This is a genomic window from Trichocoleus sp. DQ-A1, from assembly GCF_039961955.1.
Taxonomy (GTDB): domain Bacteria; phylum Cyanobacteriota; class Cyanobacteriia; order Cyanobacteriales; family FACHB-T130; genus FACHB-T130.
Map to the genome: position 1 here is coordinate 57,672 of NZ_JAMPKE010000008.1, position 115,343 is coordinate 173,014.

Sequence of the window (115,343 nt, forward strand, 5' to 3'; positions counted from 1 at the left end):
TAACGATAGCATCCACCCAGTTTCGACCGGGAAAGCGGTAACGTGCCAATAGGTAGCCCAGCAGTCCCCCTGCGATCGCGACGAAGACGGTGGAAATCAGCGCCACCCACAACGATAAGCGCAAAGCGGAGAACAGTGCTGAGGACTGAGGACTCAGCACTTTATTCAGTCCCCAGCACTTTCTTTAAGTTCAACCGCAAAGGTGAGAACGGTTTCATCGATGCCTTTGAGCTTGAGTGGGCTGCACTTGGTCATTTCCTGCTCGTCCAGGTAATCGGCAACGGCAGCAGAAACCAGGATACAATTCGGCTCCGCTGCTTCTTGAAGGCGAGAGGCAATATTCACGCTAGGGCCGATAGCCGTGTAATCCGACCGTTGATTGCCTCCGAACATTCCCACCACGGCGGTTCCTTGGTGAATGCCGCAGCGAAACTGGACGGGTGCGCGATCGCTCGTGCCAACAATGCCTGCCTCCAACCATTTCTGATTGAGTTGCTCCAAAGAAGCGTGCATTTGTCGCGCCGCACCGATCGCCCGTCGTACCTGCTCGTTGGGTGTCAGTTCCTCTGGGGCACCAAACAGCGCTAAAATTGCGTCCCCCATAAACTTATCCACCGTGCCACCGTTATCAAACACGGCTTTGGTCATTGCTTCTAGATATTCATTCAGCAACTCAGCCACTCGTCGCGCTCGTAAGGTATTTGCCAAACTGGTAAAACCCACGATGTCGCTAAATAAAACCGTAACCAACCTAGGTTCCGGACTCAAATCCAGCTTCAGTTCGCCTTTTGCCGCCTTCTGCACCATCGTTGGAGGTAAAAAGCGCTTCAGCACCGACTCAGTCAGGTAAGAATTCAGCTCCACCACTCGGCGCTCATTTTCCTTGAGCGCTAGCAAATTGTGGACTAACGCTAACAATTCCCGGTCGTTAAATGGCTTAGCCAGATAAGCATCGGCTCCCCTCTCAGTGCCTTCAATGCGAGTATCTTCGTCTACTTTGGCAGTGAGCAAAATAATCGGCGTTCCCTTGAGTTCTGGGTTCTCTCGGAGCATCCGAATCATATCCAAACCGGACACAAAGGGCATCATCAAATCCGTCACGATCAGATCGGGTCGCCTTTCCTTCGCGACGGCGAATCCTTCGTTGCCGTTGCGAGCCATGCAAACTTGATAGCCATCATTTAGCAAAATCCGAGACACATAAGCTCGTAAATCTGGATTGTCGTCCACCACTAAAACGGTGTGAATGACGGAGGAATTGACGCTTGAGGCGGATAGTGGTTGCGACTCCGTAGGTAGTGAATTCGGAGAAGATGCTGCTTCATCCTGTCTCAAAAGTTCCCAGTCTCCAGTTTCTTCTTCCACCTCCAAATCTGCCAATTCCACAGCAGCGCGATTGGATTGGACTTCAGTTGGCACTTCCAACACCTGATCCAGCGGTAGGTGCGCGGTTCCAGTTTGCAGCCAAACGGTAAAGGTGCTGCCTTCTCGGTAAACCGACTCGACAGAAATTTGACCGCCGTGGAGTTCCACCAATTCTTTCACCAGCGCTAAACCCAAGCCACTGCCTTCATAGGAGCGGTTGACTGACCCTTCCGCTTGACGGAAGCGCTCGAACAGATGGGGGATTTGTTCCGGGCGAATGCCAATGCCAGTGTCTGAAACCTGGATTCGGACATGATCTCCAGCGGGTTGCACTAGCACGGCTATCGTACCTCCCGCTTCGGTAAATTTCATAGCATTGGAGAGAAGGTTGTAGAGTACCTTGTCAAATCTTTCTAAATCTAAATAAACTGGCTGACAGGGTTTCATTTCGAGTGTCAGCTGCAAGCCTTTTTTCTCGCAGTAGGGGCGAAAAGCTTCGACAATGGTTTCGATAAATTCTACTAAGTTACAAGGACGGAAACTGGCTTGCATTCGACCGGCGTCGAGTCGTTGGATATCCAGCAGTTGATTGACCAGTCGCAGTAAGCGGCGGGAGTTGCGTAGGGCGATCGCAGCTTGGTCGTAGGGCATATCCTGATGCTGATTGACCGCTGACTCTAGCGGCCCTAGCATCAGAGTCAGCGGCGTGCGAAATTCGTGAGAAACGTTCTGGAAAAACTCGGTTTTCTGCCGGTCTAATTCCAGTAACCGCTCCGCCTGCTGCCGAGTTTTTTGATACAGTCGGGACTGCGTGACTGCGATCGCTGCCTGTGCTGCCACCGCCTGCGCTAATTCAACCTCTGAAGCGTGCCAGCGGCGAGGTCGGTTCGTTTGGCGCAAGGTAATGCTACCAATAATCTGACCATCGGAGAGTAACGGTACCACCAACAGCGCCCGCGCCGGACTCCGCAGAGGGAGATCGAACCCGTTCATTTCGGGGTTCCGATCCAGATCGTGGACTGCCACGGGGTTTTGTGTATTTAGCAGCTGTTGCAACACCGGATTTCCGGCAATTGGGACAACCGAGTGGGGTAATTGAGGATTCTTCGCTTGCAGCGAAGTATGATTGCCGAGATGCGGAGCTAATTGCATTTTGGTGACAAATGCTTCGCTCGTACTGGAGAAAATCGGGTCCTCGCTCACCGATGTATCCAGCACCAGGCTTTCTGCCCCGTCATACAAGCCCACGCACTGAACAAACTCATCCTCTCTCCGCCACAGCGACAGGGCACAGCCATCCACTTGCAAGGCTTGTCCCAACTGTTGCGTAATTGCTGCAAAGATGTCCTGCGGGTCAAGGCTAGAGCGGATTGCCGTTGTAATCGTATTGACAAGGGCCTCTCTTTGTGCAAGTCGAGAAACCTGTTCGTAAGCCCGCGCCTGGGAAAGAGCCAGAGCCGCTTGATCCGCCACCATCACCACCAACTGAATCTCATCATCCTGCCAGACGCGCGGCTGTCCGCACTGGTGCAGCGCCAGAACTGCCATCAATTCCAGTTGGCAATACAGCGGCACCACCAAGCTAGAGTGAATATCTGCCTGTCGCATTGCCTCTAGGCGTTGCCTAATTACAGGGGTATCGCCTGGAAGTCGCTCATCTGTTTCGACATCATTAATGACTTCTACATCGTGCGTTTCCCACACTAACTGACTGAGAACTGAGGACTGAAGACTCAAGACTGAGTGGGGATCTTCATTGTGCTGCCCAGTCTCGCTCTCTCCCAAAGAAGACTCAGGGAGCAAAACTGAAGACGGAGCCGTATATTCTAGTGACTCCTGACTCCCGCCTTCTTCCTCCGTCCTCTGTCCTGCCGTTCTCTGTCCTGACGATGGACTCAGTTCGGAAATGATGAGTCCTGAGGATTGCCGCTTGCCTTTTGCCTCTTGTCGCTGATAAATGAATCCTTCATCTGCCATCCCGTCTTCCTGGAAGGGACGCAAAATGCACACGCTGACCTCCAGCATATGACCCACGGTTTCCACAATCGTCTGGAGGACTTGCTGAAGGGGCGAACCGCCCCGCCGGTACTGGGCGTTGCGAATGGTATTCGTGACTGTATTGAGCAGCGATTCGCGGCGCAGCGTCCGGCATAGTTCCTCAGTCCGAACCTTCAAAACGTTGTGGGTATCCATTGCCTGCTGCACCAGCGCTTTTAGCTCAGCTGCATCCCAGGGTTTGGTGACGTACTTGAAGACCTTTCCGGCGTTGATAGCTTCCACCAAATCTTCCACATCGGTGTAACCCGTCAAAATAATCCGGATAATATCTGGGTACTGGGTGGCGGTGAGGCTGAGAAATTCTGTGCCGCTCATCAGGGGCATCCGCTGATCCGAGATGATCACGGCAACATCCCCCTCATGCGCCAGAATCTCCAGCGCCGCAGGGCCGTTATCTGCCCTGAGTACCTTATATTCTCGATGAAAAGTGCGATAGAGCAGGTCGAGGTTATCGGGTTCGTCATCGACGACCAGAATTTTGGGCTTTTTACTGGCTTGGGATTTCATGCCCCGCTCTCCTGCTGTAGTATGGTGCAGCTCATGCCTACGCCCATGCAAATGCAAAACAGTCTCCATTTCATGCACAGATTATTCCAGCGATTGAGATGGAAAAGCAGATGGGAGATAAAGATAGACGCTCCCTATCCAAGCTACTATCCGCATCCCACTGTTTCCGAATCCGGAAGCTGTGGAAATTGCCTGGTTGCACCCTAATTAATCTTAATTTTTCAGTTTCAGTACTGCTGTACCTTCTGGTGTCGATTTTCGAGAAACACCCCGGTTCTGGCTCATGCTCCCCGCTCCCCTTGCGGGGAAGCCTTGGTCCTACCCAACAGCGGTTCCTGAGAAATCGGGGTAGGGTGTAGGCAATGCTTATGGTCGTCAGACGACTGACAACGAACCTACCCAGTTCAATAACTTTTTGGGGAGAAAATGCACTTGTCACTTACTTTTTATTTAAAATACCCGCTCTTCATTTCTGACTTTAACGTTTGGGCGTGGATCTCAGTTATAACTACTGCGATCGCGCTTCCATATCCCCTGCTCCGAAATTGATCGATAACAGGCTGTTAGAGAAATACCTGGACGAGCGCTGCTGCTCCGGACAGGATAGCGATGCTGGCTCTACCGTCCGATGCCAATTTTCCCTAGGCCGATGCACTCCTTGTACAATAGTATCCTTGCTGGAACAAAAGAAGCTTTGCCTAAGGTAGGCATTCTTCCCGGCTAGGGCAACCTAGAAACTCTCCAGCCCAGCAACTTGTCAATCTTCCCAGTTAATTCATTTTGCTCCAGTACCCCGATCTTAAACCTGCAAAAATCACTGCAAAATGATCTAGGATGAAACCTGCTAGATATCCAATTTACGCTCGGCTGTGAATCCCTGCTTTCCACTCTTGCACCGCCAACCTGAAAGAGCCGCACAACCGAATGGTGCCTCTCACTTTATCATCCGGGCAGCCCACCAAAATGATGTGACCAGCCTCACCGAGATCCTGGCAGATAGCTTTCACCCTCGGTCAGGAATTTGGGCTTTGGCCTATCCGTTATTTCGACTAGGAATTTACGAAGATTTACGCAATCGACTGCGCTTGATTCCTCCGAATTACATCTGTTTAGCCGCTGTCGCTCCGGGTAGTACCAATCAGGGGAGAGGAGAGGATTCATCCCCGTCCCCAAAAGCACAAGAACGCCAAGGAACAAATGCTGATTCCGTGGTGGGGACGGTTGAAATGGGGCTTCGTCCCTGTTCCTGGCAACCGTGGAGTTCTCAATATCCTTACATCTCGAATTTGGCTGTCCACCGGTCGTGTCGGCGACGGGGAGTCGCGCAGCAGTTACTGCTGCGCTGCGAACGAACCGCTTTGGAATGGGGATTCTGCGACCTCTACCTGCACGTGTTAGAAAATAATCATCAGGCACGGCAGCTTTATCTGAAGGCGGGATATCACCTGCACCATAGCGATCCCAGCTGGAGTGACTGGCTGCTGGGGCGTCCTCGACGGCTGTTCTTGCACAAACACTTGCCTTGTGGAAGCTAAAATAACCTTCCCCTCGCCTCCCTGAGATTCTCTAGATTTGAGGATGATTGGGTTGAAAATTGCTAGCTAGAAAAGACGTTTAATCAATTCAATCAGTCTTTAAATCAGTCAGTGACTCTTGCTTGTCGCAACTTCACATTAACTTTAAACAATTGTCACTTTTGGGGGTAGATTATTGAAGAATACCCAATACAGTGAGGTTGTGGGCGACTACTGGCTGTTGTATTTTCTACGCTCGGACAAGATGCCATAAAATAAAATTAAGAATTACCGCTTGGTGACTTATACTAATGTCAAATGTTTTGATAATGTAATTATTGTTTACATACATAATAGATGGCAAACTGAATCTCAAGCTTGCAATCCATCCAGAACTAACAGACTTGGGTTTGCCTCTGTACTTCCGGTTCGGGTGCATGCCCAAAGAAAAAATATAGCAGTAAGAGTTGACATGGATAGCGACAACCAACAGCGCTACCAGACTGTCCTATACAAAGCGGATGCCAATCAAAGCCCTACCTGTGTCGCCCGCTCTCAAGGCTCTAATGGCATGAATAATGAAAGCCCGAACCCTGACGAGGAATCGTCTGATATCCTTAATCAGCTGCATGATAAACATCTGTTGATCGTGAATAGTCGCCGTCGGAATGGCTTGATCCTCTACAAACACTACCATGCAGAGTTTGCTGGGCCAGGAGCGGCTGTGGGCGGATTGTTTGATGTGGATGCGAAATGGGTGTTGCCAGTGGGCAATTTGTCATTGGTAACTCCTGAATCCGCTCAGGAACGGCAGAATGCTTATTTGATTCGGAGACAGTGGATTAGACTCACGAAACAAATTACGGATAACCCCGTGCCGCTGCAACGAGCACAGAAGATCCTCGAACAGTTTAAGCAGTTCTTTGGCACGGAGACGCTGACGCAAGTACCTGACGATGCCTTTGCGCTGTTGGTGGGGGTGTTGCCAGATACTATCCGCAGGGCACGGGATTTGGAGGATTAATTAAAAATTAAAAACTAAGAAGTTTTTAATTTTTAATTAATCCTGCTTAGTTGATTGCTTTTAAGGCTGCCAGGAGATGCTGGCGCGATCGCTCATTTTCTTCTTCACCGCCTACCGTCAGACGAATGCCGCCGCCGGTGTGACGAACTAAGGTTCCTAACTCTTTGAGTTGCTGCGCCAATCGAGTCAGGGCTTCCTCTGTCGGGAGACGCAGGTAGATGAAGTTTGAGGCACTGGGCCAAACTTGTAAATCCTGTTGCTCTTTGAGAAAATCGAGTAACTTTTCTCGTTCGCTAAGAATTTGGGGAATGCAGCTAAGTAGCAGTTGCCGCTGGGAAAGGGCAAGTAAAGCGGCAGCTTGGGTGAAGCTGGGGAGATTGTAGGGGAGACGGACTTTTTCGAGGGCGACGATGAGTTCTGGGTGAGCGATCGCATATCCTAGTCGCAGTGCTGCCAGCCGAAACGCCTTGGAAAATGTTCTGAGTACCACCCAGTTTGGATGCTGCGACAATTCACCCACCACGGTTGTCTGGCTAAATTCAAAATAAGCTTCGTCAATGACCACCAAAATATGCTCTGGCAAACTCCGCAGCCATTCCAATTCAGCGGTAGTTAAGGCGTTGGCGGTGGGGGAGTTGGGATGAACGACAAATACCACCCGGATTGGCGGATTCTGGGTTTCCTTAATGGCTTTTTGGGCAGCGGCAAGATCCATTTCAAAATTCGCTTCCTTACGCCCGACATTCACCACAGGAATGCCTAGGGTATGAGCCAGAATCGCGTACATGGAGAAGGTGGGATCGGCGACCAAGATCGAGCCTTCGTTGCCGAGACAGGTGGCAATCAGGAGGGAACGAATGAGTTCATCGGAACCATTACCTACAGAGATATTGGCTGGGGTAATGGGGGCCTCTAAGGATTCGTTCGCGTATTGGGCGATCGCTTCTTTGAGTTGGGCATGACTGCCATCAGGATAGCGATTCGTCTCAATTAGCTGCTGATAAGTCCATGCCAATTTTTCTTTTAATTCTTTTGGCAAATCAAAAGGACATTCATTGGTATCCAGCCGATCGATTGGAATTGAACCAGTGACTGGACTTCCTGATGCGCCGCCTGGGTGGGGCATATAGGCGCGTAACTGAGATAAATCTGACCGGATGAACGAGAACATAAATTCCTGATCTAACAACTAAAAACTATTTTTGATCCACCAGCGCGATCGCCGTGACTTCTGGCGGACAAAATAGGCGTCCGGGCCAATAGGTTCCCAGCCCCCGATTCACATATAGCTGGTTTTTTTCTACCTGATGCCACCCCTGCGCCCATTCCCAACGCTCTACCACTTTATTGCATTCCTTCATAAAAGGCACCCAACGCTGCATCGGTTTGGGAATCAGGTGACGAAAGTTTTGCAGCAGTTGCGGCGCTGGACCATATCCAGGAATTACTACTTGACCGCCATGAGTATGACCCGACAGTTGCAAATCCACCCGCCATTCTTGCAAAATCTCGGCAGTATCTGGGTTGTGAGATAAGACGATTCGGGGTGTATCCCGATCGAGTTGATTCATCACTGGCGCTGGATTAAAGTCCCGCGACCAAAAATCAGCAAGTCCGACTAAGGGTAATTCTTTTCCCAATGGATAAGCAATTTCATTGCAGAGTACATGAATCCCAATGCTAGTCAGGGCGTCTTGCACCACTTGTTTTGAATGACGATAATAATTATCGTGGTTGCCCAGTACGGCATAGACACCAGCGCGACCTTGCAAGTGTTTTAGCCGTTGCACTAGGGCGTGAATGGGAGATGGGTCATCAGTCACGAAGTCGCCAGTCAACAAAACCAGGTCGGGTTCGAGTTGATTGCTGACTTCAATTGCCTCTGCGAGTAGTGTTTCGGATAATCGCTTGCCATCGTAGTGCAAATCAGACAGTTGCACTAGCTTTGTGCCTTGCAAAGATGCCGGTAAACCCGCGATCGCTACTGTTAAATTTTCTACGCTTAAAGATTCGGTTAATATCCAGTGCATTTTTTCAACTTTTGCTATCTGGCGATTCCAGGATAGCTCAGAGATGCTATTTGTTGCCTTGCCACCTGATTAAGGAGCGAAAGCAAAAGAATGGATTAAATCTTTTCAAGATTGCTTGACTAGGCTGGGTTATGGGCTTCTTGATTCGCTAGCGTCCTTGCAATAAATACAAAAGCGATCGCTAAATGGTTCTTTTTACAATAGTTCAGAACAAGGTCAGAACATTTATCTGTGAATTTACTGACTTTTTCGTAAAAAACAGACAAATAGTCAATGTAAATACGGTTTTATAATTAGTAAATGTATCCTATGTTTATTAGGAATAAATTTAAGTTTAGCCTATATTTAGGCACAAAGGATAAATTGTATTATTTTGGTAATTTGTATAAATTTATCTAGCAAAGCTCAAAAGATTTTCTCTATTAAAAGTTAATCATTGGTCAGTTATTAATATTTGGAAGAGTCCGGTTTTTATGATTAAAAAGACGGAGTTTATCGAATTTCCACAATCCTACTCCAGAAAATCCGGTATTATTCTCACCCTCATTGGATGTGTTGTTTTACTGGGCTGGATATTAGATATTACAGCCCTTAAAAGCATTTTGCCAGGGCTGGTAAGCATGAAAGCCAACACAAGCATAGCCTTTATTCTGAGTGGATTGTCTTTGTGTTTGTGGCACGACGCGGAACACAGAAGACAAAAGGCAAAAGATAACCGGAGAAAGTCTTCGTTTGACCTTTCTCAAGTGTTGGCGATCATCGTCATTTTAATCGGTTTATTGACACTAATTGAGTATGGGTTTGGATGGAATCTAGGAATTGACGAACTGCTGTTTAAAGACCCAGCAGGCGCTGTTGGCACCTCTGCACCAGGGCGAATGTCTCCCAATAGTGCCCTGAGCTTTTTCATGCTTGGCTCTGCCCTTCTGCTGTTATCTAAAAGAGCGTACCGTCCGGCTCAATGCTTTAGCTTAGGCGGGTTTTTGATTGGTTTTCTGGGTCTTTTGGGCTATATCTACGGCATCACCTCGTTGTACGGCAAGAGTTACAACACAGGTGTGGCGTTGCACACAGCGATCGCATTCATCCTGCTTTCCATCGGCATCCTGTTTGCTTGTCCGGATCGAGGACTGATGACAGTTGTTACAAGCGACAAAGCAGGCGGATTGATGGTGCGGCGGATGTCGCCAGCCGCGATTGGCATTCCCTCAGTATTGGGCTGGTTCATTTTATGCGGCTACCAATCTCAGATTTATGACAGCGAACTTGGGCTGGCTCTTTTTGGCGTATTCAACGTAGTTATTTTTGCCTTTCTAATTTGGTGGAATGCCAGATTCCTGAATGCGGTTGACAGCCAGCGCCACCGAGCAGAAGCAGCACTGAAACAGGTGAATCAAGAGCTAGAAGATAGAGTTGAGGAGCGCACGATCGAGCTGAGTCAACTGAACGAGCAATTACACCAGCGAATTGCCGAACACCAGGAGACAGAGGAGGCGCTCCAAGTAAGCTATAACCTCTTGAATGCAGTCATTGAAGGAACAACTGATATCATTTTTATCAAGGATCTTCAGGGTCGCTACTTAATGATCAACTCCACTGGTGCCAACCTACTTTGCAAGTCTGTAGAGGAGATGATTGGAAAGGATGACTCCGAGGTATTTCCACCTGAGGTCGCCCCTCAACTTATGGAGACTGACCGCAGAATTATGGCTTCTGGGACAACTCAGACGTTGGAGGAAATTGTCTATATCAATAACATCGCGGTGACGTATCTCTCAACAAAAAATATCTATCGCGATCCCCAAGGAAACGTTATCGGTTTGATTGGGATGTCGCGAGACATTAGCGATCGCAAGGCGTTGGAAAAAGAATTAGCGCGGCGCGAGCAGCTTTTGAACTCATTTATTAGCGTTGCGCCGGTCGGACTCTGTATTCTTGACGACCAGATGCGGTATCTGCAAATCAACGAAGCGCTAGCACACTTCAATGGCTTGTCTGTAGAAGAACATTTAGGAAGATCCCTGGCTGAAGTCTTGCCCGACGCTGCACAAGCGATCGAATCGACATTACGCAAAGTACTGACGACAGGCGAAGCGATTCTCAACATGGAGACGTGCGGTGAATTACCTGGCAATCCAGGCGTCCTGATGCACTGGTTGACTTCTCAATTTCCCATACCTGGAGAAGATGGCAAGCCGATGGCTCTTGGTGCCACCGTGATGGATATTACCGCTCGCAAACAAGCTGAGGAAGCCCGTCAGGAGAAAGAAGTTCAGTTAAAAGAAAAAAATCAGCAGCTAGAATATACTCTCCAAGAACTCCAACGTACTCAAGGTCAATTAATTCAAAGCGAAAAAATGTCCAGTTTAGGACAATTGGTTGCAGGGATTGCTCACGAAATTAATAACCCAGTTAACTTTATCTTTGGGAATCTCACCCATGTCAGAGAATACACCCAAGATTTATTAAATCTATTGCGGCTCTATCATCAGCAATACCCGAACTCAACGCCAGAAATTCAGGAAGAGATAGAAGCGATTGACCTAGATTTTATGATGGAAGATTTTCCTAACCTGTTGTCATCAATGAAGGTGGGAGCAGATCGCATCCGGGAAATTGTTCTTAGCTTGCGGAATTTTTCGCGAATTGACGAAGCTGAAATGAAGGCGGTTGATATTCACGAAGGAATTGATAGTACCCTGATGATTCTGCATAACCGCCTGAAAGCAAAACCGGATCATCCCAACATTCAGATAATTAAGGAGTACGGGCACTTACCTAAAGTCGAGTGCTACGCAGGACAGCTCAATCAAGTGTTTATGAATCTGATCGCGAATGCCATTGATGCGTTGGATGAGTATAACAAACGGCGATCGCTTTCCGAAATGAAGGCAAATCCCAGCTGGATCAAAATTCGCACTGAGGTACTAGAGTGCGATCGCGTCGTTATCAAAATTGCGGATAATGGCTCTGGAATGACAGAGGCGGTGAGACAACAGCTATTTAATCCCTTTTTTACTACCAAAGCCATTGGCAAAGGCACTGGACTGGGTTTGGCAATTAGCTACCAGATTGTTGTAGAAAAGCACAATGGTCAATTGCAATGTCTCTCAGCACCAGGTAGGGGAGCGGAGTTTATTATTGAGATTCCACTTCGCCAGATAGTTTAGGCACATCTAAACTTCAGAAAAAGTAGGAGCGATCGCGCTCTGGACTAGAGAAAATGAGGAAGCGATCGCCTTGGCGTTAGCCTACTACTCTAAGCGCCAGACTTGCTGGAGAACGCCGATAAGCTTTTTCTGCCGCGCCTCAATGACTTCGGGTGTCCATTCCTGTTCCATTAGCACTTGAGTTGTTAGCGCAAAAGGAGAAACACCTTTTTTAGTGGTGAAATACTTTTGCTTTTTCACATCAAAGTCATAATTTTGCGCTTCACTGTTTTTATAACAAGAGAGTAAAGCCAGATTTCCTAAACGATGCACATATTTTTCGCGTTCTTCCAAGCTTGTAAAGGACTTCACCCACAGACTATCATGGGCAGGATTTTGCGGTAATATATGCTCGACAGTAATGGTGGGAAAGTTGTATGAGGCTTCACCTTCTGACAGAGCCGCATCTAGACGTAGCAATACAAATAAACGAATTTTTTGAGTCAGGTAGAGGTCGCCATCCAACATTTTGAGAATATCATTCTTTTCTTCTGATGTAATTTGGAGTGGTGAATCGGGTGTATATAAATCTTCCTCATGCTCAATGGCAGTTAGCAAGCGACGATAGCGTTCAATGCGTTCGTTAATATTTGCCCGTTTAATCATCAAACCCGCCGCAAGACGTTCTAATTCAGTAAAGAATTTCACCAATCGCTCAGGATGGCTGTGGTTACGAGAGAGATAGAGAATAGCTGGAGGTATCCAGTCGGAATTATCGATATCATTTAACTGCTTAAACAGTTTATTTACTTCTTCGGCGTGTTTATCGCTTACATAGTTTGTATTCTTAATTTTGTAGAAAGCATCAGCTAAAGGGCATAAAGTTGTCTTGATAAACTCCTGAGAATTATTCCAAGGTTTAATATGTTCACGGTATTCCTTGAGGATGCTACCAGTGAGTTTTGCCTTACGAGCAATCATGCGAATGTATGAAAAAAGGTCTTCAAACGTCTCCCGACCTAGTTTCTCTTGGATATCTTCCCATTTGCAAGTGTATGCTTCCTTTTGGTCATCAGGAATTTGCCCGATAATCTCGGCTTTTAAAATATCGGGAAGTGACAGGTCTAGACCCCGACCATTCAGCACAGAAAATATCCGATATGCAGATTCTAAGTCTGGTGTTGAAACTACTACCAGAAAACATCTTGTAATAATGAATTGCACGAGCCGAACCCGCTGAGATTCGGAAAATCTCCCTAGCTCTTTCAGGAATAACAGCGCGTTTTCTTTAATATTTTTACGACTATCTGAAAGCGCAGTTGAGTGTAAAGATTCCAGTTTGCTAATACCGCCTTCATCCTGAATGTATTCCTTGAAAAACTCTGCATCTCGCTTTGCCAAAGTCAAACGGTATCGGTTAGGGTAGCCAAGGATTGGGTCGCTTTCTTCGTAGAGCAACTTAGTTAAGGCATTGGCATATTTGGGCTGTACTAACGTCCGCAGAGCTGAAAGTAGTATAGTTAGCGTTGACAGACGTTGTTGACCATCAACAACTTGAGCGTCTGGTTTATCGGCCTTTATTAGTACAATGCTGCCCAGGAAGTAGGGATTTATATCATCAATTGGCTCGTTACCATCACCTAAGGATACAATTAGGTCTTGAAGCAATTCGCCAGCTTGCTCAGTAGTCCAGGCGTAGGGACGCTGGTACAGGGGAATGGTGAAGACAAAATCATTGCTAAATACTTTCTGAATAGGATATTCAGTAGCTTGAATTTTGACGGTACTCATGGGTAGCTCCTTAAGCGACTATGTGGGCAAAAGCTTCGCTAAGGTTAGTGTTCCCTGCCGTCGCTACTAAATTGAAATGTTGCCGGATTCTCTGAGTTTTTTGATGGCTTAGCTGATTTAAGAATGAAGGGTGTTAATTTTGGAGAGCGTGCCAATAAAGCAGGCACGATCGCTTGGGATAGATCCAGAAAGCTAGAAGCGCCGCTACACTATCGCAACCAGTTGTTGAATCATCACCGCCAGCGCCGCCAAACCTAAGAGCGTCATTAATCCCGCAGGCATAAATTTGCGAGTTTTAAACAACCGGATGGCAAAGACAATGATGAGAACAGCGGTGACAACAGTTGCTAAAATCAGCCCCCACGCTTGTCCCTGCAATAGCATCACGCCGCCGAGAATGAGTAATAAGCCGCTGATACTGCCAGAAATCAGCGACGCTTTGCTTTGAGCTTGAGAGTAGCCCATGATGCCGCCGACAATGGCTAAAATTCCGTAAGCGATCGCGGCGATAGTACCCAGATTCATCTCGTTAAAACCTCATTGCTTGAGTAGAACTTATTTCTAGCGTCGGGAGACAATTTACCATAGCTGAGATACACCACTCAGTTGATTAATGGATACTCAAGCGATCGCTTCAATCGAATTTCTGCAACGTCAAGCTGCTTCTCTGTTACTTTATCAATCCGTCCTCCGTGGGGAAGTCGGCACGGCTTTCCTGAATCTGCTACAAGCCTTAAGCAGCAGCAACACCAATGGACTGGCTTGCCTGCAAGCTTACGGCACTTGGTTTCAAGCTTTAGCCGCCAGAAATCAAGGTTGGCAAGACTACCTAATTACCCAAATTCTCAGAACTGACAATCCTTTTAGCAAGCAAGTCCAGCAATCGTCTTTACTGCCTCCGGCGCTGGTAGCTGCTGCCCAGCACGATTTACAAGCCTTGCAGAGCCTCTACAATTGCAGTAGCGACCAGTTGAGCCGGTGGGTGCAGGCCGCAGCCAAGTTACTCGCGGCACCAGTCGCCTGGAACCAGCAGCAGGATAGGGTAGGTGCAATTCACGAATTGCCCATTTGGGAGAAATTCCAAATGTCAGAAAATTGGGTAGATGTGCTGGAATCTTTAGCCGCTCATTATCAGCAATACGGAACGGGGCTGTTTGCTTCTTATCGGGCGTTACGCTGGCAATCTGGGCAGTTAGTAGGCATTTCCTATGCCGATCCCGTGCAGCTTCCAGAATTAGTCGGCTACGAGTCTCAGAAAGACTCTTTGCTGAAGAATACAAAATTTTTACTTGCCGGTCATCCAGCTTTGCACGTTTTGCTCTACGGCAGTCGTGGTAGCGGCAAATCTTCTTTGGTGAAGGGGTTGTTAAATGAGCCTGATACGCGCAACCTCCGCCTCGTCGAAGTTGCCAAATCTGAGTTGAAAGATTTACCAACCATTGTCGAGCAGTTGCGGGGTGTGCCTCAGAAGTTCATCATCTTTGTTGACGATCTCTCCTTTGAGGAGGATGACGACGCTTTCAAAGCTCTTAAAGTAGTGCTGGAGGGGAATTTAACCGCACGTCCTCAAAATGTGGTGGTTTATGCGACTTCCAATCGGCGGCATCTGATTCGAGAATTTTTTAGCGATCGCCCTCGTCCCAAGGACAATGAAGAAATTCACGCCTGGGATACGGTTCAGGAAAAGCTGTCGTTTAGCGATCGCTTTGGTCTGACTTTAACCTTTGAACCCGCCGATCAGAACACCTACCTAAGCATTGTTCGCCATCTCGCAACCCAAGCCGACATTTCCCTCACTCAGGAAGATTTAGAGTATCGTGCCTTACAGTGGGCAACTCGCCACAACGGGCGTTCTGGACGTACAGCACGGCAATTCATTGACTTTCTCAGGGCAGATTTAGCTGTTACTGGTTCAGAATCTCGTAGATTAAACACATAATTAGAATTCTGTTCGTATGAATTAGAACTTGGGAAATGCTGACTTTATCTCACAAAAAATGATATGCGATCGGTTAAGGTAAGCAATCGGATTTTACTGGGTTTAATTGCCTTCGGTGTGAGCTTTTTCCTGAGCTTTATTGCCAACCGAGATTTCCCAAAAGCCTTGGTTACAGGTTTAATTACTGTACCTGCTACTTATGCAGGAGCCATTGTTGTACAAATTAAACAAAGAAAGCAGAAGTTTTTTCTACAAAATGAAATTCAAGCGATTTCCGACGAAAGACAAAACTTAGAGGATGATCTCTATTATTTGGAGTCAAGCCTAAACCAATTGCACGGACAAATAGCAGAAAGCTATAACCGAAGAGAGGTCATTAATCGGGAAGTGTCCACTTTAGGAGCTTATAGATACCAACTAGAAGAACAAGGGTTTATTCTCCAAACTCAACTTGAGGTTCTGGAAAGGCAAAAAGCAGAACTCAATGAATCCTTGTTGGCTGCAACATCGGAAAAGCAGAAAATAGAAACCAGCTTAAATTCCCTGAAAACAGAACTCAAGCGGCTGCAAGATCAAGTCACAGATAATCAGAGTCATAAAACAATCCTTGAGCAAGAAGTCACTAACCTTAAAAAACAAAAACGCCCTTTACAATCAGAAGTAGATAATCTACAAGCTCAGCTTCAGACGCTGGAAGCACAGAGAGCAGCGTTGAATCAATCTCTGGTGTCTTTGAAAGTAGAATTAGGTCAATTGCAAGGGCAAGTATCCTCTTTAAAGTTGGAATACGAGCAGTTAAAGAGTGGGAACTTAAACTTCCAAAAACCTCAAAAAGGACAATCCCAAACAATCCCTTTTTTGGAAATACAAAGAAAACAATCAGTAGAAAATTTATCAGCGGAATGGACTGCTCTAAAAACAAAACTTACGAATGATGATATTCAGATAATCAAAGCCATAGTAGAGCAAAACAATCCAGGTGCAACTCTCAAGAAAATCGCTGAGACAAATATAACTATGCCTCAACTATTGATAGATGCAATAAACGAACGTGCTATAGATACCATTGGCGATTTTATCATTGAACCAGGTTCGGCATCGATTCCGCCTGCGATCGCAGAAGAACACTTGACAAAAGTGAAGAAGATGCTCGAAACTTAGTTTTATAAAACTAACAATTTATCAAAATTTATTATAAAACCTAAGTAAACCGAATCAAAAACCTCACCTCATTCCTCGTAGGTGAGACAGAATGAGAAACGTCAAAGCTTTGTCCGCCTATATAGCAACAAATAAATTATTTTAAATCATGACGAAAATCAAAATTACCAAAAGAATATCGAATGCTTTAATCAGTTCTCTTGGTGCAGGTGTTGTTCCTAGAATCGGTCTGGAACATATTGCTGTCGGACGCGAAAAAGAAGTCAAAGCTATTTTACAGGATTTCGATAATATTGGCGAAGGCGGTGCCGGGTTTCGCTTCGTTGTAGGACGCTATGGTTCCGGTAAAAGCTTTATGCTACAACTGATTCGCAACCACGCGATGGAAAGAGGTTTCGTAGTAGCTGATGCTGATTTATCTCCCGAACGGCGACTCGCAGGAACTGACGGAAAAGGGGTTGCAACTTATCGGGAATTAATGCAGAATCTTTCCACCAAAATTCGCCCAGAAGGTGGCGCTTTCACACCCATTTTGGAAGGATGGATTAATAATATTCAAAACCAAGTTGCACAAGAAAGCGGGATGCGACCCAACGACACTGGGTTTGACGATAAAGTAGAAGAGAAAATTCGGGAAGTCGTTAAGGATATAGAAGGCTTAGTTCACGGGTTTGACTTTGCGAATGTCATCATCGCCTATTGGCGCGGCTATCGTTCTGATGACGATGATAAAAAGGAGGCGGCGCTGCGTTGGTTGCGGGGAGAATTTGGGACTAAAACTGAGGCAAAAACCGCGCTGGGAGTGCGTGTCATCATTGACGATGAGACTTGGTATGACTACATTAAGCTAGTTGCCAAGTTTGTTGCCGATATTGGCTACAAAGGGCTTTTAATTTTGGTGGATGAAGCCGTTCATTTGTACAAAATTACTCATACCGCTTCCCGTCAAAAAAACTACGATAAGCTATTGGCAATGTTCAACGATACGATGCAGGGAAGAGCAGAAAATCTCGGCATTTTTATCGGAGGAACGCCAGAATTTGTGGAGGACAAACGCCGGGGGTTATACAGTGATGAAGCATTGCGATCGCGCTTAAGCAGCCGTGTCAAAGGAGGTCATCAGGATACCTCAGCACCCGTCATCCAACTAGAAATATTAACCCCGCAGAATATATCCGAGCTTTTGCACCGATTGGTGGATATTCATGCTACCCATTACAACTATAATAAGACTCTGAAACCAAGTGACTTGCAAGAGTTTATGCAAGAAGTTGTCAATCGCTTAGGTGCAGACAAATTCTTGACACCCCGTGAAGTTGTCCGCGACTTTATCAGTATTTTGAATATCCTCCAGCAAAACCCCAGCATCTCTTTTAGAGAACTCATTCATGGTTCTAGTTTTAAACCGACTTCTCCCGGCAAAAACCCAGAGGTAGATGGGAATACTGAATTTGCAGAATTTACCCTATGAGCGAACAGGCTTTTGCTAAATTAGCGCCTTTTATTCAAGAATACATTTACACCCATGATTGGACTGAATTAAGAGACGTTCAAGTTGAAGCCTGTAAGGTTATTTTTGACACAGATGCTCACTTGTTAATCGCCGCCGGAACCGCATCCGGGAAAACAGAAGCAGCTTTTCTTCCCGTTCTAACCTTATTACATCAAAACCCATCTACAACGATTGGGGCACTTTATATTAGCCCGATAAAAGCGTTAATTAACGACCAATTTGAGCGGCTAAATGACCTTTTAAAAGAAGCGGATATTCCAGTTTGGCACTGGCACGGTGATGTTTCTCAGGCTCGGAAGAAACAACTCCTAAAAGATCCCAAAGGGATTTTGCAAATAACGCCAGAATCTTTAGAAAGTCTCTTAATTAATAAAAATACTCAACTGTTTCGCTTGTTTGGAGATTTACGTTTTGTCATTATTGATGAAATCCATGCTTTTATGGGTTCCGAACGGGGTTGCCAAATTCTCTGCCAGTTGGCACGCCTTTCAAAATTTGTAAAAAATCCCACCCGTCGGATTGGTTTATCGGCTACCCTTGGCGATTACTCACTCGCTGAAGACTGGCTGCGACTGGGAACTGAAACGCCAGTAATTACTCCGGATATCGAGGGAGGAAAACGAAAAATCAATCTGGCTTTAGAGCATTTTTTTGTTTCTCCCGTTGAAACAGATGAGACTGATGATTTAGTTGTTAGTCCTTACTACAGGCATATCTTTGATATCACTAAATCTCGAAAAAGCCTGATCTTTGCTAACAATCGCTCAGATACAGAATCAGTGATTGCCAGCCTGCGTGAAATAGCCGAAGCTGAAGGATTACCAGATATTTATCACGTCCATCATGGCAGTATTTCTACCTCCTTAAGGGAAGCGGCTGAGGATGCGATGCGCGATACCAAAGTTCCATCTGTTACTGCTGCAACTATCACGCTTGAATTAGGAATCGATCTCGGTCAATTAGAGCGAGTCATTCAATTAAACGCGCCTTTATCTGTATCCAGTTTCTTGCAGAGATTGGGACGTTCGGGAAGGCGAGGAAGTGCGGCAGATATGCGGTTTGTTTGCGCGGAGGAAGAACTATCAACAGAGGAATCGCTTCCTAATCAAATTCCTTGGCAACTGTTGCAAGCTATCGCAATTATCCAACTTTACTTAGAAGAACGCTGGATTGAGCCAATCAAGCCGGTTAAATATCCTTTTAGCCTTTTATATCACCAAACAATGAGTATTTTAGCAGCGCTGGAGGAACTCTCTCCCGCAGCTTTAGCTCAGCAAGTTTTAGCCTTACCACCCTTTGCAGCTATATCTAAAGATGATTTTAGGCAATTGCTCCGAAACTTGATAGGAATTGACCACCTTCAGCAGACTGAGGGAGACAAATTAATTATCGGATTAGCTGGGGAGAAAATTGTAAAAAATTTTCATTTTTACGCCGTTTTTTCCGACACGGTTGAGTATGCTGTTAGGGATGAATCGATGGAAATTGGCAGTATCCTGATGCCTCCACCTGTTGGCAATTGCTTTGCCTTGGCAGGGAGAACGTGGGAAGTTTTGGATAGCGATGTTAAAACAAAAACGGTTTTTGTCAAACAAGCACAAGGTCAAGCTAAAATTTCTTGGCATGGTGGCAGTAGCAATATTCATACAAAAGTTCTTGAACGGATGCGAAGAGTTTTGCTTGAAGAGTCTCAGTATAGCTACTTACAAAGTAATGCTAAAAAACGTCTGAATGAAGCTCGTCAATTAGCTCGCTTTTGGGAATTTGAAAGAAATAACATCGTTTCATTAGGAAGCAAAACTTGCTGCATTTTTCCTTGGATGGGTACTGTCGCTTACCGCACCTTAGAGAGGTTTCTAAATTTATTTGGTAGAGAGTCTCTGGATATCAAGAAAATTGGGGGTCAAGCTCCATACTTTATGACCGTTAAACTTGGAAAGGATGGGGTTGAAGAGCTTGGCTCGGAAATCCTGGCGTTTGGCAATAAAAGGATTACGGCGTTAGATTTAGTTGCTGTTGAAGAACGTTTAAAAATGCAAAAGTATGATGAGTTTATTCCTAGCAAGCTGCTTCGTAAAGCTTTTGCTTTCGATTGTCTAGATGTTGGAGAGCTGAAGAAAATTATTAGTGGTTGGTAGATGAGAGAATAGAAAGGCTACAAGAAGCGTAAAACAAAGTTTAAGGCGAAGCGATCGTATCTATCTATAAATGTCATTTACTTATACCCGAACGATTCGTTTTCAGGATACCGACGCCGCCGGTGTTGTCTACTTTGCTAATGTCTTGGCGATGTGTCACGAAGCTTATGAAGAATCCCTAGCGGCTTTGGATATCAATCTCAAGTTGTTTTTCAGCAACCCGAATGTTGCGATTCCTATTGTTCATGCCAGCGTTGATTTTTTCAGTCCGATGTATTGCGGTGACAAAGTAGTTATTCAGTTAATTCCTCAACATCTTTCATCTGAAAAATTTGAAGTTAATTACCAATTTATTGCAGAAAATCGGGTAGTCGCACAAGCAATTACTCGGCACGTTTGCATCGATGCAGCTACTAGAAGTAGAAAGGAAATTCCGGCGGAGATGATTCGATGGCTCCAGCAATGGAAGGAAGAAGAGGAATAAACCCCATTAGCGTTCGCGTAGCGGCACGGATGCGTGTTAGCGCTTTAGACGCAAAAGACGCGAAGAGGGAGTTAATAGAGCGCGTTACACTTCGTTATACTGCCACTCAAATACCCTACTATAAGCAATTTTTTGTAGCTGTTCGCGGTTCACTTTTCCCTGAGCGTTTCTTGGTAATGTTTCTACTGGCACCCAATATTTAGGGCGTTTAAATTTGCTCAATTTATCTTCAATTTCTATTTGTAGAGTATAAGTAGAAATGTCTGATTTACTGGGAACATAAACGGCTGTTACGATTTGTCCCCAGTGAGAGTCGGGTAAACCAATTACACAGACATCAGCAACTAAACCTGTAGCTTGAATTGCAGCTTCTACTTCAGAGGGGAAGACGTTTTCGCCACCTGTGATAATTTTGTTACTGCTACGACCGATAATATTTAAATTACTCTGTTCGTCAATAAAGCCTAAATCATCTACTTGGAAATGTTGTTGATTAGGAAATTTTTCAGGATAGTAACCAAGTGCCAAAGAATCAGATTTAACGGTAACAGTTCCTACTTGGTTGATTTCTAATATCTCGCTGCTAGAACTACAAATTGTCACTTTGGCATGGGGGAGAATCTGACCGCAATTGTTAGTACCGTTGAGAAAAGATTCTGGTTTGAGGGTGGCAATTTGTGAGGCGGTTTCTGTCATGCCATAAGTGGGTGCTAAGCGGATGCTGTGGCGTCTCGCCTCTTCCAGAAGTTCTATCCACGCAGGGGCACCTCCCAAAAGCACTGTCTGAAAGCTGGATAACCAGGCGGTTAACTCTGGATTTTGTAGGAGACGTTGCAGTTGAGTAGGTACTAATGATAGAAAAAATTCAGATGGATCGATCTCGCACTTTTCACTAGATTCTAATTCTTTAAATGGCACAATTGCTAATCTTCCCCCAGAGGTGAAGGAACGCATAAATTGCATCAAACCACTGACATGATACAGAGGCAATACACAAAAAGAATTTACTGGATTTATTTGAAAATACTGTCTAAAACCTTGTACGGATGCCATTAAGGTTTCCCAGGTGTGGATGGCAAATCGAGTCTGCCCTGATGAACCTCCGGTGGGAATCATAATCCAGTTGTTGATAGTTGTAGAGACGCGATTTTTGTCTCTACAAGATGGGGAGGTGAAAGGATAAGGGCAATCTCCCCAGATGATGTCTGGTTGGACTAAATCAAAAACTTGTTGCCATTCGTGTTTAACCCAGTTGGGATTACAAAGAAAAACTGGGCAACCAGCGGCACAGGCAGCGATGAAGCTGGCAAGAAATTGGATTGGTTCTCGCTCTGTCAGTAATATTTTTGGTTTGTTTTTAGAGTTCGCAAGTGGGGTTAATTGATTAAATAATTGCTCGGCAATATAAATAAAGTTGCGACTGTCGTAACCAATCAGCCAATCATCAATAGCACGTTTTTTAAGATAGTCTAGCGGCGATTCCATAGGTTCTTAAATCAGATTTCTTCATCTTCGTCAAACCAGTGGTTAATACCAAAACCAACGGCTCGATTGTGACGGGATAATTCTGCTGCTAGCTTTAATGCTGCCTGCCTACCAATCGCGGTTTCAAAGACGGAGGAGAAGACGGCATCAATTTCATGTTGTTGGCAAAATTGGCGCAAACGGGATGGGGAACCGGCTATGCACGGTTTAATCACAAAAATTCCCCGCCAACCGTCACGGTACGCAGCTTCCATCTGGTCAATTGTAGCCACTGATTCATCTAAGGCGATCGCAGTGGCGTAGCACATACTTAATTCCGCCATCCCCTGAAATTGAGCCACAGACAGCGGTTGTTCGAGAAATTCAATTTCTACAGGTAATTCCTCCGCCGTAACATTGTCGCAAGTCCACAGCCACAGGTTGGCTTCCTCGTAACTGAGTCCGCCATTGGCATCCAGGCGCAGTTTTACCCCTTCTGGCAGTGTTTGGGTAAGTCGTTGGAAAATTTTTAGTTCGTCGGCAATTGGGTAAACGCCAATTTTCCATTTGAAGGTGCGATATTCCTGGTTCCACAGCGTCTGCCATTGGCTTAAGGCAGCTTCGCCAGCAGGTAATAAGCCGCTGTACGCATATTCTCTTGTGAGGCTTTCGCTGAACCTCTCCCCCAACCCCTCTCGATCCCCCCTTTCCCCCCTTAAAAAGGGGGGTTGGAGAGAGGCTTTCAATTCCCCCCCGTCCCCAGCAGGGAAGGGGGGCTGGGGGGTTAGGTTTGCCTTATCCTGAAAATGAGAGATATCTTCCCAAGCGGACTCGAAGCCAAATTGACAGGCGGGAAGGGCAGATGGGATGGAGTAAATCATCTCATCGGTAATTTCCTCCGGCCGCTGGCGACAAAATGACAGCGCTTGCTCTAAGGTTTCGGAACCAAACCAGCTCAGGGGGGCAATTTCACCCCAGCCGACTTGCCCGTTCTCATTAGTGAGGCGGAGGATGATGCCTTCTCGAATGTCCCAGATGCCGTGACTGGTTTGCAAGGGACGCACAAACCTCCGCCGGTAAGGACGAAACTCAAACCGATATTGCATCAGCTATAACGGCAGTACAAACCCCAATCCCAACAGCAGTCCACTCCAAAAATGTAGGGATACTGCGATGAATTTGCTGTTACTGACCTTCTCCGGTTGATCGTGATACTGGTGGACGTGTCGGCATAATTTGATGGCGAAAGGCAAACTTGCAAAGGTTAGCAACGTCCAAACGGGAAAAATTTGCAAAACGACAAACAACCCAGTCAGCGCATAAATACTGCCGCTGAACCAGGACAATAATTGCGATCCTCTCTGAGTGCCTAGGCGGACGATGGGCGATCGCTTCCCGGCTGCCAAATCGTCCGCAACCTGGTGAAAATGGGAGCAAAACAAAATTAAACTCGTGGCAATCCCTACAATAATAGACACTGCAAGGCTGGTCATCGACCATGTGCCGGTTTGACTATAATAAGCCGCCGCCACTGCTAGGGGACCAAAGCAAATAAAGCAGATAATTTCCCCCAAACCCTGGTAGCCTAAGCGAAAGGGAGGTCCCTGATAGCTGTAGCCCAACGCACAGCTCAGGAGTACCAATCCGATGACTGTGAGGTCTTGTTGCCACCATGCGATCGCTAAGATTCCCAGTACACCCAGCCCTAAAAACAGATTTGCTAGCCAAAAAATTAATGATTTGTTACCTGTCAAATTCACCAAGGAGTGGGCTTTGTTCTTATCAATACCCGTCTCCGAATCAAACACATCATTGCTGAGATTCAGCCATGCAATAATCAAAATTGCTGACATTAAAAATGTAGAAAATATTGCTCCCTGAAGCACTTGAGTGTCAGCAAAAGCAACAGATGTTCCCACCCAAATTGGAATAATAGCAACGCTGTACATGGGCGGCTTAATCGCTGCCATCCAAAGACCGGGGTCGCTGATGTTTGCCCCTCCACTGGTGGGATGATTAATCAATTTTGTATTCATTAGTCTCAATCTATGCTACTGCCAAGAAGCTACCAAATTTTACAACTCTAAAGCCGTGATAGGATATTTGCTACAGACTTTGTTACAAGCCCTTTAGTAGGGAGACCGAGGTTTCCAGTTGTGTCTTGACCTATGGAAGACTAGCCTATGTCAAATCTTAAGCAGGTTCTTTCAAAACTAGCTACTTGTTATGAACTCCCGCATATTCTGCTCGGTCAAATCACACATTTTATCTAAACAGTGTAGATTTAGATACAATGTTTAAGAGTTTTTAAAATCTAATCAATGAAGATGCCCCTGCGGTAATCATCCTGAAATTTAAGTTAAGGAATCATTGAAAGTATGACGACAATCTTAAAAGCAGGCAAAAGTTGTAAACTAGAAATACTACAGAGAAACCAATACATAGGCTTAGCCTTATTCCTCAAGAAATATTTTTGGAGAATTGTTAAGAATTTCAATAAGGTTATTGGTAAGCACACCTTACTTTTAGAAAATAGGGGAAGACTGGCAGATACGACCAGTTTTCAACGGACTGTCATTATTCTATTGGCTCTTAGGATAGGTTTGTTCGATTACTAACAATAAACCAGGAGCCACAGCTAGTTGTATTAACATCAAATTGCCAACCTATCCTCGCTTCCATGCTAGTCACACCCTATCTTAAAAATCTTTTTCAAGACACTCACGAACTGCATCAATTTCTTTTAGCCTTTAAGCAGACTGCTGTACAAAAAAAACAGACACAGCTCCTCAGTATTTCTCAAGAAATCCCAGCAGTCGATCCGTTGGTTGTCCTTCAGGCGATCGCTAGACCCGATCAATTACACTTTTACTTTGAAAAACCAGCACAAGGAGAAGCGATCGCTGCCATCGACACCGCAGCTGCGCTAACACTAGAAAGCCCCAATCGGTTTAACAAATCCCAGGAGTTTATTCAATCTTGCATTGCCAATACCACGAGTATTGGTGAAGTTAATTTACCTTTTTCGGGCGCTCATTTTTTCTGCGCTTTTACATTTTTTAATGAAAATCTAGGAGCGGATTCTCTTTTTCCTTCCGCCACAGTATTCTTACCCCGATGGCAAATCTCTCTAAAAAATCAGACTTCGGTAGTAGTCGCAAATATTCTGATTGATTCAGAGATAAATATTCAAGATTTAACTGAAAGCTTATGGCGTACATTTCAGGCAATCAGAGTTACTAGTTTAGAAAGATTTCATAGTGCATCTTTTCTAGATATCGCAATTGATGCCAGAAAACTATTTAAGAAACACGATGTTGCAGATGTAAACCATTTTAAATCATCGGTGGTTAAGGCTTTATCATCAATTCAGGAAGAAAAAATTCATAAAATTGTTTTGGCTCACGCCCTTGATGTTATCTCCCCGATTCCTTTCCAGTTAATTCCCTCCGTCAATCATTTACGAACTCGCAATCCTGATTGCAATATTTTTTCCACCAGTAACGGCAAGGGACAAAGTTTTATTGGTGCAAGTCCCGAACGTTTAATTAGTATTCATGACCATGAATTAGTAACGGACGCTCTGGCAGGTTCAGCACCCAGAGGAAAAATAGCAAGTGAAGATGCGGAATTAGCAAATCGGTTACTAACCAGTGAAAAAGAAAGGCGCGAACATCGAGTAGTCATTGATTTTATTCGCGATCGCCTTTCCCAGCTAGGTTTAAATCCTCAAGTATTGTCCCAACCACAGCTATTGAAACTCTTAAATATTCAGCATTTATGGACACCCATTCAGGCGAAAATCCCGGCAGGCGTTCATCCCTTAGAAATCCTGGCTGAACTCCATCCGACACCAGCCGTTGCTGGCGTCCCCAGCGAGAGTGCCCAGAAAGAAATTTGCCGCTATGAAACCTTCAATAGGTCATTATATGCCGCGCCGCTCGGTTGGGTAGATCGCCAAGGAAATAGTGAATTTGTTGTGGGAATTCGCTCAGCACTCATAGATGGCTGTCGTGCCAGACTCTACGCCGGTGCCGGTATCGTTGCTGGTTCCGATCCAGATAAAGAATTAGCAGAAATTCAACTTAAACTCCAGGCACTTCTAAAAGCCTTAGTCTAGCCGGAACTCTCTCTTCTCTCTTTCTTTCTTAGCGTCTTTGCGGTTCATTCTTCTTTTAAATGCCCGTTGATTTTCGTAACACCAACTCCCTCTGGGCTTCCATCCTAACCGAAACATTAAAGCGACTAGGATTAACCACAGCCGTTATTTGTCCAGGTTCTCGTTCAACACCCCTTACTGTTGCTTTCGCTCAAACTGATGAGATAGAAGCCATTCCTGTTTTGGACGAACGATCCGCCGCATTTTTGGCATTAGGAATTGCGAAAAAATCTGGATTGCCGGTGGCGTTAGTTTGCACTTCTGGAACTGCCGGGGCAAATTTTTACCCAGCCGTAATTGAAGCTAGGGAAAGTCGAATTCCGCTTTTAGTTTTAACCGCCGATCGCCCCCCAGAATTGCGAGATTGTCATTCTGGACAGACGATCGATCAGGTGAAATTATTTGGCAATTATCCCAACTGGCAAGCTGAGTTAGCGTTGCCTTCTCTAGAGATGGGAATGCTGGGTTATCTGCGGCAGACAGTGATGTATGCGTGGGAAAGAACGCTCTTTCCGACTCCAGGCTCCGTTCATCTTAACATCCCCTTCCGCGACCCCCTCGCCCCAATTCCCGACGGTGCTGTAGATATGCAAAATGGTGCGTCTCTACTAGAAGAAGATTTCTTTGCAAATTGTCAGCCATTAGGAGCAACTTTCAACCTGCAACCTACCACTTTCAACCCCATACAGGAGTGGCAGCAATGTGACAGAGGAATTATTATCGCTGGGACTGCACAACCGAAAATACCGGAAGAGTATGCGATCGCGATCGCGCACCTCTCCAAATCTTTAAAATGGCCTGTATTGGCTGAGGCGCTATCTCCATTAAGGAACTATAGTCAACTGAACCATTATCTAATTTCTACCTATGACTTAATCCTGCGTAATCAGCAGTTAGCGCAAAAACTGACACCAGAAATGGTAATTCAAATCGGTGAATTACCTACCAGTAAAGAACTGCGAAACTGGCTAGATAAAACTCAACCGCGCCGATGGGTAATTGACCCCAGCCACCACAATTTAGATCCCTTGCACGGCAATACAACCCACCTGCGAATCTCCATAGAACACCTATTTCAAACCTACCCAAATGAACTTGTAGAGACGCAAGCGATCGCGTCTTATCTCAGCAGTTGGTGTGAAGCCGAATCAAAGGTCAGGAAAGCCATCGACCAAACGATGGCAACAATGTACACACTTTTTGAAGGAAAAGCCGCTTGGTTACTTTCCAAGACGCTACCACCGGGCACTCCTCTGTTTATTTCTAATAGTATGCCGGTGCGAGATGTAGAGTTTTTCTGGGCACCCAACAATTCCGGGATTCAGCCCTTTTTTAATCGAGGCGCGAATGGCATTGATGGCACCTTATCGACTGCTTTAGGCATTGCACATCGCAATCAAAGCACTGTGATGCTGACAGGTGACTTAGCTTTATTGCACGATACTAACGGCTTTTTACTGAGAAGTAAATTTATAGGGCATTTGACCATAATTTTAATTAACAACAATGGCGGCGGCATCTTTGAAATGTTGCCGATTTCCAAATTTAACCCACCCTTTGAAGAATTTTTTGCCACACCACAGGATATAAATTTTGCTCAGCTTTGTGCTACTTACAATGTAGAGCATGAAGTGATTACATCCTGGGAACACCTGAAGCAACGATTAAACCCATTGCCATCGCAGGGACTCCGGGTTTTAGAGTTGCCAACCAATCGCAAGGTAGATGCCAAATGGCGGAAAGAGAATTTGGGAAAATTGGCAGCAGATATCCTGTGAACGTTAACTCTGGTGAATCATTCAGCCTTTCATGCTAATGGATCGTCAGAATCTTTCTCCTGCTGACTCCTGTCATATTCTTCAATAAATCGCGCGATCGCATTTTTCTGTTCTTCTGTTAAACAATCCTTTTCAAGAAGGCTCCTAAGCCGGTTAATCGCTAAAGATACGTCAACGTAGGGTTCAAGTAAATTCGGCTCAAGCCCGTAGCCGGTGGTTTGACCCATATTAGACTCAGGTTTTCTAAATGCTTTTTCAAAAAACTTCTCCAAGAAATCAACTAGCCCTTCGTCGTTTTTAATCGCCTCTTTAACCCACTGTTTGACTTCATCCTCGCTTGTTTTCTCCCGCCAATAATACAGGATATGTGCTAAACCTGGCGTTTGTAATAGGGAGTTTTGCTGCACGGCATCTTGCACCTTATTTAAGGCAATTTCTTCAAGTTCATCAAGGTGCTGTGCGCTGATAAGTCTTTCTTGTTCTAGATTTGATTCACTAGCTCCAAACTTACCGTGTTGTTGACCTAGGACGACTACTTTGTCCACAATGGTTAAAACTGCCTTACCATTTGACATCGCCTGTTTCAACACCTCAAACCGTGCTGGTTCCTCAAGACGACGCAACAGATGTGAGATGATGCGCTCGATTCTGATATCATTTCCAAAATCAAACATTCCGCACGGTTCGTCTTCAGGACGCAAAAGGCGATCGCCCACATCCAATAAAGCTTGCACAATTGAAGGAATGCTATTTAAAGGAATTTCTTTTTCAGTGTAATCCTCAAGTTGTTCCAAAAATATCCGAACTTGGGTCGTACCCTCAGGACGTTTTTGATTAGCGAGTTCTACAAGAGTTTCTCCAAATGCCTTCGCATCGCCTGCCAAAGCAAGGATGGCTTTCATCTCGGTATTCGATAATTCACCTTCTGGTAACGCCAGACGGAAGTAGACTGGAAATACTTCTAAGCTGCATACGCGCAGTTGTCTGCGCCATGTTAACTCTTGTTGTGCAACGTATTGGGTATTATTACCCCAAATCGCTGATAACTTAGGAAAGAGGATCAATAGCAACCGTTTAACTGGCTCTTTATCCTCATCTTGAAGCTGAGCAAGCCAAGAATTGTAAAGAGATTTTAGTTCGTCCGCTGTAGCACTTATAAAACCTTTGGTATCCGTATCTCTTGCAAAAGCTTTAGGATTTTTGCGAATGATGTCATATATCGTTGGGCAAAAGACTCGCAGCGACTCAACAGCGATGAAATCCACTGAGTTTACTTCACCTTGAACTGCCGGGTACGTCATGCTTAAGGTGTTTATCAAACGAGTAATATCGCGAGTGCTGGTAATAAAGTGGTCTATCCCTTGATAGTAAATATTTCCCCAATAATTTCTATCTAATAGCTGTGTTGGGGTGTCAGCAAGTGCGAAATTCAGTTTTTCAAAAAGTAGCCTACGGAGTAAGTTTTTATTGGGAATTGGTAACTCAAAAGGAACTTGAACAAGTTTATCAAGATAGGCTTCTCCAGTTGTCCCCTGCGTGTCTGCAAGTGCTTTGAGGGCAATTTCTTTATCGCAGACTAGGACATAGACAACATTTGTAAAATTTGGAATGGCTTTGACAACGCGAAACAACTGTCTAATTTCGTCAGTGGCAAGCCTGTCAATATCGTCAATTGTTACCACGATTCGCGGATGCTGCTTTAGCAGTGTGTTTTCGACTTCTTCTTTTAAGTCGGAAGTATCCTTTTGCTTATCGTCAAATATTTTTTCTACTACCTTACCCGCTGGAGCGTAAGGAATAGGAATTTCAGAAAACAGTTTACCGAAATCGGCTAGTCGATCTTTTAAGCCTTTCGGTACAGATTTGAATTCACTCAAAACAGCCTGTAATTGGTCAATGAAGCGCCTTGTGATATCTTCGTGCCCGGAAAACAACCAGGGATTAAAGGGTACGATAATTGGTTGCTCGTTCTCTGGTTTTTCCTTTAGATAGTGAACTAAAAAATTCAACAGCGTCGATTTGCCAGAACCCCAGGAACCGTAGACTGCAATCACGAAGCCTTCCGGAAAGCTCATTTTGCAAATACTGTCTGCTAGATATCTTGCAAAGGTTGCATATCCTAATCGATCTGCTTTCGGATTGGTTAAAGCGTTATCTGACGATAAAGCATTAAAATTCTCAGATTCGACTTCGGAATTCTTCTCAGTCTGTCCCATAAAATGCCTTTTCTTAGCCCTGTCGTCATGATGACACAGCGATCGCTCAAGCCTCCTCTCTCTTGAGGTTCTACCTAGTCACCGTAATTTCAAACACTGGGTTAAAATTCTCAAGCCGAAATACTGCACAACTCGAAATACTTCACAACTCTCTATGCAAATCAACTGGCAAACCGCCAAAACCTACGAAGACATCCTCTATCACAAAGGCGACGGTATCGCTAAAATCACGATTAATCGCCCGCACAAACGCAACGCTTTCCGCCCCAAAACCGTCTTTGAACTTTACAACGCCTTCTGCGATGCTCGCGAAGATACTAGCATTGGCGTCGTATTATTTACTGGCGCTGGTCCTCACACCGATGGCAAATACGCCTTCTGTTCTGGTGGCGATCAAAGTGTGCGGGGACAAGCTGGGTATGTAGACGATGAAGGCATCCCCCGCCTAAATGTCCTAGACTTGCAACGCCTAATTCGTTCCATGCCCAAAGTCGTCATTGCGCTTGTGGCAGGTTATGCCATCGGTGGCGGACACGTCCTGCACCTGATTTGCGACCTCACCATCGCCGCAGATAATGCTGTTTTTGGGCAAACTGGCCCTAAAGTCGGCAGCTTCGATGGTGGATTTGGTGCCAGCTATCTTGCCCGAATTGTTGGGCAAAAAAAGGCGCGAGAAATTTGGTTTCTCTGCCGCCAGTACAGCGCACAGCAAGCACTAGAAATGGGCTTAGTGAATTGCGTCGTGCCTGTAGAACAGCTGGAACAAGAAGGCATCCAGTGGGCTAATGAAATTTTAGAAAAAAGCCCGATTGCCATCCGGTGTCTAAAAGCTGCTTTTAACGCCGATTGCGATGGACAAGCTGGTTTGCAAGAACTTGCCGGTAATGCCACCTTGCTTTATTACATGACTGAGGAAGGAGCCGAAGGCAAGCAGGCATTTTTGGAAAAACGTCCACCCGATTTCCGTCAATATCCTTGGCTGCCTTAGTCGTTCGCAAATGGAAAAACCCGTTTTCTGAAAAAAAAACGGGTTTAAAGAGTCATCTTTTGTAAAAAAGTATCCTACAAGGCTCTTAAATCAAAAATCGCACCTTGACTTAAATAAGGTGCGATTCTAAAGCAAATCTTTATTTTTTTAAGAGTTGAAGCAAGTTGCCTTGACAAACTGCAAGGTGAGCTTACTATTCTTTATTTTATTCATACGAGCAGCGCCTCTTCTTCTACTGACTGTTGGGCAGTAGAAACATTCTCGTTAAGCGAGGTAGATTCTTGAGAAGAGTTCAGCGAACATTTGATTGAGAGCGCCTCCGGTGTTTTCAGGGTTTCATCCTGCCAGCGCATCATTACTTCGAGACGTTCCCAAGACGGCGCAAATGCCGGAAGTGCTAAAGAACAGGCTCCCCAGCCGCCTCGAACGGGCACGCCGAGTTGCTGACAAAGACCCCCACGACGCCCTTCGGGCTTGTAATACTGACAATACCGGCAGGCAGAAGTTACAGTATTTAAGGTCTTCATGGGAGTCCTCTTTAGGAGAATTTTTATCTATGCTTTATATTAAAATTCTCTATTAACGGTTGTAGAGTTTGGAATGTTGTAATCTATATTCCCCGTCTATGTTCTAGCGATCCCCAAGTACAAATACTGATTTAGATTTTCTTTAGCTTTGTGTAATAGACAGACACATGAAACATTAAAAACGGACACATCTATCTATAGTAAGTAATCTCATGAACAATACCATTTTTTAACAAAACCCTATGGGGATCAAGACAAACCTTAGACGTATCCGTTCCAGAAAAGACTAAATTTAGCTCATTTATTCAGTCTTTTATCTCTTGATTTAAATGACAAACTTTGCATTTATCGACTAAATTGAGATTTTTGCCTCTAAAATTCTTTGAGTCAGCCTTAGTAGGCAATTAAAATCATTACATTCCCTGTAACTACTTAGGAAGTAAGGATGTCAGCATACGGGCGAAGCAATCGGGAATAGAGATTGATGCCATAAATTCAGGGCATTGGTGGCATACAAGCTCCGCCTTAGAAGACTTTTGTACAGAAGGCTACGCAGGCGTCCAAGTTACAAGATGTAACGGAGAGGAAACTAGCATCTGTAACATACGATACAAAGCAACTTCACATTCCGGTTTGAATTAGGAACTAAGCAGATAGACCTAAATAAATTCAAGTGATGCAGATGATTTGTGGGGTTTGAGGGGTGCCGCCAGAGAAAGTAAGCGTTGCCCGCAACCTAGTAGCAATCCCTGTTTCGGCTTAATGGCACCGAATCTACTGAAAGCTAGCCTTTCCATTGCCTGACAGCACACAGGGCACACACAGCCCAGCGCTGGAGTTCTCCTGGAGGGGTGGGACACTGGCACTGGGGACAAAGCGGTGAATGTTGCGATCGCTCCCGCACACCCTCCGCCCAATGTTGAAAAGCTTCGTGGGGTTCTTTCAGTTGTGCCTTCTGGTTCAACGACGGTGAAGATTTCCCCTCAACAACTCGACTGGGATGCTCTTTCCATGCCACCGATTGTTCCTGTGCATACCAGGAACGATTAGAACCAGGCTTCTTCTGCCACTGAGCCGTCGAAAAGCGAATATCAACCAAATTGCTACCTAGATGGGCATTCAACTTTTGCAGGATTCGCTGACGCTCAAAAGTCAGCGTTTGTGCCCAAGCCGCACTGGATGTAGCAACCGACAAAACGCCCCTCGATATGGAAATCGGTCGCGTTTGAGCCTGCACCGCCACTCCCACCACCGAAGGCCAACACTTGAGTAACCGCTGAAATTCTTGGCTAGCCTGCCACGCCGCCTGATTTTCGATAGCCCCTAAGATATGATGAAGAGATTTAAAAGACATCCAACAAATCCCCAGCTAAATGGCAGAACGATCGATCCTCTTGCTCGATCGTACTCAAAACCAAGACAGCAGATTCGGGTTACGGTTGCCTTCAAGCAGAAAACAACGTGTAATAAAGAGATCCGTCAGCTCTCCAAGATTCGTCAGTAGCTAAAGCTATGAGTCAAGGTCATTCGGTTGAGTCTTCTACTCGCCCCTCCCCCGCCCAGTCCATCAATCCAGCCTTGCAGGCAGCTCTGGGCAGTCTCGACGTGCAGTTAGAAGAAGAATTATCTCGATACCGACGCGAACGAGGGGGACGTGGGGCGTCGCCTGCCCCCCGCATGAATCACGATCGGGTTCGCAACAAACCTATCGACTTAATTTCCGTGAGTGCTACGGGAGGCAGGAATCAATCACCCACCCCAGCAAAGCCGCCCGCCACCCCACCGCCACCGCCACCGCCGCCAGCCAGCCCACCACAGGCAGCAAATCTGGAAGGCAAGGGAGTTGAGACAACGATCCAGAATGAAACAGGGTATACACCGCCCGCACCCGCGCCATCTTTTGATTTATCGGCTCCTGGAGCGGAACTAGCGACCTTCGCCACGCCACCCCAAGAGCCAGCTTGGCATCCAGAACCAGCAGCAGATCCACCGGATTTTGTCAATCCAACTTCAACGCACGTCCCTCCCAATGACTATCTGGAATCTTCCGAACAACTTCTGCGAAGTTTGGTGGAAGAAGAGGCGTCAGCTCCTCGTCGCTCAGAACGCAGTTTTCTGGATAGCCTGCTGACTCCCCTAGGAGTTGGTTCCTTGTTGTTGTTGCTATTTTCAACTGCCACCTTGGGCTATTTGGTGACGAATCCTGGCAGCCTCAGTTTTCTAGGTTTAGATCGCTTCCAGGAGTCAGGCACTCCCACCGTTGCTCAAAATCCAACGGCAACAACTTCAACGGCAACAACTCCAACGGCAACAACTCCAACCACCAATGCCCCAGCAGCTGGAGCTGCGCCAAGTGGCCCAAACCTGGCGACTGACGAATTTGTGGACGTGAATTTGGATACTTTAAGCACTTTGCCATCTTCCAGTCCAGCTTCAAGATCCAATGTGGCAGGCTTACCCAAAACCCAAGTAGCGGTGCCAACAATTTCCCCGCTACCCAGTTCACCTGCCCCCGCAAACTCCTCATCTGGGCAATCTGGCTCGGTGCCGCTTCCAGGGCTGCCGCCAGCCGCAACAGTGCCCCTTACACCCGCCAGCCCTCTCCCAGGATTGCCGCAACGCCCCGCCTCTGGACAACCGAGTATACAACCGAGTGTGAAACCCTCCCCGACTGCGGCAACTCCTGCGCCGAATCCAGAGGGCTTCTATTATGTGTTTGTAAAATACAATGGCGAAAGCTCCTTGCAACAGGCGCGAAAGGTTGTTCCCGATGCCTATTTATCACCAGAAGGCACCCAAATTTATCTCGGTGCGTTCAAGAAAGAATCTCAGGCTCAAACATTGGTAAAAGAGCTTCAGACACAGGGGATTTCTGCGGCGGTCGATCAGCCTTAAGCTGGAGGTGGTTGAGTTGGAAAGTAACCTAGCATTCTGTTAACGTTGCTACTGGGACTGCGACGCCCTAAGAGGGCGACTGCTTTTAGGGGTTCGCTGCCGTGTTTGCGATCGCGTGACCGCGCTCCACTGAACCCGTGCGTTGTGAATGGAGAACTGACATGGGATTGATCGACCGCATCTTGCGAGTAATTCGAGCCAACATCAACAGTCTGATTGGACAAGCGGAAGATCCAGAAAAAATCCTGGAAGAAACGGTCATGGAAATGCAGGAGAATTTGATTCAACTGCGGCAGGCGGTGGCTCAAGCGATCGCTACCCAAAAACGGACTGAGCGACAATGCAACCAAGCTCAGTCTACTTCCCAAGAATGGTACAATCGCGCCCAACTGGCACTGCAAAAAGGTGACGAAAACTTAGCTCGCCAAGCCCTAACCAAGCGCAAATCCTATCAGGAAACCGCAGAGGCAATGCAGGCGCAGATCGAGCAACAAAATCAAGTCGTCGGTAGGCTCAAGCAAGATATGCGATCGCTAGAAAGCAAAATCTCGGAAGCCAAGACGAAAAAAGATATGTACATCGTTCGCGCTCGTTCGGCTCAAGCATCTGCGAAAATTAATGAGATGCTAGGCGGTGTCAACACTGCCAGTTCTCTGACCGCCTTCGAGCGTATGGAAGAAAAAGTCTTGCAACTAGAAGCGCAGTCAGAAGCGATCGCTGAACTCGGAAGCGATGACCTGCAAAAGAAATTTCTCTCCCTGGAAGATGCTGGAGATATTGATACCGAATTAGCTACCATGAAAGCTCAGCTGAGCCAAGGCACCGAAGCACCGCAACTGCCGTCTAGTCAGCAGGCACTTGACCCTAGCCAAGATGCCGAATTACAAAAAATTCGCTCCCAACTGGAAAGTTCTTGATCTGGAAACTACCGCTTTGGACTAGAAGTTTCTAGACTAGGAAGAAAAGTGTTGGGTCTTTAACGATTCCTGAAGGTTGCCCAAGTCACTCTTGCCTAGCGCCCTAGACTAGAAATGGTGTTTGAGGCAATTGCCGACTACTGCACCGATGGAAAACCTGACCTCCTAAATTGAACTTGCTCAAGGCTACTTTCAAAGCCTGGAAATACCTACATTAGTACACGCCAAGAGGATAAACAGCGTCATGGGATTATTCGATCGCATTAGCCGAGTCGTCCGAGCCAATCTTAACGATGTGGTCAGCAAAGCTGAAGACCCAGAAAAAATTCTGGAGCAGTCCATCATCGATATGCAGGAAGACCTGGTGCAGTTGCGTCAGGCTGTTGCTAGATCCATTGCCACCCAAAAACGAACTCAGCAACAATACAACCAAGCCCAAACCGAAGCGAACAACTGGCAAAACCGCGCTCAGTTGGCTCTGCAAAAAGGCGATGAAAATCTCGCTAGAGAAGCACTGGTACGCAAGAAGACAAACGCTGACACTGCCGCTACCCTAAAAACTAGCTTGGATGGACAAACCACTCAGGTAGACACCCTCAAGCGCAACTTGATTGCCTTGGAAAGTAAAATTTCCGAAGCCAAGACCAAGAAAGATATGCTCAAGGCACGGGCACAAGCTGCTAAGGCTCAGGAGCAGCTACAAAACACCGTGGGACGCTTGGGAACCAGCACCGCAATGGGTGCATTCGAGCGCATGGAAGAAAAAGTTTTGGAACTAGAAGCCCGTTCCACAGCAGCAGCCGAGCTTACTGGCAATAATTTAGATCAGCAATTTGCCATGCTCGAATCCGGCAACGATGTTGATGACGAATTAGCAGCAATGAAAGCGCAGTTGACTGGTTCTTCCACCACCCAAGCGCAACTACCGGCAGGAAACCCAACCACTTCCTCTACCCCTAAATCTAATTCCGCAGTTGATAACGAATTAGAAGACCTGAAAAGACAATTGGATAACCTATAGATTCCTGCACTTTTCGATACCTTATCTACGAATCAAAACTTTGATAGACCGCTCTGCATTCATCTGACACTCGTTGGCGATGGGATTAAGAGGGTCTATCTTGCCATAACTGGCTGACTTAAGGAAAACTGTATTGACGCAAGCAGCCTGAAAATAAATTTCCAGCTTAAAGCTAAAGGAAGCTTTAGCTTCCTAGTAAGCGTTTGAACCCGTTTAGATAGGTTTTGGGTTTTAGCCAAAACTTTAGTTTAGGGCTGAAGTTAGCAAAATTTCTCTGAAGTTTAGTGCTATTTGACACAGATAAGTTTCGCACGTTCAGAAGCGTTGCTAGTTGAAGATTTTAGGATAAATTTTCGCTTGCTGGCGTAGGTTTTAGCGAAAGGGAGCAACATTGATGCCAAAGAGATAAGCCTTGGTGATGCCGAGCGTGCCTAGGTCGATTAGTTAATTTTGAAAAAGTTGTGAATCAGTCGTTATTAATTAGACATAAGTTCGCTAAAAAAATAAAGTTTTTACTACTGGAAATAAGAAAATACAGATACGACTGTCCAGATTACAGTTCTGAATAAAGCTTTTGCACTCATCAAGTGCGATCGCAAATTTCCTTGATGTACCCCCATTCCCAACGAACCGCCTGAGGTACTGTATTACAATCAGTAAGGCGTAAACCTTGATTGCTTTCCTGCCCGCTGGCAACGGTTTTGAATACCGTGTTAAGTAGGTAAAGCAATAATATAAATGTCAATCGGGGGTGACATGAGCAGCACAATCTCAATTAATGATGCAGAGTTTGAAACAGAAGTCCTGAAAGCCACTCAGCCAGTATTAGTGTATTTCTGGGCGTCTTGGTGCGGCCCTTGCCGCCTCGTATCGCCAGTCGTACAAGCCGCTGCGGAAACTTATGGCGATCGCCTCAAGGTCGTGAAAATGGAAAGCGGCCCCAATCCCGAATCTGTGGCAAAGTACAAAGTAGAAGGTCTTCCAGCTCTCAGGCTGTTTAAAGACAGTGAGGTGATTGAATCTTATGAGGGAGCGATTGGGAAGCAGAAATTAATGAGTATCCTGGAAACTCACCTGTAAACAGTCAGTAGTCATTAGTCATTGGTTATCGCTCGGTGAGAGACAAAAAACACCGGACAACAGACTAAGGACTAAGGACTAAAGACTAAGGACTAAAGACTAAATATGCAGTTCGCCAAGCGTTTACAACCCCTGCAAACCAATGTGTTTGCCGATATGGATCGGGCTAAGGCAAAAGCCAGGACGGCGGGACAAAATATCATCGATCTGTCGCTGGGTTCTTCCGATTTACCAACGTCGGATCGGGTTATCAATGCGATCGCCCAATCTTTATCTGACCCCAAAACCCACGGCTATTTGCTGTTTCACGGCACTCAAGCTTTTCGCCAAGCTGCCGCTTGCTGGTACACCCAGAAATACGGGATTCCGGTTGACCCGGAAACCGAGGTGCTAACCCTAATTGGTTCCCAGGAAGGCACCGCTCATTTACCTTTAGCAGTGCTGAATCCAGGGGATTTTGCCTTACTGCTTGACCCTGGTTATCCATCCCATGCTGGGGGAGTTTACCTAGCTGGTGGTCAAATTTACCCAATGCCACTACGGGCGGAAAATGGGTTTTTGCCAGTGTTTGAGGAGATCCCCTTGCCGGTTTTGGCTCAGTCACGAATGATGGTACTGAGCTATCCTCACAACCCCACAACTGCGATCGCGCCCCTATCGTTTTTCCAGACAGCGGTTGATTTTTGCCAGCGTCATAATCTAGTGCTGGTTCACGATTTTCCCTACGCCGACCTGGTATTTGAAGAGGTTGCGGTTCCCTCAATCTTACAAGCCGACCCCGAAAAAAGCGTCTCGATTGAGTTTTTTACTTTATCGAAGTCTTACAACATGGGCGGCTTTCGCATCGGCTACGCGATTGGGAATGCAAATCTGATCCGCGCCTTGCGCCAGGTGAAAGCGGCAGTTGATTTCAACCAATACCAAGGAATTTTGAATGGAGCGATCGCAGCCCTGAGTGGCTCTCAAGAAGGCGTTAAGGAGGCAGTTGAAACCTTTCGCCAACGTCGGGATGCCTTTGTTAAAGCGCTTCACAAAATTGGCTGGGAGGTTCCCAACCCATCTGCCACCATGTATGTTTGGGCTAAATTGCCAGAACCGTGGGCACAGGACTCCATCAGCTTTTGCACCCATTTGGTAGAAACTACTGGCGTTGCTGCCTCACCTGGTGCCGGTTTTGGTAAATCTGGAGAAGGATATGTACGGTTTGCGCTGGTACACGATCCAGAAGTATTAGAAATGGCGGTTGAAAAGATGGCCCCGGTAATGTCTAAGTGATAATGACAGCGATCGCTGCCTAGAAGGGCTGCAAGTCTTATCTTGCGTGTGCCAAGTAAATAGTCAAATCAAATGCACAAGAACTGATTAGCTTCGCCTCAAAAAGAGAGTGGAGCTATTTTTTCTGCAATCAACATAACCGTAAATCTACGGTCATTTCACTAACTTCTGCGTATATGTCTCGGAATAAGAAACAACTGGAAGCGCAAAAACCAGTTAGAAGCAGTAAGTTTTTAGACATTTAATATCACCTAGATTCAAATAGATGCTTTGTTGTCAGTAGTCAGCCGTAGGAGAAAGCGGTTGCCACTAACGTATAGATGCGAGCGATCGCCTCTGTAATAACTAAAGACTGGCAATGCCCCTAAAGCAGGTTAAATGCTGAAATAGCTTAAGACTCTCATGGAAACTACTCTTGACAGAATTTATATTTTGGATAGTCTTCCTATTCTTAGGTTTATGTCTACTATTACTGTGTATTACTACGGTCAGTATACGGGAAAATAAAATTGCTTTTTCCCTTCAATCTTTTACTCAAACTTTACTAAAAATCATCAAAAGTTTATCGATTAAGACTAATTATTTGACTATATTGAATAGAGACAAGTGAATAAACAAAAAACAGGCTAAAAAGACGGGCGCTTGATTGTTGTCCCTGCTTATTTGGAACTGTTAACCCCGATCTAAAACTGACCGCGCCCTAGCTACTGTGCGCGTTATCCAGCAAAACTCATCTAGACAGAAAACTTGTGGAGACACACAAAATGACAGGTACTATCAAGAAAATTTTGCTCAGCGCTTCAGTGTTGGCAGCAAGCTTCAGTGCGATCGCTACCGCCCCAGCATCCGCCTTCAGCATATCGGGTTCCGACTACCTACTCTACGATGTTCAAGGTAGCAGTACCTACATCAACCCCAACGCTAACTTAGATAGCATTCTAGGTGGTAACAGCAGCGCACCAGGAGGCAACATTGAATTATTTGCCAGCAGCGAAACTAAGACTAATGCACAGTTTATGGCATCTAACGCTGTAACTAGCGTTAAAGGGACAGTTGCAGGCAAAAACCTCACCCTCAGCAGCCTAACAGCAACTGACTGGTTTGGTGCAGGTTTGAACACCACTTACGGCCAAAACAACTTGGCAAATACATGGTTTAATGCTTTCTTAACCAATGCTGGTAAAGCAAACTACGTTGGAAATGTTTTCGGATCTATCGCTTTTAATACTTTCTATAATATTGGTGGTTTTCAACGCAGCAGCGACCCGAACGTTTCCTACGTTACCGCTAGTGGCACCGACATCAATATCGGCCTTGCTGGTCACTATGACTTGAAAGCATACTATAAAAGTAATCCACAATTTTCTGCATTTGCCTCTTTGCTACCTAATGGATTCCAAGCTAGCGAAGTAGTAAAAGCTACCATCGATGGTCAAAGTCAGTACCTTTACAGCTTTTTGGCTACCAAAAGTGGTTTGACTAACAGCGCTGGAAAAGGTGCAGATGGTTCATCTCACAGTGGTAACTACGAAGTTTCGCTTAAAGGCGTAATTCCTCCCGCATCTGTGCCAGAACCCTCTACCATGCTCGGTTTGATGGCTGTGGGTGGAATGGTTGCTGCTAGCAAGCGCAAAGCCAACAAAACTGCTTAATAAATTATCTATTTGATTAAAAACCCGGTTTTTTGAAGAAACCGGGTTTTTGTTCGGTTTCCGGTAGGTAATACCCACCCTAGAAATTAAACTGCTTTCGTATCATAGTGATAGAGCTTGACGGGGTGACAAGAAAGAGGCGGGCCGATTTTTTCTTTATACAAACATCACAGTAAATTTACGGTAACTTCACCAACTTCTCCGTAAATACCACTAAATTATGACAGTTGTAGTAAAAAATAGACAGACATACTGAGGGTGCCAAGAAGTCCAGTACCACCTGAAGCGCAAAACCGATAACACGCCTGATAGTCCGGTTGCGGTGGCTGTACGAAAGCACAATCAGAGAACTGATGGAGACACCAAGATGTTAGGAAATGTAAAGTTATCAATCGCTACTGCGGGAGCAGCAGTTGTCACTTTGGGCACAATTGGTATGGCTCCTGTTGAGGCAGCCCAATTGACAAAACTCGATTACTCTGGGAAGGTCAGTGGCACTGTTTCCTTGTTCGGGGCTTTCACCGTGGATGTAGACAAGAGCTACATTATCGATAATCTCAGCGGTAGGCTGCAAGATGCAGGAGATTCAGAACTAACCCTCGATCATCCTTTCGGTTATTTAGGAGATTATTTTGGTAGTTACCTCAGTAATTTGGGTTCCATTGATTCTTTTAGCGGTTTTGGCTCCATCTTCAAGGGTTTAAGTTATAGTCCAACCGATCTTCTTTCTACGTTTAATTTCTCTTACAGCAAGATTACCGATATCTTGACTGTAAAAGGCTATGAGTTCGATAAGATTAAAGTGTGCCTGAGTGGTACCTGTAATATTTCTGGTGAAGGTTTGGCGTTAGGTTCTGTGTCAAGCCCTATTTTTGGAAAAGTCCCTGTTAAAGCATCTGTAAATTTCAAGGTTTCCCAGACAGCAACGCCCCTCGACGTACCCGAACCTTCCGCATTGTTAGGTTTAATTGGTTTGGCTGGGTTCTTTGCTGCTAAGCGCAAGTTGCAGAAAGCAGCATAAATTTTGCACCTTCCACAGTCTTAGCCTAAAAAAGTAGGGAGCTATCTGCTCCCTTTTTTTGTTGCAATTTAAGCGTTGTTGCAATCCGGAATGCCACCTCATCCCTTACCGTAAACAGTGAGAAAGAAATTCTATTTTTCCTTCGCTTCTTTTAGGCATTTTTCCAGGTGATACCGTTTCACCAATTGCTTCAAACAGATACTTCTATGATGGAGGAACCCCCTCAATCCCCCGTTCACGGAGCAAGGCAAGATTCACGCTCCCTGTACCCTCTTTAATCTCCCCGCTTTTCGGAGCCAAGACAAGGAAGAATTCTGATTCACGGGGATTAGAGTAGGGTCCTCAATGATAAATAATGTTTTTAAAAACGAGATGCACCCGAAGGCAGTGTCCCTAGAATCCTTGCTCTTGGAGCTTCTGGAGCATTGTGGGAACGAAATAGCTAACTTGTTGAGGAGTCTAGTTTGAACAACTGAGGGTTGAAAAGATGCTTTTCAGGAGTCACTCGTCTTGTACTATGCCCCGCTTAATCTAAAGAGTTTGTTTACCCTAGAGACGCCATTAATGACCTCTGGAACAAATCATCAAAATTGTCTTGCCAGAGTACTCGCCTATCTGAATTCATTCCGACTTTGCTGGGAGTGCCATACATTGCAACGCTGCTGAAAGTTTTTCAGGCATTAGGAATTCCCTTAGCCAGAGATATACTAAGCCATGCTGAGAGGATCAGTATCCTGCTAATACCCCAGCACGTCAATTTTTAAGTTTGCCTAAACCTGAACTTCACTCGAATGGCACTGATATAAGAGCCTTGCGATAAATCTCTCACCTTAAAGCTCGCAACCTGTTTTTGGGTCAGTTAAAACTGACTTTAGCTCTTAGCCCGTTCCCGAAGAGCATTGCTAAAGGGTACTTTAGTTCAGGGCAAAAGTTAAGTGTCATTCAACTTTGATCTATTGTTAACCAGATAACTTATTAATAAAGTTATAGCTACACTGAGTGCAATGGATTCGGTTAATGCTTATATCACTTTTAACTATCTTCCCAGGTCGATTTAACGGGAGCGCTGAGACTGAACGCTCACAATTCAACCCGAATTCCGACTTCAGTGCTGAAGCATCTCCTAAGCGAATTTTGCTCGTTGAGGATAACCAAACGAATCGACAGCTGCTAAATGACTATCTTGGTTATCTGGGATACCAAGTTTTCTCCCTAGCCGGGGGGGCTGATTTTTTTCAGACGATGGCTGAGTTTCAGCCGCACTTAGTTTTGCTAGACTTAAAATTACCAGACATTGATGGCTATACGCTACTCCAGCAAATCCAAGAAAGGCCAGACTGGCTCCACATCCCCGTGTTTGTCGTTTCCGCCTATGCTTTTCAAGCAGATGAAGAGCGTGCCCTTAGTTTGGGGGCACGTCGGTTCTTTGTTAAACCTGTGAATCTAGTTTCTTTGAGACAAGCTATTGCAGAAGAAATTCATTAACGACTTCGTGAATTTCTGGCAATTAAATCAATCGTTATTCACTTTTATTTTCGTTAATGTATTTTTCCACGGTGAGGCTTAGATTTTGCACAGAAGAACTTATTCCCCTAACCTGAGCTTCTACTTGTGCCAATAACAAGATCACTGTCTGGAGTTGGTTGAGCGTGTCATCCATAGCGTTCCGATATTGATTCTCAAACTCTTCCAATTTCATAATTTTAACCAGGGGGAGGTAGTTAGCAAAAAATGTTGTAGCAGCATTTTAAAACCAATTTCAACTCAAAAGCTGAAAGATTAGCATTATTCGTTATAACTTTATCTAACCTGGTAATGACTTCAACAAAGCTTAACTGATTTCCGGAAAGAGATCTCGTCTTTAAAAATTAAAAACAATGCGAATTTTTACTGAGTTGTGAAGTTAGTAAAAAACGTTAATTACGAATTTGCACTGATATTTAGAATTAAATAAAAATGGTGGGTACGAAATTTTACCAGATAGAAAATCCGTTACTGTTTGTTCAAGGGTGCGACTTAAAAATTAACAATTGCTGCTGTCTAGGAGTGTATTAGGATGACAGATCCGCAAACCCTAAGGAATGGGAACGAATTATTTCCCGCCACAACTCAAGCTGGTTATCTATCGGCTGAAGGAGCGATCGCATCTACAAAAATCCTGCCGCTCCTCAAAGAGCCAGAACGCCTGGAAAGCCGTCTGAAAGAGATTCCGCCAGAACCAGGGGTCTATTTTATGAAGGATGTTAGCGATCGCATCCTCTACATTGGCAAGTCGAAAAAATTGCGATCGCGAGTTCGCTCTTATTTCCGCGACTCCCAGAAATTAAGCGATCGCATTATGATGATGGTGCGGCAAATCGCAGAGATTGAATTCATCGTTACCGACACCGAAGCCGAAGCACTCGCGCTAGAAGCCAATCTAGTTAAGCAGCATCAACCCTACTTCAACGTGCTGCTCAAAGATGATAAGAAGTATCCTTACGTTCTGGTTACGTGGTCGGAAGAATATCCTCGCATTTTCATTACTCGGAACAGGCGTCTGGGAAAAGAAAAAGATAAGTATTATGGCCCTTTTGTGGATGCAGGTTTGTTGCGAACCACGTTACGAATCGCAAAACGGCTCTTCCCAATCCGCCAGCGTCCGCAACCTTTATTTAAAGATCGTCCTTGCCTGAACTACGATTTAGGGCGGTGTCCAGGCGTCTGTCAAAAGTTGATTTCACCAGAAGAATATCGCAAAACAATCCAAAAAATCGCGATGGTTTTCCAAGGACGAGCCGGAGAACTGATTGATATTTTAACGGCGAATATGGAAAAGGCAGCCGAAGAGCTAAACTTTGAGGTAGCAGCGCGGATGCGAGACCAAATTGCCGGGTTAAGGTCTTTGAGTGCAGATCAAAAAGTGTCTTTGCCAGATGATACCGTTTCGCGGGATGCGATCGCTCTGGCAGCTGACGCCCAACACGCCTGCATTCAATTGTTCCAGATGCGTGCGGGAAAACTGGTTGGTCGTTTAGGCTTTGTGGCGGAAGCTCAATCGGGGACGCCAGGAGCCATTTTGCAGCGGGTATTAGAGGAACATTACGCAAATGCAGAGTCCGTAGAAATCCCGATAGAAATTCTAGTGCAGCACGAGTTGCCAGAAGGGGAAATGCTCACAGAATTTTTAACTGAGCGAAAAGGACGAAAAGTAACGCTACTTGCTCCCCAGCGACAAACCAAGGCAGAATTGATTGAGATGGTGGAGCGCAACGCCCAGTATGAACTAGCGCGGATGCAACGATTAGGCGATCGCAATACTCAAGCAATGGAAGATTTAGCCGCCATTGTTGATCTACCCGACTTACCCCACCGGATTGAAGGCTATGATATCTCCCATATTCAGGGAGCGAATGCTGTCGCGTCTCAGGTAGTCTTCATCGACGCTATACCGGCAAAGCAGCACTATCGCCACTATAAAATAAAAAATCCCACCGTCACTGCTGGTCACTCGGACGACTTTGCCAGTCTTGCAGAAGTTATCCAACGGCGTTTCCGCAAGTATGCTGAAGATCCGCAAATGCAGCGAGTCGGGAATCCTGATTGGCCGGATTTAGTAATGATTGACGGCGGGAAAGGTCAGCTTTCATCGGTTGTCGCCGTCTTGCAAGAGATGAATTTAATGGAAGACTTGCGAGTTGTTAGTCTTGCCAAGCAGCGAGAGGAGATTTTCTCACCGGGTGAGTCTTCACCGTTACAGACGGATGCAGAACAACCAGGGGTGCAATTGTTGCGACGACTGCGGGATGAGGCGCACCGATTTGCAGTCAGTTTCCACCGTCAGCAGCGCAGCGATAAGCTGAGGCGATCGCGTTTAGATGAAATTCCAGGATTGGGCTTTCAGCGACAGAAACAACTCTTGGCGCATTTTCGTTCCATTGATTATATCCGCGAAGCGACTCCAAAGCAGCTAACTGAGGCTCCTGGTGTTGGCCCTAAGTTAGCCCAGGAAATCTACGATTATTTCCATCCCGCTTAACCGATGCCAAAATCAATCTTCAATCAGTTGTGATTCTCTTGCTCTCTTGCTTCGCGTCCTATAGCGCTAACGCGCATGGCTTTGCGTCCTTGGCGGTTCGTTAAAAAAATCTCTGACAAATCAAAGAAGATAGCGATAGACAAAATTTAAACCGCAGAGGACGCAAGAATTGAAAAGCCGTATCTTAATCGGTCTGCTGATAGTTCTAGCGCCCTTCAAGGTACTAGCTGACGAAGCACACCCGCGTTTATTTCTAACTCAAAGACGGATCGAACAAATCCGATCGGCAATTCGGGTGCCGCGATCGCATCATCAGCAAGCATTCAATGCCCTGAAAGCGCGAGTAACCCAGAACAACTGGCGCATTTATGATGGCAACCCGAATGACGGCAACTGGAACTATGCCCGTTCCTATCTAGCACGGGAAGCAGCGCTGCTGTACTTATTGACAAATGAAAATAAGTATGCACAGATTGCCCACCAAGCCCTCCATCTCATCCACCGAGATCCAGACCCGGATAACCGCCTGCCGGAAGCGCAATATGGGCTATCTAGGGCGACGGTGGGACAAAATTTTGCGATCGCCTATGATTGGGCATATCGCGGTTGGACTCCACAGCAACGAGATTACATTAAAAACAAAATTAACATCGCCCTCGATACTTGGGAGAATTTCCGCCACCCCAACCTCACTAATCCAGCAATGGCTTCTAACTGGGTAGCAGTCTGTCGAGGCGGGGAACTCGTGATGATGTTGGCTGTGTACGAGGAAGGCAACCGCGCCAAGCGATACAGTCAGCTCAAGGGGTGGCTGAAAACTCACCTAATCAACGCTTACGGTCAGTTGGGTTTAAGTCAGGAAGGGATTGGTTATGACAGTTATGCAGGGATTTTTTTAGTTCCAGCGGTTTATGCCCTCCGGAGTGTTGGCGATGCTGAGCTTGACGCTGATTTTACCGCACGACATTTCTGGAAATTGGTCATGTACGCCGGTGCATTTATGATGCATGAATCGGGCGATCGCTACTTTCTTCAATCTGGCGTATCCGGTGCAGGCATTGGTGACGAAGGCTGGACGAGTCTCCTCCTGGGATCGGTACCCCCACGCTTATTGCCTTTCTACCGCTACTTTTACGATCGGCACATGGGAATAGATGCCCCAGGCACCCCAGCCGAGAAATTTGACAAACAGAGGGGCGCAACGATCTGGTCGCTAATCTATTACCCAGAAAGCGCCCCTTCCTTTAATCCAACAGGTTTGTTGCCCTCGTCTGTGGGGGATGAAAAAAGAGGCGCTTACTTTTTCCGCGATCGCTGGCAAGATGAGAACGATATCCTCGTGTCGGTGATGGCAGATAGCGATCGCCACCGGAATGCTTGGGATCAGTCAGAAGCCTTCCAACTTGGCTTACTCGCTTACAACACTCATTTCATCGGAGGGCCTGCCAAAGTTTCTGGCAACCCTGCCACTTTTAGCACCCTCTTGGTGGACGGAAAAGCACAGCGCGATCGCAGTACAACGGGCAGTAGTGAATTTTTCAATTCCACCCCAGATGGCGGTTACGTCATCATCGACGGTGGGGAGAAATATGCCAGTTTGGGCTTAAGCAGCGCCAAGCGCCACCTCCTGGTCAACTTTTCTGAAACTGATAATACCGCTATACTGGCAACGCTCGATCGAATTCGGGATGAGGAGAAGCATACCTATACCTGGCAGCTTAACCTCGGAAACGAGAAAGGCGATGGTGGCGTCACTGCAACGGTTGGAATGGAAGGCGGGTTGTCAACTTTTTTGCTGCGCGGCGGTAGTGACGGCTACCTCAAAGGCTGGGTGCTGCACCCAAATGGGGCAGTAGTAACTGCGGGCGATCCGTTCCAAGTCAGCATTTCCAGTGCAAATGCCGAAATCTGGATCGCTACCTTTGTAGGCAGGGGAATCCCGCCTGTAGCAACTGTCACGGGTACGGGGATGGCAACCGTTCTGGAAGTGGGCAATGTGCGACTGCGCTACGACGCTGATACCAATCGAACGATCGCCGAATACAGAGACGACGTGAGAGAAGTCGGCAAGACATTTCCCAAAGAATAGCCGCCAGTTGTCGCAGCCACTTCCCCTTTGCCTCCCTTCTGGGAAGAACTACGATAGACTCAACCTGCTGAATCCTGCCTGGGTATGATCTACTGTCTCAATCCCAATTGCCGCGATCGCCTAAATCCAGACGATTATAAATTTTGCCAAAGTTGTGGCTCTGTACTATTACTGAGAAAACGCTACCGCATCCTCAAACCGATTGGCAGTGGCGGCTTTGGCAGAACCTATCAGGCAGTAGATACTGACTGTATGAATGCGCCCTGCGTGGTAAAGCAATTTTTACCCTCCTCAGAGATTCAAGCCAATCCGAAGGCGCTGGAAAAAGCAACCGCAATGTTTAACCAGGAGGCACTGCGATTGTTTCAACTGGGAGAACATCCCCAAATTCCCAGACTGCTTGCTTACTTTGAAGAAGATAAGCGCCTGTATCTGGTGCAAGAGTTGATTGCGGGACTCACTTTACGTCAAGAATTGGCTACTCAGGGAGCTTTTAGCGAACAAAAGATTAGACAGCTTTTGGCTGAGTTACTGCCAATTCTCAAATTTATTCACGAACGTGGGGTGATTCACCGGGATATCAAGCTAGAGAATATTATGCGTCGTCACCGAAACGGCAGGTTAGTCCTAATTGATTTTGGCGTCTCCAAACTGGTGACAGAAACGACAATGGGGCAAGTGGGGACAACGGTCGGTACGCTCGGATATACGCCGATGGAACAAATGCACGGTCATGCCTACCCCGCTAGCGATCTCTACAGTTTAGGAGTCACTTGCGTTTGTCTGCTCACCCAATCTCTTCCTAAATTAGATGGTTCTGATGGTCTTTATGAACCGCTAGAGTGTCGCTGGATGTGGCGAGAGTGTCTGCCAGATGGCACAACTATTAGTCAAGAGTTAGGGCAAATCTTGGATAAACTGCTTCAGCCTTTACCGAAGGATCGCTATAAATCAGCTTCCGAGGTGCTGGAAGCCTTGCACTCTAAACTTACTAGACCTTCTGATGTCAGTGTCACGATACCCACGATTGCTTCCTCTCCCGCTCATCTCAGGGCATTGGGGATAAATTACAGCAAACTGCGGGATTTCCTTACCACCCGGAACTGGAAGGAAGCAGATCGGGAAACACGAATGCTCCTGCTGAAAATTTCCCATCGAGAACCAGAAGGCTGGCTGAGAGTTGAAGATTTTCAAAAGTTTCCCTGCCAACACCTCAGTACGCTCGATCGACTCTGGGTAAATTACAGCGACGGACGCTTTGGCTTTAGTGTCCAGAAGCGCATTTGGGAAAAGATTGGCGGAAAACCTAACTTTGACTATGCCACTTGGTGTCGTTTTGGCGACCAAGTGGGTTGGCGTGTCAAAGGCAATTGGTTAAATTACTCGGATCTCACTTTCTCCGGAAATTCTGCCCCATCGGGTCATCTTCCGGCTGGAGGATTAGAAGAGACTGGATTGGGTCGCTGGGATTTGGTGTGTTCTTCTCTGGTGGCGAGACTCGCCAAGTGTAAAATTTGCTAATGGCTTATTAGATTTTGATTCATTCTTAGGAATGTCGATTAAAGAACTTAGGCTCGTTCGCGTTCTGTAGGGGCATACCCAGAAAAAGCCCCTACAGTCATGCCCCTACAAAAGAAATGGGGGGTTAATAAATCCACACTCCTTAGTAAAGCCGACTCAACACGTACTCAGCCATGTCAATTAGCGCTTGACGGCACTCCGAGTGCGGTAAATCTGCTAATTGTTGAACGGCGAGTTGGGCATGATGTGCAGCTAATTCGCGCGATCGCTCAATGCCCTGACTTTCTTCAATCAAGGCGATCGCTGCTTCTAAATCCCCCTCCTCTGTAAATTCCCGCTCAATGAGCGCCTCCAGGTAAGGTTTTTCTTCCAAAGCAAATAACACGGGTGCTGTTAGATTGCCACTTTTTAGATCCGATCCGGCTGGCTTACCTAAAGCTTCTGTCGAACCCGTGAAGTCAAAAATATCATCCACAATCTGGAAAGCCAAGCCGAGATGACGTCCGTAGCGATACAAATTTTCTGCCGCCTCCTCCGAGACATCACTGAGTAGTCCAGCCGCCTTCGCACTGTTAGCCATCAACGAGGCAGTTTTGTAGTAACTCTTCTCTAAGTAAGCTTCGAGGGACATACTGGCATCAAAGCGATTCAGCCCTTGCTGAATTTCTCCTTCTGCCATATCCATAATCACTTCTGAGAGCAGTTTCACTACTTCTAAATTATTCAAATTTGCCAAATACCAAGAAGATTGGGCAAATAAAAAGTCTCCCGCCAACACAGCGATGCGATTGCCAAACCGGCTATGAACCGTGGCAATACCGCGTCTTACCTCGGATTCATCCACCACATCGTCGTGTACCAGACTAGCGGTGTGAATCATTTCCGTAATTTCTGCGAGACGTCGGTGACGTGGGGTAATGTCTTGATCCAGCATGGTTGCCCGCGATATCAGCAGGACGATAGCGGGTCTAACGCGCTTTCCTCCTGCCCCAAATAAGTGTTCTGCCGCCGCATACAGGATGGGGTGACGGGCACCAACCAGCTTTTTCAAATTCTCCGTCAGAACACGTAGGTCTGATTCAACAGGGGCAAAGAGGGAGGTCACTGAGGTCATGGATCAGCTGACTCTGGCTTAATAGTTACGAAATTTTACATTCCTGTCATTTATTTTAAGCTAATGCTCCCCTACAGGGAAGTTTTGTTCCTTAGAAGATGCCCCCGCAGCCTTTTTTTGAAATTGTATCGACTTGTAAAGTATCTAAAAAAATCCCTCCTAACCCTTGGGGATCTTGTGTTACTCTAATATGTAAGGATTTGAAAAGCTTAATAGAGTTACTGAGCCAAGAAATTACAGAAAACACTTACGTGTTTGTAATGAATTGGTAAAGGATGGCAGATTTTTGGTAGGCGGTAGCATTTCCGGCTTCCTGCATCTTTTTCTAGCGTTAAGGCTCTAGGAAAACTAGCCATCCGAACATAAAGGACTTTCAATAGGCACGGTGGATTAGCTTGCTATCTACGGGATTGCCGAAAAAATCTCAGATTATTTTTATTAATTTTCTGGGGTTTTAGTTAAATCAAGAATTTTTGGGGCGACAGCGACCTCCACAATTCCTATGGGCAGCCATATTCTCAAGCATTGACTCAAGTCTTGACTTGGGGCATTGTCTTGGGAAAAGAACTTGTATAAAAATTTACATTCCGCTACTTGTGATTGTGCGACACTATGACGTATAATGATATGCCTCTGATTATCCCGTTTTTAGCCACTGGTTATTTATTGACGGTTTACCTGCTGTTGATTCTGGCACAGCGAACTGTGAAAGGTGCGGGTAGGACGAAGTCCATACCCTAGCGATCGCGACAGAAGTATTAGCCGTTTGCAGCACGCTCACCTCATCGATCCGCGATTAGCAGTCAAATCTAGAATTTTGGATTGAAGAACCCATTCTTCAATTGACTGCTACTCGCTTAGCTCTAGCGGTAATTGCCGATGTAGCACTGTCGGTAAATAAACTTTTTCTACCGCAGGCGTACACCCCAGCCACTGTACTGACAGTTGTGCAAACTGTTCGGGACAACCGCTCACGGCAAATCGAGTTGCTAGCGGCGGGCGGGTGTTTCTCAGTCCTAGTAAATCCAGCTCTTGTGCAGCCGCAGCCACTACATGAACTGCCGGATCGCATAGCTTCACCGACCGGGGCAGAATTTTCCTCAGGACGGGTGCTAAGTGGGGATAGTGGGTACAGCCATAAACAAGCGTGTCAATACGATGGTGCAGTAACGGTGCCAAGTACTCCCGCGCCACTTCTAGGGTGTAAGGCTCATGGATGCGGTTTTGCTCAATCACCGGCACAAACTCTGGGCAACCGACTTGCCAAACTTGGGCAGTGGCGTCAACTTCTAAAATCGCGCGACGATAAGCGTTGCTAGCGGCAGTGGCTGGGGTAGCGATGACTCCAATCCGGTTGCCTAGCTCAACAGCCGCGCGGGCACCAGGCAAGATAACTCCCAAAATCGGGAGAGGAAACTCAGACCGCACTGCCTCCAAAGCGAGGGCAGAACTGGTGTTGCACGCCATGATCGCCATTTTGACGCCCTGCTGCATCATCCAGATGAGAATTTCGCGCACAAAGTGCAAAATTTCTGCCTGAGAGCGAGTGCCGTAGGGCAGTCGAGCCGTATCGCCAAAGTAAAGAATCGATTCGGATGGCAGCTGCCGGTAGAGTTCCCTCAATACCGTCAGCCCGCCGACTCCGCTATCAAAAATCCCAATTCTGGCTCGTTGAAGAGCCTCATTTGTTTTTTGTTCCTTATTCATCATTAATCAACCACTCCCCACAAACCGGCATTTAGAGACTTTGTTGAATGTACTGTAGAATACCGCGAGCGATCGCTCTTGCCATCTGGCTCTGGTAATTTGGCGAAGCCAACTTCACAGCCTCTTGTGGGCTGGACACAAAACCAACCTCCACTAAAACAGCGGGCATCGAACTCTTCCTCAGTACATAAAATCTCGCCTGCCGCACTCCTCGATCTCGGATATCAACGTTCTGCAAAATACTATTGTGAATGGTTTGCGCTAAACGCCCACCACTAGAGTAATAGTAAGTCTCCAGCCCCTGCACATCAGGACGCCCACCAATTGAATTGGCGTGGATACTGACGAATAAATCGGCATTGGCTCGCTCAGCCATCGTTACTCGTGGTTGCAAGTCTACAAAATAGTCATCCTTTCGCGTCATCACCGCCTGGATGCCCTGTTGCTCTAGCAATGCCGCTACCTGCTGTGCAATCGGCAAAATTACATCGACCTCTCGCAAACCTCTATAACCGATGGCTCCAGGGTCTTTGCCTCCATGTCCGGCATCTACAACCACAACCAATCGTCCAACACGGGGGCGGGGTCGCGAAGGCGGATTGTTATTCTGAGGCGGCGGCACGTTAACAGAACCCGTAGGCGGAACCCGAATAGGGCCTGTGGGAGGAACAACCGAGCCAAGGCGACTTCGTTGCAGTTGCAGTGCTAAAAGTTGGTCGCTCACCTGATTGAGTTCTCCAACCTGTACCCCTGAGGCTGGTTGCACCAGAATAACCACAGTCCGCGAGTCTTGCTGCTGCAAACGCACCCGCCGCACTGAAGTGGTGGCATCCAGTTGAGGTCCCCTAACTCGGTCAGCTAGTTCAGCGGAAGGAATCGTAATTCGATAAACTCCCTCTCTTGCATCCCATCTGCCGGTGTATCTGACAGACGCATCCGCCCGAATTAATAACTGGGTTCCGGAAGAAGCAAGTTCAACCGATTGAATTGTTGCTAACTGATTATTTGGACGGTTGGTGGGGACGGGTTGGCTGGGTGCAGTTGAAGGCGGTCTAGACCCCCCCGAAATGGGAGAGGGTTGATTTCCAGCTAGTGGTGGGCTTTCAATGTCGCCAGCACTCGTACCCTTCGGCAAGATGACAATACCGCCAAAATCGCTAACACTTGCCAGCCAGTCCGGGCTTTCTCTCCTCACGTTCATCGTGACGCGAACGATTGAGGGTGAAGTATCAACTTGGGACAATAAGATGCGACTGACGCCATAGCGATTCACCGTCGAAGAAGGCGATGTAAGACTGCGGGAAAGGGTCGCTCCTCGCAGGTCAAAAGTAATGTTTTTGCGATCGCTACTCCGGTTCACCTTAATAATCTGCGGGCGACCCCCATTCGTCTTTAGGAAAAACCCATCCCGCGTTACCTGCACATCTTCGATTTGAGCAAGCGACCCAACCGTTACGTTTGGAGGTGTCTGACGAATCGGTGGGCGACTCAGCACTGGAGGCGGCGAAGGATTTCTAGGAGCTTGATTGGGAAGCGGTTGCAAAGGGGGCGGCGGAGAATTTCCCAAATCTAGATCTCTGGGTGCTAGATCTCTGGGTGAAGGATTTGACACCTGTGCTACTCGTTCGGGCTTTGGTAATTGCACCGACCACTGGCTGGGGGAAGCTCCTCGAACTAGCACTTTTTCTGGATCGAGGGTGTAACCAGGGTCTAATTCAATCACCATCCGAGTAGTATTACCTTCAAACTGTCCTACTCGCAGAGAACGCAGCGATCCAGCCAACTGCTGAGTCACCGTTGAGCGCCCCAAGCTGGTACCGGGCAGATCGATTACCACACGGGTCGGGTTGGCAAGCAGTTGCGCTCGCGGTTGAACTCCATCATCCGTCCTAAAGTCTAGTCGGTTCTGATTGGCATCAAAACGCCAATACACCAGTCTTGCCGCATTCGCGGGAAGTGAAACGAGAAAAATGCTCAAAAAACTGGGTAATAGCCAGTAAAATCTCACTATCGTTGCTCCTGAAAAAGGCAAAGACCGTAATAATCGGCCTGTACGCTGTAGACCTGTTTCGGATGTTTTCGGTTCACATCCGGTGCATTGCGGTAAACAAAGTAAACGATTTTAGACTGGGTTGAACAATATCACGACTTTGGTCGCAATGCAGAATAATCGACTAGGCATGACTTTTTTCGCTGGAAAAAGCCAATTACCATCGGGAAGATGCCTGGTGTATGGAGTTTCTCATCAGAGATTTTTGTTCTCAGGGCTTGGCAATGATAACGTCTTGATGCTGCCTATTCCCAAGCCACGCGAGCCAACACTTTTCTCAAAGCGAGAGAAACCTTTTAAATCCGATTAAATCCGATAACCAACCCCAAGGGACGTAGATAAAGTGACTTAAGTTTCACAAAAACCGTTTGCTGTTAGTTTTTTGTCAGTAGGTACTACGGAGTAGGTAGTCGGTGTTGATTGTATACCACCACTACCCACTACCCACACATGAATTAATAACTAATCGCTTTCCTTAGCAGGAACCGATGCAGGCTCTTGAAACACAAACCGTAATAAGGGAGGTGCTAAAAAAGTTGTCAAGATGACCATCATAATAATCGCGGCTTCTGTGGCTTCAGACAAAGCACCGCTGGCAGAACCAACACCGGCAAAGACCAACCCGACTTCGCCTCGTGGAATCATCCCGACGCCAATCGCTAATCGGTTGATCTGAGGTTGACCAAATACGACTAGACCCGTAACAACCTTTCCGAGAATTGCCACGACAATCAGGAACATAGCCATGAACAACCCTTCCCGGTTACTGGGAACCGCTGGATTGAGAACTCCTAGGTCAGTTTTAGCCCCAACCGTTACAAAGAAAATCGGCACCAGCAGATCGGCAATAGGCACTACCTGCTTTTCCAGTTCTTTACGCTTATCCGTTTCGTCTAAGACTAAGCCAGCTGCAAAAGCTCCCAAAATGGCTTCTAGGTGAATAGCGGCTCCCACATAGGCCATCAAGAATGCGAAGATGAAAGCCGGTATGACTAGCCCGCCGCGCGTCTTGAGCTGATCGGCGATCGCTACAAAGGATTTGTTAAAAACCTTACCTAGCAGAATCGCACCTAGTAGAAAACTACTGGCGCTGACGATCAGATAAATGACGTTGCTGACATCTACTTCACCCGTTTTTGCCAAACTAGCTACCACTGCCAAAACGATGATACCCAGAACATCGTCTATAACCGCAGCGCCCAGAATAATCTGACCTTCTCTAGAAGTGAGACGCCCCAATTCTGAGAGAACTTTGGAAGTAATCCCAATGCTGGTTGCAGTCAAAGCCGCACCCGCAAAAATCGCCGGAACCGCTGGCACGCCAAAAAAGAGCATCAGCCCCGCAGTGCCAGATGCAAAGGGTACCACTACCCCCACCACTGCGACGACGACTGCCTGGATACCGACTGCCATCAGTTCCTTTAAGTTCGACTCCAGACCAATTTCAAATAGCAGTACGATTACGCCCAGTTCTGCTAAAACGGAAATGACTTCGCTCTGGGTTTGAAATACTTCACCAATCGTGTCGAGACTTAAGCCAGAGGTGCCTTGCAGGAAGGACATCAGGACAGAATCAGAAGCGACTGACCCGCTTTCTGGAAATACCAGCAGATGCAGGGCGGAGATACCCACCACTACACCGCCGACCAATTCGCCTAATACAGGCGGGAAGCCCATCCAGTTTGATATCTCCGCCCCCATTTTGCTAGCGAAGTAAATGATGACTAAAGTCAGTAACACTGCCGCTAAGACCACTGGACTTTTTTCTGCTTCTTGTGTTGCTGTCGCTAAGACAGGAATGGTTTTGCTCGAAAGTGAGAGTGAGAAAGTTGGGCTTAGTAAACTAAGCCAGTGAGCTGCATCTATCGGCATGAGTTCTGCACAAAATCATTCTTTTCAATGTACAAGCTTCTTTACAAAATCAAGCTTTTATCTGGGGATTTAACAAGAGTCAAAGACCTGTCAAGATGATGGCTTAAAAGGGGCGCAGTCAATTTCGCGGCGCGATCGCATAGTTGATCGCATAGTTGAATCTAATCCCTGAAAGCAAAGTATAAATACTTACCATCCCCGATAGGACTGGCGATCGGGCGATACCCCTTGCATTACAACTAGCACTATCGCCTGAGTTGCTAAAACGGTAACTGCTGAGATTTTTTGGCTGTGGTAGTGGCAGATTAGGAACATTCCACCGGCACAATGAAAAGCAGCTGGTGCAGTTCTAGTATGAGACAACACGATCTAATGAATCGAACTCCATCTTTCGCAAGTTCCTGGTATCAGCGTCAGGCAATATCTTTCGCCGTGGGTCTTTTAAGTGTAATCATGACGAATCCAGCGATCGCCCAAGAGAAAATGTTGCGAACCATCACTGTCACTGGCAGGGGAGAAGAATCGATTGCAACAACGTTAACGCTGGTGCGGCTGGGGGTTGAGGTTCAGGGTAAAGTAGCTGCGGATGTGCAGCAGGAAGCAGCACGACGCTCTAGCGCAGTGGTGGATTTGCTAAAATCTCGCAATGTCGAAAAATTACAAACCACTGGCATTAGCCTCAACCCGACTTACAGCTACGAAAACAACGTCCAGCGTCTGACTGGGTATACCGCCACCAACATCGTTAGCTTTCGAGTTAATAATCAAACAGCCGGAACGCTTCTGGATGAAGCGGTGAAAGCTGGGGCGACGCGGATTGACGGCATTAGTTTTATTGCTGCTGATAGTGCGATCGCGACCGCTCAAAAGCAAGCTTTGCGCGAAGCGACTCAAGATGCCCAAGAGCAAGCGGATGCTGTTTTGAGTGCCCTAAATCTTACTCGCCGGGAAGTGGTAAACATTCAAGTTAATGGTGCTTCTACGACGCCGCCGCCCCCAATGCCCCTAGCTGACATGGCTTTGCGATCTGGAAAAGTAGAGGCGTCTACACCCGTGATTGGTGGCGAACAACAGGTAGAGGCATCCGTGACTCTACAAATTACCTATTAGGAATATCTGTGGGCTTTTGCCCACTTGATATTTCTGAGGAATTCGATAACGGATTTTAGGACAACTTGCGATCGCTCCTCACCAACAACGCCTTAATGCTGGTGCTGGTATCCCGCAAGGAACTGAGTGTTTACGCAAGTGAGTATCGCTTTGTCTATGCTTGTTTTTCAACCTAGGTCACGTTCTCAAGTTGGGTGAACTGACTACAGAGTAGGACTTCTAAAAAGGTAATCAGGCAATTTGAAGCGTACTGGGTTCAGGGATGGATTCACCTTCTGCAAGCCATGCTTCTAAGTACATTTCAATCACTTCTTCGCCCTTGTGAATTGCTTCCTCACGAGTTTTGCCGTGAGTGCAAGGCATGACAACGCGATCGGCAAACTCTGGAATCGTGACTAGGAAAAGGTGATCTTCATCTGACCACTGAATAACCATGCTGTATCGATTCATGAATCTTCGTCCTCTCTTAATTCCTCCAATTCAGCTAATAATTGCGCTAACTGCCAGCGCTAGACTGGGTGTAGTAAAAGTTTTCTATGACTTCTGGTTCCTCTCCTTTCTGCCCGTTTGTCGCTGGCTCAAAGATTGAAGACTATTGGCGGTTTGTCGGTTACTGACTTAGGTGAGCCTATACCGCATACTTCGGTAAGCGTGGAATTATCAACAGAAATATGCTAAACGCATTTTGCTTTTTCAAAAGGGAATATCATCAGAGTTATCATCGTTGGGACTTAAATCTCTATTTTTATCAATTGGAGTATCGCTATTTAATTTTTCTCTCAAATTTTCCATGTTGGGATAGAGCATATCTTCCAAAGTCATTCCGTATAAAGCTGCTGATGCTTCCAGGTTAGCTATTGCTGGATTGCTATAGATAGGGCTAGTTTCAGAAATTGGGTTACTTATCTTAGAAAGCGCTTCTTGAGCGGCTTGCCGAATCATTTCTTGGCTGTCCTGCAAAAGTTCAATTAGAGAAGATACTGCTCTAGAGTCTTTGAGGTCACCTAGTGTTATTGTTGCCCAGTATCGAGTTAGCCAATACTCTTCCTTGAGAGCATCAATCAGTGGTTCTACTGCATTAGTACTGCCTGCCCACCCCAGGTATAATGATGACATCTGGCGAAGATAATCTAAATTCTTTTCATAAGCTGTATTAGTTTGCGGTCTTTTGATAACTCTAATTAAAGGTGCTATCAACTTTTCGTCATGAGAAAATCTCAAGGTATCGCCAACATCTTGGATATAACTCAAACCAGTATTTATATCTAGTTCTGGCAGTCTTAATTCTACCTGCTCTATTTTGTTTAGTGTTGCCGAAACTATTTGTTCCGCATTATATTTCTGCCAAATTTCTAAAGCTTTACTTTCGTCTTTGCTGAAATACCCATTACTATTTATATAATAAGCTTGTTCATAACAATCTGCTATGGTTATCATCATATTAGTGAGACTGGCATATTTTATAAGCGTGTCATTACAACCTCCCTTAAAATCCCTAAAAATGACTGGAAAAAACTGGGAATTTTTATCAAATACCAAGTAACCCTCTCTACATTCACGTCCAATAAATATCGTCAATTTTCTTCCCTGGTTCCGTCTCAGAGATTCTGAAACTGCTAATTGGAAGGGGTAAACACCAAAGCCCATAAAAAATCCCCATCCCTGGCCTGCATCGAATAGCCAATCAAATTCATATAGTGAATTATCGTGTTGAGTTCCATTGCTCCATTGATATAGTTCACAAAGTTCTGGTGGTAATTGTAGTCTTAAATCTTTAGAAATTTCTTCAATTTCCCCAGAAGATAAACCAGGTTTGACTAAAGGAGCATTATTTTCTTCCTCTGGAGGGCGCAACCACCATCCTTGTGTTGCTTCTGGATGTTCGCGGTTTTGTCGCCGCAACCAATTTTTAATTCTATCTAAAGCTTCTATTAAATCTGACATGTAATTATTACTGACGACTGTTTGAGTACGTTCCGCTTCTAAATCTCGATAAAAGTGTTCAGTGGCTCCCACAAGCTCAAATAGCTCTCCCGACTACTGAAGCAACTATCTGATTAACACCCGTACCTTGCGGGAGAGCTATTTGGACGAGGAATCTGTCCGTGAGTTGCTCGTGCATCCTGTGGAGGACTTCCCCGACATCTGCGATCGCGCTGCTGTAGATACTATTATTCATCTCACTCGCTGCGGCGGCGAGGATTTCTGGGAAATGTGGCGAAGTTTGTAAAGATAGCGATCGCAACTTACTAAAGAGTAGAGTCTAGTTTATAAAGAAGCGATCGCACTGCAAGACACAACGCTTTTGCAGACAACAGAGGATGGCTACTGCTTCCAACTGCCTTTAGTAGAGAAGTTTATCAAACGTGTAGTGATGGAAATTTGATATCTTCTCAACCCTATAGCAAAGTCAGCATCCTTATGGTTGAAATAACCAATCTCAGATGTCTAACCAATCCCATAATTCTTGTTGCTTTTTCTTCATACTCCTAAGATGACGAAGGAGAACAGCCAAAGGATTGATTCCCTGTAACAATAGCAAAGTCATCCAACACAGAGCCTTGAGTTGACTGAAAGGTGTCGGTCGGGTTAGCGCCTCATGGATAGCGATTCGGGCTTCATCAAGAAAACTGTCATATTCCCCAATAATCGTAGATTCATGGAACACGCCAGCGTTAATGCCATGAATACCACTCACCCAGTCTCTTCCCATTAGAATTCTCTCCAATAGACTAACCTCAAGGTGGTATAAGTCGTGGTAGTGAATCCACCTATCTCGGACTCGGACAGGCTGATCGCCGATTTTGACCAGAATTAGGCTGATACAACCCAGCATTTTCTTGAGGCTGACGATTCTGGAGTTGTTGACGCAATAGCTGAAGTACAACCTCACGAAGGTAACTCGAAAAGTGCGATCGCCAAATGAACCAAATTTGTGTTTCTTGTCAGCACAAACCCGGTTGGGAGTTTGAGAGACTTTCCCTGCGGCTGGTGTTGGGGTGTCAGTGCTGGAAAGGGTCGGACTACAAGCTTCGTCCAGGACTAGAAACAAGTAATAAGGAACTTCAGAATAGCGCTTTTTTAATCTCCACCCTAGCTTATTATCCGCCTGTGAGCCGAGACACTGCTTTAAGCGGCGCTTTAGGTCACAGCGATATTCTTGTAGAGTGCTAGCCGGTAGGTGTTGGCGATACTTGTGAATGACAAAAGCCCGCAGCAGCAATTGCTTGAGGCGGGCAGCAAAAACGGTATCTTTAGAAATGGAAGCCCCTCCTCCCCACAACGCTTGGTTTAGAGCCATTTTTTGTCGTTTCGAGAGTTGATTTTCTTGAAGCCGCTTCCCCAATGTCTTCTTCATGTTCCGCAATTGGTATCCGAATGCTTAATCACATCTGTATATTTAGTTCGTGACAAGTTCAGATTTTTTTGGGAATTTGAGAAGCATTATTGATATGGCAATACCAGCAAATTAGTTTTTCGGGGTAGCACCTGAGGGACTTACTCCATTTAGGGCGAGTATTATCGGGAATTGTGAAGAAGTTTGTAAGATAGCGATCGCAAATTCCTGCGGTGTCTAGTTTCAGGAAAAACTCCCACCAACTAAAATCCCAGGATTGTCCAAAAACTGGTAAAGAAAGAAGTGTTGCATCAACAAGGCGATAGCGAAGCACTAACTTGTCAGTTCGCATTTTTGTGCCTTTAGTGCAAAAATTTATTGAACAGATGGTAGAAGAGGAAGAAAAGGCAAGGATTTCAGCAAGTTCTCCTGGGTACTTTTATCGATGAGAAGTACCATAAGCGATCGCTTGTGTCAGAAATTCTTACTAATCCGTGGAAGATTATCCAACTACATTTTAAGTTAATAAACTCTGCGTTATCCTCTGCATACCTTTGCGTTAAAAAACAAAAAAGGTGGGCATCGCCCACCCTACATAAATTAACCCTTAATACAGACAACCTGCTTCAACGTCGCCACAACTTCAACGAGATCCGCTTGATTAGCCATAACTTGCTCGATCGGTTTATAAGCGCCAGGAATTTCATCCAAAACGCCCTCATCCTTGCGGCACTCTACACCATTTGTTTGCTGAATCAAATCATCCAATGTGTAGACATTCTTTGCCTTATTTCGAGACATCAAACGTCCAGCGCCGTGACTGCAAGAACAGTAACTTTCAGCATTACCTTTACCCTTAACAATGAAAGATTTTGCCCCCATTGAACCAGGAATAATGCCATAATCTTCTTCACGCGCCCGGACTGCACCTTTGCGAGTGACATAGACATCTTCGCCAAAATGAACTTCTTTTTCGGCGTAGTTGTGGTGACAGTTCACTGATAGCAGCGGCTTTGTTTGTTTACCACCAGCAAGATGCTTTTCTACAATTCGCTTAAAACGCGCCATCATCACGTCGCGGTTGAAACGGGCGTAGTCTTGCGCCCACTGTAGATCGTGCCAGTAGGTGGCAAATTCAGGCGTACCAGCGACAAAGTAAGCTAAGTCTGGATCGGGTAAGCGATCGCCTGCTAGTTTCGCGAGTTCTTTAGCCGTGCCAATATGGTTTTGTGCCAGCATATTGCCGATGTTGCGCGAACCAGAGTGCAGCATTAACCAGACAGAGTTCTCCGTATCTAAGCAAACTTCAATAAAATGATTCCCACCACCGAGAGAACCCATCTGCTTCATGGCTTTACTTTCTAGGCGCTTGACTCCTGAATGTAATTCCTTGAAATCTCGCCAACCTTGCCAGTTTAAAACAGCTTTTTCAACATCTTTGTTTTCATTGAAACCAACAGGAATCGCTGCTTCTAAATCCAGACGAATTTGCTTTAGTTTACCCTCCAATTGTTCGGCAGTAAAGGGTGTTTTAATTGCCATCATCCCGCAGTTGTGGACAAAAACGCCAGCACTTAGGGCAAAGTTACCATATTCTGGCACTGTCAAGCAGTAAACATCTTCTCTTTCTGCCAAGGGAATAATTTCGACTACTTTATGGTTGTAGCCGTGTTGATTCTTTCTGTGATTATGAAGCCCGATTGGACTTTTGACTTCATCTCCACAAGTTTCACAGATGTAAATCCGATTAGCAATTTCCTTGCTCTTGTATCTTCCCTTTTCGCTGGTGTTGTATTGAATTAAAAACTGCTTTCCTCTGGCCCCATTTCCCGATACGGATGCCCTGAAATGTTCTGGACGTTCCTGCATATATTGAAGAATATGTTTCGTCCCTCTTTCAGAATAATATCTGTATCCATCCGGAGTAGTGGCTTTAGCCGCGATCGCTTGCTTTCTTTTTTCCTCAAACTCTAACGATTGCCAATGGGTATTCTTCTCTACTAATGAGCGGTGATAAGCAGAATGATCTTTATCACCCATGAACTCTAGATTTTCTGGACGATTGTCAGCTTGCTCAAAGTTCTTGTGGTGAATAACAGTTTTCTGACCGTTAAATGAAGGAACTTTCCCTAATAACCCAGACCGAGCAATAACCCAGTGCGCTTTTTGCCATCTACCTGAATAGGGTTGCTGGATTAAAATATATCCATCTTTATCTACTTGGGAATAAAAAGGCATCAACGAAGCACCAGCTTTGAGGTCGCCAGCTTCCTGATAAGTGCCGTTTCTGAGCATGAATTGATGGTCAGGGGTACATTTGATTTCCTCTCCGTTGTCGAGAACTACCTTTAAGAGTTCTGCATTACGACGAGTTAGCTTAGCCGTAGCCTTCGCGGCTACAATTCTTTGAGTCTCGGTGCAGGAATAGACAACAAACTCTTGCTGAGCTTTGGCTAGTTCTCCGATTGGGTAGGATTTACCATCAGCTAAAGGAACCAGAGTGTCACCCGTAAAGCAACCAATATCCACACCGACAGCAGCTGGCATAATTGCTTCTTTAGTCGCCACAACAGAACCTACCAAGGCACCTTTGCCAAGGTGAACGTCTGGCATCAGCGCTACGTGTTTGAATACAAATGGCAGGGAGGCAACATTCTTTGCCATCTTGGTTTCATCGGAACCAAGGGCATGATTTGCCCAAGATAGCACTGGCACTGGGGTTGAAATTTCTAGCTTTTCGTATGGCATAAACGTTTGCCGCTGATATAAAGATCCATGACGCTGCGAGCCTACTCCCGGTCGCGATCGCAATCTGCGCTGAGGTAGCTCTGGCAATAATACTTTATGTATTACTTTTATAATACATAAAGGAGTGCGGGTTTGTCATCTCCCAAAGACATCCGCAGGAAGAGTTTCTGCGTTATAAATAGCATTAAGATTTGTAAAGAGGAGAACGCTCCTCAGGTAATCTACAACAACGCAGATAAAATCCTATGGCGGTTGGCAAGAACTCAATCTATGAGCGCTTCTTAGCACCTGTGGTTCGGCTGTTGATTGATGAAGAGAAGCTGCGGAGTTTCTATGAGAGTGTGGATTGGGAGCAAGAGGGCGATCGCTTCCGGAAACCCAATCTTTCCTATCCCTCCTACTACAGTAGCCAAAACTTCCACGGCATTGAGCGCGGTTATCTCAACTCCGGTGCGGCAGTTTCCTACGACCCGATTACCCAGTACGCCTTGCCTCCCAACGAAACTTGGGTACGCCAAAGCTTAATTAATGCGATTGGAGGGCAACCGCGACGGATTTTAGACTTAGGCTGCGGTACCGGCTCTACAACGCTGATGTTAAAGCAAGCGTTCCCGCAAGCGGAAGTCATTGGTCTAGACTTGTCGCCTTATATGCTGGTGATGGCTGACTACAAAGCCAAAAAAGCACAGCTAAACATCCAATTTTTGCACGGGAATGCTGAAGAAACTGGCTTTCCTGATGCGTCCTTTGACCTGGTAACAGCTTCTTTGTTGTTTCACGAGACACCACCTCCGATATCTCGCGCCATCTTGCGGGAAAGCTTCCGCCTGCTAAAGGCTGGGGGAGAGGTGTTGATTCTCGATGGCAATCAGAAAACGATTCGCCAAGTAGATTGGCTAAGTGATATTTTTGAGGAGCCGTACATCAGAGCTTACGCCGGTGATAGCGTAGATGCCTGGATGGGAACAGCAGGATTTGAAGCGGTGCAAACTCAGGATGTGTTGTGGATACACCAAGTCACTAGAGGCATCAAACCCATCCCAGTTCAAAATCCTGGCTCGGTATCAACATCCCGTATAGCGACCAGTAGCACGGCAGATAATCAGGATTTGGAGGGCTTTGGTGCCCCAGCTTTTGGCACAACGGCATGACTTTGAAGGCAGTTTTGTTTGACTTTAACGGTGTCATTATTAACGATGAGGCAATTCACCGAGAACTAATTGATGAAGTTCTAATTTCAGAGAATCTGCGGTCTAAACCAACAGATTACCGGCAATTTTGTTTAGGTAGGAGCGATCGCGCCTGTCTAAATCAGCTGCTGAAAAATCGCGGTAGGTTTGTCACCGAAAACTATTTAACCGAATTGGTGAACCGCAAGGCGCAAGCCTACCAGCAACGCTTAAAGGCGCTGGAAAAGCTACCTATTTATCCAGGCTTGGAAGACTTCATTAACCGATTGCGGATGCGAGAATTGAAACTGGGTGTAGTCAGTGGCTCCATTCGTTCTGAGGTAGAACTGGTATTAACTCGCGCTGGAGTGGCTGAGTCCTTTAGCGTTATTGTTGCCAGTGACGACATCAGCGCGAATTCGCCAGAACCCGATGGATATCTTCTGGCAGTGGAACGCCTCAATCAGCAATATCCTCATCTCAACCTACTGCCATCGGAGTGTCTGGCGATTGAAGATACCCCAGCTGGAATTCAAGCTGCAAAGATTGCTGGTGTGCCAGTAGTGGGAGTAGCGCATACTTACCCGTTTCATATGCTGCAACGCTGGGCAAACTGGGCTGTTGATGAGTTTTCTGACTTAGAATTAGAGCGGGTGGAACAAGTCTATTCTCGAAGTACACCCCAGCCAACGATCGGATAAACCACTGACTCTGTACGGATAACGCGATAGTTAGTTGTTTCTGGCTGGATGTTAGAATATTTTAGAATATTGAAGTTCAATAGCTCATAGCTTATGGCTATTAGCTCACAGCTTGGGGAATTAGCTCAGTTGGTAGAGCGCTGCGATCGCACCGCAGAGGTCAGGGATTCGAGTTCCCTATTCTCCATTAATGTTGTACGTTCGCAAATTAAATGTCGCGATTTGCAGATTGATAAGTTGCAGCTCGCCTATGCCTCTAGTATCTGCGATCGCTTACAGGCAAATCCTTATCCGTCTTAGAGCGTTAACCAACTAAAAACCTGCTCAACCGTCAGTTTTAACCCAATCCCACTAAGAATAGGTAACTCAGCCGTTCCCCTTAGCAATTGTACTCGCTGCTCCGGAAACACAACTAAAATACTCTCCTCTTCTGGATCGATTAACCACCCTAACTCTGTACCATGCTGAGAGCAGTGGAGCAATTTCCCTAATACTTTCGTTTGGCTCTGATCGGGGGATAAGATTTCAATTGACCAATCGGGATAAATCTCGAAGCGATTGGCAATCCTTCCAGAAGGACGAAGCGGAATTCTTTCCCACCGAAACACCACAACATCTGGAACAATCGAGTCTCCCCCAAACGTACAGCGTAGTTCTGGGAATGCAAGCGCAATTTTCTGCGGTTCGGCGACTTCGTTAACAACCGCGCAAAATTTAAACTGCAATCGGCTATGCTCACCTTGAGGCATGGGTTTTTGAATAACCTCTCCGTCAATAAACTCAGATGCGGGTTTAGTTTCTGGGAGTTTTAAGAACTCCTCCAGAGTTAAGGGCTGCGTGACTATACTCATCTTCTCACTCAGTAGATCGCCATTCCCCTTCTCAGCGGGTTAGGAGGGATCGTGCCTGTAATAGTTTCTTGAATTCTCGCACTTCCTCCGCCATGACCTGTTCTAACTTCAGTAACCTTTGCATCGATCGTCACCTATGGCGACTCATAAAACGGCTTATCTTGCTCAATGTGACGGTAACGGCTCGCTCTTTACTTGCGCCTTTGTCACCCAAAACTAACGACTCAATTGATTGATTTCCGCTTACAACACTTGCAGCCTGAGTCTTTTAGCCTCTTTCTTGGCTCAATTTTCCTGAAACGCCTATTGAGCCTAAATTTTTTCACGAGGGTTGGGATGGGGTTTCAGAGGTCTCTACAAGCCTTGAGCGACTCCCTTCCATCGTTAATCCGGAACCAGTTTTAACTTTCCGCCTTAGTCCCTGTCAAGTTATTGTTCGCTTTGTTAAGTATTTGGTAACTCTTGTTGCAACTTGTGCGATCGCGATTTTGGTATTACCAGATAAGTTATCGTGGAAAACTAAAGGAATAATTAAATAAGAGGCCGTGTGCCGTACCCATCTGCTCCCACCACCCACATAACACCCGTTCCTAGCCAATTCGGCACTCAGAACAGCTATCCGCTTATAGGAGGTTTTATGACTCCCACAATGCTGCGTCAGCTTTGGGCTTTAATTGAAACTACTCAGGCCAATATGTTATTGAAGCTAGACGATGCCAGCCTAGTACAGTGGCTGCTGAAGCAACTGAAACAACAGCGATCGCTCAATTCCGACGAAACAAATATTATGACTGACTATCTGCACTCAAAGCTATCCCTGATCCGGGATCTCGCTCAAGAGCGTCAGTCTGTCTGGCAAGAAACCCATTAACAGTAGAGACGCGATTTACATCGCGTCTCTACTTTCTAAAGTGCCAATTGTTAGAAGCCAAAAGCTACCTGGGTGCCAAGGGACGCTTTGGGAAAGACTGCGGCTCCGGTGGGGGTGCCGCAGGTGTATTAATCTGTGAAGAATTCGCAAGCGTTGCCGACACCAGGGCATAGCCCAAATAAGCCGGTAAACTTATCGCCATCACAGCAGCGATCGCTGCCGCCCAGGTACGCCGCGTCAAGACAGGCCCGTAATGGCTGCGATAGGGGTCATAAGCGAGAGATTCTGATGGAATCATGTCCCTCATGGCAGTCGGTCGCTTGAACCGCACCCGCCGGTCATCCATTTTTTCTAATAAAATCCAGCCGGATTGTGCCTCTTCTTCACACAGCTTTTGAAAAACCGTTGGATTGCGAAATAAATCGCCTTTAGCTCGCACAATTTTAAATTCCCAGCCCATCAGTCGCGGATCTTTGAACGTTTGGGCAGAGGAACCATTAGAAGGCAGCTCTGCGGGTGCCAGGTCTTGTTTAGATTCATAACGAGTCAAAGTTTCTTCCTCTTCCTCATATTGCTGACCTGCACTCACCTGCTGCCAGCGCATCCATCCGCTTACCATGACTGCCTCCAGACCAAAACTTCCAACCAACAGGCTCCATACAATCACTTCGACCATATTTTGATAGCTATCAGCTTTGTGAATGGCGAATGGCAATTGACAATTAGCTATTCGCCATTCACGAATGACCAATAACCACTGACTACTGACTACTGACTGCTAAGGGTAAATAACCTTCAACCAGGCAATCTGAGCCGACAGCTCGCCAACGGACGCGCTCTAGAGTGAGTGCATCTGTCATGCTTGCAAACCCCAAATCCCCAACAGGAGAAGGAGCCAACCTGCCGCCGACAATTTTGGGAGCAATGAAGGCCAGAATTTTTTGCACTGTCCCTTCTGCGATCGCACTTGCTGCTAACGTGCCGCCACATTCCCACAGCACGCCCGATAATCCACGCTCATATAAGTACGTCATTGCCTTCGTCGGTGTCAGTGGAGTCAGCTCCACTACCATCACACCCTTTTTCAGCAGCATCTGCTGAAAATCCGGATTAGCTCCCACCTCTGTTAACACTAAAGTGGGAGCCTCCGCTGTCTCCCACACATGAGCCTCTACGGGCAAATCCAGCGTGCGACTCATAACGACGCGCAAGGGATTGTGTGCCTCTGTCTGATGGCTGGTCAAGTGGGGATTATCCAGACGCACCGTATTGCCGCCCACGATCACCGCATCACACGCCACCCGCATTCGATGTACCTCATTGCGGGCATCAGGGCTGGTGATCCAGGCGCTGTGTCCGGTCGTTGTAGCAATTTTGCCATCCAAAGTCATGGCGTATTTTAAAATGCCGAACGGACGCCGGTAGAGAATGCGATGGATAAAAGCCTCATTCAGCTGCCGACAGGCGTCTTCTTCCACGCCCACCACAACTTCGATTCCTGCTGCTCGTAACCGCTCAATCCCGCCTCCCGACACGCGCGGATCGGGGTCTACCATGCCCACCACCACCTTGCTCACCCCTGCGGCTACCAACGCTTCCGAACAGGGAGGCGTCCGTCCGTAGTGGTTACAAGGTTCCAGATTGACATAAATTGTGGCTCCTTTGGCTCGTTCACCGGCGTCTCGCAGCGCAAAGACTTCTGCATGGGGATGACCGGCACCGGGATGAAACCCTTCCCCCACAATCTGCCCATCCTGGACAATGACAGAACCCACTAGGGGATTGGGCGCGGTTTGTCCTAAGGCGCGACGGGCTAGTTCTATACACCGCTGCATCATCGCGCGGTCGAAGGAGGTAAAAGGGGACTCCTGTTGGGGTGCATCCGATTGGGTGTTTGCGGAAAAGTTGTCCATGAGTTTGCTGCTGTCCTGGCTACACCTGAGTGTAATAGCCAGCCTACTTTAGCAGCAGCAGGCTTAGGGAGGGATGCTAGGTGGATTATCCCTGCAAAAAAAGAGGATCGCGTGTTTACCTGTGAAGAGCGGAATATTAGGAGATCGTATGAGCCGATAAGCACCGTTTCATGGTGCTTCACTTTGAGGAATTCATCCGTCGGGGAACCAATCACTAAGTTTGCGATTACCCGCCTTCAAAAGTTATATTGATCTTCACCCCGATTTTCACCCCTATAGTTAGGCGATCGCTACATATCCCTATAAATAGGTCTAATATATTTTGATGGCTAAATCCCATGACAACTTATGTTGCACCTGTTAATGTAAATAAACGTATCAAAAAGTTCGGATTCGTAACGTCCTATGAACTGCTGCCCCGCCGCCTCAGATTTGCAACCACCTCAGCCCTACCGGGGTCAAGCCGCTGCCCCTCATTTACAAAAACTGACCGTGTTTTGCGACTTTGACGGCCCACTTGTGGACGTTTCCCACCGCTATTACAGTACCTATCAGCTAGGACTCGCTGATACTCAGGAGATATATCAGGAGCAAGGAGAAATCCTGCATCTTCAGGTATTGACTAAAGAGCAGTTCTGGCAAATGAAGCAAGATCGTGTCCCAGATGTGGAAATTGCAATGCGATCGGGCTTACAGGGTGAGCAAATTAATGTATTTTTGCAGCGTGTCGTCAGCATCGTCAATCAACCGGCGCTGTTACAGAAAGACAAAATGCAGCCAGGAGTGAACTGGGCGCTAGCATTGCTACATTCTCAGGGCATCAAGCTGGTGTTAGTGACGTTGCGATGTCAATCCCAAGCTCTGCAAATCCTGCAAAATCACGGTTTGGCTCGTTTGTTTAGTGGCATTTATGGGACTCAAGACAGCCATGCCGCCTATCAAAACTACGCTGAAGTGAAAACGCAACTTCTCACCACAGCGATCGCAGAACATTGTTCGCCTTGGCAAACTGCCGATGATTGTTGGATGGTCGGGGATACGGAAGCAGACATTTTAGCAGGACAAGCGCTTTCGATTCCCACCATCGCGCTGACTTGTGGCATTCGTAGCCCCCAAAGGTTGCGACAGTTCCAACCAACCCGCATTCATAGCGATTTACTTTCTGTTGCTCATTACCTGCTGGGAGTGAGTCATCACTCATTGGTCAATCGTCAATAGTCCTCACTCAATACTCAGAAGACTGAGTATTGACGATTGGCTAGAAACTACTTAGAAGACTGCCCTAACAGGTTTATCTGCTGCCACCAGCGATTTAGAGGATAGTAAACAACGGGTGCCCAAAGGCTGCTCAGGATGGCACTGGAGAGGGCAATGCGCTGGTGATATGTCCAAATTGCTCCCAGATCGCGATCTCCCTGTAGCGTGAACTGAAGGGCACTCACCGTCTCCGCCACAACCGCCATTCCAAAAACAATTAACGCTACCGAAATAAAATCTTCCTCAATATACCGCTGCTTTTGAATCCGAGCGGTCAACATTCCTACCAATGCTAAGCTAAGGGCATGACTGGGATCGGGAGATGTCATTCCATCTTGGATCAGTCCCAACACCAACCCAGCGATCGCACCCTGCAAAACGGTTCGCTTCAAACTCCAAGCAACCACCCAAATTAACAACCAGTTGGGGCCAATTCCCAACAATTCCATTCCCGGTAGGCGCAGTGGCAAGACCAATAAGCACAACAGGACAGAACCAATGGTTACTGCCCAGTTAAGCATTTGACGAGGCCAAGGTGACAAGTCAGATACATTGATCATGGGTCATGGGTCATGGGTCATGGGTCATCCGTGATTAGTCCTTAGTCCATCGTCTGTGGCTAATGACTAATCACTATTTACTATTGCTATTTCCTAATGACAGCTAACCGCTCATTCCTCATTTCGGGTACACAACCACCCATTCCAAGGAACTCATCGGTGCTGTCAACTCAATCACAGCTTCAGGAGCTGGAGTTTTGTCCAAATTTACAGATTCTATTCGCCCTATCGGCAACCCTGACGGAAAAAGTTTACTGACAGATGATGTTGCCACGACATCGCCCCGACGGACATCAGGAACTTTATCAAAAAACTGCATCACTGCTCGGTTAGAACCTTGTCCTCGAAGATAGCCCATATAACGGCTGCGGCTAATCGCAACCCCTACCCGGCTGCTGGGATCGCTGACCAGTAAGACCCGGCTGCTATGGGGAGTCACGTTGGTTACGCGACCGACCAAGCCACCCGTACCCATCACGATGAAATCTGCTTTGATACCGTCTTGACTTCCTCGACCGAGGGTTATCTGTTGCCACCAATGATCGGCGCTACGTCCCACAATCGGAGCGACTATCCCTGGCTGTTTTTTCTGTTTAACATAACCCAACAGCTCTTGTAACTTCTGATTTTGGCTTTCGAGTTCAACTAACCGCTCCTGTAGTTCCAGAACGCGGGCATTCTCGATGCGCTCTTGTGACGTGGGTTCCCCTTGAAAAGGACGAGTGAGCAACTGGTAAGTCTCATAAAGAGCAGCTCCCTGAGTCTCCCGAATCGCCCACGCACTTCCAATCGTTAGCCCAGCCAATATAACTTGTATTCCGTGCCGAACCCACCAGCGACGCAGTGTAAACATTTAGGTATCAGCGATTCGTCTTGAGTCCTTTAGTTTTTAGTCCTTGTCCCTAGTCTCTAGCCTTAGCCTTTAGTTCATCGTCTACTGCCGATGACTAATGACTAATGACTAACGACTAATGACTGCTACATCTGGCGCGATCGCCCGCTGAACACCCGCTCTAGCTGTTTGAAATTCTCCAACACCCGCCCGGTTCCCAGCACCACGCACGAGAGCGGATCTGCCGCTACGTGGGTGACAATGCCAGTTTCGTGGCTGATGAGCGTGTCCAGCCCCTTTAACAAAGCACCGCCGCCAGCCAGCATGATGCCCCGGTCGATAATATCGGCTGCGAGTTCGGGAGGCGTGCGCTCTAAGGTTCGCTTCACCGCATCCACAATTACTGAAAGCGGTTCAGACATACTTTCCCGAATTTCCGGTCCCTTGATGGTGACAGTGCGCGGCAAGCCAGAGAGCAGGTGCAAGCCTCGCACTTCCATGATGGCTTCTTCATCAAAACTGGTGGGGTAGGCAGAACCAATCTGAATCTTGATTTCTTCAGACGTGCGTTCCCCAATCACCAAGTTATGGACTTTTTTCATGTACTGCATGATGGCTTCCGAAAGCTCATCCCCAGCCACGCGCACCGATTCACTTAAAACCGTTCCTTGTAAAGAAAGCACGGCAACTTCTGTGGTGCCGCCACCAATATCAATGATCATGTTGCCCGTAGGCTCAGCCACTGGTAGTCCAGCGCCAATGGCAGCAGCGACCGGCTCATCTATCAAGTACACATCCCTGGCACCTGCCTGAGATGCTGCTTCCATAACGGCTCGTCGTTCTACGCCAGTGACACCCGAAGGAATGCCAATGACAACACGAGGTGAAACTAAGGCTCTTCCCTCATGTACTCGCTGAATAAAATGCTTAAGCATTAGCTCAGCGACATCGAAATCTGCAATGACACCATCGCGCAGGGGGCGCAGGGCCACCACATTGCCGGGAGTTCTTCCCAACATTTTTTTGGCATCTTCGCCCACGGCTAGCGGGGTTTTTGTGTCCATATCCATAGCAACCACAGAGGGTTCTTGGAGAACAATGCCTTTGCCGGACACATAAACCAGGGTGTTAGCAGTGCCCAGGTCGATACCCATGTCCCGGGATAAGGAAAAGCGACTGAAAAGACCCACTCGTTTCTACGCCCCCAAAATGAAATGCTGTTGTGTGAGATGGAATTCTAACGGAAATGGAACCGAGGTGGATTCTATTACGTTTTCTATCCAGAGTCTAGTCAGGTAGACGAATTTATCCAGTGAAAACGCCTCAAGGCCATTTCCAAGCATCATTCTGGTAGTTGAAGAGCAAATCAGGATAAAGTTGACTTGAGCCTACTATCTAAATTCGTTAAAGTATATTCACTGTAGTTCAGTACATTTGTACTAATCAATTTTATGAGCCTGAATGTTGTGAACTTGGTAGGTCGTGTGGGTACAGAGCCTGATGTCAAGTATTTCGAGTCAGGTAAGATTAAGTGCAATCTGACGCTGGCAGTAGATCGTCGAACTCGCAATAGCGACCAGCCTGACTGGTTTAACCTGGAACTGTGGGGGAAAACAGCGGAAGTCGCTGCGAACTACGTGAGAAAGGGTAGTTTGATAGGGGTACAAGGCTCCTTGAAAATAGAGACTTGGAGCGATAATAAGGCATCCAACCGATCTAAACCTGTTATTAAGGTGGATCGCCTAGATTTACTCGGTTCTAAACAGGATACAGACCCCAGTGCGGTAAATGGCTATAACGACACCGAATTTTAATTCGTTGCTAATTTTTAGCTGTTAACGACAAGCCATCAGTCCCCAGAGAACTGATGGCTAATTATTTTATTTGGGCGGGAAAGACGAAGAATCCCCAAATTTTTAACGTCCAAATCTTTAACGACAGTCTACCTCTTGGTGATTTGCACCGAGCCGCTGCTAGACGAGTTCAGATCGCCAAAGCCAGGGATATTCGTAATCAGGTTTTTGCCGTCCATCGTGACGCTACCCGATACTTCCGCAGTCCGATAAGAGCCAACATAGCGAGAGTGCGACATACCGCCCATCCACTGATAGTGAGAACTGCTGTGACCCCGGAATGTCTCGCCTGTTCCCGTCCAATTTAGCGCTACGTCAACAGTTTTGGCAGTCGTTGAGTCGGGATTCTCTGATGAATATTCGTCAACTTTGAAGGTGCCTTTCAAACTAGCTGAGCTGAGCTGGTTATTGGCGGTGAAGGTGACATTTGGAGCGTAACCGTAACCATAGGAATACTTGCCAGTACACCAATTCGAGTTCCAATAAGAGACGTTGGCTCCCTTCTCCGAAGTCGGTGCTCCTGGTGCGCTACGGCTGACGTTATCGGCAGCCCAAACACTGACACCGCTTGAGCTACAGTCGTCAGATTGGTAAAAAGAGGCGGAAGCGTTTTGCCCTTTGACCTGGAATTTCTCTGTAGTAGCAGCCATTGCTGGAAGGCTAAAGCTCAAAATAGTTAATAAAGCGCCAGAAATTGCCCGTTTCATCGGTTTGTCTCTTCCCTATTGCTATTTACGTAATCTTGCTAACTCTTCAGAACTGATTGGAGCTAATTAGGTTCCCAGCTAAGCAATTTTCCCAAGTTGTGCAAGAAGTTATCAGTTGATCTCATAACGGAATCAGTTGCCGTGCAGCGTCCGGCAGCAGTGGCGCTGCGATCGCTTCGTTCTTGGCATCAGCGGACTGCGAGTATCCGGCACAGCCGGTGAAAACAAAAATTAAGGGAAATAAAACCAAAAATTGGTTGAATTTATTCGTCAGTTAATGGGTTGCGTCTTTTTACGAGCCAAAATAGGCAATACACACAGGAGAGTTAAAAAACTGAGCGCTAGTAGCAAGGGCAAGCGATCGCCTCCCTGCAAAGCTTGCTCACCCGTAACTCCCACCCAAGCGTAAGCCAGCGTCCCTGGAATAATGCCGATAAACGTGCCAACTGAATAAGGTACCCAGCTGATAGGCGTGAGTCCCAACAAGAAATTAACCACCGTGAAGGGGGAGATTGGCGCAAAGCGGATCGCCAGCACAAAAGCCAGAGGCTGACGGGTCACGGCTTGATTGAACCGCATCAACGCTTGATGTTGACCAAATCGGCGTTCCGCCCAGTCGCGCAGCAGGTAGCGAGACGCCAAAAATGCGCCAATTGCCCCCAGCGTTGCGCCGATGACCGACCAAAGGCTTCCCCAGACGAAACCGAAAACCGCACCAGCCGCAACAGGAAACATAATTCCAGGGATGCCGATGGCGCTGGACAGGGCAAAAACCAGGATAAACAGGCAGACTGCCCAGCTACCGAATCTTTCCAACTGACTAACCAGGAAAGATTTATCCAACAAAAGTTTCAATGGGCTAAAGATACAGAGCATGATGCCGATCGAGAGTGCGATCGCTATCCACAAGGGGGGACTTTTGAGCGTTCTGACCCACTGGCTGTAAAATTTCGGCATCGGGGAAGCACTTTGGTTGGTCTTATTTCTCATCCGATAAAATCTAGGCAAAACTTTATTTTGCGAACAAACTTTGCCTTGACTGAGAAGAGGGAGAATCCCACTTTTTTTGCTAGTTTCAAATCAGGGCACCCCCACAGCTAGAACCACATCCAGCCGTGCAACCATAGCAGTAAGATGCAGTTTGTATTTCTTCAATAATGTCTAAGCTGCCAGCTTCCAAAAGCTTGGCAACTGTCAGCTTTTCACCATTGCGGGTTTTCGCAGGTAAATTTTCCATCTGGTTAAAGTCGCAATCGTAGACGTTTCCCAAATAGTCAATTGAGAGTTCATCCCGACACATTAAATGTTCAAGGGTGCTGCCATTGAAATTTGACTCCAGGAAGTTTAAATAAGGCTTGATTAATTTTCTGTGTTCTAAATGAAACTTAGTTCGCCCAATTGGTAAATTTGTAATCGTGAACAAGCTGTTAAAAACAATGTTGAAATGCTCTTTTAGATAAGCCTTGTAATCTTGTTCCAGATTTACCTGATTGGGGGTTAAAGAAAAATTTTCTGTAGCTGGAACTGGAGGGTTGTATACCAGATCGAGGATTAAGTTAGGGTCAAGACCATACCCTTGCTGGTTCAAACATTGCAGTGCCTGAATTGAGTCGTTATAGACCCCAGAACCGCGCATTTTATCAACATTGTCTTCCAGATAGCATGGCAAGGAAGCAACAATTCTCGTTTGGTGTTTGGCACAGTATTCTGGAAGAGTCTCAAACCCTTTTTCAAAATAAATGGTGAGGTTAGACCGCACAATCACTTGTTTACCTGCATCCCGTGCCGCCTCTACCAGGGGTTTAAAACCATAGTTCATTTCCGGGGCACCCCCTGTCAAGTCAACAATCTTGATTTGGGGAAATCTATAGATTAGTTCAATCAGCTGATTACAAACTTCTGGGGTTAGTTCTTCAGTTCGTTTTGGCCCTGCTTCTACATGACAGTGAGTACAGGCAAGGTTGCAGCGCTTCCCCAAATTGATTTGTAAAACGCTAATTTTACTTTTGGTTAAAGGGGCACCAATTTTTTCTTTAAAAGGTGTTACGGTTGAACGAGTTGATTCAAGATTAATCATGGGGTAGTCCTAAACAGGGAAACATGGTTATCGAAGGTCAGGTTGGTCATAACAATGTCAGCAGTAAAAATTCCCTGCCTAAACGATTGTTTGCCTCATCTTGATGAATATCTTGTAGAACCCGGAGAAGGCATAAGCGGCATGCAGAAAATTAGTTGCCGTAACGCCAGCAGACATTTTATGGAGAACCTTCTAATAAATTAGTACGCATACAACTCAATGTTGGATTGAGCAAGTCTAATTGCCGCTAATCTCCTAAAAAGAAGTGACAAAAACACTGTTTTATGGTATTAAATTTTTAAGTACAACTTTAAGCACTGCTGCTGTCGCAGTAGATGCTAGCATAAGTGCCAGGATTTTTTTGTTCTGATTTTTTCTGAAATACAGCGATACTCTGATAACTCATCGTCCTATCCTAATCATTGGCTGTAGCTCAGTACATTGACCCTCGGCAAGATGCGTCGGCTGTTGCCGAACTTGCCCAAAAGATAGAGGGACGTAACTTTATACCCTCGTGTGACTAAAACTACAACGGTCTGGGATTAAGCTTAGATATTATTAAAACTTGGCAAGCTGAGTATCAGTTGAGAACAATCTTAGAAGTGGTATATAGCGGTTCTCACGCTTAGTGCCATATACACACTCGTAACCCACCCCCGACCCCTCGACCTCTACGGAAGGGGAATATTGAACCCCGCCCCGCGAACGGGGCGGGGCTAGGGTCTTTCAAGGGTAGGTTTTTAAAAAGCGAGGTGTCGTTATAACCTCGGCTGAGTCGCTGCTTTTTCCTTGCGTTCGCTGTAGCGATCCGTCAGGTAGTCTACTTGATCTCGGAGTAGTAGCGTAAACTTGTAAAGTTCTTCCATTACGTCGATAACGCGATCGCGATATGCGGAATCCTTCATCGTTCCGTCTTCGTTAAACTCGTTGTACGCTTTAGCAACGGAAGACTGATTGGGGATGGTAAACATCCGCATCCAGCGTCCCAAGATTCGCATAGTATTGACGGCATTAAACGACTGAGAACCACCGCTGACCTGCATGACTGCCAAAGTTCTACCTTGAGTCGGTCTTACTGCCCCTAAAGTTAGAGGAATCCAGTCGATTTGGTTTTTCAGAATGCCGGTAATATTCCCGTGCATCTCTGGACTAGACCAAACTTGACCCTCAGACCACAAGCTTAAATTCCGCAATTCTTGAACCTTCGGATGGTCAGCCTCTACGCTACCGTGAATCGGCAATTCACGCGGGTCAAAGAATTTGGTTTCTGCACCAAAACCTTCGATGATTCTGGCGGCTTCTTCTGCTAATAAACGGCTGTAAGAACGCTCTCTTAAAGAGCCATACAAGAATAAAATTCTGGGTGGATGCTCGAAAGTTGTCATGAGAAGGATAACTTTTGCTCAAGAACCTGCTGAATTGGTTGCTCTATCGGTGTTTGGTTTGTCATTGAAACCTTATCCAACAGGTGTCGCTTCTTCTTTGAGCGATTTAATGAGTTTAGTCACCCGTTCTTTTATCTGATCGCGCACTCTGGGGAAAATTTCAGGCTGTTCAGCCGGATCGTCAAGCTGCCAATCCTCAAATACTTCCCGAAGTACCCAATCTGTCGGCAGATTAACTCCACAACCGCACAGGGAAATTACCACATCAAAGTCTTCAGCCTTGAAGTCGCTAAGGGGTTTCGAGTGTTGATTGGTAATGTCAATGCCGATTTCTTTCATGGTAGCGATCGCTTCCGGTCTAACCTGAGAGGCTTCTAATCCAGAGCTAATCACTTCAATTTCTCCCTTACCCAGTGTTTTTGCAAAGCCTTCTGCCATTTGGGAACGGGCAGAATTTTTCTTGCAAACAAACATCACTCGTTTCATCAGGTTTTCTCCCTTACTTAATGTCCCGAAATCCGTTGGAAAGTTGGCTGTAAATCAACACGGCTAATTGCGCCCCTAAGATGGGTGCAACCCAATAAACCCAGTGGTGCTGCCAAATGCCGCCCACTAAAGCGGGGCCGAGCGATCGCGCTGGATTCATACTGGCTCCAGTAATTGGCCCCATAAACGCTGCCTCTAGCCCCACCGTCAAGCCAATCGCCAACCCCGCAAAGCCAATCGGGGCGCGGCGATCGAGACCAGAACCAAAAATCACAAACATTAAAATAAAGGTGAGAACCGTTTCCAGCACCAGGGATTGCAGCCAATTCCCTTCTAGCGGCACCGTCGCACCCAGATTGCCAACGCGCCCTAAAGCCATCCAGAGTAAAGCTGAGGCGGCAATTGCTCCTAAAGACTGCGCCAAGATGTAGGGCAATACTTGGCGTTTCGGAAAAAAGCCGCTTGTCCAGAAAGCCAGCGTTACGGCTGGGTTAAAGTGAGCGCCGCTAATGTGTCCCAAGGCGTAAATTAAAGCGGCAACAACTGCGCCAAACACAAAGCTGATGCCGAGATGAGTCACCGCCCCATCGCTAATTTGGTTTACCATCACGGCACCCGTACCGGCAAACACCAGGATGAATGTACCCACTCCCTCAGCGATCGCTTGTTGCTTGCAAGATTGGAAAACTGAGTTCCAACGCGCCATCCGCGACACTGATTTCACGACCATCCCCAGCACCAAAGAATTTTCTGCAACTTATATTTCAAAAAAAATTGATGCATTAAGCATATTTCAAAAAAAATTGATGTGTCAAGCCTAGTCTTTACAGGGAAGCGCTGATAAGAGCGGGCTGAAGCGACTGTACTCTGCCAAATACTGCTCCAAAACAACAAATTGAGGCAGATTGAGGCTGTAGTAAATCCAGCGTCCTTCCTGTCGGGAGCAAACTAAAGCGGCTTCTTTGAGAGTTTTTAGGTGAAAGGAAAGTTTAGACTGAGTGACCCCCAACTGTTCGCAGAGTTCGCAGACGCAGCGCTCTTGTTCGCGGAGCAGCTCTAACACTTGAATCCGTAGGGGGTCAGACAGGGCATGAAAGCCAGAAGAAACGGAAGGAGGTGCGATCGCAGGTAGTTTAGCCATCAAGTTTTATTGAAGAATCTCTTCAGCTATCCTATCCAAGCACCCAGCAAATTCGTCACTTAACAGCAACCGCCGCCCGTATAGTACCAGGTTGAATCAGTAATCAGGATGTCTTTTGGCATCAATGCACCAAGCTTCCCTGCTGTCTTATCGCACACTGCGGCTGGTAAACCTCGTGGGAGGATATGCCCGTTCGAGTCATCAAAAAACTCTTCGGTGCCGATGTAAATCGCCGTTTTGCCAGTAAAAATACAAGCACCATCTTCAGGAATTGCCACTTTAAAAGAAACAGAATCCAAACTTTCTAATAGCAATGGTTCCTGCAACCCGTAGCTAGCGCAATCCAGCAGTCGGTAAGGACGCCGCGCTCGAATTTCTATCTGCCCAAATCCAGCATCAATAAGATGCTGAGTATATTGCTCGTAAGTTAAAGCACCTGACAGACACATTGCCCGTAACCGTTCATCCTGCCGCAGATGTGGTGGGATGGGACGAGTGGCGATCGGGTCGCTCATCAGTAGACGACCCCCTGGTTTTAACACCCGGAAGGCTTCTTGAAGCGCCCGATGCAGGTCAGCGGGTTCAAAGATATTAAATAGACAATTCTGCGCCACCACATCTACAGAGGCGTCTGGCACCGGCAGGGAGAAGGCATCCCCTTCCCGAATCTCCACAAAACTGGGGTCAAACCAGGAATTTTCTTGGGCAGCGATCGCTAAGTTCCGAGTCGCTGCCTCGCGCATCGCCGCCACTGGATCGACGGCAATCACCCCACCCGGACGGCGAGAAAAATAAGCAAATTGCAGCGCTTCCAAACCACCGCCAACGCCGACATATAGCACCGTCGGGTCATTAGCGAGTTCAGCGGCATGGACGGTAGTACCGCAACCGTAGTTCATCTCCTGCATCTGAGGCGAAATTTTTAGTCCTGGCAGTTGCAGGGGACTGCTTTGGACACAACAAAGTCCGACTTGTGGCGTCTGCGCTACTTCACTATAAAACTCAGCAGCAGTTTCGAGATAGCTCACTCAAATATTCTCCTAGATTGGCGTTGCGACTTTTTAGCAAATTGCTAAAAATACTCTGATTCCAATCTATAAGGCTATCAAATCCCTAATAAATGAGCATTGCCTGAAAAAGGACTCTCCGCAGCGCTACCAACTTTTCCCCTGGTCTGCTAAGGCGAAGTTAACATAGAGCCATAGGAATTTATACTGTGCTGGACTCAAAAGTGGAAACTGGTTCGCAAGAAAAGTGTTTGGAGCAAGATCGGCGTTGCGTCATCGTTTGCCAGTACCGTTCCTGTTTGGTAAATGGAAGCGCAGAGGTACTTGCCGCTTTTGAGAGTGCTGATATTCCCGGAGTCATAGTGACGGGGAGCGGTTGCCAGGGACAGTGCAGCTGTGGTCCTACAGTGCGAATTGTCCCGGAAGAAACTTGGTACTGCCGAGTTCAACCCAGCGATGTCCAGACGATCGTTGAACAACATTTACAAAAAGGGGAACCAATAGAAGCAAAGCTGAATCCCAGAATTCACATGAGAATCAGTTTTTGAAGTGATTTTCACTCCGATAACTGCCGCCGTGTCAAGTTTTCTCAGATGTAGGTTGGTTACTTGCTTAAATCAAGCAGTTTTTGTGGCAGTTTAACGACACGGCGATCGCGCATCCCTGTGATGTAGATCAAAAGCCGCTCGTTGTATTTCTAGGCTTTAATAGTTCAGTAGAACGCTGTATAAGGCTCATCAATATGCCTACTTATACCGGAATTTCCAGTGAAGCTTTTAGACATCCCCTCGACCGACAAGCCGAGCAAGCCTTACGCAGCGTGCCTGGATTTGATATGGTTGCCCGTAAATTTGTGGAATTTGCCTCTGAGCGTCCCCAGTTTGTCTACCACATGGGCAATAGCATTCAGGTCGGGCCGCGTCAGTATGCTAGCATCTATGGCATTTTCCGGGAATGCTTGCGCGATCTGGACGTTTACCCAGAACCAACGCTTTTCGTTTCCCAAGCGCCTTGGGTTAATGCCAGCGCCCTCGGACAAGAACGCCCTTATGTGATCCTGAACTCTGGACTTTTAGACCTGCTCAACGAAGCGGAACTTCGGGCAGTCATTGCACATGAATTAGGACATATTAAATGCGGTCACACGACCCTACGTCAGATGGCGGTTTGGGCTTTGCAAGCTGTCAATTTTATCGGGAACGCGACCTTTGGCTTCAGCACTTTGGTCAGTACCGGCTTGGTTTTGGCATTTATTGAATGGAGCCGTAAAGCCGAATTATCAGCAGATCGAGCCGCTTTCCTGGTGACAGACGACCTGAATCCGGTGATGCACTTAATGATGAAATTTGCTGGTGGCAGCGCCCGTTATGCCAATGAAGTAAATTTAGATGAATTTATTCGTCAATCGCAAAAATATCAGGAATTGGACGAAGACGGGTTGAATCAAGTCTACAAGTTCTTACTTTACAATAACTTTACTCAAGGTTGGTTTACGACCCATCCCTTTACGGTCGATCGCCTTCACCACTTGCAGGAGTGGGCAAACTCAGAGGAATATCGTCACATTCGCCGGGGCAATTACCAACGTTCCTCTGCACAGGGCGCGGTGAATGTCCCATCAGAAACAGCCGTTAATGAGGTGGATGCGCTACAGCGTCAAATTGAGGAATTGCAAGAACAAATTAACCGTCTCCGGTCTGAATCAGAAGATCCTTAGCGGTTGAGAGCAAGTTCCCCAAGCGTATGTATTTTCAAGGATTGCTATGGGCAGTCAAGTCAAGTACTATACACTGCAATTAGCATTGACGCTGGGTGCCATCTACTTTCGCTCTTCACACTCTAAGGAAGGACTCAATAGTCCTAATTAATGGAATGGTCAGGGACATTCTATCAGATGGATATCAGGCCGAGTTTCGTGTCATTTCCAACCAGCCAGACCGAGATATGATCTATCGTTTTTTGGTGGACATTGTTCAGCAATGGCCTCCAGAAGCCGTTCTGCAAGAATTTAAGCAGTTATTTATTTATTACAGTCCTAATGCTGTTAATACCAACGCGATCAAAGCGCTTTCAGACATTATCTTTGCGAATGATGAAGAAGAATTTAAGAACACCCTAAAGCGCTCTTGTTATATCCTCATCAATAATTGGGAAACGACGCGAAGCTATAAAGCAATTAAAGAATTAGTTTTAGTATTTAGCGATTTAAATATTAGCAAGTCAACCTTGTCTCCAAGTTTAAGTAAGTTGAGACTTTGGCTTGTAAATTTTATTAAAAGCCAAGACTATCAAGATTTAAAGATATTTGCCGCTAGATACGAAGAACATGAAGCAACCCATTGGAGCCATCGTTATACTTCTTATCTGTTAGTTCCTCAATATGCGAATCTCTCAAACCCCGTCGAACAGCGGGAAGCCGCCAGAGCATTGTCGCAAGAACTGAAAGATCGCTTTAAGTTTGAGCTAGCAATGTATACCACGCGATCGCAGTCGGCGATGCCTAGAGAAATTTTGCCTAAAAACCCGACTGGTTTAGGGGATGAGGTACTGCGTCTGATCAAGACGATTGTTGCGAAACGGGGGCCATTTAGCTATACAAATCTGGCAAATATTTTTCTTCAACAAACTCAAGGACTTGTCTACAAAAACTTTAAGCATAGTCTACAAAAGTATTTAATTTTTTCTGTGGAAAACAGAAAATTTGTAGAGGTCTTGAAAACAAAATTAGAAGAAAAGCTAGATGTTGTATATGAAAATCATCATGATGAGACTCTGGATGATGCTCTGTTGTTAAGAACCTGTAATCGGGTAATCGAATATTTAACGACTGAAAATCATCGGGAACCTTCGCCTCTATTTATTTTATTGATGTCGCAAGGGCATCCTTTGACTTTAGTAATCGTACTGCTGAAAATTTTATTAATTTGTAAAAATGTTCGCACCCATTTAGAAACTTGCATTGCTGAACTAATCAAATACTATATGCACTATCCGGAAGAGGATTGCAAGTGGGTAGTGAATTTCTTTGAAATATTTCATATAACCTTTGCTATCTATGGTGAAAACGTTCAATATAATTTGATCAAGATGAACGGAAATGGCACGAAGAAGCTGCCTAACGGGACGGCAGAGATGTATCGAGTTTTTTCTCAACTAAAGTTTGATAGCGATATCAAAGCTGCGACTTCTGCGATCGCCGAGGCGATGTCAGATCAAGGACTCGCAGAGGATTAGTTTTCTGGCTACCAGTTGAAAGCGGGACAGCGTCACTCCACTCCTAGCCTGTCCCCGTCAACGGAGAGGGGAGCATGAATTGAGAGGAGAATAAAAGTTGGGGCAACTGAAGTTGATAGCTGTTCTATTTATCCTTCAGCTCGCTCAAAGTTGCCAATCCAGCAGCGGCGGCTTCCGCTAAAATACTCACCAAGCGGAATAGGGCGACGACGCTGAGGAGAATGGCGGCAGAAAAATGTTGACCGAATAGAGCGATCGCTGTCGCTTCAAATACCCCGATTCCCCCAGGTGCGCCGGGAACAATCAAACCCAACAGCCATGACAAACTAAACCCACTCAGCAGCATTGGGATTTGATTGGGATTCACTGGTGTCAGCGCTAGCATGGCAAACAAAAACCCCGCGCCACGCAGTAACAAAAAGCCAATTTCTCCCAACAAAGGAAATAGAGGATAGCGCTCAAGTCGAAAAGAAGCTTCTGCCGCTTCTGTGGGGGGTTGAGAAGCTGAAGCAGAGATAGCATTTTCTTCTCCCCCACGCCCCTGCGCCCCTGCACCTCTTGCTTTCTTTCCCTTCAATTTACTTGCCAACTGCATCAACGGGTTCAAAATTCGGGGATGAACGCCCAGCAAAACCACACCCAGACCCAGAAGTTGTAAGGTTCTCGTCTGGGTATTCTGAGGGACACCTGCCCAACCCAACTGGCTACCTGCTAAGGCAACTAATAAAGCGGCAGCCGCCATCAGCAGGGGTTCGAGTAACACGCTGAGAGTCGCGGCACCGAAAGAACCCCCGTGGGATGTCACCGCCACGATGCGCCCGTAGTAGTGCCAGACATTCCCTGGTAAATATTTGGCAAGGTTGGTTTTCAGGTAAACTTGGAGCGCCCATCGAGGCTGAACGGGTTGCCGGAACGATTGCAAAATCCAACTCCAGACGAATCCAGACCAAGTATGAGCCAGTAAAGTGATCAAAAAGGCGATCGCTAGATTTGTCCATCCCGCACCAGTCATTCGGATGGCTGCGACTTCCCGCCAATTGTCTTTGAGAGCTTTTGCCAAAAAAAATAGCGTCCCGCCGAGAATCACCCAGCGCAAGTACGGCTTCAGGGATGACCAAATTTTTTTCATGACCTTTCACACTGGGTAGCGAGTTGAGGCAAATACCTCATCCTAGAGTATGAGAATACCAAAGTGAGAACGGTAGCGAGTCTGTAACTTTTGCCAGAGGGAGCGATCGCTCTTCTGTTTCTACACTTTGCAGACATTCGCGAACAATTTCCCAGCCAAGCTTGGCACATCTGGGATACGGATAACGATCCGCTACCTGATGGTGAGGCAAGTTTGATGTCAGCGATCGCGTTTGAGGCAGCGATGCCCAGACCCATCTGATGCTGAAAGATTGAGAAAAATCAGCCAAGTTCTAGGCTGAGCGATGTTTTTAGCTGGCATGGTCGCGAACCAACCAATATCACCGTAGTTTTGCTTATTTTTTGGGAATCTCTCTACGGTTAGAGAGAGGTTGCTTTTAGTTGCAACCAGAATGTGACCTGCGCTAGAGGTAGGAACACTGTAGCTTTTGTATTGTTTATGACAGTTCGTAAAAATCTTGGGAGTAGTGTGTGAAACACTTAACTGCTTTCTTTAAAAAACTACGGTTACGTCAAATATTGACCGTTTTTTTGGCAGGCGCGTTGCTAATTGTTACCAGCGCTTGTAACAATGGCGATTCTTTAGGGGCACGTCCACAAAATCCCCCCGTGCAAATGGGAGGGAACAACAATCCCCACAGCAATGGTGGAGATGGCTACACGAATTACAAAATGTCTACCGATCCTAACGTCAGCAAAACAGCGAATCCACGCGATCGCGCTGACTTGCAGATCCTGTCCAATCAGTTAATTGCTACCAGCGATTCTGAAATCCTCTACCCGGGTGCTGAGACACCAGCAGGTCGAGCAGCAAAGGAAAAAGAATTGCCCATAAAAACTTCAGAGGATTTTGAAGTCTCTGGAGCTGGAGGTCGTCAACCTATAATCAATCGCAGCGATCCTAATGCCAAGATATTAGAAAGTATCGGTGAAGAGTTCAAAGAGGCTTCCAGCTTCATCAAAGATAAATCAGATGAAGCCGGTCAGAGACCTGAAATGCAAAGCAACCCTGCTTTGCACAAATAAGCAAATAATTGAGATTTTCGATTGGCAGTCAATCGAAAATCTCGGATTGCAATGCTAACCAAAACAACCATTGACTCGTACAGAAAAAGGAGTTTTTTTGATGAACAGCGTAATTAATTGGTTGAAAAAAATCAACTTGGGCAAAATCCTGACCGTGTTTTTGTCCGCCACGATCATTTTTGTTACCACCGCTTGTAATGGTGGGGCACAAGCGAAGACCGCCGACCAAATTAGGGAGGACGTTCCTACAGGTGCCTTAACCAATGAGTATAAAGGTGGGATGAACGACTATAGCGATACCGATCCCAGAAGAGACACCTCAGGCGTAGCAGCTAAGGCAAAAGGCCTAATTGACAATGCTGAGCGCCACGTAATTGACGAGACCGATGACGTAGGTACAAACACCAAGCGGATTCTGGATAAGAAGGGCGAAAACGCTAAACAGTTCGGTGAGAATGTCAAGCAAAATACCGACGCAATTGGCGACAAAGCGCAAAAATCGGCTAGTGATTTCGCTAAGGGAACAAAGCAGGGAATTGAAAATCTCAAGGGCAATACTCAGGATGCAACCAAAGACCTGGGTAAAGGAACGCAGCAGGCAGCTGACAATGTCCAGGAAAATAGTAAATATGCAGGCAGAAATGTAATTGAGAGTGCTAAGCGGGCAGCAGACAAGGCTGCTGATGCGATTGATTAGCAGCTTCTGGAATTAAATAAACCCCAGACTCAATCAATGATTCTAGGGGCGGGATAATCCTGCCCCTATTTGCTTTTGTATCCCTATAGCGGTTCTAACTTGAGTGCTATATCACTCAGAACCTCACCCCCAGCCCCTCTCCGTTCACGGAGAGGGGAGAATATTGAACCCCTCTAGTTGAAGTGAAGGAAAGGTTGAAGGGCAAGGGTGGGGTTAAACCGTACTGCATCGAATAGAGAATTGTGATAGTACCCTGTCAGAGTTTCTCCGGGAGAATCCTTTCGGAGAAACCGGATCAAAAATACATAACCTCAGCCTGACTAAAGATATAGCCGAATAGAACACACACTCTCGGCTATTGAAATGAAAAAATTTCTAACCGTTGTGCTGTCTCCAACTGAGGTGGCGAAGCAGCTGGCATCTGACTGTCCTGGCTATAGCGCAGCAACCCATGAAAGTATTGCTCTGTGGCTGGTGGGAGAGGACGGAGAGCGTTTTGAAACGTTTAACGCAACTCAGAGGGTAATTGCCTTGCAAGCGATGGATTATCGCTATCGCATTTTACGGCAACGCTACTTAGACGTGGCACCAGAGCGTGCTTATTGCAACTTGACGACTCGGCTGGGGAGTTTAGTCTTGCTGAAGAATAAAATTCGGACTTGGGTGGCGCTATCGCGCGATCGCTCGGCAACGGTTGTCGATGTGTTGCAAGAAGTCATTCAGGAATTATTGCATCGCGATCGCTACATTCAACAGCAAATTGCCTGGATTAGCAAATGTACTTCAGACGCTCGCTTAGGCAACTCTCTACTGATGAGCAGCATCGAAGAATACTGTCTCAGACCAATTCGCAACCAGCCACTTTTAGTTTATAGATTTTTTAACTATCTACGTCGTTCCCGGCGGGGAGGGATGACTCATATCCCCGATGGTGAACTGGTGCGACTGATTTCTGAGGAAGTCGTGTCCCACGAGACAAACAATCCGGTGAGTTTCCTCGATATCCACGCAGTTGCCGAGTATCAAGAGAATCAAGCAATTGAAGAACAAATGTTTCTGCGGACAACCGTAAAGCAGGAGTTTTACAACTATTTAGCCGAAAATGTCAGTCGAGAAGCAGCGGTTTGGCTGGAACTTTACCTCGCTGGCAATTCTCAACAAGCGATCGCTCGCGCCTTGAATTTGCGGACTAGGGAAGTCTATCGTCTGCGGGAAAAAGTCAGTTACCATGCAATTCGCATTTTTGCTCGAAAAACAAAGCCGGAGCTAGTCGCAAGCTGGCTAAAACCCGCCGCAGCAGGTAGAACGTCTGAGCAACTTGTGGCGATAGGAATGGAAAAGTAGCCGAGTGAAGTTTGGGGAAAAGCGGGAATTTCTTGAAGATGTCACTCGCTTTGTTTAAAGTTATCCTTATCGTTTTTAGCCGTTCAATCAGCTCCCCCGAACTTGCCTCAATTGACTTTGATCGGCATCCTGGTTTACGCGAGGCAAGGATGAGGAATTTCAGAGTCGCTTTGCATTTGCACAATTGAGTGAAATAACGATGGGTACGGCATCGAGATACTGGCTGTTGATGAGAATTGATAGTTTCGGCAAGTGCCGAACTGAAGAAGTTGAGTTGGCAAAAGCCTTTTTCTTGACTCAATTTCCCGAACTCTCTGACCGAGAGGATATGCCAGACCGGGAAATTCAACGCCAACTCATGCAGTGGTTCCAGAACGATGACCCTCGCCGTCAGATGGCTGAGGTGTGTCTGCGCTGCTTTATCTCTCATCAAATTCAAGAATTTTGCTTAGAACTAGAGCAGAAGTTTGGCAAAAACCATGATTTCACCAGTATGGATCTGTTGCCGTTGGTACTCGATAGCACTTTGCGTTCTCCACGTCAGGAACTGGATGAAAGCCGGATAAACTATCCTTCTGTAACCGCTCGAATTTTGCAAACCTTTGACCCGGATAAGAGTAAATTATCGACTTGGACGGTCAGGATGGTAAAGAGCGATCGCTTCCTCAAACGATTCTTACTCGAACACGGAATTGAGCAAGTAACTGACTGGATGATTCTGAGTTACATGAACCCCGGACGATTACAGCGAGTTTTATTAGAGTTTGACCGGACACCAGCAGAAATCAACCAAGCACTTCAGCTACTTGATAGCTACCATCAGATTTATCGCACCCAACTTTTGCAGCACCGCAAGGCTGGAGAGAAAAGCCGATATCCAGACCCAACCGCCTCGCAATTGCGTCAAATGGCTGAACAATTGTCAGCCACTCGGACAATATTTCCCGAACAAATCTTAAGAGAATTGCAAGAACTCGCGCAGTTACTCAGAGCCGAACGCCTCCGGACTCGCAAAGGCTTACCGTTAGATAATTCAAGAAATTCCGCGGAAATAAATAGAACATCCTGTGAGGATAATTCTAATGAGCAATCTGAGTTCTTAGCAGGTTATCACCAGCAATTTAATACCTGTTTATCTCAGTCTGTCAAGCAGGTTATTCAAGCTCGCTTTATCTATTTGCAATCAAAAAAAAATCAGAAAGCGCAAAACTTCCTCAAGGCACTTCATTTATTTCACTGTCAGGGAGTTCCTATGAAAGAAATTGCTCCCCAACTTGGCTTAAAAGACCAGCCTCAAGTAAGTCGCCTGCTGGAACTCAAAAACTTACGCAGTGATATTGGACGCCGAACCTTATTGTGCTTGAGAGCTTGCGTTTTAAAGTTAGCTCAATGTTACGTTAATCCTGTGCAGCTCCAAGATTTGGAGTCAAAAGTCCAATTCATTTTAGATAAAGAGATTTCTACAGAGATTGAGAAGGCGAAAAAAGAATCTCACATAGGACACAATCGAGTGATGAACAGTCAACTAGCGGCAACTATTTGTAACCATCTGAATAGCCAGAAAGAAGAACGAGCATGAATTACTTAACAGATTTGACAGATGATTGGGTCGAACTTGAAGAATTGCCAGAAACAATTCCCTTAGAATCGGAGCAGCTTGACCAAGCTGTACAATTGAGCAACCAAGTAGGGAATGAAGACCGAAAATGGCAAATTTATCTTCAAGCTTTAAGTTTATTTAGTTTTGAAGAATGGCTGCGTAAACGAGAACCGGAGATTTATCTAGATAAAGAACATTCTTCAGTTTTACAACCTCAGTATGCTAATGCAATTGACGCCGTTTTTAATTTGAGAATTGGCGAATTTAAAGTTTGTTTAATTCCTACTATCACCTTAACCGATAAAGAAATCACTATCCCTAGAGCCGCAGTAGATTTACCAGAATTTGCAGCTCATTTTTATGTATTTATTGGTATTGAGGAAGAATTGGAAGTTGCAGCAATTAGAGGTTTTCTGCGTCACGATCAAATGATGAATTATTTACCACAATTAGAACCGGAATCTGATTGGAATTATCAGATTCCGGTTGCTTGGTTTAATCGCGAACCTAATGAACTATTGCTTTATTTGCAATGTTTAATTCCATCAGCAATTCCTTTACCTGAAATCCCAACGAATCGTCAGAATACCCTAGCTCGAATGCAGTCAACCCTATTAACATTATTACCCCAACTGCGTAACCGTCCTTTGTGGCAAGTCTTGACATGGGAGCAGGGAGCAACAGTCCTAACGACACCGGATTTACTTAATTGGCTCTACCAGCCGCTAACTGAGAATACAGCAACCGTTACCAATCATCTATCAGAGCTGCTCCAAATCTTGACTCAGCAAGCGGTAAATGTCAGGAACTGGTTACGCAACCAAGTGGATGAAGTAATGCAAGAATTGTCCTGGGAAGCCTTGCCAGCACCGTCTCCTTTGCGCGGAACTGAGCCACTAAGAGAGTTGCCAGCATCATTCTCCCTTCGCAGAAACGAACAAAACCCATCTCAAGAATTAGATGAAATTTTGATAGAAATTAGTCGCAATAATCAGTTAGAGATTCCAGCCAATACGGGTCGTGCTTACCGAGACTTAACCGTAGGAAATCGGGTGCGGCTGTATGCTGTTACCTGGTCTTTCCCGGATGATGATGGCTGGACGTTATTGCTGATATTGAAGGCGATTTCTGGAAATGAACCTGACGATGAGATGACGTTGCGAGTAAGCGATCGCGTGGAAGTTTTGGCAGAAGATACACTGCAATTAGATGGGGACGAGGACTATATTTTTACTCAAGTGGCGGGGACTTATCAAGATAAATTTCTCGCAACCATTACCTCAGAAACTGGGGAATTTCAAACTTTGCCGCCGTTTGAATTTATTTTATAACTCCTCGAAAATCATCAGAGGCAGGACAACTCCGACCTCCGCAAAATCCAAAATCCAAAATTAAGTGATGGATAGAATAGTTTTTAAGCTTAGGGTTAAGCAAGTTGGCACTGTTTGCGACTTTGAGTTGTCTTGGGGGAAAGGAAAAATACTCTCTGTAGAGCTGAATTATCCCCTCTCGCTGACCAGGAGTTACGAACAGTGGCAAAGCGCCTATCTCAACTACTATAGGCGGCTACGAGGGCACAAGGTCATCAGCGGTAAAGGCACTCTCCCAGTTGACCGACATCGCGAACTGGTGAATGCAGAGGTTCAGCTAGGGGAAGAATTTCAGCACTGGTTGCTCACTCCTGAATTAGTCAGTATTCGCCGCGAGATTGTCAAGGCGGCTCATAAACCGGAACATCATACGGTTGAGGTGTTCCTGACTTGCACTCCTCTAGAACTGGCGCGATTACCGTGGGAAATTTGGGAAATTGGGACGGATTTGGGTGCTACTCAACAAATACGTATTGCTCGCACTCCCGCGAATATTCTGAATGAACCCGTTCGTCCGATTCGCCGTAAAGCTAGGGTTTTAGCGATTTTAGGGGATGACACTGGCTTGAATTTGGAAGCTGATCGAGAAGCACTGCGATCGCTTGATCGTGTTGCAGATATCCAGTTGATTGGTTGGAAACGGAACCAGGGGAAAGCTGAACTGAATATCCCTAAGAGTATAGAGGCTCGATTTTTTGATGCTGATGCACTGAAAATGGAGATCCTCAAAGCGATCGCATCTGAGCCAGGTTGGGATATCTTATTTTTTGCCGGACACAGTAATGAAACTGTCCTGACGGGTGGAGAATTAGGCATTGCACCACACACCTCAATCTCGATTCGGGAAATTGAAGAGTCACTGAAACAGGCGAAAAAACGGGGACTTCAGTTTGCAATTTTTAACTCGTGTAGTGGCATGAATATTGCGGAATCCTTGATTAACTTGGGATTGAGCCAGGTAGCAGTAATGCGGGAACCGATTCACAATCAGGTAGCACAAGAATTTTTGGTGCAGTTTCTCGCCAGTTTGACTCAATACAAGGATGTTCATTCAGCTTTGCTGGAGGCAAGTTTATTTCTTAAACAACAGGAAAAGCATCTTTCCTACCCTTCTGCTTACCTGGTTCCCTCCCTATTTCGGCATCCAGAAGCCGAGCTGTTTTGCATTAAACCTTTTGGCTTTTTTGACACACTAAACCGCTGGTTGCCAACGAAAAAAGAAGCCTGTTGGCTAGGCGCTATCCTGTTTTTAAGTTTATTGCCACCCGTACAAAACTTATTATTAGAACCGCGCATTTTACTTCAAGCCTTCTATCGCCAAGTCACCTTCCAAGTGCCAGCCAAAGGAAGTTCACCCGTGCGACTTATCCAAATTGATGAGGAATCTTTAAAGGCTGATGCGGATAAAATTAAACAAATTTACCCTATCGATTATCGTTATGTAGCATTACTGTTGAATCGGGTTTCTGAATTAGAAGCTAAAACCGTCGGTATTGATTATATCTTAGATGATAAAAAACAACCAAATAACAGTTTAAAACTCAAGGAATCTGTACAGAATATTGTTAATAAAAATACTTGGTTGGTATTTGGTTCTGGAGAGGGAGAATCCACTCCTAGGTCAGGGGTAAGCAAGGATATTGCTAACCTCAATTGGAGTTTGGAAGGGGATATCATGTTCTTCCCTTGGTATGTTGAACTTTTGCCAGCAGAACCCAAAAGTTCACAGATGTATCCTTTTGCTTATCTCTTAGCTATAGCGTATGTGTTGAATCAAGAATTACCACTGAATTTACCGCAACCCAATTTGCAGGCTCGAACGAATTTTAATTTCTCAGCGATTAACTATTTAAATCAAATTAGCCAACCCAGCCAGAAAATAGCTTTTTTACAAGAAATTCGCCTTCATTCACTTACCCGCTTTTCTCAAAATTTTATTCAAGCGTGGTTGCATCCAATTATTGACTTTTCTATTCCCCCCGAATCTGCCTACGAACGCATTTCTGCCTGTAAGTTACTAGGAGATTGCCTAGGAAAAGGAAAAGTACCAGACACCTTTAAGAATGAAGTGGTGTTGATTACTCCAGGTGGATATAAAGGAGCCGGGTTAGAAGGAGAAAATGAAGATAATTATGCGATTCCTTTAGCTGTCGGTTTCTGGCGCGGTTGGGAGGAGGAAAATTTTCCTGGCGGTGAAGCTCATGCTTATATGCTTCATCATTTATTAACGCGGCGATTGGTGATACCTATCCCCGATTTATGGATGATTTTACTTTCAGGATTGCTGGGGAAAGGCGTAACGCTGATGTTACAGAATAATCTTCATCAACGGCAACGCTGGGTAATAAAGTTAGGAACGGCTACAACCATTTATATCATCGCCTCCTTGCAAATCTATATATCGGCGGCGATGTTATTACCTTGGTTTTTACCAACAGTTTTGTTTTGGAATTATATTCGTTTAGCATTCAGGAAAAAGTCTCATGTTTAACTTAAAAAAACTCCAATCCATTTTGTTAATATCTGCCTTGATTACAACTTCTTCCTCAGTGCCTCTACAAGCGGCAATCAGACAACAACCGCATCCCGTCCTAACAGAAAGCAATGAGACATATCTAGCTTTATCGTGGGGTGATATCTGGAAGAAATTACGTCGTAAAAGGAAAGGAGGGGGCGGGAGAGGAGGAGCGATTTGCGCGATCGCTCCCGCTAAACTGGTAGACGCAGATTCGCTGTATTCAAAACAAGGGGAAATCCTTGAGATTTGGAGCGATCGCCCTCTGTTTCTCTGGAATATCCCAGGTGGAACGGTAACGCGAATTGAGCTATCTCGTCAGGGGGATAAAGAGGCATTCTGGAACCGACCAATTAAAGGAGAGACAAGGGCGGTTTATGATGGGGAACCATTGCAACCTGGACAGTCTTATGTATGGAAGTTGTCTGCTTCAGAGCCGTACCCAATTGAAACCAGCGTCATGTTTCAAGTGATGGAACCGGAAACACGCGATCGCATTTCAGCCGAATTGATTTCAATAGCACTCGTACAGCAGCTTAAAGACCCATCACCAGAGGCTTTGGCAATGGAGAAAGTCTACTATTTTGCCGAACGCGAACTCTGGTCAGATGCGCTGCGGGAACTCTATTCGGTGCCAAATCCCTCAGCGGAATTAAGGAATGCGATCGCGCTTCTTCAAGCTCATGATTTCTGTGCAGAAGATGAGCCAAACGTTTCTGCATCTCAATAGGCTACGGCTTGGGTTTTTACATAAGTACCCCTTGCCCAAGGATATTATATGTAAGCGGACAATATCTTAAACGCTGCGATCGCACTCCTACAGCTATGGAATTAAAAAGATTTTTCTTGCTTGCGTCTAGCACAGTTCTACTGACTGGGTTGCAGACTTGTTGGCTGAATTTTCCGGTGACATTTAGTGGATCTGCGGTGATGGCGCAGACGGTTGAGGAGAGGAAGGCGCAAGCAGATAAACTTTATCAGCAAGGTAATCAGCAGTATAAGACTAGCCAATTTCAGGAAGCATTACAGTCTTTTCAAGAAGCGCTCTTAATTTATGGGGAACTAAAAGATACCAAAGGCGAAGCATTAACCGTGAACTACATCGGGTTAATTTATCGCAGTCTCAGCCAATATCCAGAAGCCCTGAAATTTTATCGGCAAGGTTTAGAGATTTTCAGAAAACTCGGCGATCGCTGGAACGAAGGAACTGCACTTAACAACATTGGCTCAGTTTATAGAAGCTCAGATCAATATGCTCAAGCACGAGATTTCTTTCAGCAAGCCTTATCTATTCGTCGAAAAGTTCAGGATCGCGAAGGCGAAGGGGTAACTCTTAGTAACCTTGGAACGATTTATCATGGTTTGGGTCAATATTCTCAAGCATTGGAATTATACGAGCAAGCCTTAGTTATTCGTAGAGAAGTTGGTGATTTTCAAGGTGAAGTAGTAACCCTCCTTAGCTTGGGAGTTATCTATTATGATTTAGGTCAATATAATCAAGCACTGGAAACTTATCAGCAAGCTTTGAATGTAAGCAGAAAAATTAATAACAAAAATGGAGAAGCTCTTGTTCTGAATTCAATGGGAACAGTTTATATGAGCCAGGGTGACTATTCCAAAGCATTAAATTTGTATCAGCAAGCTTTAATTATTGCTAGAAAAATTGGCGTGACTGGTCTGGAAGCAGCGCTACTCAACAATATTGCCGAATTTTATAGATATCAAGGTCAATATTCGCAAGCATTAGATTTTTATCAGCAATCTCTAGTTATATATAGGAAAATTGGCAGCTTTGGTGGTGAAGAAACAGCTATTAACAACATGGGTAAAACTTATGATAATCAAGGTGATTATTCCCAAGCGCTGAAACTTTTTCAACAAGCTTTAACTATTTCCAGGAAAATAGAGAATTATCCAGGTGAAGGACGAATTCTGAGAAATATGGGTAGTAACCTCTATCAATCTGGGAAGCTAGCGGAAGCTACAGAAACCCTAACTGCTGGAATTAAGGCTTTAGAGTCTCTACGGTCAGGATTGAGTGATAGCAATAAAGTATCAATTTTTGAAACCCAGGCTAGTATCTACCGTCTACTCCAACAAGTTTTTATTGCCCAAAATAACATTAATGATGCTTTAGAAATTGCTGAACGAGGGCGTGCAAGAGCATTTGTGGAGCTATTGGTAAAGAGATTATCTTCAGAAACTAGAGGTAACGTTACTTCCCCACCACCACCAAATATTGCCCAAATTACACAAATTGCCAAAGCTCAAAATGCGACTCTCGTTCAATATTCAATTATTGATGATGACTTTAAAAGTCAAAATAAATCGCAAGTCAAGCAAACAGACCTTTACATTTGGGTGATTAAACCTACAGGCGAAGTAACCTTCCGCAAAGTTGATCTAAAACCATTGCAGCAAAAAAATACCTCTTTAAAAGACCTTGTTAGCTCTAGCCGTGACTCAATCGGAGTAGACGATCGCAGTATTTTTAAAGCAGAAGTTGTAAATCCAGGTAATCAAGAAAACTCAGCCAAAAGCTTACAGCAACTTCATCAACTATTAATTTCGCCCATCGCCGACCTTCTGCCCACCGACCAAAATAAGCGTGTAATTTTTGTCCCGCAAGGTGAATTATTTGTAGTTCCCTTCGCCGCACTGCAAGATAAAGATGGCAAATACTTAATTGAAAAACATACAATTTTGTCCGCACCTTCAATTCAGGTACTAGAACTAACACGCGCCTCACGGGAAAAGGTGAAGCAAGCATCCGCCAAAGATGCCATTATCATAGGAAATCCCACCATGCCCAGCGTAGCGCCTAAAATTGGAGAAAAGCCGCAACAGCTAGCTTCCTTACCAGGAGCAAAACGAGAAGCCGAAGAGATTGCTCCTTTATTGAACACCAACGCCCTTACTGGCAATGCAGCCACCAAAACTGCTGTTTTATCACGAATATCTCAAGCTAGAATTGTGCATCTGGCAACCCACGGCTTATTTGATGATTTCCAGGGATTGCAAAGCGCGATCGCACTCGCACCCACTAGCAGCGATCGCGGTCTACTCACTGCCGAAGAAATCCTTAATCTGAAACTAAATGCAGATTTAGTTGTCCTGAGTGCTTGCAACACCGGACGCGGGCGCATCACGGGTGATGGGGTAATTGGACTATCCCGCTCTTTGTTTATCGCCGGTACTCCCAGCGTTGTTGTCTCCCTGTGGGCTGTCCCCGATGCTCCCACGGCTGAATTAATGACCGAGTTTTATACTAATCTTTACCAAAAGAAACTTGATAAAGCCCAATCCTTGCGCCAAGCAATGCTCAAGATGATGGAAACACACCGCGATAATCCTAGAGCTTGGGCAGCTTTTACCTTAATTGGTGAAGCTGAGTAGGAGCATCGGTTGAGTAATCAGAATTTACGTGTAGGGAAAAGCATATTCTTCCCAAAGGGTATACTTCGCCCCTACTTAAATATTCCCGAATAGGATACTAGGAGGAATTAGTAATGTCCCGTATTTCTCGCCGTCATTTTTTACAATTCGCTGGCTCAACTATAACTACCTTGGGATTGAGCCAGTTAGATATTATCAACAAAGGAAATCGTTACGCTCAAGTTCTGGCGCAAAATACCCCGCGCAAGCTCGCTCTTTTAGTGGGAATTAATGATTATCCAGCCAACGATCGCTTTCTTAGAAATCTGGAAGGATGCGTTACTGATGTCGCTTTGCAAGAAGAACTCTTGGTTCATCGTTTTGGTTTTAATCCCAGTGATATTATCAAGTTGACGAGCAATCAATCTCCCACTCAACAGCCGACTCGCAACAATATTTTGGCAGCGTTTGAAGAACACTTAATTAAACAAGCTAAACCGGGAGATGTGGTTGTTTTCCATTTTTCCGGTCACGGTTCTCGATTGCGCGACCCAAATCCTATCCAAGGTTGTGCTAATCGGGCATTCAATGATGAATTTAATAGCACTTTAGTCGTTGCCGATGAGGGGCAAAAAGATTTGGCACCAGACATCATGGGGCGCACTTTGTTTCTGTTGATGTCGGCTTTAAACACAGAAGATGTCACCGTCGTACTAGATAGTTGTCACTCTGGCGGTGGTACTCGTGGTAACTTTCGAGTGCGTTCCGTACCTGGTGATAAACTCAATCCCAGCCCTGAAGAAATCGCCTATCAAAAAGGCTGGATGGAACGGCTGCAACTGTCCGAAGCCGAACTCTCTCGTCGTCGCTGTGCAGGTGTTGCCAAAGGGGTTGTTTTTGCCTCTGCTCAACGAGAAGAAGAAGCTTTAGATGCTGAGTTCGATGGCTTTTCTGCTGGTGCGTTTACTTACCTGATGACGCAGTATCTCTGGCAAAAAAACGATACGGTGGGAAGCGCGCTCGCTCAAATCACTACTGGCATAAATTCGCTGTCTAGTCAAGTTCCTTTAGCAGATGGCGACCCCAAAAAACCAGTTTATTTCATCAACAAACAACTCCCTCCGACTGATGCCGTAATTACCAAAGTAGAAGCCGATAAGGCAACTTTGTGGTTGGGAGGAGTAGACTCTGAAAGTCTAGAAGCTTTCCAACCCGGTGCCACATTCGCAATTGTCGATGACAAAGGGCAAACATCGGGAAAATTGCAATTAATCTCTCCTCGTAGCGGCTTAAGGGGAGAAGCAAAACTGGTAGACAAAGCAACTAATACATCTCTAAAACCAGGGACGCTGCTGCAAGAAGCAAGTCGGGTTGTGCCAGCAGATTTGAAGTTAAGCATTGGTCTCGATCCGTCTTTAGCAGGAGAGACGAACGCGGCTAAACAGGAACTCTCCGCGATTAATCGCATTGCAGCGGTGCCTGCACAACCGGGAAATGTCCCCTATCCGGGAGGGGTGCAGTACATCTTCAGTCGGATGACGGCAGATTATCAGCAAAAACTGCAAAAGCAAGGGGCAAATCTTCCAGCCGTCGGCAGTATTGGTTTATTTACCGAAGGACTGGAACTGGTGCCGAAATCCTTTGGCGAACCAGGGGAAACGGTAACGGCAGCTGTGGAGCGTCTGGCAGCTAAACTCAAATCTCTGTTAGCAGTTCGGATTATTAAAAAGACTTTGAATGCCGATTCTTCGCAGCTTTCTGTAGAAGTTTCGATGAACTTGGTAGAACAACCCAATCAAACCCTTGCTAGAACTTCCAGTCGAGGTAGAAACACTCGTCAGGAGTTGGAACAAACTTATGCTAATAAGTTACCAGTGAATAAACTATTTCAGTTTCGAGTTACCAATCACGAGTCTAGCGACCTCTATCTGACCACTCTACTGATTGACTCGACTGGGGGATTAGTGGTGGTGTTTCCCTATCAGTGGCCTGCGTCAAATGAGACGATGAAATTACGACCCAATCAAACGCAACTAATTGGCGACCCGCAACAGATGAAATTGAGAGCGATCGCAACCGGAACAGGAGAAGCGCTGGTAATTGTCAGCCGTTCACCCCTAGAAAGAGCTGTCAAGACATTAGCATCTCTCGCCGCTGAACTAAATCAAGATAGAGGAGCGTTGGAGTTAAAAGAGCCAGTTGAGGTGATGGGCGATTTACTTGATGATTTGAGTAGCGATCGCGGTGGAATCGCTGTAGAAGCCATACCCATGAACACTTCAGAGATGGCTACTTTGTCAATCGCCTTTGAGGTGAGCGATTAACGACTCACGGATTTTAGGGGGAAAGAAAAAAGCATCTGAAACGGCTGTTGAGCAATTTCATCCTCAACTGAGCCAAGGAAATTGTCAAAATATTTACGAACACCGCACTCTTCGGAATCTTTGGGAAGAAGTTGAGTCAATTCTTACATAACCTCCCAAGATGGGAGATATATATAAGCAGTTCGCTAACCCACTGCTAGAGAATTCTGCTATGAATTATCATCTGCGTCGCCTTAGCGTTGTTACTGCAACCTTGCTCATCTCGTTGAGTTGTCCGTTACAAGTGGTAGGGCTTACTTGGGGAAGCAATACGGTTTTGGCGCAGGCGCAGACAACAGAACAACGCGATGATGAGGCGTTACGGCTGTATCAATTAGGTATTCAGCAGTTAAATAAAGGACAGTTTCGAGAGGCGTTAGAGACGTTTGAGCAGATTTTAATCACTTTTAAAGCAATTGGCCATCGCCAGGGAGAAGGGACAATCCTCCACAATATTGGGTTCGCTTACGCCAACTTAGGACAGTACCCACAAGCGTTGGCGTATTTTCAACAAGCTTTAGCAATTGCTCAAGAAATGAGTGACAAGGTAACAGAAGGTAAGACGCTCAACGGTATTGGGCAAGTTTACAACTCCCTGGGACAGTATTCACAAGCATTGGAGTCTTATCAAAAAGCCTTAGCGATTACTAAAAAAATTGGTGACAAGACAACAGAAGGTATGACGCTCACCAACATGGGGGTAGTTTATGACAACCTAGGACAGTACCCACAAGCCTTGGAGTCTTATCAGCAAGCCTTAGCGATTATCCAAGAAATTGGTAACAAGGTAGTAGTGTATGACAACCTGAGCCAGTACCCACAAGCATTGGAGTCTTATCAACAAGCCTTAGCGATTGTCCAAGAAATTGGTAACAAAGTAACGCAAGGGATAATCCTCAACAATATGGGAGTGGTTTATGGTCGCCAAGGACAGGACTCTCAAGCCTTGGAGTCTTATCAACAAGGCTTAGCAATTGCCCAAGAAATTGGTAACAAGGTGGGAGAAGGGACAACCCTCCACAATATTGGAGAAGTTTACCGCCACCAGGGACAATACCCGCAAGCGTTGAAGTATTTTCAACAAGCTTTAGCCATTCGCACTGAAATTGGTAATCAGGCACAAGAAGGGACAACGCTCAACAATATGGGGGTCGTTAACCACAACCAGGGACAGTACCCACAAGCATTGAAGTATTTTCAACAAGCTTTAGCAATTGCTCAAGAAATGAGTGACAAGGCAGCAGAAGGGATGGCACTCCACAATATTGGGGCAGCTTATGACAAGCGGGGACAGTACCCGCAAGCGTTGAAGTATTTTCAACAAGCTTTAGCCATTCGCACTGAAATTGGTGATAAAGCCGGGGAAAGTGCGACGCTCAACAATATTGGGGGAGTGTACAATACTCAAGGTAAATATGCTCAAGCCGAAACCACTTTATTTGCAGCTATTGAGATTCTGGAATCTCTACGAGCGCGACAATTAAGAGATGACCAAAAAATCTCTTTTTTTGAACAACAATCTGGTTCCTATAGCTTTCTGCAACAAGCCTTGGTTGCTCAAAATAAATTTGACAAAGCACTCTTAATTGCCGAGCGCAGTCGCGGTCGTGCTTTGGTAGAGTTATTAGATTCTAAATTAGCAGAAAACCCTAGCAATCTACCCGATATAAAACCTCCAACAATTCAAGAACTTAAGCAAGTTGCTTCTGAACAAAACGCAACACTCGTTCAGTATTCGATTGTTGATGAAGCCTTCAAAATAAAAGATAATAGAGAATGGCAACAAAAACTCTACATTTGGATAATTAAACCTACGGGAAAAATTGCTTTTAAAAAAGTAGACCTTAAATCTCTGAATCAATCCTTATCAGTTCTCGTTACCAACAGTCGTGATGATATCGGTGTTAGAGGTCGTAACATCTTTGATGTAACTGTTATTAATCCCCAAGGCGAAAACTCGACCAAAAATTTACAACAACTTCATAAACTACTCGTTGCACCCATTGCAGACTTGCTCCCAAAAGACCCTAATGCGCGTGTCATCTTCATCCCGCAAAAATCGTTGTTTCTCGTCCCCTTCGCCGCACTACAAGACGAGCAAGGCAAATACTTAATTGAAAAACATACCATTCTCACTGTGCCTTCAATCCAAGTCTTAGATTTAACCCGTAAGCAAAAACGAATTGTAGAGACGCGAAATTGCACTTCGTGCCGCTTCGCTAACGCGTCTCTACAGGATGTATTAATTGTTGGTAATCCTACCATGCCTAAAATTAAAATTGGGAAATTGGAGGCAAACTTAGAGCCTCTGCCTGGTGCAGAAAAAGAAGCAATTCAAATTGCTAAATTATTCAATACCAAAGCACTTACAGGTAGCAATGCCACCAAAACTGCGGTGATGCAACTCATGCAGAAAGCTCGCATCATCCATCTGGCTACCCACGGCTTACTTCATAATTTTAAAGGCTTCGGTGTACCGGGAGCGATCGCGCTTGCTCCTTCTGGTACACCTGACGACGTAGTTGATGGCTTACTTACCGCAGGCGAAATCTTTGACATGAAACTAAGCGCCGATTTAGTGGTTCTCAGCGCTTGCGATACGGGACGCGGAGACATTACAGGTGATGGCGTGGTTGGCTTATCTCGCTCTTTAATTTCTGCGGGAGTTCCCAGCGTCATGGTCTCGCTGTGGGCAGTTAATGATAATTCTACAGCCTTTTTGATGACCGAATTTTATCGCAATTTACAACAAAATCCTGACAAAGCGGTTTCCCTCCGTCAAGCAATGCTGACAGCAATGAAACAATATCCCAATCCTAAACAATGGGCGGCTTTCACCCTTATCGGAGAGTCCGAGTAACACTGCAAAACATTCGACTTTAGACAAATCTGTGCAATATCCAAACCAAGAAAGTCTTAATTATTATCCAGTAGCTGAAACTCTCTGCCCTCTTTTGCATAACTTCTCCTCGCTGGGATATATATACAAGCAGTTCATTAACGTATAGGGAACATTGTCTATAAATTGTCATTCGTCCAATAAACGTGACTCAAAGGGTATGAGGGTAGTAGCAACGTCAAATACGTAACAAATAACAAAAGATAAAATATTAGGTAAGCAAATGGATAGTCAAATCTTAGGAGCGCACTACCAAATCCACCAGGAATTAGGAAAGAAAGCTGGTCGAAGGACACTTTTGTGTAGCGAACAAGCGACTGGAGAATTAGTGGTTGTCAAGTTACTAACTTTTAACAGTGATTTTGAGTGGGATGACCTCAAACTGTTTGAGCGGGAAGCAGAAGCTTTAAAAAACTTGTCACATCCAGCTATTCCTCGTTACTTAGACTATTTTGAGATAAACGCTTCCGAGCTAAAAGGATTCGCTCTCGTTCAAAGTTATATTCCTGCACAATCTTTGTCACACCATGTCAAAGCAGGTCGGATTTTGACTGAGATAGAAGTTAAAGAAATCGCTAACGCTATCTTAAAAATTTTAATTTACCTACACCGTCAAAATCCGCCATTGATTCACCGAGATATTAAACCCAGTAATATTTTATTGGGTGATAAGTCTGGTAATAGTGTTGGCAAAGTTTATCTGGTAGATTTTGGCTCAGTGCAAACTGTCGCCGCCCAAGAAGGCGCAACTCGCACAGTAGTGGGAACTTATGGATATATGCCTCCAGAGCAATTTGGTGGGCGTACAGTTCCCGCTTCAGATTTATACAGTTTAGGTGCGACGTTAATTTATTTATTAACAGGTGTCCATCCGACAGATTTACCACAGAAAGATTTTCGCATTCAATTCGAGCAAAAAGCAAATCTTAGTCTGACTTTTAGTAACTGGTTGCGGCGGGTGTGCGAACCAAACTTAGAAAAGCGTTTTGATTCGGCATACCAAGCTCTACAAGCTTTGAATCAAAATCCCAATCTTGTAGCTATCAATCGACCACTTATCAGGACAATTCAACTTAGAAAAAGTAGCAAATTTCTAGAAATTTTCATGCCGCCAGAACACTTAGATTTTTTTGAAGTTTTGGGAACGTTTATTTTTATTTCATTTGCTATAGGAATTGGAACCCTGTTCTTGTACGCTTTGTTTGATGAATTCAATATGACTTATCTGCTACCTATAATATTTTTATTAGTGTACTTATATTTCCTTTCATCGTACTTTATTAGTAAAACACTTTATATAAACCAGGAAAAAGTTATTTTTACTAAAGAGTTGTTTGGATTTTTGAAATTTTATTTAGCTCCAGAATCACCGCGAGAGGAAATTGTCAAATTGGTTTATTTCTCCGAATACGTTGACCAACGTGAAAATTCTCACGGTAATAGATATTCAGTAACTGTGGGCGCACAATTGGAAATTTGGGCTGGGATTTATAAGTATAAATTTCCTGGTGCTAGCATAAATTTACCCAAAGAAGAAGTGCAATGGCTGGCAAAAGAATTAAGCATTTGGTTGGATTTGCCGATTTTATATGCAGATAAGCAAGTTTAAAAAAATAAATTAGGGCGAACAGGTATTCAATACAATTAAATAATCCCTAGAACTATCGCTAATTAAATATTCTGTTTGTTTCAATCGAAGTTAGAAAAGTTTAAGGAGTAATATTGCTTATGCTAGTGAATAAATTATTAGGCGATCGCTATCAAATTCAGCAGGAGTTAAGCAAAAAAAACGGACGAAAAACCCTCCTAGCGCATGATTTGCGTACGTCAGAATTAGTAGTTATTAAATTACTATCATTAAGTAGTGATTTTGAATGGGATGACCTTAAATTATTTGAGCGAGAAGCGGAAACTCTAAAAACACTCAATCATCCCTCGATTCCTCGTTATTTAAATTACTTCGATGTAAATTTACAAAACCTAAAAGGATTTGCTTTAGTACAAACCTATATTCCTGCAAAAACTCTAGAGCAATATTTACAATCAGGTCGAACTTTCATTGAAGAAGAAGTAAAAGAAATAGCTCTATCTATTTTAGAAATTTTGATTTACTTGCACGAACAAAACCCACCTGTCATTCATCGCGATATCAAGCCAAGTAATATTTTATTAACCGATAGGTCTGGTAATAGTGTTGGTAACGTTTATTTAGTCGATTTTGGCTCTGTGCGAACTATTTCTGACAGCAAAGGTGGAACAATGACTATAGTAGGAACCTATGGCTATATGCCACCCGAACAATTTGGCGGACGCACTGTTGCTAGTTCTGATCTTTATGGTTTAGGTGCTACTTTAATTTATTTAGTAACCGGAACCCATCCCGCAGATTTACCACAAAAGGATTTTCGCATTCAATTTAGGCAAAAAGCTAATCTTACCCCAAGCTTTACCAACTGGTTGCAGCAGATGACGGAACCAAGGTTGGAAGAGCGTCTGGATTCTGCAAAGCTGGCGCTACAATCGCTTAATGAACCACGGTTAAATCTCATTTGTAAGTGTGTTAAAAAGCCATTCGGAAGTAAAATTAAATTAACCAAAAACATACATAGTATAGAAATTTTTATTCCTCCATTTGGCTTTTTTGACTTACTCAAAGCTGGGGCTAGTATGTTTTTTCTTACTCCAATTATTTGGGGTTTAACCTTGTTTTTAACTTTTCAGTTTTTTTCTCTGGGTTTGGTAACTATATTGTTCCTACTCTTCTTCTGGCTACCATTAATGTTTCTAAGTTTATGGATATTAATTTTTTGGGTATGTTTCCCATATTCACTTATCGACTCTTTATTGGGTAAACGACGATTGCGTATAGAATCAGAGCTGATTTACTTCACCCATGAGTTGTTAGGATTTGAGTTTGAGTCTTTTCTCGCAATAAAAAATATTACTAAATTAATTTATAATCCAGGCGAATTTATTAATAAAGACAGAGAGCAATATCCAGATACTTTAGAAATTTGGGGTGAAAACCAAAAAATAAAAATTAGTAGCAGTATCAAATCAAATGTAGAAAAAGAATGGATAGCCCATGAATTAAGTGAGTGGTTAAATGTACCAATTACACGAAATTAGCTGAGTTTTCGGGTTGAATAAATTTCAAATATACAACGGTTATTAAACTTAAATAAATACTGCAAAGCTTTTCTGATTTACTATAGGACAAGGTATATATAAAATTAATCCATATAAATTAAAACAGCAGCTACCGGAACAATAGAAAGGCCAGTAATTCCTCTGAATTAACTAGTTGCATAACCTGCTACGCCAGATAGGAGTAGTAATTCCCCATGCTAGGAGAAGAATAGATATTTTGCGATCGCAATTAGGCGATCGCGACCCTTGGGGTTCTGCGCGAGCATTACGGGGAACGGGAACGCCTTCGGAGTCAGCTTCACGCTACTCCCTTCCAGTGCAACGAACGCCTGCAAGAAATCTGAGCGACAAACAGTGCTATCTATTCCAGCGACAAGTGACTGTCTCAAAAATATTCCAGAGTCCGGAGTCAAAGAAAAATCTTTATCCGTTCGTTATGAACGTATTTCATCGGTAGCTATCTTGTAAAACCTCTCCTATCCTGCGATTCCCAAGTATTTCGACATTTTTGTCTTCCTTGCGTCCTTCATCTATTGCATAAGTGCTGATGCTCCAAAGATATATTCTGCAAGCGCACAGCCTTGTATATAAAACTCGCTTTGCTGTGTGTTCAACCGAGAAGCATCAACTCATGGTTTATCGGGTGTTGAAAAGTAGAACTAAGGAGCCAACGATGCAGAAAAATAAGTTGCAAATTTTGCACTGCAATTGTGGAATGCTTTATGTCAGTAAAGGTCGCGCTTTAGGCAACAAAATGACTTGTTCTAAATGCGGTCGAACTCCTCAGATAGAAAAACTCAAATTAGCATCATTTTCTTCAAAAACTATCCCCAGTCGGTCTACTCTTCTGAGGAATTACAACCAATTTTCAGCAATTTTTTTGACCAGACGCATTGTTTTAGCAGCAGTATCTATTGCCAGCTTATTAGGTATGATGATTTATCTCCCTAGAACGCAACCTCCAGGAACGCAGCTATCTACTGTACCAGTCTCCTTAAAGTCTGCACGGAAACCAAGCCCAAACCGTCCTCCTGTTTCTCTTCCAAACGGCACTGATATTATCCCACCTCAAGATTTGCAGGGATTTGGGAAGCTAAAAATTATTAATGGAACGACCCGCGATGCGGCTGTAAAACTTGTAGATAGCGTCTCTGGGAAGACGCGCCGTTTTGTGTACGTTCAGGCTAATCGAGAAACGAACATTGTAAATATTAGTCCTTGTAACTGTCGCTTAAAGTTCAGTATGGGAATAGATTGGGAGCAAAAAAAACAAAAGTTTTTGCAGAACCCTTCGTTCTCGGAATTCAGCAAACCCTTAGATTTTAAGGAAATTAAAAGAGAGGCGGGAGTAGAGTGGATGGAGTATCGGGCGACACTACAGCCTGTACCTCACGGAAGCGCCCGAACGAGGCAAATTGATGAAAGGGATTTTGAAGAGAAACAGGTTGGTCAACAACCGTAAATTCGGTGCGATTCTCCTTAGAGACAACAGAAATGTTAAAAATGAAACCCTTGTTGAATCCTCATCATTTGGAATTCACATAGCCTTGCTGCAAAACTTGATCACCACACAGGAGCAATAATTTCCCATGCTAGGAGAAGAACAGATACTGCGCGATCGCTATCACATTCAATGCCAATTGGGACACAATTCTGGACGGCGTACCTTATTAGCGCAGGATTTACAAACCCAGGAACTTGTTGTGCTTAAGATTCTCACTTTTAACAGTGACTTCCGTTGGGAGGATTTAAAACTGTTTGAACGAGAAGCAGAAACCCTCAAATCTTTATCGCATCCGGCAATTCCCCGCTATCTCGATTCCTTTGAATTGCACTTACCCGATCGTCAGGGATTTGTACTCGTGCAAACTTATATTCCTGCAACGTCCTTGCAGGAATGGATTAAGCGGGGACGGACATTTAGCGAAGAAGAGGTAAAACAAATTGCGAAAGCATTACTGAATGTATTGAGCTACTTGCACTCTGGCAATCCTCCGGTGATTCATCGGGATATTAAACCAAGCAATATTTTATTAACGAGCGATCGCTCTGCTCATCAAGTTGGAGATATCTACTTAGTTGATTTTGGTTCTGTGCAAACGGCTGTTCGAGAAATCGGGACGATGACGATTGTCGGAACCTATGGTTATATGCCACCCGAACAATTTAGCGGACGTGCTTTTCCAGCCTCCGATCTCTATAGTTTAGGCGCAACATTAATCTACTTGGTGACAGGGAGACACCCCGCAGATTTGTTACAAGAAGATTTGCTTCTTCAGTTTGAACCCGTGCCGCATCTAGTTCCCAGCTTTGTGCAATGGCTCAAGCAAATGACCCATCCCAACCGCAAGCAGCGATTTAGTTCAGCTCAAGCAGCTCTCGCTACCTTGGAGCAGCCTTCCCTCCTCCAACTCCAATCTGTTGCATCAGCGACATCAACTCCTCTAACCCTGCAAAAACCGGATTATAGTAAAGTTTCTCTTCTCAAGGATGCAGAAACCCTAGAGATATACCTACCTCCAGAAACTTCTAATGGAGGATCGGGTTGTACAATTTCCTTTCTTTTTTGTTTTACGATTTTTTCGTTGATGGCACTGATTGGTTCTTTGCCTAGCGGTAATGGAGCCTTAATCTTGGTGAGCTTGCTTCTTCTAGCGGTTGGTTCTTCCAGTCTGTGGCAAGCTTTTTTCATCAGCAAGGCAAACACGTACATTTATATCGATCGCAAGTCAATAAAGGTAACCCAAAGAGCGTGGAAAATACGGCAACTGGTTTTTCAGGCAAGTCGCAGTAGCCTCTATAAATTGACCTACGTTAAGCGCCTGTATCGTCGAGATACTGAAGCGGGCATTATGGAGGTACCGCCAGAGTTAAAGATTTGGGCTACAGAGGGAGCCGTCAACTACACAGACGCCAGTTCTAGCTATCGCATTGGGCAATCATTGAGTACAGACAGTGAAACCCGCTTCTATGGCTATCTGACAACACAAGAACTTGATTGGTTAGCACAAGAATTAAGTAATTGGTTGGAGTTACCGATTACAAGAGAATAGGGTTAAAAGTTTTTGAAAATACTGCAAGTTACATAGTTTGTGGCAACTTTCGTATATAAGAATCCTAAATGATTCGTCAAAATAAGATCCCCGACTTCTCTAAGAAGTCGGGGATAAGAGTGATTTACTGCGCCGACTATCTCACAATAATTGCCCAGAGACTAACAAATAGAGCGATCGCGCCCAGATGTTGAGGCAACAGCGCTCGGAAAGATTGACGAGCGATTTTTTGGGTTAATAGCATCGTCAACAGGAGTGAGAAAATTAGCGTTGTGCCTTGCAAAAACTCGATCACAGCCGGGTGTGCGACCAACACAGGCAACCCTTCACCGCTAAGACCGAAAGTTGCCATTGTTAGCGGCAAAATGCGTCCCGCTTCCCCTAAACCCAGCCGCCAATAGTGAGCTAAATTTGCCCCCAGCACCAGCGGCAAATATCCATAAGCCAACTCTATAAACGAGCGAGGCTTTACGGAACCCTTCAAAAGTTTGATGGCGCTATAAGCTAAAAACGGCACAGTCGCAGGGACGATTAAAGCGACTAGGGAAAATCCGAAATGTTGCCAAAACTGGGTTAAATCCAGATGCAATCCCAAAGTTGATTGCAATTCCGGCAACCGATGGAGATAGACGCCTCCTAATAGCAACAGTAACAGCGCCACTTCCGAATCATGGGGCACATGAGTTGTCCACAATTCAATCCCAGGCGGGCGCAAATTTAACTCGACCGAACGGTGGGGACAAGCTTTGAGACAAGTCATGCACAAAACGCAGTCTTTGTTCTCTTCCAACTGAGCGGGGTGAGAGTACAACGGACACCCGTTGGTTTCTAAACCTTCCCCTTTTTTAGGGCCACCTTTGTAGCATTGATAGGTAGTGCATTCCGCCGAACAAGTACCCTGTTGCGCTCTGAGTTCAGTCATCGATAGTTTTGCAAAAAGCCCATTCATCCCGCCAATTGGACATAGATACCGACACCAAAACCGCCGCTCAAAAATTGCGGAGAAAATCATTGCCCCAGCGGTAATTAATAACAGCAAACAAGCGGATAGGTAGGCAGTATCTTCTAAATGCCAGAGTTCTTCCCACAGGTAAATGAGGACAAATAGCCCGAACAAAAACCATCCGCCCCACTTCTCGGCAGATTGTCGGGGCCAACGCTTCAGCGATCGCCCGGGAAAAAGCCACTGAGAAAGCTTTTGGGTGACTTCCCCATAAATCATGAAGGGACAAACAGCGCACCACAGGCGTCCGACAAAGGGAAAACCGATCAATATCAAAGGCCACCACCACGCCCAAAATAGGTTTAGAGCTACATTTTCGGAGCGATGCTGGGGACCCAAAAATAATAGGGCGACGACAAGCGCAAAAGCACCCAAAGTAAAGCCGTAGTTAATTCGGTCGGGCCACCAAGAACTGCGGAGAAATCGCCGCAAGTCGGGATAGGCATTTAAAAGATTGACGCGAAATCGCTTTTTATGGGTTTCGGCTGACCAGAATACTTCTTCGGTGAGCAGATTCACACCGGCACATTGAACGAGTGCCCGTTCTACGAGACTTTGCAACTCTTTCAGGTTGCCGGGGAAATCATAGGCTTGTAAGCGGCGTATAGCTTCTGGAGCGACTTTGGGTTTGCGAGTGCCCTTGGCTCGACAGAACAGGCGAATGTAGTATTCTACCTGGTCTTCAATGTCCGCTTTTCGCACCCGCAGCGGCGGCACTTTAATTAAATGACCAACTTGACGCTCAATTGTCGGCAGGTGCTTTTCCGCAATCATCATAATCCGGGCTTGACACGTGCGGCTGGGCGCGGGGGGATCTTCCGAACGGCTGAGGGGGGTGTACGTATTAGTTTCTAATAATTGAGCCAGCTTAGGCGTTAACTCTGGCGGAAGTTCTTGAATGTTGTTGAGGACTAAAGTGCCTGTCCCTAGGGATTCAATTAGCCCTGGTTTGCCACTAGCACGACCAAATAGTTCTGCACCACTTGCTTGCAGCGCACTACAGTCTACTTTAACAATCGGTTCGCGTCGATAGGAAGAACCGAAGTGAACCAGAGCAGCGGTATTGTCTTTTTCTAGTCCCGGTTCCCCGAAAATCAACACTGGACGCCGATCCTCAGCCGCCTCTTTGATTTGCTGGCGCAGCCGGACTGCATAGCGGCTTTTTCCCACCACCCCGCGTCTTGCCTTTGATACTAGATAAGGGCGCAAGGCGGTTTGACGCTCTTGTTCGTAGTTCAGTTGAGACGATAGTTGAGCGAGTTCTTGAGCTAACTGCTGGGAGAACGCTTGGGTAATTTCGGGATATTGGGCGACTATTTTGCGAAATTGCGCTGCGGGAATCAACCACAGCGTGCATTCGCTGAGTGTCTTGATAGTTCTTTGAGCCTGCTGGTCTAACAGTAACTCTTGTAAGTGAATGGTGGCTCCGGGAAGAAAACTAATCACCCAGGCTAAACCTGTTTGGTTAGCGCGATCGCCTTCTAGTTGCCCTTCTTTGAGAATATAGAGTCCTTCGGGGGGCGTTTCCTCCGCCACCAAGGTCGTTTGCGCTGGTACGACTTTTTCTTCCAGAAGTTGCGCGATCGCTTCTAATACTTCTGCCGATAGTACACCCAGCGCTGTTCTCTCTTGTAGCCATGTCACCGTGTCTTTTGATGTCATGGTTGCCTTAAAAATAAATTTCGCTTTACATTTTAGCCATTTTTTATAAAAAATATTAATTAATTAAGTTGATTGCCAAGATTAAAACAACTGAGATGAGCGAACTTGTCAATCTGTGGGTTCCCCTAGCCTTATTGGGTTTGATAGTCTTAGCGGCGATTTTCTTTAGCCGCAGCAGTAGCTAAGGAAAATTGTTATCAAAAAGAAAAGGTTAACTTTCGGGGTCGGAGAAATTCGGAGGTTCGACAGGGGTTGATGGAGTGTCAGTCACCATAACTTTTGTCGCTGCTTCGCTAGCAATTCCTTGGGTTTGAGTGGAAGGACGGCGGCGCGTTCGTTTATAAGCAGCCCTCTCAGCTTTTTCGCGCTCGTAGGCAATTAGTCTGCCATAATACTCGTGCTTGCTCAAATTCATCGACAAGAAAATGTGCTGGCGAGTATTGCCAAAACCTTTGCGGCTAAAAAACTTCACGGCGGGGACATTCGCGGGATCGGTATCCACCAGCATGAACCGCACCCCATCTTCAATCATCCGTTCTACCAGCTTGTCAACGAGCTTGTCCCCGACGCCTCGACGCTGAAAATTTGGATTCACACCCAGCCAAATAATGTATCCATAAGTCCAGGATGCTTTGCTGATCACGGTTCCCAAAATGAACCCTGCCAGTTGTTCGTCGATTTCAGCAACCAGACAGTATTCCGGATCGGTATTGTAAAGTCCAATCACCTCCCATTCATCCCAGGTGCGATATAAATAAGGGTACAAATTGCTCGTAAATACAGCTTCTCCCAAGTGGTAAACCGGGGCAAGATCGTCAATTTCAAGGTCGCGGATATAGATAGAAGAGTAGTTAGATGCAGGCTCGTTCTTATCAGGATTTGTCATAACTTTTAATTTTTTATTTTTTTACAGAGAAACTTCCTGAATATTCGCTAAATTGGGTAGCCAATCTTGATGAGAGAAATTTTCTTCACTGGTAAGATGCGAAGTATTTGAAAAATTGCGATCGCGCTGACACCGAATCGCAAAATTACAGTCAGGGCAACGATTAGCGGTTTCTGGAACTTGAGGGAAATCTTCTCCTTGCTGATAACGTTGCAAATAATCGGTTAGCTGCGTCAACAGTTCTGTTAAATCCCTTTTCGTTTGCTCGTGTTGAACGGCATTATAAGTAAATTTGAGGCTTTCTGGTTGAGGCTGAGACTGGACAAACCAGTAAGTCATAGAAATCTGTTCTGGCAAATAATCGCTGGTTTCTGCCAAAACATAAAGATACAAGCGAGTCTGCCAATCTTTTTCTAACCAACGCCGATTTTTTGGTTGAGGATAAGTTTTCCAATCCAAAATTTGAGCAGATTGGGTGTCTTCAATGAACAAATCATAGATAACTGTCAATAAATATCCCTGAAAATTCAGCGTGCGACAATGTTCGCTTTGGCGGAAGGTTTTCGGGTTAGATATCAAGATTTCTGGTGCTGCATCCACCAATGCCGTCACCCAACGATGTAATTGGGCGTCCTCTTGCACCAAAGATTCTACCGGCAATCCCAGTTCTCGCTGCTGCATCAATAAGTGAAAGCGACTGCCCCAATTTTGCCGTTCTAGTTGTTCTGGATTGGTGGGTGAACTCAGTTTATCCAGGTAGATTTGTTGAAACTTTCGAGGACAAGTTTGTAGTAGATTCAGTTGTCCTTGGGACAAGCGGAATAAAACTTCTTGTGTTGATTTCATCTGATTAATTGCTAATGGCTAATGATTTTTAGTTAAGTAGATATCATTTATCTGTAGCAATCATAAGTAATTTGTGAAATTCTTTTTATTTTTTCTTCCTCCCTTTTTCTTTGCGTCCTTTGCGTTCTTGGCGGTTCGTAAAAAAAAAGACTGTATATCCCTGTCTTACAGGACTTTTTCTTCTTAATGGTTAATTACTATTAGCTATTAGAGGATGTCTGGAAAGTCATATTCGAGACGCTTAAACGGTAGAAATCTCCCTAAATTCCCCTTAAAAAGGGAGACTTTGAAAAATCCTCTCCCCTTTTTTCTAGCGTAGCGGCGCGATAGCGCAGGGGCTAGGAGGGATCGAAGCAACTTTTGACACCTCTCAGACATCCTATTAGCCATTAACCTAAGCTTTTGTTAACACAAACACACTCCCTTCATTGCCTCGTCCTATTCGCAAATCCTCATCTAGATAAGTAGTATCCAACCAACCTTGCTGGTTGCTGCTGTCGATACCGAAATCCAAAGCTGGGAATCGTTGACCGCTTTCAATTTGCCGAATAAATGCTGAAGGCGACTGATAGTTAATAAGACGCTGTAAACCAGAAATAGAACGCTCAAATTTTACCAACACACGACGTTCAGAAACGGGTTCAAACCGAGCAGCAACGCTAACAAATCCTTCCAGATAGGGTAAGCCATAAACTTCAGCAATATTGTAAACTTTGGCGTCTTTGGCTCGAATGCATTGATAGATTTGACCAAGTTTAAGCAATGGCAGTTGGTCAATCGTTAATAAACCGCGACTGGTGGTATAAAGTAGTCGCCAATTGCCATCTAGTAGGTTAGTCGCCTCAACCGGACGGGGAGTAGGGTTGAGGTCTTCCAATCGAGCAACCGCTGAGAGAATCGCTATTTTGTCGGTTTCGGTTGCTAGCAGTCCGCGATTTTGAGAAGCGATCGCTTCCAACAGTGCTGCTTTCCTCATTTCCTCCTAGACCTCTTTTGTGGGTGACTTCTCTACCCCCAGCTTAACTTTTGTTCAATACGCAGATGGCATCAGCGACCAGTTGATAAGTTTGATAACAACTCCCTTGACACGCAATAATCTCCACGCCAGCGATCGCGTTTCTGGGAGTGGTAAACTCAATATGTCTAGTTAGCTCCCAATCCGAAATCCTCAAATATGTCAAATATGTACAACCCGTCTCTGCGTGAAGAACCTCGTCACCAGCTGGCTGGTCTGATTCCGTTACAACAAGAACCATCGATTCTGGACTGGCTGGAATCCACAGGACGCTTGTTGGCGCGGGATGTTCAAGCTGAAGATAGTTTCCGCGATGGTGATGCAGAAATCTCCGATCTGATGGCACCGGATGATGTTTACGATGATCTCGAAGACGATGATGAAATCATCGATGTAGACGAAGATTAGTCAGACGAAAAGAATTCAGCACTCAGGCGTCAGAGTAAATTCTGGATTCTGAAATTCTGAATTCTGGTGTGAGAAGTGAACGAAAAATTTGTGGACGCTAAATTATTTTCTGGTCGGTCGTTCAACCCCTCAGGAACTAGCCTGCTAGCGTTACTGGCAGTTGGGCTTTCCCTAGGGACGATATTATTCGATCTGCAAGCAGGTGTCTTCCCATCGGTAGGCATCTCTATGACCTTTCCCCTGTGGCTTTGCGCCTTGGTGACAGCTCTTTTAGGATATTGGGCAGTCCCCTTCCTGCAAGCCCTAAAAGCGGGTCAATTTATTCGGGAGGATGGCCCCCAAGCGCATTTACAAAAAGCAGGCACTCCGACAATGGGCGGGGTGTTTTTTGTGCCTGTCGGGGTAATCGCCGCCTTGGTGTGGTCTGGATTGGCTGTAGGCATACAAGGATTCTTTCCCGTACTTGCCGTATCAATCGTAACTTTAGCCTACGGTGCAATTGGCTGGGTTGACGATTGGCAAGTCATTAGACGCCGGTCGAATAAAGGCATCTCGCCCCGGATGAAACTCATTTTGCAGATTGGGGTGGGTGTTCTGTTTTCTTTGTGGCTAGTCTGGCATCAACCAGCCAGTATCACCACGATTGCCTTGCCTTTTGGTTTAGCGATTCCTTTGGGGTTACTGTTCTGGCCCTTAGCAGTATTTGTGCTAGTGGCGGAAAGTAATGCGACGAACCTCACGGATGGAGTCGATGGACTAGCAGCGGGAACGGGCGCGATCGCTCTTTTGGGACTCGGTGCCATTGTTGCTCCCGTGTCGCCAAGTTTAATGATTTTTTGCGCCTGCATGAGTGGCAGCTACCTAGGCTTTTTGGTTCACAACCGCAACAAAGCCCGCGTCTTTATGGGCGATACGGGTTCGATGGCGCTGGGAGGCGCACTGACAGCAGTCGGACTTCTGACGAACAATCTCTGGGCGCTGTTTATCCTCAGCGGTATTTTCTTCGTGGAATCGCTCTCCGTGATGGCGCAGGTGGGCTACTATAAAGCCACCAAAGGCCCGGATGGGATCGGCAAGCGTTTATTTAAGATGGCACCGATTCACCACCATTTAGAACTGAGTGGCTGGAGTGAAACCCAAGTGGTTGCCGCCTTTTATCTGATTAACGGCATTTTAGCTTTGTTGTGTCTTGTCCTCCGTTAGTTAAAATAGCCGTTGTCAATCATCCTTTGGTGTCTAAAACCGCACAAGCTGGGCGTCCACCAAAGGTTTGAATCGCTCCAACTACATCCACAATGGGCAGCAGCAAAAAACAGGGGAATAGAAGAAGGCAGTTTTTAATTTTTTCTGTTCTCCTATCCGGAATTTTTTGCCTATACATCCAACTCATGCGTCTGGGTTATGCTGTACCGCTGCCCTATCTTCTGCACGTCTTTTGCTGGAATAATTGTTCCGATAATCTTTTTTCAAATCATTTACATCCTAAAGTTCTAGGAAATGGTCTTTTAAACTATACGCATCAGCTTACACAGTTAGTAGATTCTCCAGAAATAGACAAGAATAAAGTCTCTATACTCATTGAGAAATCCAGGTACAGGCTGACAGTTTATTACGATAAAAAGCCCCTGAAGTCTTATCCAGTGGTTTTGGGCTTCAACTCAGTGGATGATAAGCTCAAAGAAGGGGATGGCAGCACGCCAGAAGGC

The 115,343-nt window shown here is 45.7% G+C and carries 95 protein-coding genes and 1 tRNA gene (2 of these 96 cut by a window edge); 52 read left to right on the plus strand and 44 right to left on the minus strand.

Annotated features, from left to right (window positions below; all coding sequences use genetic code 11):
* Window positions 1-160, minus strand: the 5' end (the start) of a protein-coding gene (modB, locus tag NDI33_RS10270; RefSeq protein ID WP_190672179.1) for a molybdate ABC transporter permease subunit. 521 nt of this gene lie to the left of the window's left edge; the window shows 160 of its 681 coding nt (coding positions 1-160); its start codon is at window positions 158-160; its stop codon lies beyond the left edge, outside the window.
* Between the two features lie 5 nt (window positions 161-165).
* Window positions 166-3,930: a response regulator gene (locus tag NDI33_RS10275; RefSeq protein WP_190672183.1), complete on the minus strand. Its 3,765-nt coding sequence runs from the start codon at window positions 3,928-3,930 to the stop codon at window positions 166-168.
* 869 nt (window positions 3,931-4,799) lie between these two features.
* Between NDI33_RS10275 and NDI33_RS10280 the strand changes: the two genes are divergently transcribed.
* Window positions 4,800-5,465 (plus strand): GNAT family N-acetyltransferase, encoded by a 666-nt coding sequence (locus tag NDI33_RS10280; protein WP_347275835.1) that lies wholly within the window; start codon window positions 4,800-4,802, stop codon window positions 5,463-5,465.
* A 451-nt stretch (window positions 5,466-5,916) separates the two neighbouring features.
* Window positions 5,917-6,468 (plus strand): hypothetical protein, encoded by a 552-nt coding sequence (locus tag NDI33_RS10285; RefSeq protein ID WP_190414951.1) that lies wholly within the window; start codon window positions 5,917-5,919, stop codon window positions 6,466-6,468.
* A gap of 46 nt (window positions 6,469-6,514) precedes the next feature.
* Here the strand turns inward: NDI33_RS10285 and NDI33_RS10290 are convergent, their stop codons facing one another.
* Both NDI33_RS10290 and NDI33_RS10295 read right to left on the minus strand, forming a co-directional pair.
* Entirely contained in the window at window positions 6,515-7,639 is a 1,125-nt protein-coding gene (locus NDI33_RS10290) for a histidinol-phosphate transaminase (protein ID WP_190672185.1), read from the minus strand.
* A gap of 25 nt (window positions 7,640-7,664) precedes the next feature.
* The gene (locus NDI33_RS10295; RefSeq protein WP_190672188.1) at window positions 7,665-8,498 is read right to left on the minus strand and encodes a metallophosphoesterase; all 834 of its coding nucleotides are present in this window, start codon (window positions 8,496-8,498) and stop codon (window positions 7,665-7,667) included.
* Window positions 8,499-8,971: 473 nt separating this feature from the next.
* Between NDI33_RS10295 and NDI33_RS10300 the strand changes: the two genes are divergently transcribed.
* Window positions 8,972-11,668 (plus strand): PAS domain-containing protein, encoded by a 2,697-nt coding sequence (locus tag NDI33_RS10300; RefSeq protein ID WP_190672191.1) that lies wholly within the window; start codon window positions 8,972-8,974, stop codon window positions 11,666-11,668.
* 84 nt (window positions 11,669-11,752) lie between these two features.
* Here NDI33_RS10300 and NDI33_RS10305 read toward each other — a convergent pair whose 3' ends face one another.
* Window positions 11,753-13,438 carry a DUF262 domain-containing protein gene (locus tag NDI33_RS10305; protein ID WP_190431926.1) on the minus strand — a complete coding sequence of 562 codons (1,686 nt, stop codon included), beginning with the start codon at window positions 13,436-13,438 and terminating at the stop codon, window positions 11,753-11,755.
* A gap of 204 nt (window positions 13,439-13,642) precedes the next feature.
* The gene (locus tag NDI33_RS10310) at window positions 13,643-13,963 is read right to left on the minus strand and encodes a TMEM14 family protein (RefSeq protein WP_190430133.1); all 321 of its coding nucleotides are present in this window, start codon (window positions 13,961-13,963) and stop codon (window positions 13,643-13,645) included.
* A gap of 88 nt (window positions 13,964-14,051) precedes the next feature.
* Between NDI33_RS10310 and NDI33_RS10315 the strand changes: the two genes are divergently transcribed.
* The 5 genes from NDI33_RS10315 to NDI33_RS10335 all read left to right on the plus strand — a co-directional run bounded on the left by NDI33_RS10315 (window position 14,052) and on the right by NDI33_RS10335 (window position 20,673).
* Window positions 14,052-15,377, plus strand: a complete 1,326-nt coding sequence (locus NDI33_RS10315) for an ATP-binding protein (RefSeq protein ID WP_190672194.1) — start codon at window positions 14,052-14,054, stop codon at window positions 15,375-15,377.
* A 165-nt stretch (window positions 15,378-15,542) separates the two neighbouring features.
* A complete protein-coding gene (locus NDI33_RS10320; protein WP_190672197.1) occupies window positions 15,543-16,538 on the plus strand; it encodes a tellurite resistance TerB C-terminal domain-containing protein in 996 nt (331 codons plus the stop codon).
* Between the two features lie 148 nt (window positions 16,539-16,686).
* On the plus strand, window positions 16,687-18,009 hold the full coding sequence (locus tag NDI33_RS10325) for an ATP-binding protein (protein ID WP_190672199.1): 1,323 nt from the start codon (window positions 16,687-16,689) through the stop codon (window positions 18,007-18,009).
* A complete protein-coding gene (locus NDI33_RS10330; RefSeq protein ID WP_190672202.1) occupies window positions 18,006-20,189 on the plus strand; it encodes a DEAD/DEAH box helicase in 2,184 nt (727 codons plus the stop codon). The genes NDI33_RS10325 and NDI33_RS10330 overlap by 4 nt, the downstream gene beginning before the upstream one ends.
* A 70-nt stretch (window positions 20,190-20,259) precedes the next feature.
* Window positions 20,260-20,673, plus strand: coding sequence for a thioesterase family protein (locus tag NDI33_RS10335; RefSeq protein ID WP_190672207.1), 414 nt, complete (start codon window positions 20,260-20,262; stop codon window positions 20,671-20,673).
* A gap of 84 nt (window positions 20,674-20,757) precedes the next feature.
* Here NDI33_RS10335 and NDI33_RS10340 read toward each other — a convergent pair whose 3' ends face one another.
* The 3 genes from NDI33_RS10340 to menA are packed head-to-tail and all read right to left on the minus strand — an operon-like array spanning window position 20,758 to window position 24,173.
* Window positions 20,758-22,158, minus strand: a complete 1,401-nt coding sequence (locus NDI33_RS10340; RefSeq protein WP_190672210.1) for a 2-succinylbenzoate--CoA ligase — start codon at window positions 22,156-22,158, stop codon at window positions 20,758-20,760.
* Between the two features lie 11 nt (window positions 22,159-22,169).
* Window positions 22,170-23,243: an o-succinylbenzoate synthase gene (locus tag NDI33_RS10345; RefSeq protein ID WP_190672213.1), complete on the minus strand. Its 1,074-nt coding sequence runs from the start codon at window positions 23,241-23,243 to the stop codon at window positions 22,170-22,172.
* Window positions 23,244-23,246: 3 nt separating this feature from the next.
* Entirely contained in the window at window positions 23,247-24,173 is a 927-nt protein-coding gene (gene menA, locus NDI33_RS10350) for a 2-carboxy-1,4-naphthoquinone phytyltransferase (RefSeq protein WP_190431908.1), read from the minus strand.
* A gap of 644 nt (window positions 24,174-24,817) precedes the next feature.
* Between menA and NDI33_RS10355 the strand changes: the two genes are divergently transcribed.
* Together NDI33_RS10355 and menD are read left to right on the plus strand one after the other, a co-directional pair.
* Window positions 24,818-26,257 carry an isochorismate synthase gene (locus NDI33_RS10355; RefSeq protein ID WP_190672216.1) on the plus strand — a complete coding sequence of 480 codons (1,440 nt, stop codon included), beginning with the start codon at window positions 24,818-24,820 and terminating at the stop codon, window positions 26,255-26,257.
* Between the two features lie 59 nt (window positions 26,258-26,316).
* On the plus strand, window positions 26,317-28,074 hold the full coding sequence (gene menD / locus NDI33_RS10360) for a 2-succinyl-5-enolpyruvyl-6-hydroxy-3-cyclohexene-1-carboxylic-acid synthase (protein ID WP_190672219.1): 1,758 nt from the start codon (window positions 26,317-26,319) through the stop codon (window positions 28,072-28,074).
* A 29-nt stretch (window positions 28,075-28,103) separates the two neighbouring features.
* On the opposite strand, the gene NDI33_RS10365 is transcribed toward menD, so the two are convergent.
* The gene (locus NDI33_RS10365; RefSeq protein WP_190672222.1) at window positions 28,104-30,290 is read right to left on the minus strand and encodes a P-loop NTPase fold protein; all 2,187 of its coding nucleotides are present in this window, start codon (window positions 30,288-30,290) and stop codon (window positions 28,104-28,106) included.
* Window positions 30,291-30,444: 154 nt separating this feature from the next.
* Here NDI33_RS10365 and menB point away from each other — a divergent pair, with 154 nt between their 5' ends.
* Window positions 30,445-31,278 (plus strand): 1,4-dihydroxy-2-naphthoyl-CoA synthase, encoded by an 834-nt coding sequence (menB, locus tag NDI33_RS10370; protein WP_190414934.1) that lies wholly within the window; start codon window positions 30,445-30,447, stop codon window positions 31,276-31,278.
* A gap of 209 nt (window positions 31,279-31,487) precedes the next feature.
* On the opposite strand, the gene NDI33_RS10375 is transcribed toward menB, so the two are convergent.
* Together NDI33_RS10375 and NDI33_RS10380 are read right to left on the minus strand one after the other, a co-directional pair.
* Window positions 31,488-31,805, minus strand: coding sequence for a hypothetical protein (locus NDI33_RS10375; RefSeq protein ID WP_190414933.1), 318 nt, complete (start codon window positions 31,803-31,805; stop codon window positions 31,488-31,490).
* Window positions 31,806-32,589: 784 nt separating this feature from the next.
* Window positions 32,590-33,159: a DciA family protein gene (locus NDI33_RS10380; RefSeq protein WP_190528935.1), complete on the minus strand. Its 570-nt coding sequence runs from the start codon at window positions 33,157-33,159 to the stop codon at window positions 32,590-32,592.
* Between the two features lie 158 nt (window positions 33,160-33,317).
* Here NDI33_RS10380 and NDI33_RS10385 point away from each other — a divergent pair, with 158 nt between their 5' ends.
* The 8 genes from NDI33_RS10385 (at window position 33,318) to NDI33_RS10420 (ending at window position 43,151) form a co-directional block, all read left to right on the plus strand.
* Window positions 33,318-34,700 (plus strand): SPOR domain-containing protein, encoded by a 1,383-nt coding sequence (locus NDI33_RS10385; protein WP_190672225.1) that lies wholly within the window; start codon window positions 33,318-33,320, stop codon window positions 34,698-34,700.
* 161 nt (window positions 34,701-34,861) lie between these two features.
* Window positions 34,862-35,617, plus strand: a complete 756-nt coding sequence (locus NDI33_RS10390) for a PspA/IM30 family protein (RefSeq protein WP_190414930.1) — start codon at window positions 34,862-34,864, stop codon at window positions 35,615-35,617.
* Window positions 35,618-35,861: 244 nt separating this feature from the next.
* Window positions 35,862-36,638, plus strand: coding sequence for a PspA/IM30 family protein (locus tag NDI33_RS10395; RefSeq protein ID WP_190430263.1), 777 nt, complete (start codon window positions 35,862-35,864; stop codon window positions 36,636-36,638).
* A 756-nt stretch (window positions 36,639-37,394) separates the two neighbouring features.
* A complete protein-coding gene (locus NDI33_RS10400) occupies window positions 37,395-37,718 on the plus strand; it encodes a thioredoxin family protein (protein WP_190672228.1) in 324 nt (107 codons plus the stop codon).
* A gap of 105 nt (window positions 37,719-37,823) precedes the next feature.
* Window positions 37,824-38,993: an LL-diaminopimelate aminotransferase gene (locus tag NDI33_RS10405; protein ID WP_190672231.1), complete on the plus strand. Its 1,170-nt coding sequence runs from the start codon at window positions 37,824-37,826 to the stop codon at window positions 38,991-38,993.
* 764 nt (window positions 38,994-39,757) lie between these two features.
* Window positions 39,758-40,645: an NF038130 family PEP-CTERM protein gene (locus NDI33_RS10410; RefSeq protein WP_190672234.1), complete on the plus strand. Its 888-nt coding sequence runs from the start codon at window positions 39,758-39,760 to the stop codon at window positions 40,643-40,645.
* Window positions 40,646-41,012: 367 nt separating this feature from the next.
* The gene (locus NDI33_RS10415; protein WP_190672238.1) at window positions 41,013-41,666 is read left to right on the plus strand and encodes a PEP-CTERM sorting domain-containing protein; all 654 of its coding nucleotides are present in this window, start codon (window positions 41,013-41,015) and stop codon (window positions 41,664-41,666) included.
* Between the two features lie 1,017 nt (window positions 41,667-42,683).
* Complete coding sequence (locus NDI33_RS10420) at window positions 42,684-43,151, plus strand: response regulator (RefSeq protein ID WP_190672241.1); 468 nt, start codon at window positions 42,684-42,686, stop codon at window positions 43,149-43,151.
* Between the two features lie 34 nt (window positions 43,152-43,185).
* On the opposite strand, the gene NDI33_RS10425 is transcribed toward NDI33_RS10420, so the two are convergent.
* Window positions 43,186-43,365 carry a hypothetical protein gene (locus NDI33_RS10425; RefSeq protein ID WP_190414923.1) on the minus strand — a complete coding sequence of 60 codons (180 nt, stop codon included), beginning with the start codon at window positions 43,363-43,365 and terminating at the stop codon, window positions 43,186-43,188.
* Window positions 43,366-43,722: 357 nt separating this feature from the next.
* Between NDI33_RS10425 and uvrC the strand changes: the two genes are divergently transcribed.
* From uvrC to NDI33_RS10440, 3 genes are all read left to right on the plus strand, one after another.
* Window positions 43,723-45,684 (plus strand): excinuclease ABC subunit UvrC, encoded by a 1,962-nt coding sequence (gene uvrC, locus NDI33_RS10430; protein ID WP_190426571.1) that lies wholly within the window; start codon window positions 43,723-43,725, stop codon window positions 45,682-45,684.
* A gap of 169 nt (window positions 45,685-45,853) precedes the next feature.
* On the plus strand, window positions 45,854-47,773 hold the full coding sequence (locus NDI33_RS10435) for a hypothetical protein (protein ID WP_190672244.1): 1,920 nt from the start codon (window positions 45,854-45,856) through the stop codon (window positions 47,771-47,773).
* A gap of 84 nt (window positions 47,774-47,857) precedes the next feature.
* Complete coding sequence (locus tag NDI33_RS10440; RefSeq protein WP_190672246.1) at window positions 47,858-49,294, plus strand: serine/threonine-protein kinase; 1,437 nt, start codon at window positions 47,858-47,860, stop codon at window positions 49,292-49,294.
* Between the two features lie 142 nt (window positions 49,295-49,436).
* Here the strand turns inward: NDI33_RS10440 and sds are convergent, their stop codons facing one another.
* From sds to NDI33_RS10465, 5 genes are all read right to left on the minus strand, one after another.
* The gene (sds, locus tag NDI33_RS10445) at window positions 49,437-50,408 is read right to left on the minus strand and encodes a solanesyl diphosphate synthase (RefSeq protein WP_190528952.1); all 972 of its coding nucleotides are present in this window, start codon (window positions 50,406-50,408) and stop codon (window positions 49,437-49,439) included.
* Window positions 50,409-51,257: 849 nt separating this feature from the next.
* Window positions 51,258-52,118 (minus strand): glutamate racemase, encoded by an 861-nt coding sequence (gene murI / locus NDI33_RS10450; RefSeq protein WP_190414918.1) that lies wholly within the window; start codon window positions 52,116-52,118, stop codon window positions 51,258-51,260.
* 28 nt (window positions 52,119-52,146) lie between these two features.
* Entirely contained in the window at window positions 52,147-54,123 is a 1,977-nt protein-coding gene (locus NDI33_RS10455; RefSeq protein ID WP_190414917.1) for an N-acetylmuramoyl-L-alanine amidase, read from the minus strand.
* A gap of 504 nt (window positions 54,124-54,627) precedes the next feature.
* Window positions 54,628-56,037: a cation:proton antiporter gene (locus NDI33_RS10460; protein ID WP_190672250.1), complete on the minus strand. Its 1,410-nt coding sequence runs from the start codon at window positions 56,035-56,037 to the stop codon at window positions 54,628-54,630.
* Window positions 56,038-56,226: 189 nt separating this feature from the next.
* A complete protein-coding gene (locus tag NDI33_RS10465; RefSeq protein WP_190668665.1) occupies window positions 56,227-56,400 on the minus strand; it encodes a hypothetical protein in 174 nt (57 codons plus the stop codon).
* Window positions 56,401-56,409: 9 nt separating this feature from the next.
* On the opposite strand from NDI33_RS10465, the gene NDI33_RS10470 reads away from it, so the two are divergent.
* Complete coding sequence (locus tag NDI33_RS10470) at window positions 56,410-57,147, plus strand: SIMPL domain-containing protein (protein ID WP_190414914.1); 738 nt, start codon at window positions 56,410-56,412, stop codon at window positions 57,145-57,147.
* Between the two features lie 231 nt (window positions 57,148-57,378).
* Here the strand turns inward: NDI33_RS10470 and NDI33_RS10475 are convergent, their stop codons facing one another.
* Both NDI33_RS10475 and NDI33_RS10480 read right to left on the minus strand, forming a co-directional pair.
* Window positions 57,379-57,597: a type II toxin-antitoxin system HicB family antitoxin gene (locus NDI33_RS10475; protein ID WP_190414912.1), complete on the minus strand. Its 219-nt coding sequence runs from the start codon at window positions 57,595-57,597 to the stop codon at window positions 57,379-57,381.
* Window positions 57,598-57,840: 243 nt separating this feature from the next.
* Window positions 57,841-59,163: a HEAT repeat domain-containing protein gene (locus NDI33_RS10480; RefSeq protein ID WP_190672252.1), complete on the minus strand. Its 1,323-nt coding sequence runs from the start codon at window positions 59,161-59,163 to the stop codon at window positions 57,841-57,843.
* A 70-nt stretch (window positions 59,164-59,233) separates the two neighbouring features.
* Between NDI33_RS10480 and NDI33_RS10485 the strand changes: the two genes are divergently transcribed.
* Window positions 59,234-59,377 carry a hypothetical protein gene (locus tag NDI33_RS10485; protein WP_348245636.1) on the plus strand — a complete coding sequence of 48 codons (144 nt, stop codon included), beginning with the start codon at window positions 59,234-59,236 and terminating at the stop codon, window positions 59,375-59,377.
* 210 nt (window positions 59,378-59,587) lie between these two features.
* On the opposite strand, the gene NDI33_RS10490 is transcribed toward NDI33_RS10485, so the two are convergent.
* The 3 genes from NDI33_RS10490 to NDI33_RS10500 form a co-directional block, all read right to left on the minus strand.
* On the minus strand, window positions 59,588-60,505 hold the full coding sequence (locus NDI33_RS10490; RefSeq protein ID WP_199302272.1) for a hypothetical protein: 918 nt from the start codon (window positions 60,503-60,505) through the stop codon (window positions 59,588-59,590).
* Between the two features lie 58 nt (window positions 60,506-60,563).
* A complete protein-coding gene (locus NDI33_RS10495; RefSeq protein ID WP_190528963.1) occupies window positions 60,564-60,836 on the minus strand; it encodes a hypothetical protein in 273 nt (90 codons plus the stop codon).
* A 248-nt stretch (window positions 60,837-61,084) separates the two neighbouring features.
* Complete coding sequence (locus NDI33_RS10500; protein ID WP_190672256.1) at window positions 61,085-63,232, minus strand: RtcB family protein; 2,148 nt, start codon at window positions 63,230-63,232, stop codon at window positions 61,085-61,087.
* Window positions 63,233-63,477: 245 nt separating this feature from the next.
* Between NDI33_RS10500 and NDI33_RS10505 the strand changes: the two genes are divergently transcribed.
* From NDI33_RS10505 to NDI33_RS10515, 3 genes are all read left to right on the plus strand, one after another.
* Entirely contained in the window at window positions 63,478-64,383 is a 906-nt protein-coding gene (locus NDI33_RS10505; RefSeq protein WP_190528967.1) for a class I SAM-dependent methyltransferase, read from the plus strand.
* Window positions 64,380-65,102, plus strand: coding sequence for an HAD family phosphatase (locus NDI33_RS10510; protein WP_190672258.1), 723 nt, complete (start codon window positions 64,380-64,382; stop codon window positions 65,100-65,102). The genes NDI33_RS10505 and NDI33_RS10510 overlap by 4 nt, the downstream gene beginning before the upstream one ends.
* Before the next feature lie 114 nt (window positions 65,103-65,216).
* Window positions 65,217-65,289, plus strand: a tRNA-Ala gene (locus NDI33_RS10515).
* A 109-nt stretch (window positions 65,290-65,398) separates the two neighbouring features.
* On the opposite strand, the gene NDI33_RS10520 is transcribed toward NDI33_RS10515, so the two are convergent.
* Complete coding sequence (locus NDI33_RS10520) at window positions 65,399-65,953, minus strand: Uma2 family endonuclease (protein ID WP_190672261.1); 555 nt, start codon at window positions 65,951-65,953, stop codon at window positions 65,399-65,401.
* Between the two features lie 637 nt (window positions 65,954-66,590).
* Between NDI33_RS10520 and NDI33_RS10525 the strand changes: the two genes are divergently transcribed.
* Window positions 66,591-66,824 (plus strand): hypothetical protein, encoded by a 234-nt coding sequence (locus tag NDI33_RS10525; RefSeq protein ID WP_190415034.1) that lies wholly within the window; start codon window positions 66,591-66,593, stop codon window positions 66,822-66,824.
* Window positions 66,825-66,888: 64 nt separating this feature from the next.
* On the opposite strand, the gene NDI33_RS10530 is transcribed toward NDI33_RS10525, so the two are convergent.
* Complete coding sequence (locus NDI33_RS10530) at window positions 66,889-67,539, minus strand: hypothetical protein (RefSeq protein WP_348245637.1); 651 nt, start codon at window positions 67,537-67,539, stop codon at window positions 66,889-66,891.
* 46 nt (window positions 67,540-67,585) lie between these two features.
* Window positions 67,586-68,662 (minus strand): bifunctional diaminohydroxyphosphoribosylaminopyrimidine deaminase/5-amino-6-(5-phosphoribosylamino)uracil reductase RibD, encoded by a 1,077-nt coding sequence (gene ribD, locus NDI33_RS10535; protein WP_347275839.1) that lies wholly within the window; start codon window positions 68,660-68,662, stop codon window positions 67,586-67,588.
* Window positions 68,663-69,142: 480 nt separating this feature from the next.
* Between ribD and NDI33_RS10540 the strand changes: the two genes are divergently transcribed.
* A complete protein-coding gene (locus tag NDI33_RS10540) occupies window positions 69,143-69,955 on the plus strand; it encodes an HAD family hydrolase (RefSeq protein ID WP_190414889.1) in 813 nt (270 codons plus the stop codon).
* Window positions 69,956-70,002: 47 nt separating this feature from the next.
* Here NDI33_RS10540 and mreD read toward each other — a convergent pair whose 3' ends face one another.
* From mreD to NDI33_RS10555, 3 genes are all read right to left on the minus strand, one after another.
* Window positions 70,003-70,554, minus strand: a complete 552-nt coding sequence (mreD, locus tag NDI33_RS10545; RefSeq protein ID WP_190672267.1) for a rod shape-determining protein MreD — start codon at window positions 70,552-70,554, stop codon at window positions 70,003-70,005.
* A gap of 118 nt (window positions 70,555-70,672) precedes the next feature.
* Window positions 70,673-71,407: a rod shape-determining protein MreC gene (gene mreC / locus NDI33_RS10550; RefSeq protein ID WP_190414887.1), complete on the minus strand. Its 735-nt coding sequence runs from the start codon at window positions 71,405-71,407 to the stop codon at window positions 70,673-70,675.
* Window positions 71,408-71,532: 125 nt separating this feature from the next.
* A complete protein-coding gene (locus NDI33_RS10555) occupies window positions 71,533-72,540 on the minus strand; it encodes a rod shape-determining protein (protein WP_190414886.1) in 1,008 nt (335 codons plus the stop codon).
* A gap of 297 nt (window positions 72,541-72,837) precedes the next feature.
* Between NDI33_RS10555 and NDI33_RS10560 the strand changes: the two genes are divergently transcribed.
* Window positions 72,838-73,200 carry a single-stranded DNA-binding protein gene (locus NDI33_RS10560; RefSeq protein WP_190414885.1) on the plus strand — a complete coding sequence of 121 codons (363 nt, stop codon included), beginning with the start codon at window positions 72,838-72,840 and terminating at the stop codon, window positions 73,198-73,200.
* A gap of 128 nt (window positions 73,201-73,328) precedes the next feature.
* Here the strand turns inward: NDI33_RS10560 and NDI33_RS10565 are convergent, their stop codons facing one another.
* The 9 genes from NDI33_RS10565 to arsM all read right to left on the minus strand — a co-directional run bounded on the left by NDI33_RS10565 (window position 73,329) and on the right by arsM (window position 80,063).
* Window positions 73,329-73,946, minus strand: coding sequence for a hypothetical protein (locus NDI33_RS10565; RefSeq protein ID WP_190672270.1), 618 nt, complete (start codon window positions 73,944-73,946; stop codon window positions 73,329-73,331).
* A 121-nt stretch (window positions 73,947-74,067) separates the two neighbouring features.
* Window positions 74,068-74,196, minus strand: coding sequence for a hypothetical protein (locus tag NDI33_RS10570; RefSeq protein ID WP_277878437.1), 129 nt, complete (start codon window positions 74,194-74,196; stop codon window positions 74,068-74,070).
* A gap of 20 nt (window positions 74,197-74,216) precedes the next feature.
* Window positions 74,217-74,936, minus strand: coding sequence for a TVP38/TMEM64 family protein (locus NDI33_RS10575; RefSeq protein WP_348245638.1), 720 nt, complete (start codon window positions 74,934-74,936; stop codon window positions 74,217-74,219).
* A gap of 85 nt (window positions 74,937-75,021) precedes the next feature.
* Entirely contained in the window at window positions 75,022-76,023 is a 1,002-nt protein-coding gene (gene arsS, locus NDI33_RS10580; protein WP_190672273.1) for an arsenosugar biosynthesis radical SAM (seleno)protein ArsS, read from the minus strand.
* Between the two features lie 758 nt (window positions 76,024-76,781).
* Window positions 76,782-77,408, minus strand: coding sequence for an arsenical resistance protein ArsH (gene arsH / locus NDI33_RS10585; RefSeq protein WP_190438244.1), 627 nt, complete (start codon window positions 77,406-77,408; stop codon window positions 76,782-76,784).
* Between the two features lie 72 nt (window positions 77,409-77,480).
* Entirely contained in the window at window positions 77,481-77,894 is a 414-nt protein-coding gene (gene arsC, locus NDI33_RS10590; protein WP_190672276.1) for an arsenate reductase, glutathione/glutaredoxin type, read from the minus strand.
* A gap of 13 nt (window positions 77,895-77,907) precedes the next feature.
* Window positions 77,908-78,624 carry an MIP/aquaporin family protein gene (locus tag NDI33_RS10595; protein ID WP_242029176.1) on the minus strand — a complete coding sequence of 239 codons (717 nt, stop codon included), beginning with the start codon at window positions 78,622-78,624 and terminating at the stop codon, window positions 77,908-77,910.
* Window positions 78,625-78,711: 87 nt separating this feature from the next.
* Window positions 78,712-79,035 carry a metalloregulator ArsR/SmtB family transcription factor gene (locus tag NDI33_RS10600; protein ID WP_190414878.1) on the minus strand — a complete coding sequence of 108 codons (324 nt, stop codon included), beginning with the start codon at window positions 79,033-79,035 and terminating at the stop codon, window positions 78,712-78,714.
* 59 nt (window positions 79,036-79,094) lie between these two features.
* The gene (gene arsM, locus NDI33_RS10605) at window positions 79,095-80,063 is read right to left on the minus strand and encodes an arsenosugar biosynthesis arsenite methyltransferase ArsM (RefSeq protein ID WP_190672279.1); all 969 of its coding nucleotides are present in this window, start codon (window positions 80,061-80,063) and stop codon (window positions 79,095-79,097) included.
* A 191-nt stretch (window positions 80,064-80,254) separates the two neighbouring features.
* Between arsM and NDI33_RS10610 the strand changes: the two genes are divergently transcribed.
* The 3 genes from NDI33_RS10610 to NDI33_RS10620 all read left to right on the plus strand — a co-directional run bounded on the left by NDI33_RS10610 (window position 80,255) and on the right by NDI33_RS10620 (window position 83,276).
* A complete protein-coding gene (locus tag NDI33_RS10610; RefSeq protein ID WP_242029147.1) occupies window positions 80,255-80,590 on the plus strand; it encodes a (2Fe-2S) ferredoxin domain-containing protein in 336 nt (111 codons plus the stop codon).
* 194 nt (window positions 80,591-80,784) lie between these two features.
* Window positions 80,785-81,759 carry a M48 family metallopeptidase gene (locus NDI33_RS10615; protein ID WP_190529107.1) on the plus strand — a complete coding sequence of 325 codons (975 nt, stop codon included), beginning with the start codon at window positions 80,785-80,787 and terminating at the stop codon, window positions 81,757-81,759.
* A gap of 227 nt (window positions 81,760-81,986) precedes the next feature.
* The gene (locus NDI33_RS10620) at window positions 81,987-83,276 is read left to right on the plus strand and encodes a hypothetical protein (protein WP_242032988.1); all 1,290 of its coding nucleotides are present in this window, start codon (window positions 81,987-81,989) and stop codon (window positions 83,274-83,276) included.
* A gap of 124 nt (window positions 83,277-83,400) precedes the next feature.
* Here NDI33_RS10620 and NDI33_RS10625 read toward each other — a convergent pair whose 3' ends face one another.
* The gene (locus NDI33_RS10625) at window positions 83,401-84,405 is read right to left on the minus strand and encodes a lysylphosphatidylglycerol synthase domain-containing protein (RefSeq protein WP_190672285.1); all 1,005 of its coding nucleotides are present in this window, start codon (window positions 84,403-84,405) and stop codon (window positions 83,401-83,403) included.
* Between the two features lie 90 nt (window positions 84,406-84,495).
* Between NDI33_RS10625 and NDI33_RS10630 the strand changes: the two genes are divergently transcribed.
* The 13 genes from NDI33_RS10630 to NDI33_RS10690 all read left to right on the plus strand — a co-directional run bounded on the left by NDI33_RS10630 (window position 84,496) and on the right by NDI33_RS10690 (window position 104,743).
* Window positions 84,496-84,666: a hypothetical protein gene (locus NDI33_RS10630; RefSeq protein WP_190430270.1), complete on the plus strand. Its 171-nt coding sequence runs from the start codon at window positions 84,496-84,498 to the stop codon at window positions 84,664-84,666.
* 230 nt (window positions 84,667-84,896) lie between these two features.
* A complete protein-coding gene (locus tag NDI33_RS10635; RefSeq protein WP_190414873.1) occupies window positions 84,897-85,451 on the plus strand; it encodes a DUF6658 family protein in 555 nt (184 codons plus the stop codon).
* 100 nt (window positions 85,452-85,551) lie between these two features.
* Window positions 85,552-86,148 carry a DUF6658 family protein gene (locus NDI33_RS10640; RefSeq protein ID WP_190414872.1) on the plus strand — a complete coding sequence of 199 codons (597 nt, stop codon included), beginning with the start codon at window positions 85,552-85,554 and terminating at the stop codon, window positions 86,146-86,148.
* A gap of 363 nt (window positions 86,149-86,511) precedes the next feature.
* Window positions 86,512-87,492, plus strand: a complete 981-nt coding sequence (locus tag NDI33_RS10645) for a HetZ-related protein 2 (RefSeq protein WP_190672288.1) — start codon at window positions 86,512-86,514, stop codon at window positions 87,490-87,492.
* 184 nt (window positions 87,493-87,676) lie between these two features.
* A complete protein-coding gene (locus tag NDI33_RS10650) occupies window positions 87,677-89,071 on the plus strand; it encodes a hypothetical protein (protein WP_348245639.1) in 1,395 nt (464 codons plus the stop codon).
* The gene (locus NDI33_RS10655) at window positions 89,068-90,423 is read left to right on the plus strand and encodes a DUF1822 family protein (RefSeq protein ID WP_190672293.1); all 1,356 of its coding nucleotides are present in this window, start codon (window positions 89,068-89,070) and stop codon (window positions 90,421-90,423) included. The genes NDI33_RS10650 and NDI33_RS10655 overlap by 4 nt, the downstream gene beginning before the upstream one ends.
* Before the next feature lie 67 nt (window positions 90,424-90,490).
* The gene (locus NDI33_RS10660) at window positions 90,491-92,953 is read left to right on the plus strand and encodes a CHASE2 domain-containing protein (RefSeq protein ID WP_190672296.1); all 2,463 of its coding nucleotides are present in this window, start codon (window positions 90,491-90,493) and stop codon (window positions 92,951-92,953) included.
* Window positions 92,946-93,707 carry a DUF928 domain-containing protein gene (locus tag NDI33_RS10665; protein WP_190529064.1) on the plus strand — a complete coding sequence of 254 codons (762 nt, stop codon included), beginning with the start codon at window positions 92,946-92,948 and terminating at the stop codon, window positions 93,705-93,707. Before NDI33_RS10660 ends, NDI33_RS10665 begins: the two co-directional genes overlap by 8 nt.
* A 95-nt stretch (window positions 93,708-93,802) precedes the next feature.
* Window positions 93,803-96,373: a CHAT domain-containing tetratricopeptide repeat protein gene (locus tag NDI33_RS10670; protein WP_190672301.1), complete on the plus strand. Its 2,571-nt coding sequence runs from the start codon at window positions 93,803-93,805 to the stop codon at window positions 96,371-96,373.
* A gap of 113 nt (window positions 96,374-96,486) precedes the next feature.
* A complete protein-coding gene (locus NDI33_RS10675; protein ID WP_190672303.1) occupies window positions 96,487-98,676 on the plus strand; it encodes a caspase family protein in 2,190 nt (729 codons plus the stop codon).
* A 211-nt stretch (window positions 98,677-98,887) separates the two neighbouring features.
* Window positions 98,888-101,575 (plus strand): tetratricopeptide repeat protein, encoded by a 2,688-nt coding sequence (locus NDI33_RS10680; RefSeq protein WP_190672305.1) that lies wholly within the window; start codon window positions 98,888-98,890, stop codon window positions 101,573-101,575.
* 262 nt (window positions 101,576-101,837) lie between these two features.
* A complete protein-coding gene (locus NDI33_RS10685) occupies window positions 101,838-103,223 on the plus strand; it encodes a serine/threonine-protein kinase (protein WP_190672308.1) in 1,386 nt (461 codons plus the stop codon).
* A gap of 119 nt (window positions 103,224-103,342) precedes the next feature.
* Window positions 103,343-104,743 (plus strand): serine/threonine-protein kinase, encoded by a 1,401-nt coding sequence (locus NDI33_RS10690; RefSeq protein ID WP_190672310.1) that lies wholly within the window; start codon window positions 103,343-103,345, stop codon window positions 104,741-104,743.
* Window positions 104,744-104,961: 218 nt separating this feature from the next.
* On the opposite strand, the gene NDI33_RS10695 is transcribed toward NDI33_RS10690, so the two are convergent.
* Window positions 104,962-105,153: a hypothetical protein gene (locus NDI33_RS10695; protein ID WP_190672312.1), complete on the minus strand. Its 192-nt coding sequence runs from the start codon at window positions 105,151-105,153 to the stop codon at window positions 104,962-104,964.
* A gap of 284 nt (window positions 105,154-105,437) precedes the next feature.
* Between NDI33_RS10695 and NDI33_RS10700 the strand changes: the two genes are divergently transcribed.
* The gene (locus NDI33_RS10700; RefSeq protein ID WP_190672316.1) at window positions 105,438-106,226 is read left to right on the plus strand and encodes a hypothetical protein; all 789 of its coding nucleotides are present in this window, start codon (window positions 105,438-105,440) and stop codon (window positions 106,224-106,226) included.
* A gap of 127 nt (window positions 106,227-106,353) precedes the next feature.
* The gene (locus NDI33_RS10705) at window positions 106,354-107,817 is read left to right on the plus strand and encodes a serine/threonine-protein kinase (protein ID WP_190672319.1); all 1,464 of its coding nucleotides are present in this window, start codon (window positions 106,354-106,356) and stop codon (window positions 107,815-107,817) included.
* A gap of 136 nt (window positions 107,818-107,953) precedes the next feature.
* Here the strand turns inward: NDI33_RS10705 and NDI33_RS10710 are convergent, their stop codons facing one another.
* The 4 genes from NDI33_RS10710 to NDI33_RS10725 form a co-directional block, all read right to left on the minus strand.
* The gene (locus NDI33_RS10710; RefSeq protein ID WP_190672322.1) at window positions 107,954-110,482 is read right to left on the minus strand and encodes a sigma 54-interacting transcriptional regulator; all 2,529 of its coding nucleotides are present in this window, start codon (window positions 110,480-110,482) and stop codon (window positions 107,954-107,956) included.
* Window positions 110,483-110,693: 211 nt separating this feature from the next.
* Window positions 110,694-111,368 carry a GNAT family N-acetyltransferase gene (locus NDI33_RS10715; protein WP_190672324.1) on the minus strand — a complete coding sequence of 225 codons (675 nt, stop codon included), beginning with the start codon at window positions 111,366-111,368 and terminating at the stop codon, window positions 110,694-110,696.
* 21 nt (window positions 111,369-111,389) lie between these two features.
* Window positions 111,390-112,214, minus strand: coding sequence for a PD-(D/E)XK nuclease family protein (locus tag NDI33_RS10720; protein ID WP_190672327.1), 825 nt, complete (start codon window positions 112,212-112,214; stop codon window positions 111,390-111,392).
* A gap of 394 nt (window positions 112,215-112,608) precedes the next feature.
* Window positions 112,609-113,190, minus strand: a complete 582-nt coding sequence (locus tag NDI33_RS10725; protein ID WP_190672330.1) for a PAP/fibrillin family protein — start codon at window positions 113,188-113,190, stop codon at window positions 112,609-112,611.
* A gap of 19 nt (window positions 113,191-113,209) precedes the next feature.
* On the opposite strand from NDI33_RS10725, the gene NDI33_RS10730 reads away from it, so the two are divergent.
* From NDI33_RS10730 to NDI33_RS10745, 4 genes are all read left to right on the plus strand, one after another.
* A complete protein-coding gene (locus NDI33_RS10730; protein ID WP_190414855.1) occupies window positions 113,210-113,365 on the plus strand; it encodes a hypothetical protein in 156 nt (51 codons plus the stop codon).
* 32 nt (window positions 113,366-113,397) lie between these two features.
* Window positions 113,398-113,637, plus strand: a complete 240-nt coding sequence (locus NDI33_RS10735; protein ID WP_190414854.1) for a DUF3134 domain-containing protein — start codon at window positions 113,398-113,400, stop codon at window positions 113,635-113,637.
* 90 nt (window positions 113,638-113,727) lie between these two features.
* The gene (mraY, locus tag NDI33_RS10740) at window positions 113,728-114,840 is read left to right on the plus strand and encodes a phospho-N-acetylmuramoyl-pentapeptide-transferase (RefSeq protein WP_190415028.1); all 1,113 of its coding nucleotides are present in this window, start codon (window positions 113,728-113,730) and stop codon (window positions 114,838-114,840) included.
* A gap of 92 nt (window positions 114,841-114,932) precedes the next feature.
* On the plus strand, window positions 114,933-115,343 hold the 5' portion of the coding sequence (locus NDI33_RS10745; protein ID WP_190672333.1) for a L,D-transpeptidase. 294 nt of this gene lie beyond the right edge of the window; the window shows 411 of its 705 coding nt (coding positions 1-411); it begins with the start codon at window positions 114,933-114,935; its stop codon lies beyond the right edge, outside the window.

What these genes read in the sequence shown, in the direction of transcription:
- NDI33_RS10460 (WP_190672250.1), bottom strand. Translation starts at nt 56,037, where the DNA reads ATGCCGATAGATGCAGCTCACTGGCTTAGTTTACTAAGCCCAACTTTC.
- NDI33_RS10655 (WP_190672293.1), top strand. Translation starts at nt 89,068, where the DNA reads ATGAATTACTTAACAGATTTGACAGATGATTGGGTCGAACTTGAAGAA.
- murI (WP_190414918.1), bottom strand. Translation starts at nt 52,118, where the DNA reads ATGATGAATAAGGAACAAAAAACAAATGAGGCTCTTCAACGAGCCAGA.
- NDI33_RS10285 (WP_190414951.1), top strand. Translation starts at nt 5,917, where the DNA reads ATGGATAGCGACAACCAACAGCGCTACCAGACTGTCCTATACAAAGCG.
- NDI33_RS10475 (WP_190414912.1), bottom strand. Translation starts at nt 57,597, where the DNA reads ATGAATCGATACAGCATGGTTATTCAGTGGTCAGATGAAGATCACCTT.
- NDI33_RS10700 (WP_190672316.1), top strand. Translation starts at nt 105,438, where the DNA reads ATGCAGAAAAATAAGTTGCAAATTTTGCACTGCAATTGTGGAATGCTT.
- NDI33_RS10385 (WP_190672225.1), top strand. Translation starts at nt 33,318, where the DNA reads ATGAGTCAAGGTCATTCGGTTGAGTCTTCTACTCGCCCCTCCCCCGCC.
- NDI33_RS10310 (WP_190430133.1), bottom strand. Translation starts at nt 13,963, where the DNA reads ATGAATCTGGGTACTATCGCCGCGATCGCTTACGGAATTTTAGCCATT.
- NDI33_RS10410 (WP_190672234.1), top strand. Translation starts at nt 39,758, where the DNA reads ATGACAGGTACTATCAAGAAAATTTTGCTCAGCGCTTCAGTGTTGGCA.
- NDI33_RS10380 (WP_190528935.1), bottom strand. Translation starts at nt 33,159, where the DNA reads ATGTCTTTTAAATCTCTTCATCATATCTTAGGGGCTATCGAAAATCAG.
- NDI33_RS10440 (WP_190672246.1), top strand. Translation starts at nt 47,858, where the DNA reads ATGATCTACTGTCTCAATCCCAATTGCCGCGATCGCCTAAATCCAGAC.
- arsC (WP_190672276.1), bottom strand. Translation starts at nt 77,894, where the DNA reads ATGAAACGAGTGATGTTTGTTTGCAAGAAAAATTCTGCCCGTTCCCAA.
- NDI33_RS10420 (WP_190672241.1), top strand. Translation starts at nt 42,684, where the DNA reads ATGCTTATATCACTTTTAACTATCTTCCCAGGTCGATTTAACGGGAGC.
- NDI33_RS10425 (WP_190414923.1), bottom strand. Translation starts at nt 43,365, where the DNA reads ATGAAATTGGAAGAGTTTGAGAATCAATATCGGAACGCTATGGATGAC.
- NDI33_RS10540 (WP_190414889.1), top strand. Translation starts at nt 69,143, where the DNA reads ATGAACTGCTGCCCCGCCGCCTCAGATTTGCAACCACCTCAGCCCTAC.
- NDI33_RS10710 (WP_190672322.1), bottom strand. Translation starts at nt 110,482, where the DNA reads ATGACATCAAAAGACACGGTGACATGGCTACAAGAGAGAACAGCGCTG.
- menA (WP_190431908.1), bottom strand. Translation starts at nt 24,173, where the DNA reads ATGAATACAAAATTGATTAATCATCCCACCAGTGGAGGGGCAAACATC.
- NDI33_RS10330 (WP_190672202.1), top strand. Translation starts at nt 18,006, where the DNA reads ATGAGCGAACAGGCTTTTGCTAAATTAGCGCCTTTTATTCAAGAATAC.
- NDI33_RS10305 (WP_190431926.1), bottom strand. Translation starts at nt 13,438, where the DNA reads ATGAGTACCGTCAAAATTCAAGCTACTGAATATCCTATTCAGAAAGTA.
- mreD (WP_190672267.1), bottom strand. Translation starts at nt 70,554, where the DNA reads ATGATCAATGTATCTGACTTGTCACCTTGGCCTCGTCAAATGCTTAAC.
- NDI33_RS10620 (WP_242032988.1), top strand. Translation starts at nt 81,987, where the DNA reads ATGATCTATCGTTTTTTGGTGGACATTGTTCAGCAATGGCCTCCAGAA.
- NDI33_RS10555 (WP_190414886.1), bottom strand. Translation starts at nt 72,540, where the DNA reads ATGGGTATCGACCTGGGCACTGCTAACACCCTGGTTTATGTGTCCGGC.
- arsS (WP_190672273.1), bottom strand. Translation starts at nt 76,023, where the DNA reads ATGATTAATCTTGAATCAACTCGTTCAACCGTAACACCTTTTAAAGAA.
- NDI33_RS10525 (WP_190415034.1), top strand. Translation starts at nt 66,591, where the DNA reads ATGACTCCCACAATGCTGCGTCAGCTTTGGGCTTTAATTGAAACTACT.
- NDI33_RS10720 (WP_190672327.1), bottom strand. Translation starts at nt 112,214, where the DNA reads ATGAAATCAACACAAGAAGTTTTATTCCGCTTGTCCCAAGGACAACTG.
- NDI33_RS10645 (WP_190672288.1), top strand. Translation starts at nt 86,512, where the DNA reads ATGAAAAAATTTCTAACCGTTGTGCTGTCTCCAACTGAGGTGGCGAAG.
- NDI33_RS10520 (WP_190672261.1), bottom strand. Translation starts at nt 65,953, where the DNA reads ATGAGTATAGTCACGCAGCCCTTAACTCTGGAGGAGTTCTTAAAACTC.
- NDI33_RS10335 (WP_190672207.1), top strand. Translation starts at nt 20,260, where the DNA reads ATGTCATTTACTTATACCCGAACGATTCGTTTTCAGGATACCGACGCC.
- NDI33_RS10375 (WP_190414933.1), bottom strand. Translation starts at nt 31,805, where the DNA reads ATGAAGACCTTAAATACTGTAACTTCTGCCTGCCGGTATTGTCAGTAT.
- mreC (WP_190414887.1), bottom strand. Translation starts at nt 71,407, where the DNA reads ATGTTTACACTGCGTCGCTGGTGGGTTCGGCACGGAATACAAGTTATA.
- NDI33_RS10345 (WP_190672213.1), bottom strand. Translation starts at nt 23,243, where the DNA reads ATGCAATATCGGTTTGAGTTTCGTCCTTACCGGCGGAGGTTTGTGCGT.
- NDI33_RS10715 (WP_190672324.1), bottom strand. Translation starts at nt 111,368, where the DNA reads ATGACAAATCCTGATAAGAACGAGCCTGCATCTAACTACTCTTCTATC.
- NDI33_RS10725 (WP_190672330.1), bottom strand. Translation starts at nt 113,190, where the DNA reads ATGAGGAAAGCAGCACTGTTGGAAGCGATCGCTTCTCAAAATCGCGGA.
- NDI33_RS10405 (WP_190672231.1), top strand. Translation starts at nt 37,824, where the DNA reads ATGCAGTTCGCCAAGCGTTTACAACCCCTGCAAACCAATGTGTTTGCC.
- NDI33_RS10600 (WP_190414878.1), bottom strand. Translation starts at nt 79,035, where the DNA reads ATGGCTAAACTACCTGCGATCGCACCTCCTTCCGTTTCTTCTGGCTTT.
- NDI33_RS10365 (WP_190672222.1), bottom strand. Translation starts at nt 30,290, where the DNA reads ATGGGACAGACTGAGAAGAATTCCGAAGTCGAATCTGAGAATTTTAAT.
- NDI33_RS10615 (WP_190529107.1), top strand. Translation starts at nt 80,785, where the DNA reads ATGCCTACTTATACCGGAATTTCCAGTGAAGCTTTTAGACATCCCCTC.
- NDI33_RS10325 (WP_190672199.1), top strand. Translation starts at nt 16,687, where the DNA reads ATGACGAAAATCAAAATTACCAAAAGAATATCGAATGCTTTAATCAGT.
- NDI33_RS10415 (WP_190672238.1), top strand. Translation starts at nt 41,013, where the DNA reads ATGTTAGGAAATGTAAAGTTATCAATCGCTACTGCGGGAGCAGCAGTT.
- NDI33_RS10595 (WP_242029176.1), bottom strand. Translation starts at nt 78,624, where the DNA reads ATGGTCGTGAAATCAGTGTCGCGGATGGCGCGTTGGAACTCAGTTTTC.
- uvrC (WP_190426571.1), top strand. Translation starts at nt 43,723, where the DNA reads ATGACAGATCCGCAAACCCTAAGGAATGGGAACGAATTATTTCCCGCC.
- NDI33_RS10565 (WP_190672270.1), bottom strand. Translation starts at nt 73,946, where the DNA reads ATGAAACGGGCAATTTCTGGCGCTTTATTAACTATTTTGAGCTTTAGC.
- NDI33_RS10665 (WP_190529064.1), top strand. Translation starts at nt 92,946, where the DNA reads ATGTTTAACTTAAAAAAACTCCAATCCATTTTGTTAATATCTGCCTTG.
- NDI33_RS10315 (WP_190672194.1), top strand. Translation starts at nt 14,052, where the DNA reads ATGGATACTCAAGCGATCGCTTCAATCGAATTTCTGCAACGTCAAGCT.
- NDI33_RS10275 (WP_190672183.1), bottom strand. Translation starts at nt 3,930, where the DNA reads ATGAAATCCCAAGCCAGTAAAAAGCCCAAAATTCTGGTCGTCGATGAC.
- ribD (WP_347275839.1), bottom strand. Translation starts at nt 68,662, where the DNA reads ATGATGCAGCGGTGTATAGAACTAGCCCGTCGCGCCTTAGGACAAACC.
- NDI33_RS10300 (WP_190672191.1), top strand. Translation starts at nt 8,972, where the DNA reads ATGATTAAAAAGACGGAGTTTATCGAATTTCCACAATCCTACTCCAGA.
- NDI33_RS10500 (WP_190672256.1), bottom strand. Translation starts at nt 63,232, where the DNA reads ATGCCATACGAAAAGCTAGAAATTTCAACCCCAGTGCCAGTGCTATCT.
- NDI33_RS10625 (WP_190672285.1), bottom strand. Translation starts at nt 84,405, where the DNA reads ATGAAAAAAATTTGGTCATCCCTGAAGCCGTACTTGCGCTGGGTGATT.
- NDI33_RS10355 (WP_190672216.1), top strand. Translation starts at nt 24,818, where the DNA reads ATGCTAGTCACACCCTATCTTAAAAATCTTTTTCAAGACACTCACGAA.
- NDI33_RS10340 (WP_190672210.1), bottom strand. Translation starts at nt 22,158, where the DNA reads ATGGAATCGCCGCTAGACTATCTTAAAAAACGTGCTATTGATGATTGG.
- NDI33_RS10295 (WP_190672188.1), bottom strand. Translation starts at nt 8,498, where the DNA reads ATGCACTGGATATTAACCGAATCTTTAAGCGTAGAAAATTTAACAGTA.
- NDI33_RS10390 (WP_190414930.1), top strand. Translation starts at nt 34,862, where the DNA reads ATGGGATTGATCGACCGCATCTTGCGAGTAATTCGAGCCAACATCAAC.
- NDI33_RS10705 (WP_190672319.1), top strand. Translation starts at nt 106,354, where the DNA reads ATGCTAGGAGAAGAACAGATACTGCGCGATCGCTATCACATTCAATGC.
- NDI33_RS10470 (WP_190414914.1), top strand. Translation starts at nt 56,410, where the DNA reads ATGAATCGAACTCCATCTTTCGCAAGTTCCTGGTATCAGCGTCAGGCA.
- NDI33_RS10400 (WP_190672228.1), top strand. Translation starts at nt 37,395, where the DNA reads ATGAGCAGCACAATCTCAATTAATGATGCAGAGTTTGAAACAGAAGTC.
- NDI33_RS10690 (WP_190672310.1), top strand. Translation starts at nt 103,343, where the DNA reads ATGCTAGTGAATAAATTATTAGGCGATCGCTATCAAATTCAGCAGGAG.
- NDI33_RS10670 (WP_190672301.1), top strand. Translation starts at nt 93,803, where the DNA reads ATGGAATTAAAAAGATTTTTCTTGCTTGCGTCTAGCACAGTTCTACTG.
- NDI33_RS10735 (WP_190414854.1), top strand. Translation starts at nt 113,398, where the DNA reads ATGTACAACCCGTCTCTGCGTGAAGAACCTCGTCACCAGCTGGCTGGT.
- NDI33_RS10675 (WP_190672303.1), top strand. Translation starts at nt 96,487, where the DNA reads ATGTCCCGTATTTCTCGCCGTCATTTTTTACAATTCGCTGGCTCAACT.
- arsH (WP_190438244.1), bottom strand. Translation starts at nt 77,408, where the DNA reads ATGACAACTTTCGAGCATCCACCCAGAATTTTATTCTTGTATGGCTCT.
- NDI33_RS10290 (WP_190672185.1), bottom strand. Translation starts at nt 7,639, where the DNA reads ATGTTCTCGTTCATCCGGTCAGATTTATCTCAGTTACGCGCCTATATG.
- NDI33_RS10640 (WP_190414872.1), top strand. Translation starts at nt 85,552, where the DNA reads ATGAACAGCGTAATTAATTGGTTGAAAAAAATCAACTTGGGCAAAATC.
- NDI33_RS10395 (WP_190430263.1), top strand. Translation starts at nt 35,862, where the DNA reads ATGGGATTATTCGATCGCATTAGCCGAGTCGTCCGAGCCAATCTTAAC.
- NDI33_RS10680 (WP_190672305.1), top strand. Translation starts at nt 98,888, where the DNA reads ATGAATTATCATCTGCGTCGCCTTAGCGTTGTTACTGCAACCTTGCTC.
- NDI33_RS10510 (WP_190672258.1), top strand. Translation starts at nt 64,380, where the DNA reads ATGACTTTGAAGGCAGTTTTGTTTGACTTTAACGGTGTCATTATTAAC.
- NDI33_RS10575 (WP_348245638.1), bottom strand. Translation starts at nt 74,936, where the DNA reads ATGAGAAATAAGACCAACCAAAGTGCTTCCCCGATGCCGAAATTTTAC.
- NDI33_RS10505 (WP_190528967.1), top strand. Translation starts at nt 63,478, where the DNA reads ATGGCGGTTGGCAAGAACTCAATCTATGAGCGCTTCTTAGCACCTGTG.
- NDI33_RS10490 (WP_199302272.1), bottom strand. Translation starts at nt 60,505, where the DNA reads ATGAAGAAGACATTGGGGAAGCGGCTTCAAGAAAATCAACTCTCGAAA.
- NDI33_RS10685 (WP_190672308.1), top strand. Translation starts at nt 101,838, where the DNA reads ATGGATAGTCAAATCTTAGGAGCGCACTACCAAATCCACCAGGAATTA.
- NDI33_RS10560 (WP_190414885.1), top strand. Translation starts at nt 72,838, where the DNA reads ATGAGCCTGAATGTTGTGAACTTGGTAGGTCGTGTGGGTACAGAGCCT.
- NDI33_RS10495 (WP_190528963.1), bottom strand. Translation starts at nt 60,836, where the DNA reads ATGCGAACTGACAAGTTAGTGCTTCGCTATCGCCTTGTTGATGCAACA.
- menD (WP_190672219.1), top strand. Translation starts at nt 26,317, where the DNA reads ATGCCCGTTGATTTTCGTAACACCAACTCCCTCTGGGCTTCCATCCTA.
- menB (WP_190414934.1), top strand. Translation starts at nt 30,445, where the DNA reads ATGCAAATCAACTGGCAAACCGCCAAAACCTACGAAGACATCCTCTAT.
- sds (WP_190528952.1), bottom strand. Translation starts at nt 50,408, where the DNA reads ATGACCTCAGTGACCTCCCTCTTTGCCCCTGTTGAATCAGACCTACGT.
- NDI33_RS10660 (WP_190672296.1), top strand. Translation starts at nt 90,491, where the DNA reads ATGGATAGAATAGTTTTTAAGCTTAGGGTTAAGCAAGTTGGCACTGTT.